Raw genomic sequence first — 113,283 nt, 5'->3', positions numbered from 1 at the left:
GCCACGACGTCGAGCGTCGACATGACGAGGCCCGCGCCGTTGCCGATGATGCCGACCTCACCGTCGAGCTTGACGTAGTTGAGGTCGAGGGCCTTCGCGGCGGCCTCGAGCGGGTCGGCCGCGGCCTTGTCTTCGAGCAGGGCGTGGTTCTGGTGGCGGAACTCGGCGTTCTCGTCGAGCGAGACCTTGCCGTCGAGCGCGATGACGTTGCCGTCCTCGTCGAGGATGAGCGGGTTGACCTCGACGAGCGTCGCATCCTCGCCCTTGTAGACCTCGTAGAGCTTCACGAAGATGTCGGCGACCTTGTCGACGAGGTCGGCCGGGAAGTTCGCAGCGACCGCGATCTCGCGGGCCTTGGCCGCGTCGACGCCGGCGATCGGGTCGACCTCGATGCGCGCGAGCGCCTCGGGCTTCTCGACCGCGAGCTGCTCGATCTCCATGCCGCCCTCGACGCTCGTGAGCGAGAGGTAGGAGCGGTTGGCGCGGTCGAGCAGCACCGAGAAGTAGAACTCCTGAGCGATGCGGGCGCCGCCGGCGACCATGACGCGCTTGACGACGTGGCCCTTGATGTCGAGGCCGAGGATGGCCTGGGCCGCCTCGTACGCCTCGTCGGGGGTCTTCGCGACCTTGACGCCGCCGGCCTTGCCGCGGCCGCCCGTCTTCACCTGGGCCTTGACCACGACGACGCCGCCGAGCTTCTCGGCGGCCGCACGCACCTCGTCGGGGGTGTCGGCGACGATGCCCGGGAGCACCGGGACCCCGTACTGCTCGAACAGGTCTCTGGCCTGGTACTCGTAAAGATCCACGCTCTACTTCCAATCGGTCCGCACGCGCGATCGCGCACAGGGGCTGGTGGGTTTCGGCCCGGAGGGCGACGAAAAAACATCTCGACGTCAAGACAAGTGGGCCGTCTACCATGCTACTCCCCGCCCCGGCAAGCCGAGAATCGGGTGGGATGCCCCGGTGTCTCGTCGCCCGGACGGCAACCCCCTTGGCACCGGGCACCCCGATCGGGAGACTGGCGGAATGGGTGCGGACGACGCTGCTGCGAGGCATCCCGAGGTGCGGATCGGCATCTCCGGCTGGGTGTACCCGCGCTGGCGAGGCGAGTTCTACCCGGCCGGCCTCCGGCAGGCCGACGAACTCGCGTACGCGAGTGAGCGGCTCACGGCGATCGAGCTGAACGGCTCGTTCTACGCGTTGCAGCGGCCGCCGAGCTGGGCGCGCTGGCGCGACACTGCACCTGAGGGTTTCGTGTTCGCGGTCAAGGGGCCGCGGTTCATCACGCACATCAAGCGCCTGCGCGAGACGGCGGCACCGCTCGCGAACTTCTTCGCCTCGGGCGTGCTCGACCTCGGGCCGAAGCTCGGGCCGATCCTCTGGCAGCTGCCGCCGACGCTCGCCTACGAGCACGGCCTGCTCGACCGGTTCCTCGGTGCGCTGCCCGCGACGCGGTCGCAGGCGTCGCGGCTCGCCGCCCGCCACGACGGGCGGATGACCGGTCGCAGTTCGTACCGCGCCGGCGACGACGCGCCGCTCCGGCACGCGGTCGAGGTGCGGCATCCGTCGTTCGAGACCGCCGCCGACGAGTGGGCCGACCTGCTCGCGCAGCACGGCGTCGCGAGCGTGACGGCCGACACCGCGGGCCGCTACCCGCGCATCGACCGCGTCACCGCCGGCTTCGCGTACGCGCGACTGCACGGCGAGGAGGAGCTCTACGCCTCGGGCTACGACGACACCTCGCTCGATCGCTGGGCCGAATGGGCGCGAGGTCACCTCGCCGCCGGCCGCGACGCGTACCTCTTCTTCGACAACGACGTGAAGGTGCGCGCGCCGTTCGACGCGATGGCGCTCATCGAACGGCTCCCCCGCCCCGGGGAGGCCGGGTGAGGCCAGCCTCGCCATGCTGGCGGCGCCGGGCGGCCGCTGTCAGACTGCCGACATGACGGATGCCTCGACCGAACCGGTGCACGGTGACGACCCGCACGACCCGCGGGTGCACGAGAAGCTCAACTGGCTGCGCGCTGGCGTGCTCGGCGCGAACGACGGCATCATCTCGGTCGCCGCGCTCGTCGTCGGCGTCGCCGCCGCCACGACCGACCTCGGCGCCATCCTCGTCGCCGGCATCGCCTCGGTCGTCGCGGGCGCCATCTCGATGGGCCTCGGCGAGTACGTGTCGGTGTCGACGCAGCGCGACACCGAACATGCGCTCATCGCGAAGGAGACGCGCGAGCTCGCCGAGATGCCCGACAAGGAGCTCGCCGAGCTCGCCGGCATCTACCGCGGGAAGGGCCTCTCGGCCGAGACCGCCGACCGGGTCGCGCGAGAGCTCACCGCGCACGACGCGCTCTCGGCGCACCTCGAGGCGGAGCTGCACATCTCGGCCGACGACGTCGTGAACCCGTGGCACGCCGCCGGAGCATCCGCCCTGTCGTTCCTCGTCGGTGCCGTGCTGCCGATGCTCGCGATCCTCCTGCCGCCGCCCGAGTGGCGCATCGCGACGACGTTCCTCGCCGTCGTCGTCGCGCTCGCGATCACCGGCTGGCTGTCGGCCTGGATCGGCGGGGCGCCGCGCGGGCGCGCCGTGCTGCGGGTCGTCATCGGCGGGGCGCTCGCGCTCGTCGTGACCTGGGTCATCGGCGGTCTGCTCGGCGGGGTCGTCTGACGCCTCGTCGTCCTCCGAACTGGGGCCGTGTGGGCCCACCGGGCCGGGCGTAGAGTGCGCCTCGACGGCCCGCGGGGCGGGCGGACGGCGAGGTGCACGATGTCCGAGGTCGGCCAGGCGTTCTCGAGGCGCACGTTCCTGCAGGGGTCGGCGGCCGTCGCCGGGATCAGTCTCGTCGGGCTGCCCGACCTACTGGCGGCGCCGCCCGGCGCGGTCGCCGCACCGACGTCGACGGCGCTGCCGTCGGGGTACGCCGCGCCGACCACGCCGACGGGGGTCGCCCTCCCGATGCTGAGCGACGCGCTGAACTTCAGCCGACCCGAATGCTACGAGACGATCCAGGCCGGCCGACGGCCGAACAACCGCATGCACCAGAAGGCCGACCTCGACGGCGACGGGCAGGACGAGCTCATCGCCCGCGGCGCCGGCGGCATCCTCGCCTACCGCTTCGACCCGGGCACGGGCCAGTGGTGGAGCCTGCGCAACGGACCGGCATGGAGCGACGACCGAGGGTGGGCGCGCAACAACCACTTCGCGACGATCCAGACGGCCGACCTCGACGGCGACGGCCGCGCCGAGCTCATCGGCTGGGGGCCTGCGGGCATCGAGGTCTACCGCTACGTCTCCGACGAGGAGGGCTGGAGCGACCTCGGTGTGGCGAACCCGATCACCCAGAAGAACTTCGAGGCCCCCTTCTACTCCGGCACCATGCAGTGCGCCGACATCGACGGAGACGGTCGCGACGAGCTCCTCGCCCGGTTCAGCGACGGCCTTCACGTGTGGAAGCTCGACGGCACGGCCTGGACGAAGATGCCGACGCTCACCGTCATGTCGGACACGAACGGCTGGGATCTGATGAGCCGATTCCCGACCATCCAGTGCGCCGATCTCGATCTCACGGGCGTCGCGTGGGTGCTCGGCCGCGACGCCGAGGGGCTCCACGCCTGGAAGTACGCGAACGGCGGCTGGACGGAACCGCATGCCGTGCTCACCGACCTGAAGGAGAACGACACCTCGCTCGGCGACCTGATCTACGACGACTGCATCCAGTGCGCCGACCTCACGGGCTTCGGCAGCCTGAACGTGCTCGCCCGCGTCGACGAGCAGCTCAGGGTGTGGCAGCACAGGCTCTGGGGCTGGGAGGAGCTGGCGCCCGGCGCCGGCCCGATGCTCACCGACGCGAACGGGTGGAGCGAGCCCCAGTACGCCATGACGATCCAGACCGCACACCTGCAGGGCGGCAACGCCCTCGTGTTCGCCCGGGCGTGGGCCGGCATCGTGGTCTGGCTGTTCAACGGCGCGGAGTGGGTCGAGCTCGCGCCGGGTCACCCCGCCTGGTCGGACGACAACGGCTGGGACCGCGTCCAGTACTACAGCACGATCCAGACCGCCCGCGTGCGCACGAGCGACGACGAGACGAACCCGCACGTGCCCGCCAACGAGTCGGGCACGGTCGACGTGCTGATCGGCCGATCGGCGCTCGCGATCGAGACATACTGCATGCAGAGCGACGGCGACTGGGCGGCGACGAGCGCGCCCTGGCCGACGCTCGATGCCGGCGCCTACGCCGCGGCGGCGACCGCGCTCGGTCTCACCGACGGACGACAGGTGCGCGACCTCTACGAGCTCGACCGCGATCTCGACAAGGACGCGTCGAAGCTCGACAGCCCGGTGCCACCGCCGCCCGCCGGGTACACGGGTACGCACGACACCTGGACGGCCACGTGCACCCAGCTCGCCATCGAGCTGCGACGGGCCGAGAGCGTCAACGACTGGTACACGAACGTCAACCATCTGATCACGCAGACCTCCATCGGCGACGACCTCTCGCTCCAGGCGGTCGCCGCGAGCCTCCAGCTCAAGGACACCTCGAAGACCTCGTTGGCCCTGTCGATCATCTCGATGCTCGCGAACGCCGCCGCGTCGGCACTCAGCCTCGGCGACTTCGACGTGGCGTCGTGCGCTGCCGGGTTCGTCAGCTCCGCCTTCGGCGCCGGTGCCGCGGCGACGGGCGGGGCGAGCGACGCCGCGCAGGACACGATCGCCGACCTCGACGAAGAGCTCAGCACCCGATACCAAGCCGCACTCGACGAGAGCGCCGACCAGTCGGCCCGCGCGACCAAGGACTACGGGCTCATGACGGCGATCGCCGAGCAGATCGCGAGCGCCAACCTCGCCTGGTCGTGGAGCGAACCCGCGCAGAACGCGATGTCCGAGGCGAGCCAACACTCGTTCAACGTCTCGGCCTGCCAGGCCCTGGTGATCCCGGTCGGCTGGAAGTGGTCGGTGTGGGGTCTCGACGTCGATGTCCCCCGCACGCCGTACGAGCAGTACCTGACGAACGGCTGGCTCTGGGCGACCGTGCCAGACGACGACCCCGAGTCGTACTACTGCGGCCTCTACATGCTCGTGCAGGGCACCTACACGCTGATCGACGACAACCCGCTCACCCTGGTGATCGGGCCGTCGAACGCCACGATCACCTCGTACTCCGTTCCCGTCGAGAACATCATCGCCGCGCGCCACGGGTGGCCCCGCCTCGGCAGCGCTGCGACTGAGCGCATCTACACGGGGTGCTCCGACGTCGCCGACCCGTGGACGTTCAACCCCGATGCCGACACCACCGGCACCGCCGTGGGCGCCCTCGCCGCGGGCACCCTCGTGGCGGGCACCGCCGGTCCGGCGTCGGGCACGAGCACCGCACGCGGCGGCAAGGGAACCCCGCAGAAGCCCGACGAACCGAACCCGCCGCGGCCGCTCGGCGTCGACCTCGCCCTTCGGGTGCGCCTCGAGCGCGACGCGATCGGCGAGATCGTCGCGCGAATCGACGTCGCCAACTACGGGCTCAGTCCGGCCGAGGAGGCCGAGATCAGCGTCGCGACGCTCGGCGGGCGCGCGCCGCGGGCACACTCCCTGCCGACCCGTCGACGGGTCATCGACGACGGCGAGGAGCTCCGCGCGCACCTGCGCTATTCGGGCGTGCCGGGCAAGCCGGGCAAGCCCGTCGCCCTCAAGGTGACCGTGCAGTACCGCGGTGGGAAGTTCAGCGAAACCCTGCATCTGCAGCTGCCCTGAGCCCGGGCGGGTGCCCGCGGTCAGCGACGCACCGCGCGCGGCCAGTCGGGCGTCGCCCGGAGCTCGCCATCGTGTCCGACGGCGAGCACATCGACGTCGAACCGCTCGGCGAGGTCGTCGAGCGCGGCATGGCCGCCCGCGACGATCGCCGTGGCGAGCACGTCGGCGGTCACGAGGTCCCCCGCGGCCACGCTCACCTGCACGAACGGCGTTCGGGCGAGGCCTGCGAGCGTCCAGATATGGTCGCCGCGCTCGGCACTGCCCGACGTCGCGACCGCGCGCCGTCGCGCGCCGTCGAGCTCGTGACCGGCGAGGATCAGCCCGCGGTCGGACGGGTCGGCGATGCCGACGCGTACCGGGGCCGCGGCCGCGGCGTGGCGGGCGGGGTCCGCTTCGGCGATGAGAATGTCGCCGCCCGCGTCGATCGCCCATCCGACACGGCCCGCACGATCCAGGGCCGCGCCCGCATCGGCCACGGCGAGCGCCTTCACGATGCCGTCGAGGTCGATCACGCCGTCGGGTCGATGCGGCGTGAAGCTTCCGTCGGTGCGATCGCGCCACGCGAGCGCGAGCGCGTAGGCGTCGCGGAGCTCGGCGCTCGCCTCGGGAAGCAACAGCTCACCGCTCGCCACCCGGCTGAGCTCCGACCGTGGGTCGAACAGGCTGAATCGGCGCTCCCAGCGGTCGAACACCTCAACCACCATGTCGACCGCGGCTCGGTCGTCGTGCGAGGCCGATGCCGCGGCATCCGGTTCAGCCCCGACCGACGGCGTGCCGGGCCGCACGCTCACGACCGTGCCCATAGCGGCGAACGCGCCCGGCGGGAGTGCGGTCGTCATCCGGTGAAGCCCGCCGCGTCGAGCGCGGACTGCAACGACTGCAGGTAGGCCGCGCTTGTGTAGGTCGCGCCGCTCACGAACGACACCGAGGCCGTCTGCGCCTGGAGCACCGCCGAGCGCAGCACGGGCGCGGCGCGGTTGCTGATCTGCACGCTCCGTCCGTCGTGGTCGGTGAGGTGCAGCGGGGTCACGTCGGCGATCGCGCCGCCCGAGATCGTGACCTGCACCTGCACGTCGCCGAAGCGGGTCGAGACGGTCTGACCCGCGTAGGTGCCGTCGGCGGCTGTGGAAGCGGAGTCGCCGGAACCCGAGTCGCCGGAGCCGGCGTCACCTGAACCGGTGGAGCCCGCGGACGAGCCCGACCCGCTGCCGGAATCGCTCGGCGTCAGGGCGTCGAAATCGACGGTGCCCGAGCCGGTGCTCGTGCCCGCGCCAGTGCCGGTGCTGGAGCCCGTGCCCGCGGACGCGTTCGTGACGGCGGGCGTGCCGGTGGCGGTCAGGCTCGCGGTTGCCGCCTGACCGAGTTGCCAGCCCCCGAGGATCGCGGCGGCCGATGCCGCCGAGGCCAGGATGATCGCACGTCGTCTCACCAGTCGAACCTCTCGTGATGGATCTGCTCGGGCGAGAGCCCGGCCGCCCGGGCCTCGGCGATGAGGTGCTCGGCCCAGCCGCGCGGGCCGCAGACGTAGAGGTCGCTGTCGCGCACGGCCGGCACGAGGGCTGCGAGGTCGAGGCCCTGTCGCTCCGCGGAATCCGGCAGCCAGCCCCGGCCCCGCGCGCCGGGCACGGTCAGGAGCGTCGCGCCGCGCGCCCGGCAGAGCGCCGCGACCTCGTCGAGCAGCCAGCCCTGGTCGACGCCGGTCGTGCGGAGGACGACCGTCGCCTCCCCCGGCCGGAAGGTCGCATGCTCGAGCAGCGACCGGATCGGGGTGACCCCGATGCCAGCGCCGACGAGCGTGATGCGGTCGCGCGTGCGGGCGGCCTCGCTGAAGATGCCGTACGGCCCCTCGAGCGCCACCCGCGTGCCCGGCGCGACCCCCGCGAGCGACGCCGAGCCGTCACCGAGCGCCCGGACCGTGATGCGCAGCCGGTCGCCACGCGGCACCGCCGAGAGCGAGTACGGGTGCGCCTGCCACCACTGCCCGGCCGCGAGGAACCGCCAGATGAAGAACTGCCCGCCGGCGGCCGCGAGGGTCTCGAGTCGCCGACCGCGCATCGTGATCGAGAACACGCCGTCGCCGGCCACGCCGCCCCCGACCGGAGCGACCGACTCGACGACGAGCCGGTGCCGCAGGGACACCACGATCGGCATGACGAACCGGTACAGGGCGATCGCCGTGAAGCTCGCGACCACGAGGGCGAGCCAGTACCAGCGCTGCCAGCCGCCCTCGGCGAAGAGCCCGCCGACGCTGAACTGGTGCGGCAGCGCGGCGAGCACCGCCGCGTACGACAGCAGGTGCACGAGCTGCCAGACCTCGTAGCGCAGGCGACGGCGCACCGCGACGAGCGAGGTGACCACGACCGTCACGAACAGCGTGAAGCCGAGCATCGCGAGCGGGAGGTCGGGCAGGTTCCAGATCGACACGACCTCGCTCACGACGTCGACCCCGTCGGCGACGGTGTAACCCGCGACGAGCAGCAGACCGTGGGCGATCAGCAGGTACAGCACGGGCTTGCCGAGCCGGCCGTGCAGCGCCATCGCGGCATCGTGGCCGACTGCGCGTTCGATGAACGGAACGCGGGCGGCGAGCACCAGCATGACGAGCACGAGATCGGTCGCCGCGAGGCCCGCGATGATGCCGAGCGACGTGAGCGCGGCGCCCGGGTCGCCGAAGCGGGATGCTCCGCCGTCGGCGAGGAACAGGGCGATCGCGACCGCGACCGAAGCCACGGCGAGCGCCTGCAGCAGGTCGACGCGCCACAGCCGCTTGGTGCCGCGCACCGCACGGTCGCCGAGTCGACGAGCGGGTCGCTCGAGGTGTCGGGCGTCGTGCACGAGGAAGGCCATGCGCACATCGTGCGCGCCGCGCCTATCGCCGATCGATGAGGAGGCTGTGCGCGCGCTGGGAATGCGAACGCCAGCAGCCGTTCGTCAGGGGCGCCGCGGGCCGACGCTCGGCGTCGCGGTCGTGGGCGGCGGCATCGGCACGACCTCCACGAATCGACGGGCCGCGAGCACTGCGACGACGCCGGCCGCTGCACCGAGCGCGGTCTCGAGCACGCGGTCGCCGATGAGCCCGGCGACCGGCACGGGCGACGCGAGGTGGGCGACGACGAGCGCCATCGGCGTGACGAAGACGAGCGCCGCGCCGTAGTGCCGGGTGACGAGCACCTCGGCGGCGAACTGGCACACCGCGACCACGCCGACGAGCACCCACACCGAGGGGTCGGGCCACAGCACGAGCGCCGTCACCGCGACGCCGACGAGTGTGCCGAGCACCCGGTGCGCCGCCCGCGAGACGGTGTGCGCGGCTCGGGCCGGCGGGATGACCGCGATCGCCGAGACCACCGCCCAGTACGGATGGCCGAGGCCGAGCGCGAGCGCGACCCCGCCTGCGGCGAGCGCGGCGAGCACGTTCTGGGCGACGTTGAGCCAGAGTCGGGGATCGGTGTGCCCCCGCCGACGTGTGGGCGTGCGGCGTGGGAGCGGCTTGAACGCCCGGTCGGCGCGGTCGCCCGCGAGCCTCCGGAGCAGCCACCCCGACATCGCGAGCAGCCACGCGAAGGCCGCGGCCGCCCACGCGACGCCCCACCGCTGCCAGCCCGTGCCGTCGTCGACGGGCTGCGCCGCGCACACGAGCAGGCCGAACACCGCGAAGAGCGGCGTCGACGGCGTCACGCCGAGCAGGTTGAAGCCGACGATCACCGCGCTCACGACGAGCACGAGCGCTCCGGCCTGCACGGCGAGCGGGGCGCCGGAGGCCGACAGCAGGATGCCGAGCCCGGTCGCACCGAGCTGCGCCGCAGCCGCCGCCGTCACGGTGCGCAACCGGGTGCCGTACGGCTCACTGCGGCCGAAGATGGCGACCATGCCGCCGAACGCCGCGTACGACGCCCAGTCGACGCGGCCGACCGCGACGAGGATCGCGAGCGGCACCGCCGCGGCCACCGCCGCCCGGAGCGCGACCTCGAGGTCGAGCGCGCGGACCGACCGCCACCAGCGGTCGAGGCTCGCGTGCGCGGCGCTCACGCGAGGCGCCCGAGTGCGAGCGCGGCGTACGCGAGCGCCGCCACGGTCTCGCCGTCGGTGATCTCGCCGGACCGCACCATGCGCATCGTCTCGGCCCACGGCACCGCCCGCACGGCGGAGATGCCCTCTTCGAGGCGGCTCTCGTGCGAGGCGTCCGCGCCGTCGGTCGCGTCGCCCGCGACGCCCGTGCCACCGCGGGCCGGGCGCGCGCCCGTCGCGAGGAACACGTGCTCGACCGCGCGGGCGATGCCGTTGAGCGCGGTCATGCGCCCGATCGCACGCCACTCGGATGCCTCGTACCCGGTCTCCTCCGCGAGCTCGCGCTGGGCGGCGACGAGCGGGTCTTCGCCGTCGGTGCCGCCCGCGGGCACCTCGACCGACGGGCCGACGGTGTGCCGGTCGACCGTCACGAGCAGTACCTCGTCGTCACCGGTGAGCGCGACGACGAACGCGGCCGGATGCGCCATCTCGACGACGCCGTAGATGCCGTCGCCGCCGTCGGGGCGCACGACCTCGTCCTCGACGACGCGGATCCACGGGTTCTCGTAGACGGTGCGCGAAGATCGGGTCGGCCAGGTCATGCGGACGCGCTCAGAGCTTCTCGATCGGTGCGATCTTGATGAGCAGCTTCTTCTGGCCGGCGCGGTCGAACGACACGTGCGCGATCTTCTTCGTGCCCTCGCCCGTGACCTGGGTGACCTTGCCCTCGCCGAAGTCGGTGTGCCGGATGCGGTCGCCGGCCTCGAGCGTCAGGTCGCCGTTGTCGCGCACGGTGCCGGTGACCTTGTTGGCCCACTCCGCCTTCGGCCGGGCGCTCTTCGTGACGCTGAACCGCTCGAGGTCGCGGTCGCGGGTGCCCCAGGCACCGCCGTCGCGGCGGGCGTTGAGCGCCCGCGGCTGCGTGCCGCCGCGGCTCGTCGCCATGCCGGGCGACTGCCGCCAGTCGATGAGGCCCTCGGGGATCTCCTGCAGGTAGCGGCTCGGCATGGCGACGGCCACCTCGCCGAACTGCGCTCGGCTCATCGCGAGCGAGATGAAGAGTCGCTTGCGGGCCCGTGTGATGCCGACGTAGAAGAGCCGGCGCTCCTCGGCCGGCCCGCCGGGCTCGGAAGCCGACATCTGGTGCGGCAGCAGCCCCTCTTCGAGGCCCGTGAGGAACACCGCATGGTACTCGAGGCCCTTCGCGGTGTGCAGCGTCATGAGCGAGACCGTGCCCGAGGCGTCGTCGAGCTCGTCGGCAGCCGCGACGAGCGACACCTGGGTGAGGAAGTCGACGAGCGTCGCGCCCGGGTTCTCGCGGTCGAAGTCGCGGGTCTGCGCCACGAGCTCCTCGACGTTCTCGGCGCGGGTCTCGTCTTGCGGGTCGCGGCTGTTGCGGAGCGCGTCGAGGAGCCCCGACCGCTCGAGCAGGAACACGAGCACGTCGGAGACCTTCGCACCCGACACCCCGGTGGCCGCACCCGCCGAGGCACCCGCCGTGGGGTTGCCGTCGGCATCGGTCGAACCGCCGGGCGCAGCCAGCATGGCGGCCGCCTCGTCGAGCACGTCGGCGAGCGCGAGGATCGCCCCCGTGACCTTCGGCCCGAGCCCGAGGCCCCCGCCGCCCGCATCGCCTCGCGGAACGTCACCTCGTTCTGCTCGGCGAACTGGGCGATCGCGGTCTCGGTCGCGGGGCCGATTCCGCGCTTGGGGGTGTTGAGGATGCGACGGAGCGCGAGTTCGTCGAGCGGATTCGCGACCGAGACGAGGTACGCCATCGCGTCCTTGATCTCGGCGCGCTCGTAGAACTTCGTACCGCCGACGACGCGATAGGGCAGCGCCGAGCGCACGAAGATCTCCTCCAGGGCACGCGTCTGCGCGTTCGTGCGGTAGAAGACGGCGATGTCGCGGTACGCGACGCCGGCCCGGTGCAGCGACTCGATCTCGTCGGCGACGAACTGCGCCTCGTCGTGCGCCGTGTAGCCCGTGTAGCCGATGATCTGGTCGCCGTCGCCGTCGGCCGTCCAGAGCTTCTTGTCTTTTCGGTCGAAGTTGTTCGAGATGACCGCGTTCGCCGCCGACAGGATGTTCTGCGTCGACCGGTAGTTCTGCTCGAGGAGCACGACCCGCGCCCCCGGGAAGTCGCGCTCGAACTCGACGATGTTGCGGATGTCGGCCCCGCGGAACGCGTAGATCGACTGGTCGGAGTCACCGACGACCGTGAGCGAGGCGCCCGGGATCGCACCCGTCGCGTCGGTGAGGCCCCGCACGAGGATGCCGTGCTCGTCGAGGTCGCGCACGACGGCCGGCTCGATGGGCCGGGTGAGCTCGCGGATGAGCGCGTACTGCGCGTGGTTCGTGTCCTGGTACTCGTCGACGAGCAGGTGCCGGAACCGGCGCTGGTAGAGCGCCGCGACCTTCGGGAACGCACGGAACAGGTACACGGTCTCGGCGATCAGGTCGTCGAAGTCGAGCGCGGACGCCTCGCGCAGGCGCCGCGTGTACTGCCGGAAGATCTCGAGGAACATGACCTCTTGCGGGTCGTTGGTGTTCGCGTTGCGCGCGTACGTCTCGACGTCGGCGAGCTCGTTCTTGAGCTTCGAGATCTTCGCCTGGGCGCTCGCGGGCGTGAAGCCCATCGTGTCGGCGTCGAGCTCTTTGATGATGCGCTTCAGGATCGTGCGCTGGTCGGCGGAGTCGTAGATCGTGAAGGTCGAGCTCAGCCCGAGCGACTCGGCCTCGCGGCGCAGGATGCGCACGCACGCCGAGTGGAACGTCGAGATCCACATGCCCGACGCGCTGTCGCCGAGCAACGCCTGCACGCGCTCGCGCATCTCGGCGGCGGCCTTGTTCGTGAACGTGATCGCGAGGATCTGGCTCGGCCAGGCCTCACGCGTCTCGATGAGGTGCGCGATGCGGTGCGTGAGCACTCGGGTCTTGCCCGAGCCCGCCCCGGCGACGATGAGGAGCGCCGGGCCGCGGTACTCCACCGCCTCCTTCTGCTGCGGGTTGAGGCCGTCGGTCAGGCGCGAACCGGGGCCGGATGCCGCGGCCGATGCGTCGGTGGAATGTGCGGGCGGCGCCTCGCGCCAGCCGGCCGGGTCGTCGGGGTCGAGGATCAGCGTCATGTCGCCTTCAAGTCTAGGCGCGGCCCCCGACACTCCTCCCGGTGGTCGAGTAGCGCAGCGTATCGAGACCCGTCGCCCGGTTTCGAGACGGTCGCTGCACTCCCTCCTCAACCAGCCGGCGTCAGAATGTCGTAACATTTGCGCACCCCCAGCGAAGGACGACGATGACCGATCGCGCAGCGACGACCCCTGCCCCCGACACCACCCCTGGCACCCCGCCGTGGCGCTACGCCGTCGGCATGTTCGGCACCTCGATCCCGATCAACATGATCAAGGGGTCGATGATCCTCTACTACGTCGACATCCTCGGCCTCGACGTGCGCGTCTACGGCGCGGTCATGATCGTGTACGCGGTCATCGACGCGATCGACAATCCCGTGCTCGGCTTCCTGTCGGACCGCACCCGCACCCGCTGGGGCCGGCGCCGCCCGTGGCTCGTCGTCGGCGCGCCGCTCCTCGCGGCGAGCATGATCGGATTCTTCTCGGCGCCGACCTCGCTCGACGGCCTGGCGCTCGTCGCCTGGTTCGCGGTGTTCGCGATCCTCTGCGAGGCGTTCGACTCGATGCTGAACGCCAACTACGGCGCGCTCCTGCCCGAGCTCTTCCCGCGCGAGCGCAACCGCGCCGTCGCGAACTCGCTCCGGCAGGCGTTCCAGCTCGTCGCGCTCGTGCTCTCGCTCGCGGTCACGCCACTGCTCACGACGTCGGTCTTCGGCACCGAGGACACGACCACGGGCTTCACCACCACGGCGATCATCTACGGCGTCATCGCCGTCGCCGTCATCCTCTTCATGGCGTTCAGCGCGAAGGAGAACCCCCGCTACGCGACTCACGAGCGGCCGCGGTTCTTCGCCACCCTGCTCACCATCGTCCGCAATCCGCGCTTCTGGTCGATCGGGGTCGCGGGTGCCTGCTACGCGAGCGCGATGGCCCTCGTGCTCGCCGGGCTCCAGCTCTACGTGCGCTACTCGCTCGGCCTTCCGGTCGCGAACGCGCTCTACCTGCAGGGCGCCGTCATCCTGTGCTCGGTCGGCGGCCTCGCCGTCTGGACGCGGGTCGTGCGGCGCAAGGGCGCGGCGTTCACGTGGCGGCTCGCCTTCGTCGTGCTGGCCGTGAGCTTCGTGCCGCTCTTCTTCGCGAACGATCTCGTCACCGCGCTCCTCGCCGGCGTCCTCGTGGGCATCGGCTACTCGGGCATGCTCGCCACGAACGACCTCATCGTCGCCCGGGTGCTCGACGACGACGCCCGCCGGCACGGCCAGCACCGCGAGGGCCTGTTCCTCTCCGCCTTCGGCTTCTTCGGTCGGCTCAACGGCATCATCACGGGCCTCGCCCTCGCCTCGCTCGGCGTGTTCTTCGGCTACTACTCGGGCGACGATCCGGGCACGCAGGCCGATGTCGCCTACCGCGTCTACCTCTGCGTCTACCCGTTCGTGCTCTGCTCGATCGGCGCCGTGCTCGCGCGGTTCATCCGGGTGCCCGAGGGCCTCTCCGAATCGGAGGTCGACGCGACGGCCACCGTCGCCCAGGCCGCGGCCCGCGCGGCCGACGACGACACCGTGCGATGACCAGGCGTCTCGTCATCACCGCCGACGACCTCGGCCGCGAGGCCGGGAGCGCACTGGCGATCGCCGAACTCGCCGCCGACGGCGCGATCACGGCGACCACGGCGATCGTCGTCGGCCCGGCCGTCGAGGAGGGCGTCGCCGCGGTGACGGCGTCCGGCCTCGTCCCGCACCTGCACGCGACGCTCTCGAGCGAGGGCGGCATGACGCCGTGGCGGCCCCTCACGACCGGTCGATCGCTCGTGACGGCGGACGGCACCCTGCCCGACGATCCCGTCGCGGTCGGCCAGCGCGCGCAGCCCGCCGACGTCGCGGCGGAGCTCGCCGCGCAACTCGCGTGGCTGCATGCCCGCGGCATCCGCCCCGCCGCCCTCGACTCGCACTCGGGCACGCTCTACGGCCTGACCGGCCGCTCCTTCCTCGGCGAGGCGCTCGCGCTCGCCGCCCGTCACGGCATGGGGTTCCGGCTGCCGCGCGACCCGGAGCTCTACCTCGGCGGCGCGCTGGTGCCCGAGCTCCGCGAGCTGCACGCGCAGGCGGTCGCGGCGGCCGATGCCGCGGGTGTCGCGCTGCCCGCGTCGATCGCGACGAACCGCCGCACCGCCGACGACCTCGGCGGCTACGACGCACTGCGCGAACAGTACCGGCGCATCCTCGGCGCGCTCCCCGCGGGCACGAGCGAGCTGTTCCTGCACCCGGCGCCCGAGCACGCGGTCGCCGGACCGGACGGCATCATCCGGGCGTGGGAGCTCCGACTGCTGCGCGACGAGGCGTTCCGCGGGGCACTCGAGGCCGAGGGGTTCGAGCTCGTCGCCGAGTGGTGAACGTCACGCCGTGAAGTCGGCTCGCGCCTCCACCCCGAGGTCGGGATGGTCGACGAAGACGCCGTCGACGCCCGTCGCGAGCACGTCGGCGAACTCCCCCGCCCAGTCGCCGTAACCGGCTCGAGCGGAACCGCGCCGCCTCGCCGCCGTGAGGAAGCGGTTCTCGGGCCTGAGCGTCCACGTGTAGACCTCGAGTCCTGCGGCATGCGCGGTCGAGACGAGGGCGGCTCCGCGCAACGGCGGCGCCGAGGCATCCCCCCGCCGTTTCGGGTCAGGGCCGACGAGCCGGCCCTTGCCGACGCTGACACCGTCGAACCGGCCCGTCAGCCCGGCGAGGCCGTCGGCGGTGACGAGATCGTCGTACCGGGGCGCGCGGCGGCCCTGCGCGAGCACGAGGTCCCAGGGGCTGCCCGAGTTCTCGATGAGCGCGATGCGCCTGCCGCGGATGCCTCGCGCCGCGAGCCGGTCGAGCAGGGTGGGCTCGAACGCCTCCATGATCAGCCGTTCGTCGCCCGAGCCCCAGCCCGCCGCCGCGAGCTCGGCGGCGAAGAGTTCGTCGAGCGGCAGCCCGATCGCGGCGAAGTGGGCGGCGTGCTTGAACTCGGCGACCATGCGGATCATGCGGCGCTGCTCGTCGGCGGCCGTGTCGATCAGTTCGAACAGGTCGCGCAACCGGATCACCGGGTAGCGCCCGTCGAAGCTCGCGCTCGCCGGCCGCAGCGAACCCAGTCGTTCGCGGGCGCGCAGGGTCGCGAGCTCGGCCCACGTGAAGTCCTCGGTGAACCACCCCGTGAGCGGGGAGCCATCGACCTCGCGCGTCGTGCGCCGGCCCGCGAACTCGGGCCGGGACGCGACATCCGTGGTGCCCGAGATCTCGTTCTCGTGCCGCAGCACGAGCACGCCGTCGCGGGTCGACACGATGTCGGGCTCGACCGCGTCGGCGCCGAGCGCGAAGGCGAGCTCGTACGACGAGCGGGTGTGCTCCGGTCGGTAGCCCGGGGCGCCGCGGTGTCCGATGACGAGCGGGCGGCGGGCCTTCACGGGCTGCATCTGCCCAGACTAACGACCGACCCGCCGGCCGCCGGCCCGGTCGCGGCGGAATTCCGCGAGAACTCTCGGCGTTGTCTCGAACACATCCGATAGGTTTGTTACCTGGCACGGATGCCGCATCCGGTCGCCGATCCCCCGCATCCGACGACAGCCGAAAGCAGAGGAACCCATGGCTCTCGACAATCCCGCATTCTCGCGGAACTCCGCCTTCTCGCAGCAGGGAGCCGTGGCCGCAGCGCAAGACATCTCGGCCCAGCAGCTGCAGGAGATGTACAACCAGCCGGCGACCCCGCCCGCCGGCGAGACGATGGCCGTCGAGACGACGATCGCGAAGTCCGTCGCGGGCTTCGGCCTGCTGCTCGTCGGCGCCGCGATCGGCTGGCTGACGCTCGACACCCTGCCCTTCCTCTGGGTCGGCGCGGGCATCGTCGGCTTCGTGCTCGCGCTCGTCAACGTCTTCAAGCGCGAGCCGTCGCCCGCGCTGATCCTCGCCTACTCGGCCGTGCAGGGCGTCTTCGTCGGCGGCATCTCGGCCTGGTACGAGCTGTCGTTCGGCGGCGGCATCGTCGCACAGGCCGTGCTCGCGACGCTCGTCGTGTTCGGCGTGACCCTCGCGCTCTTCGCCTCGGGCAAGATCCGCGCGTCGAAGAAGGCGACCAAGGTCTTCCTCATCGCGATGGTCGGGTACCTCGTGTTCTCGCTCGTGAACTGGGGCCTCATGGTCTTCGGCGTGAACAGCAACCCGTGGGGCCTTCGCGGCACGGAGATCGCCGGCATCCCCCTCGGGCTCATCCTCGGCGTGCTCGTCGTGATCATGGCGGCGTACTCGCTCGTGCTCGACTTCGACTTCATCCAGCAGGGCGTGCGCAACCGCGCCCCGAAGAAGTACGAGTGGACCGGCGTCTTCGGCATCATGGTCACCGTCATCTGGCTCTACCTCGAGATCCTGCGCATGCTCGCCATCGCGCGCAACTAGCGTCTCGCGCACTTCGAAACGGCCGTCCCTCTCGGAGGGGGCGGCCGTTCGGCGTTCGGAGCTCAGTACCCGAACGCCGCCGCGGCCGCCCTGATCGCGTCGGCGGATGCCGCGAGCTGGGCGCGCTCGCGCTCGGAGAACGGCGTGCCGACGATCGGCCGGGCGCCCTCGCCGTCGACGACGCTCGGCAGCGACAGCGCGACGCCCTCGAGCTCGGGGATCGCGGGTCCGTGCACGGTGCTCACGGGGAGCACGGCGTGCTCGTCACGCAGCACGGCCTCGACGATGCGGGCGCCGGTGAGCCCGATCGCGTAGTTCGTGGCGCCCTTGCCGCGGATGACCGTGTATGCCGCATCGCGCACCTCACGGGCGATGCGGTCGAGCTCGTCAGCCGTGAACCGGTCGCCGCCCCGCCAGTCGAGGATCGGCACCGGCCCGATGCGCGCCTCCGACCAGAGCGGGAACTCGGTGTCGCCGTGCTCGCCGACGATGTTCGCGTGCACGCTCGACGTCGAGACGCCCGCACGTTCGGCGAGGAGCCAGCGCAGGCGCGACGTGTCGAGCACGGTCCCCGAGCCGAACACCCGCTCGGGCGGCAGTCCCGTGATGCGCTGCGCCGCGACCGTGAGCACGTCGACGGGGTTCGTCACGAGGATGACGACGGCACCGGGCGCGCGCTCGAGCAGCGCAGGCAGCAGTCGCTCGAGGATGCCGACGTTCGTCGCGGCGAGATCCATGCGCGTCTGGCCCGGCTCCTGCTTCGCACCGGCGGTGACGACGATGACGTGCGAGCCCTCGACGACGGCCAGGTCGGCGCCGCCGACGACCCGCGATCGCGTGAACTGGGTGCCGTGGGCGAGGTCGAGCACCTCGGCCTCGACCTTCTCGGCCGCGATGTCGTACAGGGCGACCTCGGCCGCCGAGTCCCTGATGAGCGCGGCGTAGGCGAGGCTCGACCCCACCGCCCCGGCCCCGACGACGGTCAGCTTGCTGTTCTCGACGACACCCATGCCGCCAGTCTGGCAGCCCGTTCCGAAATGCGGCACTGCTCGTCACGCCGGCGCCGGAACGACGAACGGCCGCCCGAAGGCGGCCGTTCACGTCAGGGAGTGATCACTCCCACTCGATGGTCCCCGGCGGCTTCGACGTGACGTCGAGCACGACGCGGTTGACCTCGCGCACCTCGTTGGTGATGCGGTTCGAGATCTTCGCGAGCACGTCGTAGGGCAGGCGGGTCCAGTCGGCGGTCATCGCGTCTTCGCTGGAGACGGGGCGCAGCACGATCGGGTGGCCGTAGGTGCGGCCGTCGCCCTGCACGCCCACCGAGCGCACGTCGGCGAGCAGCACGACCGGGCACTGCCAGATCTCCTGGTCGAGCCCCGCCTTGGTGAGCTCTTCACGGGCGATCGCGTCGGCGTCGCGCAGCAGCTCGAGCCGGTCGCGGGTGACCTCGCCGACGATGCGGATGCCGAGACCCGGGCCGGGGAACGGCTGGCGGCCGACGATCGCCTCGGGCAGGCCCAACTCGCGGCCGATCGCGCGCACCTCGTCCTTGAAGAGGGTGCGCAGCGGCTCGACCAGCTCGAACTGCAGGTCTTCGGGGAGACCGCCGACGTTGTGGTGGCTCTTGATGTTCGCGGTGCCCGAACCGCCGCCCGACTCGACGACGTCGGGATACAGCGTGCCCTGTACGAGGAACTTGATGGGCTGGCCGTCGGCGGCGGCCTCCGCGATGAGGTCGCGCTCGGCGGCCTCGAACGCGCGGATGAACTCGCGGCCGATGATCTTGCGCTTCTCCTCGGGGTCGGTGACCCCGGCGAGCGCGTCGAGGAACGTGTCCTCGGCGTCGATCGTGACGAGACGCACGCCGGTCGCGGCGACGTAGTCGTTCTGCACCTGCTCGCGCTCGCCCTTGCGCAGCAGCCCGTGGTCGACGAAGACCGCGGTGAGCTGGTCGCCGACGGCGCGCTGCACGAGCGCGGTCGAGACGGCCGAGTCGACGCCGCCCGAGAGCGCGGAGATGACGCGCGCGTCACCCACCTGCTCGCGGATGCGGGCGACCTGCTCGGCGATGACGTTGCCCGAGTTCCACTCGGCGGGGATGCCGGCTGCCCGGTGCAGGAAGTTCTCGATGATGCCCTGGCCGAACGGCGTGTGCTTCACCTCGGGGTGCCACTGCACGCCGTAGAGCTTGCGCTCGTCGTTCGCGAACGCGGCGACCGGGGTCGACTCGGTCGAGGCGAGCACGTCGAAGCCCTCGGGGGCGCGGGCGACCGAGTCGCCGTGGCTCATCCACACGGTCTGCGCGGCGGGCTGGTCGACGAGAAGGGCGTTGACCGAGCCACCGTCAACGGGCTCAGTCGTCACGTTCGCGGCGGTCGCGCCGTACTCGCGGGCGCCGGTCTCGGCGACCTCGCCGCCGAAGTGGCGCGCCATGACCTGGAAGCCGTAGCAGATGCCGAGCGTCGGCACGCCGAGCTCGAGGATCTCCTCGTCGAGCTGCGGGGCGCCCTGCTCGTACACCGACGAGGGCCCGCCCGACAGCACGATGCCGATCGGGTTCTTCGCGCGCACCTCGTCGGCCGAGATCGAGTGCGGCACGATCTCGGAGTACACGGACGCCTCGCGCACGCGTCGGGCGATCAGCTGCGCGTACTGCGCGCCGAAGTCGACGACGAGGACGGGCCTCTGCTCGGTCTGCTGGTCGGTCACTGCTGTGCCTCCACGGAGTCGGGGGTGGGGTCGGATGCCTCGGGGGTGACCGGGGCCGCGGCGGCGTCGCCGGCGACGGACGCGGCTTCGCGCCGGTCGAGGTACGTGCGCACCTCGCGCCCGATGCGCGCCTCGAGGAAGAACGAGAGGAACGGGATGATGCCGCCGAGCGCGATCACGATGAACCGCGTGAACGGCCAGCGCATGAGGCTCCAGAGGCGGAAGTCGCTGAAGAGGTACACGACGTAGAACCAGCCGTGGGCGATGAGGATGCCGGTCGAGAGGTTCACGCCCTGACCGGTCGACTCGAGGCCCGACGCCGTCTCGAGCACCGGTTCGAAGGTCACGAACCCGTTGGGGCCGAACGCGAAGAGCTCGTAGTGGAACACGTACTTCACGATCATCTCGGCGCAGAGCAGCAGCAGCATGACGCCGGTGATGACCGAGGCCACCTGGTAGAACTTCAGCGCCCCGCGAATGCGCGGCAGATCGGCGAGTTTGGGCTCGAGGGGCATGCGTACAGTCTACGTGGCGTCGGCTGGGCGAAGCCCCAGCAGGAAGCGGCGCAGCATCGCGACGGCGTCGTCGATGCCCCGGTCGGGTTCGGGCGAGCCGGCGTTCGCGATCGCGACCTCGTTGAGCGCCCCCGACAGCATCGTCGCGACGGTGTCGAGCGCGCGGTCGTCGATGACCCCGGCGGCGGCGAGCTCGGCGACGCCCTCGTCGAGCAACCGGACGCTCGACTCGAGGTCGCCCTCGCGCCACTCCCCCCAGCCGAGCACGGCCGGGCCCTCGACGAGCAGGATGCGACGGACCTCGGGTGCGAGGCTCGCCTCGAGGAACGCCCGGCAGCCGGCGAGGAACCCCTCGAGCACCTCGTCGTGGTCGGCCGTCGCCTGTTCGACGGCACTCGCGACACCCAGCTGCGCCTGCTCGACGACCGCCTGGAAGAGCCCGCGCTTGCTGCCGAAGTGGTGGTAGAGCGCGCCTCGGGTGAGACCGGCCTCGCTCATCACGTCGTCGAGCGCGACCCCCGCGTAGCCGTCGGCGGCGAATCGCCGGGTCGCGATGCGCACGATCTCGGCGCGCGTGCGATCGCGCTGTTCGGCCTTCGTCGCCACGTGCCCTCCCGGTTGACATGCACACTGTACGTCACCGATCATGACACATACATACAGTGTGTATGTATTTTCCGCGTGCACCCGGCACCACTCCGAGGAGGAACTCAATGCTGCTCAGTTGCTACCCCGTGCTCGGCTCGACCGACGTCGCGGCGAGCGCGCGCTTCTACCGCGAGCACTTCGGATTCGACACCGCCTTCGAGGCCGACTGGTACGTGAGCCTGCGGCATCCCGACGGCGGGCACGAGCTCGCGCTGCTCGACCCCGCTCACGAGTCGGTTCCGGCGGGCTATGGCGCTGCCGCGCGCGGCGTGCTCGTCAACCTCGAGGTCGACGACGTCGACGAGATCGCGGCCCGGCTCGCGGCATCCGGGGTGCCGATCGTGCAGGCGCTCCGCAGCGAGCCGTTCGGACAACGCCACGTGATCGTCAGCGACCCCGGCGGCGTGCTCGTCGACGTGATCACCGAGATCGAGCCGTCACCCGAGTTCGTCGCCGCCTTCGGCGGGTGATCCGGCGCCGGCTGTCGCCTCGGCCTCGTCGCGCTCGCGTTCGACCGCGTCGCGCACGAGCCGGTACCAGAGGTAGATCGCGAAGCCCGCGAACACCGCCCACTCCACCGCGTAGAAGACGTTCAGCCAGTTGAGCTCGGCCGTCTGCTCGGGCGGCGGCGACGAGATCGCGTCGAGCCCGGCGACGGGCTCAGCGGCCGTGATGTAGCCGAAGTAGGCCGGCTTGTCGTCGTAGTCGGCCCACAGGTTCACGAGTTGGGCCGACGCCACCGTCGTCATCGTGAACGGATCGGCGTCGGCGTCGGGTGCGACCGGCGCCTCGCTCGGCAGGAACCGGCCGACGATGCTCACCTGCGACGTGCCGTCGAGCCCCGCCTCGAACTCGTCGATCGCGGCACGCACCTGCTGCTCGTCGGGCGCCCAGCCGAGGGCGATCGGGATGCCTCCGGCCGGGGCATCCGCGACCTCGAGGTGGGCGACCGCCCAGTAGCCGAGGACGCCCTCGTTGAGCCGACCCTCGACGATGACCGTGTCACCCGGCACGTAGGTGCCGGTGACCTCGACGCGTTGGGCGGTCGACACCTGGCGGGTCGGCGCGTCGGGTTCGGCGACGCCGTCGAACGGCACCACCTTCTCGGTCGGCCGTTCGACGACGACCGCCTGCTCGACGGCGCGCTCGATCTGCCACTGGCCGAGGAGGGCGAAGCCCGCGGCGACGGCGAGCGCGGCGAGGAGCGCGGCGATCCAGCGCGGGCGCAGCATCATGCGCACGACGGCGCGGCGTGAGTCGGCGGACACGATCGACAAGCCTACCCGCGCGCGGCTGTGAACCCGGTGGTCGAGGCGCGAAGCCCACCGAGACCCGAACGGGGCAGGCTCAATCGACCTTCACGATGTCGGGCGCCTCGAGCCGCACCCGGTCGGCGGACTCGTCATCGGGCTGCTCCTGCGAGGCGCGCTCGGCCGCGACCCGCTGCAGGTAGCGCTCGACCTCGAGCGTCTCACGCGCCTCGTCCCAGCCGAGCACCCTGCCCATGAGCTTCGCCGCGACGGGGGCCGCCGAGACGCCGCGGTCCCACGCCTCGATCGAGATGCGGGTGCGGCGGGCGAGCACGTCGTCGAGGTGCAGCGCGCCCTCGTGGGACGCGGCGTAGACGACCTCGGCGGCGAGGTAGTCGTCGGCGCCCGGCAGCGGTTCGCCGAGCTCGGGGTCGTTGCGGATGAGGTCGAGCAGCTCATCGGTGAGCGTGCCGTAGCGGTTCAGCAGGTGCTCGATGCGCACCTTGTGCACGTCGAACGCGCGGGCGATCTTGCCGCGCTTGTTCCACGCCGCCTGGTAGCCCTCGGCGCCGAGCAGCGGGATGTCCTGCGTGGTCGACGCCGGCACCTTGCCGTCGAGCGCGTCGACGGCGGCGTCGATCGCGTCCTTCGCCATCACCCGGTAGGTGGTCCACTTGCCGCCGGCGATGACGACGAGGCCGGGCACCGTGTGCGCGACGAGGTGCTCGCGCGAGAGCTTCGAGGTCTGGTCGCTCTCGCCGGCGAGCAGCGGCCGGAGCCCGGCGTAGACGCCCTCGACGTCTTCGCGCGTGAGCGGCACCGCGAGCACCCGGTTCACGTGCTCGAGCAGGTAGTCGATGTCGGCCGCGGTCGCCGCCGGGTGCGCCTTGTCGAGGTTCCAGTCGGTGTCGGTCGTGCCGATGAGCCAGTGCCGGCCCCACGGGATGACGAAGAGCACGCTCTTCTCGGTGCGGAAGATCATGCCCATCGCCGATTGGATGCGGTCGCGCGGCACGACGAGGTGGATGCCCTTCGACGCGCGCACCTTGAAGGTGCCGCGTTCGCCGACCATGCGCTGCGTGTCGTCCGTCCAGACGCCCGTCGCGTTCACGACCTGCTTCGCGCGGATCTCGAAGTGCTCGTCGTTCTGCAGGTCGTGCGCCCGGACGCCGACGACGCGCTCGCCGACCTTGATGAAGCCCTCCACCTTCACGCGGCTCGCGACGTGGGCGCCGTAGAAGCTCGCGGTGCGGGCGAGGGATGCGACATAGCGGGCGTCGTCGACCTGGGCGTCGTAGTACGTGAGGCCGCCGACGAGGGCATCCTTCGAGAGCGACGGGATGGCGCGCATGACCTGTCGCTTGGAGAGGTGCCGGTGGTGCGGGACCCCGGGCGGACGCCCGCCCGTGTAGCTGAAGATGTCGTAGAGCATCATGCCCGCGCCGACGTAGAAGCGCTCGAAGACGCGCTTCTTCAGCGGGTAGAGGAACCGCACGGGCTTGACCAGGTGCGGCGCGATGCGCTGCAGCAGCAGTCCGCGCTCGATGAGCGCCTCGCGCACGAGCCGGAAGTCGAGCTGCTCGAGGTAGCGGATGCCGCCGTGCACGAGCTTCGACGAACGGCTCGACGTGCCCGAGCCCCAGTCGCGGGCCTCGAGCAGGCCGGTCGAGAGCCCGCGGGTGACCGCGTCGAGCGCCGAGCCGGTGCCGACGATGCCGCCGCCGACGACGAGCACGTCGAGCTCCTTCTCTTTGAGGCGCGCGATCGCGGCGTCGCGCTCCTCCGGTCCGAGCTTCTGCGAACGCGTCACCGACTTGAGCTTGGCCATCGTGCCACCCCATCCCCGCGGCTCAGGGCCGGGCCGCGTGATCCGATTTCAACGCTACCCGAGTTCACGCAGGTTGAGGAGCGCCCGATGAAGGCGGAGGGTTGAGGAGGCGCGCCGGCGCCGTCTCGAAACCAGGACGCGTCGCGATACCGCCTCGCGCGTTACGACCCGAGGTACGGCTCGACGACGACCTCGACCCGCTGGAACTCCTTGAGGTCGGAGTACCCGGTGGTGGCCATCGACTTCTTGAGCGCCCCGACGAGGTTCGCAGTGCCGTCGGCGGCGGGTGCCGGGCCGTAGAGCACCTCCTCGAGCGGGGCGACCTGGCCGACCTGCACACGGCGGCCACGGGGCAGCTTCGCGTGGTGCGCCTCGGCGCCCCAGTGGTAGCCGCCGCCGGGTGCGTCGGTCGCGCGGGCGAGCGCCGCACCGAGCATGACCGCGTCGGCGCCGCACGCGACGGCCTTGACGATGTCGCCCGCCGTGCCGACGCCGCCGTCGGCGATGACGTGCACGTACCGGCCGCCCGACTCGTCGAGGTAGTCGCGGCGAGCACCCGCGACGTCGGCCACCGCGGTGGCCATCGGGGCGTGGATGCCGAGCGTCGTGCGGGTCGTCGATGCGGCGCCGCCGCCGAAGCCGACGAGCACGCCGGCCGCGCCCGTGCGCATGAGGTGCAGGGCTGCCGTGTAGGTCGCCGCGCCGCCGACGATCACGGGAACGTCGAGCTCGTAGATGAACTTCTTGAGGTTCAGCGGCTCCTGGTTCTTCGACACGTGCTCGGCCGAGACGGTCGTGCCGCGGATGACGAAGAGGTCGACGCCCGCGGCGACGACGGTCTCGTAGAGCTCCTGCGTGCGCTGCGGCGACAGGGCGCCGGCGACGGTCACGCCCGCGGCGCGGATCTCGGCGAGACGCGCCGTCACGAGCTCGGGCTTGATCGGCGCGGCGTAAAGCTGCTGCATGCGCTCGGTGGCACGGTCGGCCGGGAGGTTGCGGATCTCGGCGAGCACGGGCGCCGGGTCGTCGTAACGGGTCCACAGGCCCTCGAGGTCGAGCACGCCGAGGCCGCCCAGCTTGCCCATCATGATCGCCGTCTGCGGCGAGACGACCGAGTCCATGGGCGCGGCCAGGAACGGGATGTCGAACTGGTACGCGTCGATCGACCAGGCGACCGAGACGTCTTCGGGGTCGCGCGTTCGCCTGCTCGGCACGATCGCGATGTCGTCGAACGCGTACACTCGCCGGCCCCGCTTGGAGCGGCCGATCTCGATCTCCTGGCTCACCGTTCCACCCTACCGGTCGCCCCCGGCGATCACTCGGGGGTCCGGCGTCCCGACCGCGGACTCACCCGCGCCCGGAGCATCCGATGCCCGCCGGCGCTGCAGACGCGCCGACTGCACGACCGCGATGACGCCCGCCACGAGCACGAGCAGGAATCCCGACACGGGCGCCGCCGCCACCCCGATCAGCGCGATCGCGAGCAGCGCGATGCTGACCGGCCACGGCATCCGCCCGGCCCGTTCGAGGGAGGTCATCGCGACGCCCAGTGCCAGACCGAAGAACCCGGTCATCAAGAACCAGAGCGCCACCTCGAGGCCGCTCGTCATCGCTCCGTACCAGCCGTCGGCGAGCGCCTGGCCCACCACCGGCGAGGCTGCGAGCCCGCCGACCACGCTGTGCAGTGCGCACACGATGATGAGGGCCGGTCCGGCGATCGCCGTCCGCTGGTCGTTCCGTCGTCTCGTCATGCCGATCAGTCTGGGCGCACACGCGACGTCAGCGCCTCACCCGATCGGGTGAGGCCGTCACGGTTCAGCGCGCTCGCGCGACCCGCTTCTCGTCCCACACGGGCGCGTCCGTCTCGACGACGTCGCCCGACTCGGCGAACACCACGAACCGGTCGAAGCTCCGCGTGAACCAGCGATCGTGCGTGACCGCGAGCACCGTGCCGTCGAAGCGTTCGAGCGCCTCCTCGAGCGCCTCGGCCGAGACGAGGTCGAGGTTGTCGGTGGGCTCGTCGAGCAGCAGCAGGGTCGCACCCGACAGCTCGAGCAGCAGGATCTGGAAACGGGCCTGCTGCCCGCCCGAGAGCTGTTCGAAGTTCTGCAGCGCCGACCCCGCGAGCCCGTAGCGGTCGAGCGCCGAGCTCGCGGCCTCCCGTGCCATGCCGTCGCGGTTCGCATCGCCGCGGTGCAGGATGTCCAGGAGCGTGCGTCCGCGGAACTCGGGATGCTCGTGGTTCTGGGCGAACCAGCCCGGCACGACCCGCGCACCGAGCACCGCACGTCCCTCGTGAGGCACGCGGACGAGGGTCTCCCCCACGCTCGTCACGTGGCCGAGCGTGCGGTCGGGCTCGGTGCCGCCGCCCGCGAGCAGCCGCAGGAAGTGACTCTTGCCCGATCCGTTCGAACCGAGCACGGCGACCCGGTCGCCGTACCAGACCTCGAGGTCGAACGGCCGCATGAGCCCGGTGAGCTCGAGCCCTTCGCACACGACGGCGCGCTTGCCCGTGCGCGAGCCGCGCAGCCGCATCGAGACGGCCTGCGCCGGCGGGCGCTCCTCGGGCGGGCCGTCCTCCTCGAACTTCGCGAGCCGGGTGACCGCCGCCTTGTACGCGGCGGCCATGTCGGAGTTGTACTTCGCCTTCTCGCGCATCCGCAGCATGAGCGCCTTGAGGGCCGCGTGCTGCTCGTCCCAGCGACGGCGCAGCTCGTCGAGCCGCTCGAACCGTGCGTCGCGCGCCGCGTGGTAGCCCTCGAAGCTGCCGCCGTGCACCCACGCGGTGTTGCCGGCGGCCCCGAGCTCGATCGTCACGATGCGGTCGGCGGCGCGCGCGAGCAGCTCGCGGTCGTGCGAGACGAGGAGGACCGTCTTCGGCGTCTCGCGCAGGCGCTCCTCGAGCCAGCGCTTCCCGGGCACGTCGAGCGAGTTGTCGGGCTCGTCGAGCAGCAGCACCTGCTCGGGACCCCGCAGCAGCGCCTCGAGCGCGAGCCGCTTCTGCTCGCCGCCCGAGAGGGTCGAGAGCTCGCGCCACTTCGCCCGCTCGTACGGGATGCCGAGCGCCGCCTGCGTGCAGTGGTCCCAGACGACCTCCTGCTCGTAGCCGCCGGCCTCGGCGTACTCGGCGAGCGCGGTCGCGTACCGCATCTGCGCGTCGGTGTCGTCGTGCTCGATGAGGGCGTTCTCGGATGCCTCGAGCTCGAGCGCGGCCTGCCTGATGCGGGTCGGCGCCACCGAGACGAGGAGACCTGCGACCGTGGCATCCGCCCCCTCGACGGTTCGCCCGGTGCCGACGAACTGGTCCATCACGCCCAGCCCGCCGTCGACCTGCACGCTGCCCTCGTCGGGCCGCAGATCGCCGCGGATGATGCGCAGCAGCGTCGACTTGCCGGCGCCGTTGGCGCCGATGAGCGCGGTCGTCCGCCCCTCGGCGACGCGGAAGGCGAGCCGCGCGAGCAGGGGCCGCCCGTCGGGAAGCGAGTACGAGACGCCGTTGACGTCGATGAAGCCCATGGGTTCGTGATCCGATCGGTCTGCGACCGGAATCGGGACGCCCGCGGTCGCGCCGCCAGGTGTCGAGCAGAGCTGGGCAGCCGACCAGAATACATGCCGCGGATGCGCCCTGCCAGTCCCGGGCGATCTGCGGCAAGCTGGAGGCATGCATCGCATCGCCGCTGAGCCCCTCGACGTCCTCCGCACCCGCACGAGCGAGAAGTGGCGGCACTATGACGCCGACGTGCTGCCGCTGCCCGTCGCCGAGATGGACTACCCGCTCGCCGAGCCGATCGCGGCGGCGCTGCACGCGGCGGTCGACCGTTCCGACACGGGCTACGCCGCCGGCAGCCGGCCCGTCGCCGAGGCGTTCGCGCCGTTCGCGGCCGAGCGGTTCGGCTGGCAGGTCGACCCCGGTCGGGTGACCTGCACGGGCGACGTCGCGATGGGGCTCGTCGAGGTGCTGCGCCAGGTGACCGCACCCGGCGACGGCGTCGTCATCACGCCGCCGATCTACCCGCCGTTCTTCGACGTGGTCACCGAGGCCTCGGCCCGGGTCGTCGAGGTGCCGATGCGCGGCGGCATCGACGAGGGCTGGGCCCTCGACCTCGAGGGCATCGACGCCGCGTTCGCCGCGGGGGCGAAGGCCATGGTGCTGTGCAACCCGCACAACCCGATCGGGCTCGTGCCCTCGCGTGACGAGCTCGCCGCCCTCGCCGAGGTCGCCGCACGCCACGGTGCGACGATCGTCTCCGACGAGGTGCACGGACCGCTCTCGCAGCCGGGCACGGTCTACACGCCGTTCCTCACCGTCTCCGACGCCGCCCGCGAGCACGGTGTGACCGTGACGGCCGCGTCGAAGGCGTTCAACCTCGCCGGGCTCAAGGCCGCGATGATCGTGACCGCCTCCGACCGCGGCGACGCGGTACGGAAGGCCATGCCCTACGAGGTCGAGTGGCGCATGAGCCAGTTCGGCTCGATCGCGTCGGTCGCCGCGTTCCGCGAGGGCGGGCACTGGCTCGACGGGGTGCTCGCGAGCCTCGACGACAACCGGCGCCTGCTCGCGGACCTGCTCGCCGACGAGCTGCCGGGCGTGCGCTACCGCATCCCCGACGCGACGTACCTCGCCTGGCTCGACCTCTCCGCCCTCGGCTGGGGCGACGACCCCGCGGCGGTCGCACTCGAGCGGGCCCGGGTCGCGCTCGGCATCGGCACGATGTTCGGCAAGGAGGTCGGGCGCGGCCACGTCAGGCTGAACTTCGCCTGCACGCCCGAGGTGCTCGGCGAAGCGATCACCCGCATCGCCGACGCCGCCGGGCAGACCCCCGCCTGACGTGCCTCCGGACTCCGGATCGGGGATGAGCACGATGACCACGAGCGACGCCCACGGCCCGAATGCCTCGACCCGAGGCATCCGCATCGCCGTGCCCGACGACGCCGCGACTGCGGCCCGCCTGCAGGTCGAGTTCGCCGAGGAGTTCGACACGCCGACCCCGAGCCGCGAGGTGCTCGAGCCGCGCTTCCGGCGGCTCATCGCCGACCCCGACGGGTTCGTGCTGTTCGCGGGCGACGATGCGGGCGGCGGCGACCCCACGGGCTACGCCCTCGTCACCCTCCGGCCGACGGTGTACTGCGACGGCCCGCTCGCCGTGCTCGACGAGCTCTACGTGATGCCCGCCCTGCGCGGCTCGGGCATCGGCACGACGCTCCTCGAGCACGCGATCGCCGAGGTGCTCCGGCGCGGGGGCGGCGAGATGCACATCAACGTCGACGAGATCGATGTCGACGCGCGCCGCTTCTACGAACGCCACGGCTTCGTGAACGTCGAACCGGGCACCGACTACCGCATGCTCTGCTACATCAGGGAGCTGGCGTGATCGCCGACACCGATCAGCGCTCGACCGTCGCGGCACCCGACGCGACGATGCCGAGATCGACAGCCTGTCGGACGATGCCGCTGCCGGGCGGTGTCGGCACCTGCGCCGGCACGGGGATGCCGCGGCGCTGCAGCTCGGCGCGGGCGGCGAGCTGCGCGCGCTCGAGCGAGGCACGCTGCTCGGGCTCGAGGAGCGCATAGGCAGCGGCCGCCTCGCCTTCGGCCCGCTCGCGCACGGAGCGGAGTTCGACCTGCACCCGCGCCCGGAATTCGTCGACGACCGCTTCGCGCTCGACGTCACGAGGCAGTCGACGCCGGGCGATCATGCACGCCACCGCGATCGTGGCGGTCGTCAGCGTCGCGACCGCACCCAGCCAGAACCACGGCGCCAGCCGCGGCTCGATGCCCAACGCGACCGGCGCCGAGAGCCACATCGTGAGCGCGCTGAGCATCGCGAAGACACCGATCGTGAACGCGACGGCGGGGCCCGGCGGGTCGGCTCGCCGGGTCGGCAGCGCGGCGATCGCGCACCCGATCGCCGCCACGGCGAGCAGGACCATCGCGAACGGGAGTACGTCGGCCGGGTCGACCCTCACCCGCCCGGCGATCTCGTGGAGACGCTCGGCGTACGCCGGTGCCTCGCCGATCAGCACGCGCTCGACCCCGTCGGGGTCGCGCACGAGCACGTGCTTCTGCACGACGCGCGCGTACTCCAGTGCGTCCACGCGGCTGGGCGGCCGCGCGTCAGCGCGTGTAGTTCGGCGCCTCGACGACGATCTGCACGTCGTGCGGGTGCGACTCCTTGAGGCCCGCGGGCGTGATGCGCACGAAGCGGCCCTTCGTCTTCAGCTCGGCGATCGTGCGGGCGCCGACGTAGAACATCGACTGGCGCAGCCCGCCGATGAGCTGGTACGCGACCGCCGACAGCGGACCGCGGTACGGCACCTGGCCCTCGATGCCCTCGGGGATCAGCTTGTCGTCGCTCGGCACGTCGGCCTGGAAGTAGCGGTCCTTCGAGTACGACGTCTTCTTGCCGCGGGTCTGCAGCGCACCCAGCGACCCCATGCCCCGGTAGGCCTTGAACTGCTTGCCGTTCTGGAAGACGAGCTCGCCGGGGCTCTCGGCCGTGCCGGCGAGGAGCGAACCGAGCATGACGGTGTCGGCTCCGGCGACGAGCGCCTTCGCGATGTCGCCCGAGTACTGCAGGCCGCCGTCGGCGATCAGCGGCACACCTGCGGGCTTGGTCGCCTTGGATGCCTCGTACACGGCGGTGATCTGGGGAACACCCACACCGGCCACGACGCGCGTCGTGCAGATCGAGCCCGGGCCCACGCCGACCTTGACCGCGTCGGCGCCGGCCTCGACGAGCGCCTTCGCACCCTCGTAGGTCGCGACGTTGCCGCCGATGACGTCGATGTGGGCGAACGTCGGGTCGGCCTTCAGCCGGCGGATGATGTCGAGCACGCCCGCCGACTCGCCGTTCGCGGTGTCGACGACGAGCACGTCGACGCCCGCGTCGCGAAGCGCCTCGGCGCGCTCCCACGCGTCGCCGAAGAATCCCATCGCGGCACCGACCCGGAGGCGGCCCTCGTCGTCCTTCGTGGCGTACGGGTACTGCTCGCTCTTGTCGAAGTCCTTGACCGTGATGAGGCCGGTGAGATGCCCCTCGTCGTCGACGAGCGGGAGCTTCTCGACCTTGTGCTTCGCGAAGATCGCGAGCGCCTCGTCGGGGTTCATGCCGACCCGCCCCGTGATGAGGGGCATCTTCGTCATGACCTCGGAGACCTTGGTCGACGGCTTCTCGAAGTCGGCGACGAAGCGCATGTCGCGGTTCGAGATGATGCCGACGAGCTTGCCCTCGTCGTCGACGACCGGGAGACCGCTCACGCGGTACATCGCGCACAGCGCGTCGACGTCGGCGACCGAGGCATCCGGGGTCGTGGTCACCGGGTTCGAGACCATGCCCGATTCGCTGCGCTTGACGCGATCGACCATGTCGGCCTGGTCCTGGATCGACAGGTTGCGGTGCAGGATTCCGATGCCGCCCTGGCGCGCCATGGCGATCGCCATGCGCGCTTCGGTGACGGTGTCCATCGCCGCCGACAGCAGCGGAGTCGCCACGGTGATGCGACGGGTGAGGCGCGAGGCCGTGTCGGCCTCGGAGGGGATCACGTCGGTGTGACCAGGAAGGAGGAGGACGTCGTCGTACGTGAGTCCCGTGAATCCGAACGGATCTGCCTGATCCATGACTTCCCTTCGTGTCGGACACCCGCGGCTCGTCGGCTTCGTGGGTGGGTGGCGGTGCATCAATGTTAAGCGAGTTCGCGCCGGAGGCATTCCCCCGGTTCTTCATAACGATCCAGCACAATCGGAGGTCTCCGACCGACGACTGCACACGGGCATGCCGCGCATGGGTCATAATCGGCAGGTACCGTCGACGACGCCGTCGACGGAAAGGACCGGTCCCGGAGGTCCCACCACGCTCTCCGGTGACTCCTTGGAGGTGCAGTGGAACCCACGAGATCTGTCCAGACTCGCTCCCGCGGGAGGTGGCTCCTACTCCTCGGAATTCTCCTGTCCGCACTCACTCTGTCCGGCATCGCAGCGTCCCCTGCGGTGGCGGAGGATGGGAGTGCGGCCTCGGCTTCCGACGAGTACGAGTACCACTTCTCGGGCAATGTGCAGTACAACGACGAACCACTCGAAGGCGTGAAGATCACGGTCGAGGGCGGCGGATTCACCGCCGACACCGAGACCGACGCCGACGGCAAGTGGACGCTCGGCGTGCCCGAGAAGACCGAGTACAAGATCGAGCTGCACGAGGACACCCTGCCGAAGGGCGTCGTCGTCTCGAAGGGCGAGAACCCCCGCACGGCGGAGTTCGGGCTGACGAACAACAAGTCGGTGAACTTCTTCCTCGGCGAGGGCACGCGGGTGACCGTGTCGTTCTTCGACCAGCTCGTCAACCGCGTCGTGAACGGCCTGAACTTCGGCCTGCTGCTCGCACTCGCGGCGATCGGCCTCTCGCTCATCTACGGCACCACGGGCCTCAGCAACTTCGCGCACTCCGAGATGATCACGTTCGGCGCGCTCATGACGCTGACGTTCGCGAACATCCTCGGCCTGCCGATCGCGATCGCGATCCTCATCGCGATCCTCCTGAGCGCGGGTCTCGGCTGGACGCTCGACGCGGCACTGTGGAAGCCGTTGCGGCGTCGAGGCGTCGGCGTCATCCAACTCATGATCGTGAGCATCGGCCTCGCCCTCGCGATGCGGTACACCTACCAGTTCTTCTACGGCGGCCGCACTCGGCAGCTGCCCGGCGCAGCGCCCGCCGAGTTCCACCTCGGACCGCTGTCGCTGTCGTGGGTCGACGTCGCGAGCATGGGCATCAGCATCGTGGTCCTCCTCGCGGTCGCGTTCTTCCTGCTGCGCACCCGCATCGGCAAGGCGACCCGCGCGGTGTCCGACAACCCGAGCCTCGCCTCCGCGAGCGGCATCGACGTCGACCGCACGATCCGCATCGTGTGGGTGCTGGGCGCCGCGCTCGCGGGCCTCAGCGGCATCCTCTGGGCGTACTACCGCCCCGGGGCGAGCTGGGACATGGGCTTCCAGATCCTGCTGCTCGTGTTCGCCGCCGTCACCCTCGGCGGTCTCGGCACCGCATTCGGAGCCCTCATCGGCTCGCTCATCGTCGGACTGTTCGTCGAGCTCTCGACGCTCTGGATTCCGGCGGACATGAAGTTCGTCGCGGCACTGGTGATCCTGATCCTCGTGCTGCTGCTGCGTCCGCAGGGCATCCTCGGTCGCCGAGAGCGGATCGGCTAGGAGGACCGAAATGATCGATTGGGGAGCAATCTTCTCGAACGCGGCCGTCGAGGTGCTGAGCCCGACCACCGCCGCCTACGCGCTCGCGGCCCTCGGCCTCGCGGTGCACTTCGGCTACACCGGCCTCCTGAACTTCGGCCAGGCCGGATTCATGGCGCTCGGCGCCTACGGCTATGCGATCTCGACCCTGACGTTCGGGTTCCCCGTGTGGGCGTCCGTGCTCGTCGGCGTCGGCGCATCCGTCGTCTTCGCGCTCATCCTCGGCATCCCGACGCTGCGGCTGCGCGCCGACTACCTCGCCATCGTGACGATCGCGGCGGCCGAGATCCTGCGACTGCTGTTCACGACCAACACGTTCCGCGACGTCACGGGCTCCGCGAACGGCCTGAGCGAGTACAAAGACGGATTCCGGGCGCTCAACCCGTTCCACTTCTCCGGCACCGCCGGTTTCGGGCCCTGGGTGTTCAGCGCCAACGACTGGTGGAGCATCCTCGTCGCCTGGGTGATCGTCGCGATCGCGTGCGTGCTCGTCTGGATGCTCATGCGCAGCCCCTGGGGCCGCGTGCTCAAGGGCATCCGCGAGGACGAGGACGCCGTGCGCTCGCTCGGCAAGAACGTCTACGCCTACAAGATGCAGAGCCTCATCCTCGGCGGCGTGCTCGGCACGTTCGCGGGCATGATCTTCATCCTGCCCCGCGCCGTGGTGCCGGCGAACTACGCGACGTCGCTCACCTTCTTCACGTGGGCGATCCTGCTGCTCGGCGGTGCCGCGACGGTCTTCGGCCCGGTGCTCGGCTCGATCGTCTTCTGGGTCGCGCTGTCGTTCTTCTCGGGATTCGTCGCCCGAGCCGTCGAGGCCGGCTGGCTGCCCATCTCCGAGGTGCAGTCGGGCCAGCTGCGGTTCATCCTCGTCGGCGTGGCGATCATGCTCATGGTCGTGTTCAGACCACAGGGCATGCTCGGAAACAAGAAGGAGATGTCCTTTGTCAAGTGACGCCGCTCCCACGAAGAAGCCCGTCAAGAGCGTCGGCCTGCACGTCGGCGACGCCGAGCCGGGTTGCAAGAAGACCGATCCGATCCTCATCGCCGACGGCGTCAAGCGCACGTTCGGCGGCCTCACCGCGGTCGACGTCGCCCACGTCGAGATCCCGCGCGGCGCGATCACGGCCCTCATCGGGCCCAACGGTGCCGGCAAGACCACGTTCTTCAACCTGCTGACCGGGTTCGACAAGCCCGACACCGGCAACTGGAGCTTCGACGGCACCTCTCTCGCGCACGTGCCCGCGTTCAAGGTCGCGCGGATGGGTCTCATCCGCACGTTCCAGCTCACGAAGGCCCTCGGGCTCCTGACCGTCATGGACAACATGAAGCTCGGGGCGACGGGGCAGCGCGGCGAGAACCTGTTCCGGGCCATGCTGCCGTTCCTCTGGCGCAAGCAGGACGACGAGATCGAGGCGAAGGCCCTCGAACTCCTCGGCCGGTTCAAGCTCGACGCGAAGAAGGACGACTACGCGGCGAGCCTGTCGGGCGGCCAGCGCAAGCTCCTCGAGATGGCGAGGGCGCTCATGAGCGACCCGACGCTCGTCATGCTCGACGAGCCCATGGCAGGCGTCAACCCGGCGCTCACCCAGTCGCTGCTCGACCACATCCTCGACCTGAAGACCCAGGGCATGACGGTGCTCTTCGTCGAGCACGACATGCACATGGTGCGCCACATCGCCGACTGGGTGATCGTGATGGCCGAGGGCAAGGTCGTCGCCGAGGGCGACCCGCACTCGGTCATGCAGGACCAGGCCGTGATCGACGCCTACCTCGGCCAGCACCACGACCAGGATCTCGGCGCCGCCGACACCGGACACGTCGAAGCGCTGAAGGAGCTCATCGATGACGAACAGTAGCCCCGCACCCGCCGCCGTGCAGCCGCCCGCGGGCGACGTCGTCGTCGAGGTGCGCTCGATCACCGCCGGGTACCTGCCCGGTGTGAACATCCTCAACGGGTGCTCGCTGACCGCGGCGCCCGGCGAGCTGATCGGCATCATCGGCCCGAACGGCGCCGGCAAGTCGACGCTCCTGAAGTCGATCTTCGGTCTCGTGAAGGTGCGCGAGGGCGGCATCTTCCTGAACGGCGAGGAGATCACGAACCTCAAGGCGAACAAGCTCGTCGGCAAGGGCGTCGGCTTCGTGCCGCAGACGAACAACGTGTTCCCGTCGCTCACGATCCGCGAGAACCTCGAGATGGGCATCTACCTGCGGCCCAAGGGCCTCGCCGAACGGCTCGAGTTCGTCACGGCGATCTTCCCCGAGCTCGGCAAGCGGCTCGGCCAGCGCGCCGGGTCGCTCTCGGGCGGTGAACGGCAGATGGTCGCGATGTCGCGTGCGCTCATGATGGGGCCGCACGTGCTGCTGCTCGACGAGCCGAGCGCCGGCCTCTCGCCCGTCCGCCAGGACGAGGCGTTCCTGCGCGTCAAGGAGATCAACAAGGCCGGGGTGACGACCATCATGGTCGAGCAGAACGCGCGCCGCTGCCTGCAGATCTGCGACCGCGGGTACGTGCTCGACCAGGGCCGCGACGCCTACACGGGCACCGGACGCGAACTGCTCAACGACCCGAAGGTGATCGGCCTCTACCTCGGCACGCTCGGCCAGGACGACTGACCCGGGCAGCGAACGCCTGAACGCTGAGAACGGGCGGATGCTGCGGCATCCGCCCGTTCTGCGTTCTCGGGGTCGTGCGCGCCACGTCCTGTGGCCGTCACCCTCCACCTACTCACCACCCGCACCAGCCGCACCACCCGTGCCACGATCGAGTGGGCAAAGATCGTCCAGGATTGGAGCATCCCGGACGATCTCTGCCCGTTCGATGACCGCGGCGCCTCCAGACGGCGTGAGCGGCCCACTGCGCAACGACGACGCCCCCGCGCAAGCGCACACCCCACCACCCCCGCGAACGCCCCTCACACGCGCGAACGGCCCCGGCGCGAGCGCCGGGGCCGTTCGGTTCGAGTCTCAGAGCGTCAGTTGATGCGCTCCGACACGTTCTGGTCGTTGTACTCGTAGATGCCGATCGTGGCACCCTGCGGGTCGCCGTTCTCATCGAACGAGATGGGGCCCGACAGGCCGTCGTAGTCGATCTGCTTGCCCTCGGCGAGCGCCTTCGCACCGTCGGCGAAGTCGGTCACCTTCTCGCCGTCGCCGGTCGAGCCGGAGATCTGCGTGAGGTAGTCGGCGATCGACTGGCCGTCGGTCTTGTTGGCCGCGTAGGCCGCGAGCGCGAACAGCACGATGTTGTCGTACGACTCGGCCGCGTAGGTGAAGTCGGTCAGACTGGGGTCGATCTCCTTCAGGCGGTCGGTGAAGTCACCGAGCGACGCGAGGTCGAGACCCGGGGTCGTCGCCTTGGCACCCTTGATGAGGCCGGGGGCGAAGTCCTTGCTGTAGTCGAGACGGTTGCCGTCGGTGAGGTAGATCTTGTCACCGGGGAAACCGCTGCCGACCAGGTCGGGGATGATGACCTTCGCCTCGTCGAACGAGATGATCACGATCGCGTCGGGGTTCTGAGCCGTCACGTCGCCGATCTGGGTCGAGAAGTTCGTGTCGCCCGTGTTGAACGACGACTCGGCCACGACCTCGCCGCCGGCACCCTCGAACGCCTTCTTCGTGGCGTCGGCGAAGCCGGTGCCGTAGGCGTCGTTCTGGTAGATGATGCCGAGCGTCGAGTTGCCGTCTTCGGCGACCAGGTTGCCGAGCACCTCGCCCTGGAGGAGGTCGGACGGCGCGGTGCGGAAGTACAGCCCGTTGTCGTTGATCGACGACAGGTCGAGACCCGTGTTCGACGGCGACATGAGCACGACGCCGGCGCTCGTGACCTGCTCGTAGATGTTGCGGGTCGTCGCCGAGGCCGCAGCACCCGAGATGGCCGCGACGTCCTGCGAGAGCAGGTCGGTGACCGAACCGGTCGCGACATCGACCGTGCTGTCGCCCTCGTCGCGGAGGGTCAGCTCGACGTTGATGCCGAGGTCGGCGGCGTTGATGTCGTTCACCGCGAGCTGCGCGGCGGCGATCTGGGGCGGGCCGAGCACCGCGAGGGTGCCGGACTGCGGCGCGATCTGGCCGACCTTCAGCGTGAGGTCGCGGTCGCCCGCCTCCACCTGCAGGGCGTCGCCGGAATCGGCGGGCTTCTCGCTCTCGGTCGACGACGGGGTGCCGCCTGAAGTGCACGCGGTGAGCAGGAGGGTGCTGACGCCGACGATGGCGAGACCCGTCCAGGCAGCGCGCGCAGAACGCTTGGCCGAAGCCTTCGCGAAGACGCTCATGTTGCTCCTTGGGACTGAAGGAATTGCTGAAACGATCAAGCGCCGTAACGACGCCGTTGATCGACAGTATGCCGGGGTGTCCCGCCGAGACAAGTCACCGCGGTCACAACCCGGTAACACCGGCCGGATCGTTACCGGGTCGACACCTTTCGGGCGTCGGACGCACGAAATCCGCGTCACACGGCGTCATCTGGTGCGGATTCCGCCGCAGCGGCGTGGTGCCGGACGCGGCTCACACGGGCTCGGCGAACACCCGCCTGGCCGACCGGGCACTGCGCACGAGGTCGAAGGTGAGCACGGCGAGCGCCACCCAGACGAGACCGAAGCCGATCCAGCGCTCGGGCGGCATCGGCTCGCCGAGCACCGCGACGCCCACGATGAACTGGATGAACGGCGCGAAGTACTGGATGAACCCCATGTAGATGAGCGGCAGCCGTCTCGACGCCGCCGCGAACAGCAGCAGCGGCACCGCGGTGACGACGCCCGCGAGCGAGAGCAGCACCGCGTGCCACGCACCGTAGGCGCCCATCGTGAGCCCCTCGGTGGCCGCGATCCACCACAGCTGAACGCCGGCGACCGGCGCGAGCCACAGCGTCTCGAGCGTGAGCCCCGAGACGGCGTCGACCCGCGGGCCGACCCGCTTCTTGATGAGTCCGTAGAACCCGAACGAGAAGGCGAGCAGCAGCGCGATCCACGGGAACTGCCCGTGGCCGACCGCGAGCACGATGACGGCGACCATCGAGATGCCGACCGCGACCCACTGGGTCGGGTTGAGGCGCTCCCGCAGGATGAGCACGCCGAGGAAGATCGTCACGATCGGGTTGATGAAGTAGCCGAGGGATGCCTCGACGACCTGCTCGTTCACGGCCGCGTAGACGTACGTCTCCCAGTTGACGAAGATGAGCGCGCCGGCGGCGGCCATCGTGAAGAGCACGCGGCGGTCGCGCAGGAGCGCGACGAACCTCGCCCACCCCCGGGTCACGGTGATGAGCAGGGCGCAGAAGACGAGCGAGAGCAGGATGCGCCAGGCGACGATCTCGACCGAGCCGGTCGGCTGCAGCGCGATGAAGTAGATGGGCAGCACGCCCCAGAGCAGGTACGCGGAGATCGCGTAGCCGAGACCCGGTCGGCTGATCGCGCCGTGACCGGCGGGCGCTGAGCGGGAATTCACCGATACAGCCTACGCCCGCCGGATGATCCGGCTGAATCGATTCGACCGAGGATGCCACGCGGTCGGCCCGCCATGACGACAGCGCCACCCCGGAGACGACGAACGGCCCGGAGGCCGAAGCCTCCGGGCCGTCAGCACGGATGTCGGGTCGCTCAGCGAACGACGACCGCGAGCACGTCGCGGGCCGACAGCACGAGGAAGTCCTCGCCGCCGAACTTGACCTCGGTGCCGCCGTACTTCGAGTAGATGACCTTGTCGCCGACGGCGACGTCGAGCGGGACGCGGTTGCCGTTGTCGTCGATGCGACCGGGGCCGACGGCGACGACCTCGCCCTCCTGCGGCTTCTCCTTCGCGGTGTCGGGGATGACGAGACCCGACGCCGTGGTCTGCTCGGCCTCGACCTGCTTGATGACGATGCGATCCTCGAGCGGCTTGATGGAAACCGACACGGTTGACCCCTTTTCTAGACGGATGCGTCTTTTGACGAAGACTGGTTAGCAGCCTCAGAGCGAGAGTGCTAAAGCGAGTCTAGGCGCGTTCTGGCACTCGTGCAACGTGAGTGCCAACGTCGTTCACGTCTGGCGAACAGCGGCGGATGCGCCGGTGATATAGCGTTCTGGGGTGGAACGCTCCGACCTCGTCGCACTGCTCTCCCCCGAAGGCCTGCGGCTGCTCGACGCCCTGCCCGCGTGGGACTCGAAGGCCGACATCGTCAAGACGGTCGCCGAGCTCCGCCGGCGGGGCCACGACGCCGGGCTCGTCGCGGCCGTGCTCACCCAGTCGAAGCTGCGCGCGAAGGCCGCATCCAAGTTCGGGCCGTTCGCCGACCGCATGCTGTTCACCGAGGCCGGCCTCGAGCAGGCGACCCGCCTGCAGGTCGCCGCCCTGCACGCCGGACGGTTCTCGCGGGCGGGCGTCCGCCACGTCGCCGACCTCGGCTGCGGCATCGGCGGCGACGCCCTCGCGATGGCCGCGATCGACCTCGAGGTCACGGCGGCCGACGCCGACGAGGTCACCGCGGCGATCGCGGCGTACAACCTCACGCCGTTCCCGCACGCGCAGGTGCTGCACTCGCGCGCGGAGGACGTCGCGCTCGGCGGCATCGACGGCGCCTGGCTCGACCCGGCGCGGCGCACGACCGCGGGCGGCACGACGACGCGCATCGCGGATGCCTCGGCGTATTCGCCGAGCCTCGACTTCGCGTTCGGGCTCGCCGACCGGATGGCGGTGGGCGTGAAGCTCGGCCCCGGCACCGATCGCGACGTGATTCCGGCGGGCGCCGAGGCGCAGTGGGTCTCGGTCGACGGCGACGTCGTCGAGCTCGGCGTCTGGCTCGGTGCCCTCGCACGCCCCGGCATCGGGCGCTCGGCGCTCGTCATCCGCGGCGAGGCCGCGTACGAGCTCGTCGCCCCCGCTGACAGCGAGGACGCACCCGACGGGCCGCTCGGCGACTTCCTCTACGAGCCCGACGGCGCGGTCATCCGGGCACGGCTCATCGGCGACCTCGCCCGGGCGAACGGTGCCTGGATGCTGAGCTCCGGCATCGCCTACCTCACGGCCGACACCGCCATCGATTCACCGTTCGCCCGGGGCTTCCGGGTGCTCGAACGGCTGCCAGCCGACGAGCGCGGACTGCGTCAGGCGCTGCAGGCACGCGGCGTCGGCACCGTCGAGATCAAGAAGCGCGGCGTCGACGTCGACCCGGCGGCGCTGCGCACCCGGCTGAAGCTCAAGGGCGCCGAGCGCGCGACGATCGTGCTCACCCGTGAGCAGGGCCGTCATGTGGCGCTGCTCGTCGAGCGGCTCGCCACCGCGGGTTGAGGAGCGCCCGACGAAGGAGGACGCGTCTCGAAACCGCCCAAGGAGGACGCGGCTCGAAACCCTCAGACCGGGAGCGCCCCGAACACGATCGCGTAGTAGCCGATCCAGACGGCTGAGAACACGAGTCCGGCCAGGCCCGTGCCGATGCCGGTGAACGCGAGGGCGCGGCCGTGCTCCTCGCGGCGCAGGCCGAGCACGCCGAACACGATCGCGGCGATCGACAGGGGCAGCATCCAGCCGACGAAGAGCGACGCCGCGGCACCGATCACGCCCGTGACGGCGGAGACCCAGCTGAACGCCCGGCGCTGCTGCTCCTCCTCCTCTTCGATCGCCTCGGCGGCGTCGAAGCCGGCGCGGTGCACGATGAGCAGCTGCCCCGTCGAGATGCGGCGCAGCTGGTCGGTGTCGACGGGCACGTCGAACTCGCGCTGGTCGGGCTCGAGCGCGGCGGGCTCGCGCACGGCGGGCTCGGGTTCGCGCACGGCGGGGTCGGCGCGGAAGGTGGGTTCGGCCGGCCGGTAGGGCGCGAGCGGGTCGACCGGCCCGTCGTCGCGCCGGGGCAGACGGTCGGGGGCCTCGCCGTCAGGCGAAGCCCCCTCACGTTCCGTCATCTCGTCGCTCAGTAGTCGTACGACGGCGAGTAGTAGTCCGCCGTCGAGAAGAGCACGCCCCAGAGCACGAACGACAGCAGCGCGATGCCGATGCCGACGAACCCGAGGATGATGCCGGTCAGCCACATGCCCTTCGCCTGCGGCTCCTTGCTCTTGCCGATGAAGCCGAGCACCACCGCCGCAGCCGGGATGAACAGCTGCAGCACGCCGCCGATGAACGGCAGGAACACGACGGCGAAGCCGACGAGGCCCACGATGCCGGCGATCAGCGAGATGAGGCTGAACACCGGCGTCTTCTTCGCGGGAGCCGCACCGTAGGCCGGTGCCGCGTAGCCGGGCGCACCGTACGCGGGCTGCGCCGCGGGCGCACCGTACGCGTTCGGCGCGGGCGGAGGCGGCGGGGTCGCCGAACCGTATGCCGGCGGCGTCGCACCGGGCGTGCCGTACGCGGGCGGCGCCGGGGGCGCCGGGGGTGCAGGCGGCGCGGGCGGTTCGGGGGCGGCCGGGGGCTCGGGTGCGCTCGGCACCTCGGGCACCTCGGGCCCCGACGCTGACGCATCGACCGGCACGACCGGCTCGGGCTCGCCGGGCACGCCCGGTTCCGCCGGAGCAGGAAGGTCGGGTTCGGGCACGCTCGGCACCTCGGGCTCGACGGGGGCGCCGGGGACCTCGGGGGTCTCGGGCGTCTCGTCGGGATTTCTCGGATCAGTCATTTCTTCCCCCTCAGATTCGCGACAGGGCCGATGGGATTCAGTACGTGCTGTAGCCCTGCGACGCGGCGACGCCGGCGATGATGATCGCGAACACGATCCAGATCAGGCCCACGACGAGGCCGACGTAGCCGATGATGAGGCCGGCGATGGCGAGGCCGCGACCCTGCTCACCGGTCTTCTTGATCTGGCTGAGCGCGATGTGGCCCGTGATGACGGCGACGAGGGAGATGAAGAAGGCCGAGACGAGCGAGACGATCGCGAGCACGTTGGTCTTCGAGCTCGCCGGGGCCGAGTAGGCCGGGGCGGCGTAGGCCGGTGCAGCGGGCGCTGCGGGCGCGCCGTAGGCGGGTGCGGCAGGAGCGGCAGGAGCCTCGGGAGCAGGCGGAGCCGGCTGGGAGGCGGGCTGCTCGGGAAGGTTCGGGTCGGTCACGGTTGGTTCCCCTCGATGCTGTGTGTGATGCGCTGCTGCCGGTGCGGCAGGCGCTCGGGGCGCGATCGATGTCGACGACCCGGTGTTTTCGCCCCCACACTATCGCGGGAGCACCCTCGCGCACAGGATTCTTGCGTCAGACGACCTGGATCTCGGTGACGGGCAGCGTCGAGTCGGCGCCGAATCCGAGCTCGGACGGAGCATGTCCCGCCATCACGAGCTGGGCACCGAGCGCCGCGATCATCGCGCCGTTGTCGGTGCAGAGCGACAACGGCGGAATGCGCAGCGCGATGCCGGCGGCATCCGCCCGCTCGGTCGCGACCTCGCGCAGCCTCGCGTTCGCGATGACGCCGCCCCCGAGCAGCAGCCTCGGCACGCCGAGCTCGGTGCACGCGTCGACCGCCTTGGAGACGAGCACGTCGACGACCGCCTCGCGGAAGCTCGCGGCCACGTCGGCCGTCGGCACGGGCGAGCCTGCGGCCTCGCGCTGCTCGACCCATCGCGCGACGGCGGTCTTCAGGCCGGAGAAGCTGAAGTCCCAGCGGTGGGCGACCAGGTCTTTCGGCCGGGTGAGCCCGCGCGGGAAGCGGATCGCGTTCGGGTCGCCGCCGACGGCCGCGCGGTCGATCTCGGGTCCGCCCGGGTAGGGCAGGCCGAGCACGCGGGCGACCTTGTCGAACGCCTCGCCGGCCGCGTCGTCGATCGTCTCGCCCAGCAGTTCGACGTCCGAGACGAGATCGCGCACGAGCAGCAGCGAGGTGTGCCCGCCCGAGACGAGGAGCGCCACGGTGGGCGTCTCGAGCGGGTCGGCCGCGTCGAGCAGGTCGGCGCCGACGTGCCCGACGAGGTGGTTGACCGCGTAGATCGGCAGGCCCTTCGACAGCGCGAGCGCCTTGGCGGCGCCGACCCCGACCATGAGCGCCCCGGCGAGCCCCGGACCGCTCGTCACGGCCACCCCGTCGAGGTCGTCGAGCGAGACGGATGCCTCGGCGAGCGCCGCCCGGATCGTCGGGCCGAGCGCCTCGAGGTGCGCCCGCGCGGCCACCTCTGGCACGACGCCGCCGTATCGGGCGTGCTCCTCCATCGACGAGGCGATGACGTTGGCCAGCAGGGTCTGGCCCCGCACGATGCCGACGCCGGTCTCGTCGCACGAGGTCTCGATGCCGAGGATGAGCGGTGCGTCGGTGTTCATCGGTTGCCTCCGATCGGCCCGGGCCCGTCGGCGGCCGGCCGGGTCACCGCCGGCGGCACGTCGAGCCGCATGAGCACGGCGTCGACCCCGTTTCGGTAGTAGCGGGGCCGCACCCCGATCTCGACGAACCCGAGCGAGTCGTAGAGGGACCGGGCGATCGGGTTGTCGGCCCGCACCTCGAGGAAGAGCTGCGCGATGCCCCGGCGGCGCGACTCGGTGATGAGCGCGTGCATGAGGCCGCGGCCGAGCCCCATGCCGCGCGCGGCGGGGTCGATCGCGATGGTCTGGATGTCGCCCTGGTCGCCGCCCGACGGGGCGAGCAGCCCGGCGTAGCCGAGCAGCGGCGGCCACGCGGCATCCTCGTCGTGCTCGTCGTCGACGGCGACGAGGTAGTAGCCGTGCGGGCTCTCGATCTCGCGCCGCATGGCCTCCTCGGGCCAGGCGTCGTCGGTGAACGTCGCCCGCTCGAGCTGCATGACGGCCTCGAGGTCGGCCGGCTTCGCCCGACGCATGAACACGCTCACCGGAGCACCCGCTTGCCTGCCGAAGGGGTCACGTCGGGGGCGCGCAGGTAGAGCGGCGCGTCGTCGGTGAGCGGCAGCCGGCCGGCGGCGAAGGCGAGCTCGGCGACGAGGCCGACCGCGGCGGCCGAGACGATCGTCGCTTCGAAGCGCGCGCCGACCGGGTCGGGCAGTGCGTCGCGCGGCACCAGCCCTGGGCCGGACAGCCGCACGGGCAGGCCGTCGGCGTCGAGTCCGTCGTACTCCGAGATCGCGAACTCGCGCCGCCTCGCGTCGGTGACGACCTGCAGCGGACCGGTCTCGCCCGCGGTGTAGCGGCTCCAGGCGATCGCGTCGTGGCTCGGCACCGGCACGAACGGGCGGTCGATGCCGAGGGCGAACGCGTGCGCCGCGGCGATGCCGACGCGCAGGCCCGTGAACGGGCCGGGACCCATGCCGCCCGCGACGCCGGAGAGGCTCGCGGGGTCGATGCCCGCGGTGGCGAGGGCGTCGCGGATGAATCCGCCGATCACCTCGGCGTGCCGCATGGTGTCGTCGGTGCCGGTCTCGGCGAGCGTTCGCAGGTCGCCGGTCGCGCGGTCGCGGTCGACGATGGCGACGCTCGTGCCCGTCGAGGTGTCGATCGCCAGCAGCATGTTCCAAGCCTAATTCGGAATCGGACGCCCCCAGGCCGCCGGTTCAGTCGTCGAGCGCGTCGCCCACCCGTGCCAGCAACGGACCGGTGAGCGTCACCGTGCGCGGCTCGTCGCCGTCGAGGTCGGATGCCCCGGGGTCGCCCGCCTCGGGGGCGCCCGGACCGTCGGGGCCTGCGTCGCTCGCCGCACTCGCCCCCGTCGGTCGCTCGATCACGATCTCGAGCCAGGCGTCGCCCGCCTCCTCGACGAGGCCGGCGCCCCACTCGACGACGACGACCGACCGCGCGAAGTCGAGGTCGAGGTCGTCGACGAGCTCCGCACTGCCGAGCCGGTAGGCGTCGACGTGCACGAGCGGCGGACCGTCGCCGAGGCTCGGGTGCGTGCGGGCGAGCACGAAGGTCGGGCTCTGCACGGGACCGCGCACGCCGAGGCCGGCACCGATGCCGCGCGTGAGCGTCGTCTTGCCCGCGCCGAGCGGGCCGGTGAGCACGACGAGGTCGCCGGCGCTGAGCGCTGCGCCGAGTCGCCGGCCGAACGCCTCCATGGCGTCGGCGTCGGGGATCTCGAACGAACGGCTCACAGGTCTTCGGCCTCGGGCCACGGCACCGTGCGCGGGCCGCCCGTGTAGCGCCGGGGCACGCGCGGGCCGATGCGGGTGACGATCTCGTAGCCGATCGTGCCGGCCGCGGCCCCCCATTCGTCGGCGGTCGGGGCGCCCGTCGCCGGGTCGCCGAACACGACGACCTCGTCGCCCACCGCGACCGGTGCGTCGCCGGCGTCGACGATGAACTGGTCCATCGCGACACGGCCGACCACGGGGCGGCGACGCCCGCCGATGAGCACCTCGGCGCCCTGCCCCGAGGCCTGCCGCGGGATGCCGTCGGCGTAGCCGAGCGGCACGAGCGCGAGCGTCGTCTCGGCGTTGGCGTGCCAGATGTGGCCGTACGACGCTCCGGCGCCGGCGTCGACCCGGCGGACCGCGGCGACCCGCGCCCGCAGGGTCATCGCCGGGGTGAGCCCGAGGTCGGCCGAGGTCGTGCCGTCGCCGAACGGGGTGAGGCCGTACAGGCCGATGCCGATGCGCACGGCGTCGTAGCGCGACGACGGGTCGCGCAACGCCTGCTCGCTCGACGCGATGTGGCGCAGGCGCCCCGTGAGGCCGGCCTGCTCGGCGATCGCGAGCGCCCGCTCGAACGCGGCGAGCTGGTCGGCGTCGACCTCGCGCGACGTGTTCGCGAAGTGACTGAAGATGCCGACCACGCCGATGCGCTCCGCCCGCTCGAGCTCGACCGCCCGGGCGACGACCGCGGGCCACTCGGTGGCCGGCACGCCGTTGCGGCTGAGCCCGGTGTCGATCTTGAGGTGCACGCGGGCGGCTGCTCCGGCGGCCGCCGATGCGATCTCGTCGAGTTGGGCGCGGCTCGAGACGCCGAGCTCGACGTCGGCGGCGACCGCCGCGGCGAAGTCGGCGCCGGGGTCGTGCAGCCACGCGACGACGGGCGCGTCGATGCCCGCGTCGCGCAGTTCGAACGCCTCGTCGAGGTCGGCGACGCCGAGCCTCGTGGCGCCCGCGGCGAGGGCGGCCCGCGCCGTCGCGACGGCGCCGTGCCCGTAGGCGTCGGCCTTGACGACGGCGATGATCTCGGCCGGTGCGACGCGCTCGGCGACGGTGCGCACGTTGTGCACGACGGCGTCGAGGTCGATCAGCGCCTCGCGGAACGCCGGCGCAGCGGCATCCTGCCCGTTCTGGTCGCTCATCGGCCGCCCACCGCCTCGAGCACGACGAACGCGCTCGCGATGCCGGCGTCGTGGCTCATCGACAGGTGCACCCGGTCGATGCCGAGCGCGGCGACGTGCTCGGCGAGCGCGCCGGACAGTGCGAAGTCGGGATTGCCGTCGGCGTCCTGGATGATGCGCATGTCGTGCCAGCGGATGACCGCGTGGCCCCCGAGTGCCTTGATGAGCGCCTCCTTGGCGGCGAAACGGGCCGCGAGCGAGCGCGGCGGGCGACCGCGTTCGCTCTCGGCGAACAGGCGCTCGACGAGCGCGGGGGTGCGGGCGATCGAGCGCTCGAAGCGCTCGATGTCCACGACGTCGATGCCGATGCCGGCGATCACGCGACCCCCGCGCTCTCGGTCACTCGACCGTCACCGACTTGGCGAGGTTGCGCGGCTGGTCGACGTCGAGGCCCTTCGCCTGCGAGAGCTCCATCGCGAAGATCTGCAGGGGCACGACCGCGAGGAGCGGTTCGAACAGCGGAGCGGCGAGCGGGATGCGCACCACCTCGTCGGCGAACGGCAGCACCGCGGCGTCGCCCGCCTCGGCGATGGCGATGACGCGAGCGCCGCGTGCGCGGATCTCCTGGATGTTCGAGACGACCTTCGGGTGCAGGCTGCCGTCGTGGCGGGGGCTCGGCACGACGACGAAGACCGGCTGGCCCGGCTCGATGAGGGCGATCGGCCCGTGCTTGAGCTCGCCGGCGGCGAAGCCCTCGGCATGGATGTACGCGAGCTCCTTGAGCTTCAGCGCACCCTCGAGCGCGATCGGGTAGCCGACGTTGCGGCCGAGGAACAGCACCGAGCGGGTGTCGGCCATCCAGTGCGCGAGCTGGGTGACCTTCTCGGCCTCGCCGAGCACGGCGCCGAGCTTCTCGGGCACCGCCGTGAGCTCGTCGAGCTGGGCCGCGAGGGCGGCGTCGTCGAGCGTGCCGCGCACGCGGGCGAGGTGCAGGCCGAACAGGTAGAGCGCCGTGATCTGCGCGACGAACGCCTTCGTCGAGGCGACCGCGACCTCGGGGCCGGCGTGCGTGTAGACGACCGCGTCGGATTCGCGCGGGATCGTCGCACCCTGCGTGTTGCACACCGAGATCGTGCGCGCCCCCTGCTCGCGGGCGTACTTGACGGCCATGAGCGTGTCCATCGTCTCGCCCGACTGGCTGATCGAGACGACGAGCGTGTCGGCGTCGAGCACGGGCTCGCGGTAGCGGAACTCGTGGCTGAGCTCGACCTCGACGGGGACCCGCGCCCACTGCTCGATCGCGTACTTCGCGACCATGCCGGCGTACGAGGCGGTGCCGCACGCGATCACGGTGATGCGCCGGATGCCGCGGAGCTCGTCGTCACCGAACGACTCGAGCTCGGGGATGACGACGGTGCCGTCGACGATGCGACCGCGCAGCGTGTTGGCGACGGCGTCGGGCTGCTCCGACACCTCCTTGCGCATGAACGACGACCAGCCGCCCTTCTCGGCCGCCGAGGCGTCCCACGCGACCTCGAAGGCCTCCACCTCGACGGGGGCGCCGTCGAAGTCGGTGACGACGACCTCGTCGGCCGTGATCGCCACGATCTGGTCCTGGCCGACCGCGACCGCCTGCTTCGTGAACTCGACGAAGGCGGCGACGTCGGAGCCGAGGAAGTTCTCGCCCTCGCCGAGGCCGATCACGAGCGGAGAGTTGCGGCGGGCGCCGACGACGAGGCCCGGCTCGGAGCGATGCACGGCGAGCAGGGTGAACGCGCCCTCGAGGCGCGAGACGGTGTTGCGGAACGCCGTGCGGAGGTCGCCCGCCTCGCGGTACTCGCGGCCGAGCAGCACGGCCGCGACCTCGGTGTCGGTCTCCGACTCGAACGAGTAGCCGTCGGCGAGGAGCTCGTCCTTCAGCTCGGCGAAGTTCTCGATGATGCCGTTGTGGATGAGCGCGAGGCGCCCCTCGTCGCCCAGGTGCGGGTGGGCGTTGCGGTCCGTCGGTCCGCCGTGGGTCGCCCAGCGGGTGTGGCCGATGCCGGTACCGCCGCGGTGCAGCGGATTGCGCTCGAGCTCGTCGGCGAGGACCTTGAGCTTGCCCGACCGCTTCGCGGTCTCGATGGCGCCGTCGTCGTCGACGACCGCCACCCCCGCCGAGTCGTAGCCACGGTATTCGAGGCGACGCAGGCCGCCCATGAGGACGTCGAGGCTGTTGCGCTCTCCGACGTATCCGACGATTCCACACATGGAGGCGATTGTACCGGCGGGCGACTGCGCGAATTCCCGGAGCCGGGGGCCGGGTGCACCCGGCCCCCGCACTACACTGGCACGGTGCCGGATCCGCAGAGCTCGTCGTCGCATGCCGCACAGATCTCGCCGTTCGTCGAACTCGATCGCTCCGACTGGGCGGCGCTCGCGCCATCGATGCCGTCGCCGCTGGCCGAGACCGAGCTCGTCAAGCTCCGCGGCCTGGGCGAGCCCCTCGACCCGACCGAGGTCGCCGAGGTCTACCTGCCACTCAGCCGCCTGCTGAACCTGTACGTCGGCGGCACGAAGTCGCTGCACAAGGTGACGAGCGAGTTCCTGCGCGAGCGGTTCGAGTCGACGCCGTTCGTGATCGGCGTCGCCGGGTCGGTCGCGGTCGGCAAGTCGACGATCGCCCGCCTCCTGCGCGAGCTCCTCGCGCGGTGGGAGCACACCCCCCGGGTCGAGCTCGTCACGACCGACGGCTTCCTCTTCCCGAACGCCGAGCTCGAGCGTCGCGGGCTCATGGCCCGCAAGGGCTTCCCAGAGTCGTACGACCGGCGCGCGCTGCTGCGCTTCGTGAGCGAGGTGAAGGCGGGCGCAGCCGAGGTGCGGGCTCCCTTCTATTCGCACCTCGCGTACGACATCGTGCCCGACGCCCAGGTCACGGTGCGCCGTCCCGACGTGCTCATCGTCGAGGGCCTCAACGTGCTGCAGCCCCCGGGGCCCGGGCACCGCCTCGCGGTCAGCGACCTCTTCGACTTCACGATCTACGTCGACGCGCGCACGAGCGACATCGCCCGCTGGTACGAAGAGCGGTTCCTGAAGCTGCAGCGCGGTGCGTTCGCGAACCCGCGCTCGTACTTCCATCGCTACGCCTCGCTCTCCGAGGACGAGGCGCGGCATCGGGCGCGCGAGATCTGGCACTCGATCAACGAGCCGAATCTGCTGCAGAACATCAGGCCGACGCGCTCGCGGGCCTCGCTCGTGCTGCGCAAGAGCGCCGACCACACCGTGTCGAGCGTGCTGCTGCGCAAGCTCTGAGTCCCTGGAACGGCGATCGCCCGCCTCCATCCGGAAGCGGGCGATCGAGGGAAGCGTTCGTGGCTACAGTGCGAGCTCGGCCTCGACGACGCCGGCGAGCGTCGCCGCGTGTCGCTCGGCGACCGACTGCTCGGCCGCCTCGACCATGACGCGCACCATGGGCTCGGTTCCCGACGGCCGCAGCAGGACGCGGCCCGAGTCGCCGAGCTCGGCCTCGGCGGCCTTGACCGCCGCCGCGATGCCGTCGTTCGCGCCGAGCGCGTGATGGTCGACCCCGCGAACGTTCACGAGGACCTGCGGGTACACCGTCATGACCGAGGCGAGCTCGGCGAGCGACTTGCCCGTGCGCGCCATCTCGGCCGCCAGGTGGAGGCCCGTCAGCACGCCGTCGCCGGTCGTGGCGAACTCGCTCATGATGACGTGGCCCGACTGCTCGCCGCCGAGCGCGAAGCCGCCCTCGCCGAGCGCCTCGAGCACGTACCGGTCGCCGACCTTGGTCTCGACGATGCGGATGCCGTGTTCGGCCATCGCCCGCTTGAGCCCGAGATTCGACATCACGGTGACGACGAGCGTGTCGTCGGTCAGATGGCCGCGCTCCTTCATCGAGAGCGCGAGGATCGCCATGATGCGGTCGCCGTCGACGACCTCGCCGTCGGCGTCGACCGCCAGGCAGCGGTCGGCGTCGCCGTCGTGGGCGATGCCGAGGTCGGCGCCGTGTTCGAGGACGGCCGCCTGCAGCTGCTCGAGGTGGGTCGACCCGACGCCGTCGTTGATGTTCATGCCGTCGGGGTCGGCCCCGATGACGATGACCTCCGCGCCGGCGTCCTTGAAGGTCTCGGGCGAGACGCCCGCCGCTGCGCCGTGGGCGCAGTCGAGCACGACCTTGATGCCGTCGAGGCGGTTCGGCAGCGTGCCGAGCAGGTGCACGACGTAGCGGTCCTCGGCGTCGGAGAAGCGGCGGATGCGGCCGACGCCGTCGCCGACCGGTGCGAGCTTCTGCTTGCCGAGGTACGACTCGATGCGATCTTCGACCTCGTCGGGCAGCTTCGTGCCGCCGAACGAGAAGAACTTGATGCCGTTGTCGGGCGCCGGGTTGTGCGACGCCGAGATCATCACGCCGAAGTCGGCCCTGATCGAGTCGATGAGGAAGGCGGTCGCGGGCGTCGGGATGACCCCGGCGTCGAGCACGTCGACGCCGGAGCTCGCGAGGCCCGCGCAGACCGCGGCGGTGAGGAACTCACCGGAGACGCGGGGGTCGCGTGCGACGACGGCGACGGGACGCCTGCCCGCCGCACGGTTCTCGTCGGCGTGACGACCCTGCGTGAGGACGGCCGCAGCCGCCTGCGACAGGCCCAGGGCCAGGTCAGCCGTGAGTTCACGGTTGGCCAGGCCCCGGACCCCGTCGGTTCCGAAAAGCCGAGGCATACGGAAAGGCTCGCCGAAGCTTTAGCGCTTCGAGAACTGGGGAGCCTTGCGGGCCTTCTTGAGACCGGCCTTCTTGCGCTCGATGACGCGGGCGTCGCGCGTGAGGAAGCCGGCCTTCTTGAGGGTCGGGCGGTTGTTCTCGCGGTCGATCTCGTTGAGCGCACGAGCGATCGCGAGGCGCAGCGCGCCGGCCTGGCCCGAGGGGCCGCCGCCGGTGATGCGGGCGATCACGTCGTACGAGCCGGTGAGCTCGAGCACCGTGAACGGGTCGGTGATGAGCTGCTGGTGCAGCTTGTTCGGGAAGTAGTCCGCGAACTCGCGGCCGTTCACCGTGATGGTGCCGGCGCCCGGGACGACGCGCACGCGGGCGATGGCCTGCTTGCGGCGGCCGACGGCCGCACCCGAGACGTTGAGGACGGGGCGGGGGGTGGCCGGAGCTGCCGCCGGGGCGCTCTCGGTCGTGTAGCTCTCAGGAGCCTGGTCGATCTGGTCTGCGATCTTCGCCATGGTGGTTGTGAATCCTTAGTTCGAGAAGGTCGAGTGCGCCGGGCTTACTGGGCGACCTGGGTGAGGGTGTACGGCTTCGGCTGCTGAGCCGCGTGCGGGTGCTCCGGGCCGGCGTAGACCTTCAGCTTCTTGAGCTGCTGACGGCCGAGCGAGTTCTTCGGGAGCATGCCGCGGATCGCCTTCTCGACGGCGCGGACGGGGTTCTTCTCGAGGAGCTCGGCGTAGCCGACCGCCTTGAGGCCGCCCGGGTAGCCCGAGTGGCGGTACGCCTTCTTCTGCTCGAGCTTCTGGCCGGTGAGGGCCACCTTGTCGGCGTTCACGATGATGACGAAGTCACCGGTGTCGACGTGGTTCGCGAAGATCGGCTTGTGCTTGCCGCGCAGCAGGGCTGCGGAGTGGCTGGCGAGACGACCGAGGACGATGTCGGTCGCGTCGATGACGACCCAGTCGCGCTGGATCTCGTTCGACTTCGGGGTGTAGGTGCGCGTCACGGAAGTGCTGCTTTCTGATCGAGTGAGGGGTTCGTGAATCCCACTCCGTGGGGTGTTCGTGCGCGATGCGCGCGAACGCCTCGGTGGAGGGCTCAACATCGGGTGCCGACGCAGTGTTCGGCACCAAAGGGAGAGCTTACCAGCTTCGGCCCGTGTTGCAGAATCCGGGCTACTCGACGAGATCGGGGATGCCGCTCACGTGCAGTTCGCGCCGGGCCCTGGTCTGCGCGGCCCGTGCCTCGAGCTCGTGGTCGTCGGGGTAGCCGACCTCGGTCAGCACGAGTCCCTTCGCAGGCATCACCTTGAACGCGCTCGTGCGTTCGGCTGCGGCGAGGAGGCGCTCCGGGTCGTCGTCGGCGAGCTTGCCCTCCCCCACGGCGACGCACGCGCCGACGAGGGCGCGCACCATCGAGTGGCAGAACGCGTCGGCCTGCAGCGTGGCGACGAGCACGCCGTCCTCGCCCCGCCGCCAGCCGTACCGCTGCAGCGTGCGGATCGTCGTCGCCTCCTCGCGCGGCTTGCAGAAGGCCGCGAAGTCGTGGAGACCGAGCAGACGGCTCGCGGCGCGGTGCATCGCGTCGACGTCGAGCTCGCGGGGGTGCCAGACCGTGCGGTTCCGGGCGAGCGGATCGCGCCGCGCCGCGGCATCGGCGATGCGGTACTCGTAGCGGCGCCAGACCGCCGAGAAGCGCGCATCGAAGCCGGCGGGGGCGAGCGCGGCGTCGGTGACCACGACGTCGGCCTCCCCCGCACCGAGGATGCCGGTGACGCGTCGCAGCAGCACCGCGGCCGGGTCGGCCGCCCGGCCGCTCGAGGCGTCGCCCCGCCGGGGCCGGGTGACCGCGGCGAGCGCGTCGGCCGGCACGTCGAGGTGGGCGACCTGGCCGAGCGCGTGCACGCCCGCGTCGGTGCGGCCGGCGACGGTGAGCCGCGGTGCGACGTGCTCTCGGCGGAAGAGCGTCGCGAGCGCGACCTCGACGGTGCCCTGCACGGTGCGCAGGCCCGGTTGGCGGCTCCAGCCCTTGAAGGCGGTGCCGTCGTACGCGATGTCGAGCCGGATGCGCACCACGTCGACCGTCGCGGGCGGTGTCGTGCCTGCGGCATCCGTCTCGTTCATGACCTTCAGCCTACGGGCGCGACGCCGCCGTGCAGGCGGCGAGTCGCGTGCGCCCTGCGGATCGCCGACGATGCTCATGGCACCGACGCGAACGGGCCCCTGTGCGCTGTGCACAGGGGCCCGTTCGGGGTGGGACGCGAGGCTTACTTGGCCTCGGCCGCCTCAGCCTCTTCGGCGGGAGCCTCGGTCGACTCCTCCGACGCCTCGGCGCCGGCGGCCTCGTCGACCGCGGCCTCGGCCTCGGTCACGACCTCGTCGGCAGCCGTCTCGTCGGCGGCGGGCGCCTCGTCGGCGACCGGCGCGGCAGCGGGCTTCGCGGCGCGCTGCTTCTTCACGACCGGCTCGAGCACGAGCTCGATGACCGCCATGGGCGCGTTGTCGCCCTTGCGGTTGCCGATCTTCGTGATGCGGGTGTAGCCGCCCTCACGGTCGGCGACCTGCGGGGCGATGACCGCGAACAGCTCGTGCACGACGGCCTTGTCGCCGATCACGGCGAGCACGCGACGGCGGGCGTGCAGGTCGCCGCGCTTCGCGAAGGTGATGAGGCGCTCGGCGAGCGGGCGGAGCCGCTTGGCCTTGGTCTCGGTGGTGGTGATGCTCTTGTGCGTGAAGAGCGCAGCCGCGAGGTTCGCGAGCAGGAGTCGCTCGTGCGCGGGTCCGCCTCCGAGGCGGGGGCCCTTGGTGGGCTTCGGCATGGTTCGTTATCTCCAGGTAGTGAGGGGGTCGGGCAGCCGCAGTGGCTTAGTTCTCGTCGTCGAAGCCCGTGTAGAAGTGGGCGCCGTCGAAGCCGGGAACCGAGTCCTTCAGCGACAGGCCCATCTCGGTGAGCTTGTCCTTGACCTCGTCGACCGACTTCTGGCCGAAGTTGCGGATGTTCATGAGCTGCGACTCGCTGAGGGCGACGAGCTCCGACACCGTGTTGATGCCCTCGCGCTTCAGGCAGTTGTAGCTGCGCACCGACAGGTCGAGGTCCTCGATCGGGATCGAGAGCTCGCTCGAGAGCACGGCGTCGACCGGCGCGGGGCCGATCTCGATGCCCTCTGCCGCGGTGTTGAGCTCGCGGGCGAGGCCGAACAGCTCGGTGAGCGTGCGACCGGCCGAGGCGATGGCGTCGCGCGGCGAGATCGCCGGCTTCGTCTCGACGTCGACCACGAGGCGGTCGAAGTCGGTGCGCTCACCGGCACGGGTGGCCTCGACGCGGTAGGTGACCTTGAGCACCGGCGAGTAGATCGAGTCGACCGGGATCTGGCCGGCCTCCGAGTACTCGTTGCGGTTCTGCGAGGCCGAGACGTAGCCGCGGCCGCGCTCGATCGTGAGCTCGAGCTCGAACTTCGCCGAGTCGTTGAGCGTCGCGATGACGAGCTCGGGGTTGTGCACCTCGACACCGGCCGGAGCCGAGATGTCGGCGGCGGTGACCTCACCGGCGCCCTGCTTGCGGAGGTACGCGGTGATGGGCTCGTCGTGCTCGCTGGAGACGACCAGGTTCTTGATGTTGAGGATGATCTCGGTGACGTCCTCCTTCACACCCGGAACCGTCGAGAACTCGTGCAGCACGCCGTCGATGCGGATGCTCGTCACGGCCGCGCCGGGGATCGAGGAGAGGAGGGTACGGCGAAGCGAGTTGCCGAGGGTGTAACCGAAGCCCGGCTCGAGGGGCTCGATCACGAAACGCGAACGGAACTCCGAGATGTTCTCTTCGGTGAGCGTCGGGCGCTGTGCGATCAGCACTGTTGATTCCTTTCGGCAGGGTGTCCGCTATATGACACCTGCGAGGTCGAGGATCTTGAGTTGTGAGAGAACGGATGCCGCGTGGCCGGCCGGAACCGTGGTTCCGGCCGACCCGCGGCGTGGAGAACTAGACGCGGCGGCGCTTCGGGGGGCGGCAGCCGTTGTGCGCCTGCGGCGTCACGTCGTTGATGCTGCCGACCTCGAGGCCTGCGGCCTGGAGCGAGCGGATCGCGGTCTCACGGCCCGAGCCGGGGCCCTTGACGAACACGTCGACCTTCTTCATGCCGTGCTCCTGCGCCTGGCGCGCGGCCGACTCTGCGGCGAGCTGCGCGGCGAACGGGGTCGACTTGCGCGAGCCCTTGAAGCCGACGCCGCCCGAGGAGGCCCAGCTGATCACGGCACCGTTGGTGTCGGTGATCGAGACGATCGTGTTGTTGAACGTCGACTTGATGTGGGCCTGGCCCACGGCGATGTTCTTCTTTTCCTTCTTGCGCGGCTTGCGAGTAGCCGCCTTGGGTGCTGCCATGTGTGAAATCTCCTAGATCTGGCGACGAGCGGTTACTTGCGGCCGGGCTTCTTCTTGCCGGCGACGGTGCGCTTCGGGCCCTTGCGGGTGCGAGCGTTGGTCTTGGTGCGCTGACCGCGGACCGGGAGGCCGCGGCGGTGGCGCAGACCCTCGTACGAGCCGATCTCGACCTTGCGGCGGATGTCGGCGGCCACCTCGCGGCGGAGGTCGCCCTCGACCTTGAAGTTGCCCTCGATGTAGTCACGAAGGGCGACGAGCTGGTCGTCGGTGAGGTCCTTCACGCGGATGTTGCCGTCGATGCCGGTCTCCGCGAGGGTCGTCAGCGCGCGAGTGCGGCCGACGCCGTAGATGTACGTCAGTGCGATCTCCACGCGCTTCTCGCGCGGGATGTCGACTCCTGCCAGACGTGCCATGTGTTGGCTTCTCCTGTTTCGAAGTGGAGGTGTGGAGCACTGCCGGTGCCCGGGCCTCCGTCCCGAGGTGTCCCCGTCCCGGTGATCGAGCAGGTCGCGAAGCGACCGTATCGAGCTCCCGGCAACGGTTCTGGCAGTGCCGATTCGTATTCAGTTGTGTGCTGCGGGGCGCGCACGCGGCGCGCCCCGGCGTCGAGCGACTAGCCCTGGCGCTGCTTGTGGCGCGGGTTCTCGCAGATGACCATCACGCGGCCGTGGCGGCGGATGACCTTGCACTTGTCGCAGATCTTCTTGACGCTGGGGTTGACCTTCACAGTGGTTCCTCTTGGTTCGCTGTCCTCGTGCCCGCGGGGTGCCGCGGGCCGTTACTTTCCGGCAGCCCTTACTTGTAGCGGTAGACGATGCGGCCGCGGGTCAGGTCGTACGGGCTCAGCTCCACGATCACGCGGTCCTCGGGGAGGATGCGGATGTAGTGCTGGCGCATCTTTCCTGAGATGTGCGCGAGTACCTTGTGACCGTTGGTCAACTCGACCCGGAACATCGCGTTCGGGAGAGCCTCGATGACCGAGCCTTCGATCTCGATGACGCCGTCTTTCTTGGCCATAGCCTCACTATCGCTTGGAGTTGGGGATGCTGGTCGTGCGATGATGCTGCACACGCGATGCTCGGGCGACCGCATCCCGGCCGTGAGGTCGGGTCGTCGGGCACGCCGAGACAGGCGGACAGAACACCAAGGGTCAACTTTAGGACATTTCCGGCGGTTTCGCCAGTCGAGCCGCTCTCGGACGTCGGGACGCGGTCAGTCCTGCACGAATGCGGCCTCGTCGGCGGCCGCGGCACGCGCGGTCGCGGCATCCTCGGCGGCCGACGCAGCGCGGGCGATGCGTCGCGCGTCCGACGCGGTGACCTTCGCGAGACCGGCACGGACGCCGGCCAGCGCCGACGCCGACATCGAGAGGCTCGTCACCCCGAGTCCGACGAGCACGACCGCGAGCAACGGGTCGGCCGCGGCCTCGCCGCACACGCCGACCGGGCGCCCGAGCGCGGCGCCGGCGTCGCCCACCTCCGCGACCAGCCGGAGCACGGCCGGATGCCACGGGTCCTGGAGCTCGGCCGCCCCCGCGAGCTCGCGGTCGGCGGCCATCGTGTACTGGGTCAGGTCGTTGGTGCCGATCGACGCGAAGTCGACGGCCGCGAGCACGTGGCGCGCGGTGAGCGCCGCGGCGGGCACCTCGATCATGACGCCGGCCGACGGGAGGCCCGCCTCACGCACGAGTGCCGCGAAGTAGCGCGCCTCCTCGGCGGTCGCGACCATCGGGGCCATGACCCTGAGGTCGACCGGATGCCGCGCGGCGGCGTCCGCGAGGGCCGCGAGCTGGTCGCGCAGCACGGGCTCGGCACGTCGCAGGGCGCGGATGCCGCGCACCCCGAGCGCGGGATTCTCCTCGTGGCGTACCCCGAGGAACGCGAGCGGCTTGTCGGCGCCGGCGTCGAGCACCCGCACGGTGACCGGGCGTCCGGCGAACGCGGTGAACAGCTGCTCGTACGCACCCTGCTGCTCGCTCCGCGACGGAGCGTCGTCGGCGTCGAGGAAGAGGAACTCGGTCCTGAAGAGCCCGACGCCCTCGGCACCGAGCGCGACCGCGTCGGCGGCACCGGCGGGATCGCCCAGGTTGGCATAGAGCGGCACCGGCGTCCCGTCGGCCAGTCGTCCGGGTGCGCTCGGCTCTGCGGCCTCCGCGGCGAGCCGTGCGCGCCGCTCCGAGACCGCGGCGATCGCGGTGGCGTCGGGCTCGCGCACGACGCGCCCGGCGTCGGCGTCGACGATGACCGTCTCGCCCTCGACGAGCCAGGTCGCCGCCGCGGCACCCACCACGGCGACGAGCGCCTTCTCCCGCGCCAGGATGGCGGTGTGCGAGGTCGGACCGCCCTCGACGGTCACGATCGCGAGCACCTCGTCGAGGTCGAGCGTCGCGGTGTCGGCCGGCGCGAGGTCGTGGGCGACGAGCACGAACGGGTGGCCCGGGTGCGGCACGCCGGGGGCGGTGACGCCGCGGAGCACCGCGATGACGCGCTGCGCGAGGTCGTCGAGGTCCGACGCGCGGCCGGCGACGTACCCGCCCATGCCGGCGAGCAAGTCGCGGTAGGCGGCGAACGCCTCGAACACGGCGCGTTCGGCCGTCACGCCCGAGTCGAGGCGCTCGGAGACGCCGGCCCGCGCGGCGGGGTCCTCGAGGATGAGCGCCTGCGCCTCGAGGACGTCGTGCGCCGCGCCGTCGAGCCCCGCGGCGCGCCGACGGAGCTCCGCGGCGACGGCCGCCGCCGCGGACTCGGCACGGGCGAGTTCCGCGTCCCGCCCGATCGCGCTCGGCACGGAATCGGGCTCGGGCTGCGGTGCGGCCATCCAGGCGACAGGGCCGACGGCGACGCCTCGACCGATGCCCGTTCCGATGACCTCCACCTGCGCACCCCCGGTCCGAGTCGTCGGGGACACCCGCGGATGCTCCCCCGATCACCCTATCCCCCGCCACGTTCGGCGGGGGCGGAACGCGGATCAGACGATCGGCACCGGAGCGATGCCGTACGGCGCGAGCCCCGCGGCACCGCCGTCCTCGGCGGTGAGCACCCAGATGCCGCCCGCGTGCACGGCGACGCTGTGCTCCCAGTGCGCCGCGTCGGCGCCGTCGGCGGTGGTCACCGTCCAGTCGTCGTCACGAACGAAGGTGTCGACCGCGCCGGCGACGATCATCGGTTCGATCGCGACGACGAGCCCAGGCTTGACGGCGGGCCCCCTGCGGTCGACCCGGTAGTTGAACACGGGCGGCTCCTCGTGCATCTGACGCCCGATGCCGTGGCCGACGTAGTCGGTGAGGATGCCGTACTCGCCCTGCCCGTTCACGTACTCCTCGATCGCAGCGCCGACCTCGTTGAGGTGGGAGGCCCGCGCGAGGGTCGCGATGCCGTGCCAGAGCGCCGTCTCGGTCACGCGCGAGAGCTCCTCGCGCGCGGCGACGATCTCGGGTCTCGACGGATCGGGGATGACGAGGCTGAAGGCCGAGTCGCCGTTCCAGCCGTCGACGTCGGCTCCGCCGTCGACCGACACGAGGTCACCGGCGCGGAACGGCCGGTCGCCCGGGATGCCGTGCACGACGTCGTCGTTCACCGACACGCAGAGCGTGTGGCGATAGCCGGGCACGAGCTTGAAGTTCGAGCGGCCGCCGGCGGCGACGATCGCCTGCTCCGCGGCGGCATCGAGCTCGAGGCCCGTCGCACCGGGGACGAGACGGCGTCGCGCCTCGGCGAGTGCCCCAGCGGTGGCTCGCCCGGCCGCGACCATCGCACGGAGGTCGGCGGGCGACTTGTAGATGGAGCGGCGGAACACGCGATCAGGCCGCGGCGCCGGGGTGGCGCGGAGCGAGGCCCCGGGCCGCGAGCGCCTCGAAGATGCGCGACGTGACGTCGGCGAGCGTGCCGACGCCGTCGATGCGCACGACGAGTCCACGCGCCCGGTACACGTCGAGGATCGGCGCCGTCTCGCGCTCATAGATCGCGAGACGGTTGGCGATGACCTCTTCGGTGTCGTCGGTGCGCCCCTGCTCGACCGCTCGCTGGTGGATGCGGCGGATCGACTCGTCGCGCGGGACCTCGAGCTCGATCACGGCGTCGAGCGATTCGCCGCGCGAGGCGAGGAACGCGTCGAGGTCGTCGACCTGGCCCCGGTTGCGCGGGTAGCCGTCGAGGAGGAATCCGGTCGCGGCATCCGCCTGCTCGAGCCGGTCGCGCACGAGCTCGCTCGTGAGCGCGTCGGGCACCAGGTCGCCCGCCTCGATGATGGCCTGCACCCGCTTGCCGAGCTCGGTGCCGCCGGCGACGTTCGCGCGGAAGATGTCACCGGTGGCCACCTGGGGCACCCCGAACGCCGCCGCGACGAGCACGCCCTGGGTCCCCTTGCCGGAGCCCTGCGGGCCGACGATCAGGAGGCGGGCGGAGCTGCCGGCGGCTGCGTCGTTCGTGGAGCCGGGGGTCATCGGAGAAGTCCTTCGTAGTGGCGCTGCTGGAGCTGGGCGTCGATCTGCTTGACCGTCTCGAGGCCGACACCGACGATGATGAGGATCGACGCGCCGCCGAACGGGAAGTTCTGGTTCGCCCCGACCATCGAGAACGCGATGAGCGGGATGAGCGCGATGAGGCCCAGGTAGATCGAGCCCGGCGCGGTGATGCGCGTGAGCACGTAGTCGAGGTACTCGGCGGTCGGGCGGCCGGCGCGGATACCGGGGATGAAGCCGCCGTACTTCTTCATGTTCTCCGACACCTCGTCGGGGTTGAAGGTGATCGCCACGTAGAAGTAGGTGAACCCGACGATGAGCAGGAAGTACAGGAGCATGTAGAGCGGGTGGTCGCCCTTGGTCAGGTAGTTCGTGATCCAGACGACCCAGGCCTGCGGGTCCTCGCCCTGCTTGGCCTGGTTGAACTGGGCGATGAGCGCCGGCAGGTAGAGCAGCGAAGAGGCGAAGATGACGGGCACGACACCGGCCATGTTGACCTTGATCGGGATGTACGTGTTGTTGCCGCCGTACGTACGCCGGCCCACCATGCGCTTGGCGTACTGCACGGGGATGCGCCGCTGGGACTGCTCGACGAACACGACCGCCACGACGATCGCGAGGCCCACGAGGATCACGATCGCGAAGACGTCCCAGCCGCGCGCGATGCCGATGGCCCAGAGCGAGCCGGGGAACTGCGCGGCGATCGACGTGAAGATGAGCAGCGACATGCCGTTGCCGATGCCGCGCTCGGTGATGAGCTCGCCCATCCACATGATGAGGCCGGTACCGGCGGTCATGGTGATGACCATGAGCAGGATCGCGTACCACGCGTCATTCGTGATGAGCGCCGAGCAGGCCGGGTCGGCCGTCGGGAAGAGCGCACCCGAGCGGGCGACCGTGATGAGCGTCGTCGACTGGAGGACGCCGAGCGCGATCGTGAGGTAACGGGTGTACTGCGTGAGCTTCGCCTGGCCCGCCTGGCCCTCCTTGTAGAGGGTCTCGAAGTGGGGGATCACGACGCGCAGCAGCTGCACGATGATCGACGCGGTGATGTACGGCATGATGCCGAGCGCGAAGACCGAGAGCTGCAGCAGGGCGCCGCCCGAGAAGAGGTTGACGAGGTCGTAGAGCCCCGTCGCGCCCGCGGCGGCGTTGGCCGCGAGACACTGCTGCACGTTGCCGAAGTCGACGAACGGCGCGGGGATGAAGGATCCGAGCCGGAACAGGGCCACGATGCCCAGCGTGAACCCGAGCTTGCGGCGAAGATCCGGCGTGCGGAAGATCCGCCCGATGGCGTTGAACACTCGTCCTCCTGTAGCTCCGCGCTGTGCGCCGGTGCGGCGCGCGGAGTTGAATGGTTATACGACTCGAGCCAGTCGAGACCCCGCTTATCCTACGCGAGGTCCCGACTGGCTCGAACCAATCGTGGTGCCGGCCTTACTTGACCGAGCCGCCGGCGGCGACGATCTTCTGCTCGGCCGAGCCGGAGACCTTGTCGACGGCCACGTTGAGCTTGACCTGCACGTCGCCGTTGCCGAGCACCTTGACGCGCTCGTTCTTGCGCACGGCGCCCTTCTCGACGAGGTCGGCGACGGTCACGTCGCCACCCGACGGGTAGAGCTCGGCGAGCTTGTCGAGGTTGACCACCTGGTACTCGACGCGGAACGGGTTCTTGAACCCGCGCAGCTTCGGCGCACGCATGTGGTACGGCAGCTGGCCGCCCTCGAAGCCGGGGCGCACCGTGTTGCGGGCCTTCGTGCCCTTGGTGCCGCGACCGGCGGTCTTGCCCTTCGAACCCTCACCGCGACCGACGCGGGTCTTGTCCTTCTTGGCACCGGGCGCGGGGCGCAGGTGGTGCACCTTCAGGACCTGCTCGCGCTTCTCCGCGACGTCGGCCTTGGGGGCCGCCTTCTTCGCGGGAGCCTTCTTCGCGGGAGCCTTCTCGGCCTTCCCCGACTCGGTCGACGCAGCGTCGGCCTTGGCAGCGGCGGCCTTGGCGGGCGCCTTCTTCGCGGGAGCCTTCTCGGCCGGAGCCTTGTCGGCAGCCGCCTTGGCGGGCGCCTTCTTGGCCGGAGCCTTCTTCGGGGTCTCCTCGGCGACGTTCTTCTCGTCAGCCATTAGTCAATCTCCTCAACCTTCACGAGGTGAGCGACGGTGTTGACGTACCCGCGGTTCTGCGGGGTGTCCTCACGCACGACCGACTGGCCGATTCGCTTGAGCCCGAGGCTGCGCAGCGTGTCACGCTGGTACTGCTTCTCGCTCACCTTGGACTTGATCTGGGTCACCTTGAGCTGCTTGGCCATCAGGCACCTGCCTTCGCTGCTGCAGCGGCCTCGGCCGCCTGTGCCTCGGCACGGATGAGGCGCGCGGGCGCGACCTCGTCGTAGTCGAGACCACGACGGGCGGCGACGGCGCGCGGCTCCTCGAGCTGCTTCAGCGACTCGACCGTGGCGTGCACGATGTTGATCGTGTTCGACGAGCCGAGCGACTTCGACAGCACGTCGTGGATGCCGGCGCACTCGAGCACGGCGCGCACCGGACCACCGGCGATGACACCGGTACCGGGGGCGGCCGGACGCAGGAGCACGACACCGGCAGCGGCCTCGCCCTGCACGGGGTGCGGGATGGTCGTGCCGACGCGCGGGACGCGGAAGAAGTTCTTCTTCGCCTCCTCGACGCCCTTCGAGATCGCGGTCGGGACCTCGCGCGCCTTGCCGTAGCCGACGCCGACGAGACCGTTGCCGTCACCCACGACGACGAGCGCCGTGAAGCTGAAGCGACGGCCGCCCTTGACGACCTTCGACACGCGGTTGATGGTGACGACGCGCTCGAGGAACTGGCTCTTCTCGGCGTCACGGCCGCCGCGGTCGCGGCCGCCCTGGTTGCGGTCGCGGCCGCCACGGCGCGAGTCGCGCTCGTTGCGGGCCGGCTCCGAAGCCGCAGCCGTCTCGACGGGTGCCTCTGCGGTCACCTCGGTCTCCTTCACAGTGTTCTCGCTCACAGGCTCAGCCCTGCCTCTCGCGCTCCATCGGCGATCGCGGCGACGCGACCGGCGTACTTGTTGCCGCCGCGGTCGAACACGACAGCCTCGATGCCGGCCTGCTTGGCACGCTCGGCGACGAGCTCGCCGACCTTCTTGGCCTTGGCGGTCTTGTCACCGTCGAACGCGCGGAGGTCGGCCTCCATCGTCGACGCCGACGCGAGGGTACGACCCTTGGCGTCGTCGACGACCTGCACGAAGACGTGGCGGGCCGAACGGGTGACGACGAGACGGGGGCGGACCTCCGTGCCGACGATCTTCTTGCGAAGGCGGGTGTGGCGACGCGAACGCGCGGCCGTCTTGCTCTTCACAGCCATGATTACTTACCTGACTTTCCGGCCTTGCGACGCACGACCTCGCCGGCGTAGCGGATGCCCTTGCCCTTGTACGGCTCGGGCTTCTTGATCTTGCGGATGTTGGCGGCGGTCTCGCCGACGGCCTGCTTCGAGATGCCCGCGACCGTGAGCTTGTTGTTGCCCTCGACGGTCAGGGTGATGCCGGCAGGCGCCTCGACGGTCACAGGGTGCGAGAAGCCGAGCGCGAACTCGATCGCGCTGCCCTTCTGCGCGACGCGGTAACCGGTTCCGACGATCTCGAGCCCCTTGGAGTAGCCCTCGGTCACACCGATGATGTCGTTGGCGATGAGCGTGCGGGTGAGGCCGTGCAGCGAACGCGAGGCGCGCTCGTCGTCGGGACGGGTCACGACGACCTGGTTCTCCTCGACCTTGGCCACGATCGGGGCGGCCACGGTGAGCGCGAGCTCACCCTTGGGGCCCTTGACGGTCACATCCTGGCCGTCGATCGTCACGGTGACGCCGGCGGGGATGTCGATGGGAAGTCGTCCAATACGCGACATAGCTGATTACCACACGTAGGCGAGGACTTCCCCACCCACGCCCTTCTTCTCGGCCTGGCGGTCGGTGAGCAGACCGCTGGAAGTGGACAGGATCGCGACGCCGAGGCCGCCGAGCACCTTGGGCAGCTCGGTCGACTTCGCGTAGACGCGGAGACCGGGCTTCGAGACGCGCTTGATACCGGCGATCGAGCGCTCGCGGTTCGGGCCGAACTTGAGCTTCAGCGTGAGCGTCTTGCCCACGCGAGCGTCGGCGACCTCGAAGTCGGCGATGTAGCCCTCGGTCTTGAGGATCTCGGCGATGTGGCCCTTGAGCTTGGAGTGGGGCATCGACACGGAGTCGTGGTGTGCGGAGTTCGCGTTCCGCAGACGGGTCAGCATGTCAGCGACCGGGTCGGTCATCGTCATGACGATTCGTTCCTTACGTTCACCAGGTTTCAGGACCCGTTACACGGGGACCGACCTGTGGTGGTGGCCCCAGCGATTGCGTGGGGCCGGATGCTCCGGGCCGGCCGGCCCCCTCAGTCCCGGGAGACCGGGGCTGCAGGAGCCGGCTGGCTCGAAGCACAAACTCGTAGATCCTACTACATGTAGGACTTACGCGGCGTCGACCTGCTTGAACGGGAAGCCGAGCGCCTTGAGCAGCGCGCGACCCTCGTCGTCGTTCGAGGCGGTGGTCACCACGGTGATGTCCATGCCGCGGACGCGGTCGATCTTGTCCTGGTCGATCTCGTGGAACACGCTCTGCTCCGTGAGACCGAAGGTGTAGTTGCCGTGACCGTCGAACTGCTGGTCGCTGAGGCCGCGGAAGTCGCGGATGCGGGGCAGTGCGAGCGAGAGCAGGCGGTCGAGGAACTCCCACATGCGGTCGCCGCGGAGCGTCACGTGCGCACCGATCGGCTGACCCTCGCGCAGCTTGAACTGCGCGATCGACTTGCGGGCCTTGGTCACCTGCGGCTTCTGGCCGGTGATCTTGGTGAGGTCGGCGATCGCGCCGTCGATGACCTTGCCATCGCGGGCGGCCTCGCCGACACCCATGTTCACGACGATCTTCACGAGGCCGGGCACCTGGTGCGGGTTCGAGTACTCGAACTGCTCGGTGAGGGCCTTGGCGATGTCGCCGCGGTACTTGGTCTTCAGTCGCGGCTGGATTTTGCCAGCCTGCGTTGCCGTGTCGGTCATTACAGGTCCTTACCTGACTTCTTGGCGTAGCGGACGCGGACGGTCTTCGTGACGCCGTCCTTCGTCACCTGCTCGATGCGGAAGCCGACGCGGGTCGGCTTCTTCGACTCGGGGTCGACGATCGCGACGTTCGACACGTGGATCGGCGCCTCCTGCGTCTCGATGCCGCCGGTCTTCGTGCCGCGCTGCGTCTGGCCGACGCGAACGTGCTTGGTGACGAAGTTGACGCCCTCGACGATGACGCGGTTCTGGTCCACGAGCACCTCGAGCACCTTGCCCTGCTTGCCGCGGTCTCCGCCGCGAGCCTGGCTGCGGCCGGAGATGACCTGAACCAGGTCGCCCTTCTTGATGTTGGCCATGGTTTAGATAACCTCCGGTGCCAGCGAGATGATCTTCATGAACTTCTTGTCGCGGAGCTCGCGACCGACCGGCCCGAAGATGCGGGTGCCGCGGGGGTCACCGTCGTTCTTCAGGATGACCGCGGCGTTCTCGTCGAACTTGATGTAGGAGCCGTCGGGACGACGGGTCTCCTTGACGGTGCGGACGATGACGGCCTTGACCACATCGCCCTTCTTGACGTTGCCGCCGGGGATCGCGTCCTTGACGGTCGCGACGATGACGTCACCGAGGCCGGCGTAGCGACGCTTCGAGCCGCCGAGCACGCGAATGGTGAGCAGCTCCTTGGCGCCGGTGTTGTCGGCGACCTTGACTCGTGATTCCTGCTGAAGCACTTCGAACTCCTTCTTTCAAGCAAGCCCGAGGCTTACTTGGCCTTCTCGACGATCTCGACGAGACGCCAGCGCTTCGTGGCGGACAGGGGACGGGTCTCGCTGATCACGACGAGGTCGCCGATGCCGGCGGTGTTCTGCTCGTCGTGCGCCTTGACCTTCGACGAGCGGCGCATGACCTTGCCGTAGAGGGGGTGCTTCACGCGGTCCTCGACCTCGACGACGATGGTCTTGTCCATCTTGTCGCTGACGACGTAGCCGCGACGCACCTTGCGGTACGGACGCTGCTCGGCGGTCTCGACCTCGGCGACCTCGGCAGCAGCCTTCTTGGTCTCAGCCATGATCAGGCCTCCTTCGTGTCAGCGGCCTCGGCCGAAGCATCCGCCTCGGCCTTGGCCTTCTTCGTCTTCTTCTCGGCCTTGGCGGGAGCCGCCTCGACCGGCGCGGGAGTGGCACGGATGCCGAGCTCGCGCTCACGGATGACCGTGTAGATGCGGGCGATGTCGCGCTTGACGGCCTTCAGGCGGCCGTGGCTCTCGAGCTGGCCGGTGGCCGACTGGAAGCGCAGGTTGAACAGCTCTTCCTTGGCCTTCTTCAGCTCGTCGACGAGTCGCTCGTCTTCAAAGGTGTCGAGCTCTGCGGGGCTGAGCTCCTTGGTTCCGACGGCCATTATGCGTCGCCCTCCTCGCGCTTGATGATGCGTGCCTTGAGGGGCAGCTTGTGGATGGCACGGGTCATCGCCTCGCGTGCGAGCTCCTCGGAGACGCCCGAGACCTCGAAGAGGACGCGACCCGGCTTGACGTTGGCGACCCACCACTCGGGCGAACCCTTACCGGAACCCATGCGGGTCTCGGCGGGCTTCTTCGTGAGCGGACGGTCGGGGTAGATGTTGATCCACACCTTGCCGCCACGCTTGATGTGACGCGTCATGGCGATACGAGCGGACTCGATCTGACGGTTGGTCACGTAAGCGGGCGTGAGCGCCTGGATGCCGAACTCGCCGAACGACACCTTGGTGCCGCCGGTGGCCTGGCCCGAGCGGCCGGGGTGGTGCTGCTTGCGGTACTTGACTCGACGGGGAATCAACATGGTTATGCCTCAACTCCTGCGGTCGCCGGCTCGGCCTTGGGGGCGCGGTCGCGGCGGGGACGGTCGCTGCGGTCGCGCGACGGCTTCTGGGCCGCCTGCTCGCGAGCGAGCTCCTTGTTGGTGATGTCGCCCTTGTAGATCCAGACCTTCACGCCGATGCGGCCGAAGGTGGTCTTGGCCTCGTAGAAGCCGTAGTCGATGTTCGCGCGGAGCGTGTGCAGGGGCACGCGGCCCTCGCGGTAGAACTCCGAGCGGCTCATCTCGGCGCCGCCGAGACGGCCCGACACCTGGATGCGGACGCCCTTGGCGCCGGCGCGCTGCGCGCCCTGCAGGCCCTTGCGCATCGCGCGGCGGAACGCCACACGAGCCGAGAGCTGCTCGGCGATGCCCTGCGCGACGAGCTGGGCGTCGGCCTCGGGGTTCTTCACCTCGAGGATGTTGAGCTGGATCTGCTTGCCGGTGAGCTTCTCGAGGTCGGCGCGGATGCGCTCGGCCTCGGCGCCGCGGCGGCCGATCACGATGCCGGGACGCGCCGTGTGGATGTCCACGCGGACGCGGTCGCGGGTGCGCTCGATCTCGATGCGCGAGACTCCCGCGCGGTCGAGCGACGTCTGGAGCAGGCGACGGATCTTGACATCCTCGGCGAGGTAGTCGGCGTAGCGCTGACCGGGCTTCGTCGAGTCGGAGAACCACCGAGACACGTGGTCGGTGGTGATGCCGAGACGGAAGCCGTACGGGTTGACCTTCTGACCCATTACTTCGTACCCTCCTCGGGCGTGCCGAGCACGATGGTGATGTGGCTCGTGCGCTTGTTGATGCGGAAGGCACGGCCCTGCGCGCGCGGCTGGAATCGCTTGAGGGTCGTGCCCTCGTCGACGAATGCCGTCTTCACGTAGAGGTCCTGCTCGTCCAGGTAGGTGTTCGTGGCATCGGCCTTGACGCGAGCGTTCGCGATGGCCGAGGCGACGAGCTTGTACACGGGCTCGCTCGCACCCTGCGGGGCGAACTTCAGGATGGCGAGCGCCTCCTGAGCCTGCTTGCCGCGGATCAGGTTGACGACGCGGCGGGCCTTCATGGGGGTCACGCGGATGTGTCGCACGCGTGCGATCGACTCCACCATTTCTTTCCTCCTTCACACCACCGCGTCAGCGGCGGCGGCCCTTCTTGTCGTCCTTCACGTGTCCACGGAAGGTGCGGGTGGGGGCGAACTCGCCGAGCTTGTGGCCCACCATGGTCTCGGTGACGAACACCGGGATGTGCTTGCGGCCGTCGTGCACGGCGATCGTGTGACCCAGCATGGCGGGGACGATCATCGAGCGACGCGACCACGTCTTGATGACGTTCTTCGAACCGGCTTCGTTCTGCACGGCGACCTTGCGAAGCAGGTGCTCGTCGACGAAGGGGCCCTTCTTGAGACTGCGCGGCATCTTCTTCTACTCCTACTTGCGCTTCTTGCCGACGGTGCGACGACGGACGATGAGCTTGTCGCTCTCCTTGTTGGGGCGACGGGTGCGACCCTCGGGCTGACCCCACGGGCTGACCGGGTGGCGACCACCGGAGGTCTTGCCCTCACCACCACCGTGCGGGTGGTCGATCGGGTTCATCGCGACACCGCGGACGGTCGGGCGGACGCCCTTCCAGCGCTTGCGGCCCGCCTTGCCCCAGTTGATGTTCGACTGCTCGGCGTTGCCGACCTCGCCGATCGTCGCGCGGCAGCGCGCGTCGACGTTGCGGATCTCGCCCGAGGGCAGGCGGAGCTGCGCGTAGGGGCCGTCCTTGGCGACGAGACGCACCGAGGCGCCGGCCGAGCGGGCCATCTTCGCGCCGCCGCCGGGGCGGAGCTCGATGGCGTGCACGACGGTACCGGTGGGGATGTTGCGCAGCGGCAGGTTGTTGCCCGGCTTGATGTCGGCGTTGGGGCCGGCCTCGATCGGGTCGCCCTGCTTGAGCTTGTTCGGCGCGATGATGTAGCGCTTCGTGCCGTCGATGTAGTGGATCAGCGCGATGCGGGCGGTGCGGTTCGGGTCGTACTCGATGTGAGCGACCTTGGCGGGCACGCCGTCCTTGTCGTTGCGACGGAAGTCGATCACGCGGTACTGGCGCTTGTGGCCACCACCGATGTGACGGGTCGTGATGCGGCCCTGGTTGTTGCGACCACCGGTCTTCGAGAGCGGCTTGAGCAGCGACTTCTCGGGCGTCGAGCGCGTGATCTCCGCGAAGTCGGCGACCGACGAACCGCGACGACCCGGGGTCGTGGGCTTGTACTTACGAATAGCCATAGTTCTACCTCTGCTCCTTAGCCGACAGCCGTGAAGATGTCGATCGAGCCGGACTTGAGGGTGACGATCGCGCGCTTGGTGTCCTTGCGCTTGCCCATGCCGAACCGGGTGCGGCGGGTCTTGCCCTGACGGTTCAGGGTGTTGATCGACGCCACCTGGACGTTGAAGATCTTCTCGATCGCGAGCTTGATCTCGGTCTTGTTCGAGCGGGGGTCCACGATGAACGTGTACTTGCCCTCGTCGATCAGGCCGTAGCTCTTCTCCGAGACGACCGGCGCGATGATGATGTCGCGCGGGTCCTTGTTCTGTGCGGCGCTCATGCCGAGACCTCTTCCTTCTTCGCCGTCTTCGCGGCCACGAAGGCCTCGAGGGCGGCGGTGCTGAAGACGATGTCGTCGGCGACGACCACGTCGTAGGCGTTCAGCTGGTCGACCGGCAGCACGTGCACGGTCTCGATGTTGCGGACGGCACGCTCGCTGAGCTCCTCGCCACGGGCGAGGACCACGAGGAAGCGGTTCGCCGGCGCGATCTTGCCGAGCAGCGCGACGGCGTCCTTCGTCTTCGCGACGTCACCGGCGACGAAACCCTCGACGGCGTGGATGCGCGAACCGCGGGCGCGGTCGCTGAGCACACCGAGGAGCGCCGCGGCGATCATCTTCTTGGGGGTGCGCTGCGAGTAGTCGCGCGGCTGCGGGCCGTGGACCGTGCCACCGCCCTTGTGCTCGGGAGCGCGGACCGAGCCCTGGCGCGAACGGCCGGTGCCCTTCTGCTTGAAGGGCTTGCGGCCCGAACCCGAGACCTCGCCGCGGTTCTTGGTCTTGTGCGTGCCCTGGCGCGCGGCCGCGAGCTGGGCGACGACGACCTGGTGGACGAGCGGCACGTTGGTCTGCACGTCGAAGAGCTCGGCGGGCAGCTCGACCGAGCCGGACTTCTTGCCGGTCGCGTCGAGAACGTCGATGGTGTTGGCGGTAGCCATGGACTACGCCCCCTTCACTGCGTTGCGAACGAAAACGAGACGGCCGCGCGCACCGGGAACGGCGCCCTTGACGAGCATGAGGCCCTTCTCGGCGTCGACGGCGTGCACGCGGAGGTTCAGCACGGTGACGCGCTCGCCACCCATGCGACCGGCCATGCGCATGCCCTTGAAGACACGGCTGGGGGTCGACGAAGCACCGATCGAACCGGGCTTGCGGTGGTTGCGGTGCGAACCGTGCGAAGCGGAGACGCCCTTGAAGTTGTGGCGCTTCATGACACCGGCGAAGCCCTTGCCCTTCGAGGTGCCGACGACGTCGACCAGCTGGCCGGCCTCGAAGGTACCGTCGACGGTCAGCTCCTGGCCGGCCTCGTAGCTCGAGGCGTCGGCGGTGCGGATCTCGGTGACGTGACGACGGGGCGTGGTGCCGGCCGTCTTCTCGAAGTGACCCTTGAGCGGCTGCGAGACCTTGCGCGGGTCGATGGCGCCGGCGGCGATCTGGACGGCCTCGTAGCCGTCCTTCTCAGCGGTGCGGATCTGGGTGACCACGTTGGGCGCGATCTCGATGACCGTCACCGGGACGAGCTTGTTGTTCTCGTCCCACACCTGGGTCATGCCGAGCTTCGTGCCGAGCAGGCCCTTCACGTTCTTGGTAGCGGAAGACATCTGTTACCTCAGAGCTTGATCTCGATGTTGACGTCGGCCGGGAGGTCGAGACGCATGAGCGAGTCGACGGCCTTGGGCGTCGGGTCCACGATGTCGATGAGACGCTTGTGGGTGCGCATCTCGAAGTGCTCGCGGCTGTCCTTGTACTTGTGGGGCGAGCGGATGACGCACACCACGTTCTTCTCCGTCGGAAGCGGCACGGGGCCGACGACCGTGGCGCCCGCGCGGGTCACCGTGTCGACGATCTTGCGCGCCGAGGTGTCGATGACCTCGTGGTCATACGACTTCAGTCGAATGCGGATCTTCTGTCCCGCCATTGCTGACTCTCTCTCTGTCAAGGCGTCATACCCCTTCCGAGGGCATCGGACGCCGGGTGTAGCTGCCACACCGTGTCACTCCGTGTGAAGCACCACTGTTCTTCTGTCAAAGGCCGGTGATCGAGCCTGTCGAAACCACCCGCCCGGTCACCCGGGGCGGTGCTCTCGACACGCTCGACCTTCGAGCCCCAACCGGCGCGCACGCGCACGGGTCGCCCCGGGCGTGTGGTTGTCGGTTGTGTGTTCTCCTGCCTGCGGCCTAACCTGACCCCGGCGGCGCCCCATTCGGAACGGCGGGTGGCTATGCACTGCCTGACAGTGATCCGAACGCGCGCACGAGGGCCCGCGTTCGAAATGTCGAACTCAACGAGTTTGCCATATCCGACGTGTCCGTGCAACCCGGGCGTGTCGCGCTCGCACGACTCCCAGCGAGCCCGCAGTTTCACGGCCCGGCAGCCCGTTCCGGTGCAGCGGATGCCGCCTCGCCGAACCCGGGCATGATGGAGGTGGGACCGCATCGACCGAGGAGGAACCGCGATGACCGACACGCAGCCGAAGCCGAGTTCGCACGAGGGGCCGGGCAGCGTCTCGGCGACGCGCATCGGCACCCGCCGCTACGTCGGGCGCAATGCACGCGGCGCGACCGTCGCGATCGGCGGCCTCGACGTGGAGGGCGAGCACTTCTCCCCCGGCGAGCTCTTGAAGCTCGCCCTCGCCGGGTGCGTCGGGCTCTCGGTCGACCGGCCCATGACGCGGCGGCTCGGCGACGACGCCGAGCTCACGGTGTGGGCGCACGGGCAGTCGGAGGAGGCATCCAACCGCTACGAACGCATCGCCGAGGAGCTCGTCGTCGACCTGTCGGGGCTCGAGCCCGCCGAGCGGGAGAAGCTCCTCGACATCATGGTGCGCTCGATCGAGCGGGCGTGCACGGTGGGCCGCAGCGTCGAGGGCGCGATCGACGTGCACACGACGATCGACGGCACCGAGATGCACTGACGCGGCCGCCCGCGTCACTCGCGATCGCACGCGACCGGCCGCTCGCCGGCGATCCCGGGTGCGACGATCCCGGCCCCGACGATGACGACGATCATGCCGGCGAGTCCTGACAGGAGGAACACCGGCCGGAGTCGCAGGCCACGGCGGCCGTGGCGGAACGGATCCTCGACGAACCGCTTCGAGAGTCCGGCGACCGCGAACGACAGGCCGACCAGCAGCACCATGAGCCACGGCGGGCTCGGCACGCCGGTGAAGTACGGCACGAACATGAAGATCGGCCAGTGCCACAGGTAGAGCGAGTACGACACGTCGCCCATCCACTGCACGGGCCGGAGCCCCGCGACGCGTGCGGGCGACCACGCCACCTCGGGCATCCGCGCCCAGATGACGGCCAGCGTGCCCGCCACGGGCAGGAGCACGACGAAGCCGGGGAAGCTCTCGGGCGCCCGGAAGGTCGCGATCGGCACCACGATGAGGGCGAGGCCCGCCCAGGACACGGCCGCCCGCAGGCCGGCGCGGGCGCCCCGACGCGACATCCGTTCGCCGACTGCCGCGAGGATGCCGCCGACGCCGAACTCCCACGTGCGCGCCGGCGTCGAGAAGTACGCGAGGTTGGGGTCCTGCGCCGTGAGCGCGATCGAATGCACGAACGACGCGACGGTCGTCACCCCGACGAGCATCAGCACGACGGTCGACGACGAGGAGCCGCTGCGGGTTGCGAACCACAGTGCGGCGATGAGCAGCAACGGCCAGAACAGGTAGAACTGCTCCTCGACCGAGAGCGACCAGAAGTGCTGCACCGGGGTCGACTCGAGGTCGGCCCGCCGCGGGATCTGCGAATCGACCGCGAGCTGCCAGTTCTCGTAGTAGAGGGCGCTCGCGACGATCTCGCGGAACCACTGACGCCATTCCCGCTGCGGCACGACGAGCAGGGTCAGCGCCGAGATGACGGCGAGCGTCGCGATCGCCGCCGGCAGGATGCGGCGCGCACGTCGCAGGTAGAAGTCCCGCAGCGAGATGCGCCCCTCGCGCTGCGCCTGCCGGAGCAGCAACCCGGTGATGAGGAAGCCCGAGACGACGAAGAAGACGTCGACGCCCATGTACCCGGCCGGCGCCACCGCCGGCCATCCGTGATGGAGCACGACCGAGCCCACGGCCACGGCCCGGAGCGCCTGGATCTCGGGACGTACCGCCGATCGTGCGAGGAGGGTGGGGGAACCGCCCATCGCCTCTCAGCGTACGACGGAGGGGGCCGGGCCAGAAAGGCCCGACCCCCTCACAGGTCGCGTATCGCGAAGATTACTTGATGATCTTCGTGACGGTACCGGCGCCGACGGTGCGGCCACCCTCGCGGATGGCGAAGCCGAGGCCCTCCTCCATGGCGATCGGCTGGATCAGCTCGACCGACATGTCGGTGGTGTCGCCGGGCATGACCATCTCGGTGCCCTCGGGCAGCGTGATGACGCCGGTGACGTCGGTGGTGCGGAAGTAGAACTGCGGACGGTAGTTCGCGTAGAACGGGTTGTGACGGCCGCCCTCGTCCTTCGAGAGGATGTAGGCAGTGCCCTCGAAGTTCGTGTGCGGGGTGACCGAGCCCGGGGCCACGACGACCTGGCCGCGCTCGACGTCCTCGCGCTTGGTGCCGCGGAGCAGGAGACCGCAGTTCTCGCCGGCCCATGCCTCGTCGAGCTGCTTGTGGAACATCTCGATACCGGTGACGGTGGTCTTCTGCGTCGGGCGGATGCCGACGATCTCGACCTCGGAGTTGATCTTCAGCGTGCCACGCTCGGCGCGGCCCGTGACGACCGTGCCACGGCCGGTGATGGTGAAGACGTCCTCGACGGGCATGAGGAACGGCTTGTCCTTGTCACGCACCGGGTCGGGGATGAACTCGTCGACCTTCTCCATGAGCTCGAGGATCGAGTTGACCCACTTCTCGTCGCCCTCGAGCGCCTTGAGGCCCGAGACGCGCACGACCGGCGCGTCCTCGGCGAAGCCCTGGCTCGCGAGGAGCTCGGAGACCTCGAGCTCGACGAGCTCCAGGATCTCCTCGTCGTCGACCATGTCGCTCTTGTTGAGGGCGACGAGCAGGTACGGCACGCCGACCTGCTTGGCGAGCAGGACGTGCTCGCGGGTCTGGGCCATCGGGCCGTCGGTCGCCGCGACCACGAGGATCGCGCCGTCCATCTGAGCCGCACCGGTGATCATGTTCTTGATGTAGTCGGCGTGACCCGGGGCGTCGACGTGCGCGTAGTGGCGCTTCGGCGTCTCGTACTCGACGTGCGAGATGTTGATCGTGATGCCGCGCTGACGCTCTTCGGGAGCCGAGTCGATCGACGCGAAGTCGCGCTGCACGTTGGTGGCCGACGGGTACTTGTCGGCGAGCACCTTCGAGATCGCGGCGGTGAGCGTCGTCTTGCCGTGGTCGACGTGACCGATCGTACCGATGTTGACGTGCGGCTTGGTCCGCTCGAACTTGGCCTTAGCCACTGTGGGTCCTCCTCAGGACTCGTGTAGGAACTCCGGGCGCTGGATTGCGACCGGCGTGCTACGGGGTTGTGTTGTTATGTTACGCGAACCGGAAGGTTCGTGCGGGCAGTGGGCCGAGGCCCCCGCCAGGGAGGGTCATTCGCCCTTGTTCTTCTGGACGATCTCGTCGGCCACAGCCTTCGGGACCTCCGCGTAGCTCTCGAACTCCATCGAGTACACGGCGCGGCCCGAGGTCTTCGACCGCAGGTCGCCGATGTAACCGAACATCTCCGAGAGCGGGACGTGCGCACGCACGACCTTCACACCGGCGGCGTCCTCCATGGACTGGATCTGGCCGCGGCGCGAGTTCAGGTCGCCGATGACGTCGCCCATGTACTCCTCGGGAGTACGGACCTCGACGCTCATCAGCGGTTCGAGCAGAACGGGGTTCGCCTTCCGAGCGGCTTCCTTGAAGCCCATCGAACCGGCGATCTTGAACGCCATCTCCGAGGAGTCGACGTCGTGGGCGGCACCGTCGAGGAGGCGCGCCTTGACGCCCACCATGGGGAAGCCGGCGAGGATGCCGTACTGCATGGCGTCCTGGAAGCCCGCGTCGACCGAGGGGATGTACTCGCGGGGGATGCGACCACCCGTGACCTCGTTCGAGAACTCGTAGATCTTGTCGCCCTCGACCTCGAGCGGCTCCAGCGCGAACTGGATCTTCGCGAACTGGCCCGAGCCACCCGTCTGCTTCTTGTGGGTGTAGTCGTGACGCTCGACCGCGCGACGGATCGTCTCGCGGTAGGCGACCTGCGGCTTGCCGACGTTGGCCTCGACCTTGAACTCCCGCTTCATGCGGTCGACGAGGATGTCGAGGTGCAGCTCGCCCATGCCCTTGATGACGGTCTGGCCGGTCTCGGGGTTGAGCTCGGTGCGGAACGTCGGGTCCTCTTCGGCGAGCTTCTGGATCGCGGTGCCCAGCTTCTCCTGGTCGGCCTTGGTCTTCGGCTCGATGGCGACCTCGATGACGGGCTCGGGGAACGTCATCGACTCGAGCACGACCTGGTTGTCGGGGTCGCACAGCGTGTCGCCCGTGGTCGTGTCCTTGAGGCCGATGACGGCGTAGATGTTGCCCGCGGTGACCGAGTCGACCGGGTTCTCCTTGTTGGCGTGCATCTGGAAGATCTTGCCGATGCGCTCCTTCTTGCCCTTGGTCGAGTTGACGACCTGGGCACCCGAGTCGAGGTGACCCGAGTAGACGCGCACGTAGGTGAGGCGACCGAAGAAGGGGTGAACCGCGACCTTGAACGCGAGCGCGGCGAAGGGGTCGTTGGCGTCGGGGTGACGCTCGATGATCTCTTCCTCGTTGCGCGGGTTGCGGCCCTCGATGGCGGGGACGTCGAGCGGCGACGGCAGGAAGTCGATGACCGCGTCGAGCATCGGCTGCACGCCGCGGTTCTTGAACGCCGAGCCGCAGAGCACCGGGTAGATCTCCGAGTTGACGACCATCTTGCGGATGGCGCCCTTGATCTCGGCGACGGTCAGCTCTTCGCCGCCGAAGAACTTCTCGAGCAGCGCGTCGTCGGTCTCGGCGACGGTCTCGAGGAGGACCTGACGGTACTCGTCGGCCTTCTCCTTGAGGTCGGCGGGGATCTCCTGGACCTCGTACTTGGCGCCCATGGTCACGTCGCCCTTGGCGTCGCCGGGCCACACGAGGGCGCGCATCTCGATCAGGTCGACGACACCGATGAAGTCGTTCTCGGCGCCGATCGGGAGCTGCAGCACGAGCGGCTTCGCACCGAGGCGCGAGACGATCGTGTCGACCGTGAAGTAGAAGTCGGCACCGAGCTTGTCCATCTTGTTGACGAAGCAGATGCGCGGCACGTTGTACTTGTCGGCCTGACGCCACACCGTCTCGGACTGGGGCTCGACGCCCTCCTTGCCGTCGAAGACGGCGACGGCGCCGTCGAGCACGCGGAGCGAGCGCTCGACCTCGACCGTGAAGTCGACGTGGCCGGGGGTGTCGATGATGTTGATCTGGTTCTTGTTCCAGAAGCAGGTCACGGCGGCAGACGTGATCGTGATGCCGCGCTCCTTCTCCTGCTCCATCCAGTCGGTCGTCGAGGCGCCGTCGTGCGTCTCGCCGAGCTTGTGGTTGACGCCCGTGTAGAACAGGATGCGCTCGGTGGTGGTGGTCTTGCCGGCATCGATGTGCGCCATGATGCCGATGTTGCGGACCTTGCTCAGGTCGGTGAGCACGTCTTGTGCCACGGGGGTTCCTCCGGAAGGTTCAGGAACGGAAGTGAGAGGGAGGGTGGATGCCGCGACTCGCGCCGCGGCATCCACCCGGCCCGACTACCAGCGGTAGTGGGCGAACGCGCGGTTCGACTCGGCCATCTTGTGCGTGTCTTCGCGGCGCTTGACCGCGGCACCGAGGCCGTTCGAGGCGTCGAGGATCTCGTTGGTGAGACGCTCGGTCATGGTCTTCTCGCGGCGGGCCTTGGCGTAGCTGGTGAGCCAGCGGAGCGCCAGGGTGTTCGCGCGGTGCGGCTTGACCTCGACGGGGACCTGGTAGGTCGAACCGCCGACGCGGCGCGAGCGCACCTCGAGGGTGGGGCGCACGTTGTCGAGCGCCTTCTTGAGGGTGGCGACCGCGTCCTGGCCGGACTTGGCGGCGACGTTCTCGAGCGCCTCATAGACGATGCGCTGCGCGAGGTCCTTCTTGCCGTCGACGAGGATCTTGTTGACGAGCTGGCTGACGACCGGCGAGCCGTACACCGGGTCGGCGACGACGGGGCGCTTCGGAGCGGGACCCTTGCGAGGCATTACTTCTTCTCCATCTTCGCGCCGTAGCGGCTACGAGCCTGCTTGCGGTTCTTCACGGCCTGCGTGTCGAGCGCACCGCGGATGATCTTGTAGCGGACGCCGGGGAGGTCCTTCACACGACCGCCGCGGACGAGCACCATCGAGTGCTCCTGCAGGTTGTGGCCCTCACCGGGGATGTAGGCGGTGACCTCGGTGCCGTTCGAGAGCTTCACACGGGCGACCTTGCGGAGCGCGGAGTTCGGCTTCTTCGGGGTGGTGGTGTACACACGCGTGCACACGCCGCGCTGCTGGGGGTTGGCCTTCAGGGCGGGAGCCTTGGTCTTGGTGACCTTCGGCGAGCGACCCTTGCGGACCAACTGCTGAATGGTTGGCACTGCTTCTCCTTGTTGTGCTGCACGGTGACAGCGGTGATGGATTTCACATCAGACCCACCGGCGCCGCAGAACTGCTGCGCCTTCGGTGGTGGGTATGCCGTGGGGGTGAGCCGCGGAACTCCGCAGGCACCCGAATGTGCACGCGTGAACGCGCACACCCGATCTATGGTAATACCCCGTAACCTCGCGGTCAAACGGCGGGCGGGTCGCGGGGTGCCGGCGCCGGCTCAGCCCGGTGCACCTCCGGCCCAGCCTGGTGCGTCGAGCTCGCGGTCGAGGTCGGCGAGCATGTCGGCGACCTGGGGCTCGACGAGACGCTCGATCGCGTTGCCGATGCGGTAGCGGTGCTGGGCGAGCTCGACGCAGATGCGCCGGCCGAGCTGCTTCGCGAAGTCGTCGGCGAGACGGACCTCCTCACGCAGCGCCTCCTTCTCCTCGGGCGTGAAGGGGCGGGGCGCGGGCTCGTTCGCCTCCGCGGCGGTGTCGGCCTCGAGGCCGCCGAGCGTGAACAGGAACGGCTGGTCGGGCACCGGCTCGGGGTCGAGCTCGAGCCCGAGGTACTCGGGGTCGAGCCCTTCGCCCGCACGGTAGGGCCGGCGCGCCTTGCGCTCCTCGGCGAGGCGGATCTCGCGGTGCAGCATGGGCAGGTTGCGCGCCGTGTAGTCGTCGACGGCGTCGTCGATGATGCCCTTCATGCGCATCGAGAACGCGTGCTGCACGGGATGCGGGACATCGACGTCGAGGCCCGCCGCTGCGATGATCGGCGACCCGAAGCAGCGCTGGCAGAGCCGCGTGCGGGCGCGATGACTCCCGGGCCGCCACCGCGGCAGCCACTGCAGCCAGCGGTCGACCTCGTGGCTCACGCGCGCCTCGACCGAACCCTCCATCGGGATCACGATACTGCGCGCGGCGCCGCGCGATGCCTGCAGCGGCGCGCACGGCGCGGCGCGGCACTCGACCGCGGCATCCGCGTCATCGCTCGTCGTCGTGCTCCCACGGCCAGCGCGGCCGCTCCATGCCGCCCTGCCGGCCGCGTGCCACGAGCACGGCGAACGCGGCGGTGACGAACGCGCAGACCGGCACGAGCAGGCCGAACCAGCCCAGTCCGAGCACGAGCCCGAACCGGAGGCTCTCCCCCGGGGCGTCGGCGGACCCGAGCAGCCGTCCCGCGGTCGCGACGACCACGAACGCGAGCCAAGCCCCGACGGCGGCGACCAGCACGGTGAGCGTCATCCGCTCGGGATGCCGCAACCGGACCCCGAGCGTGACGAACACGGCGGCCACGGATGCCGCCACCGCAGCCGGCGCGACGAAGGCGCCGACCGCCGGATCGCCCACGACCTCGACGTCGGCGAGGAGGCTGACGAACCCGAAGCCGCACACCACGAGCGCGAGGTCGAGGGCCGCGGCGAAGCTCGCGACGACCCAGGCGTTGCGGGTGCGGAGCTCGTCGTCGGCCATGGTTCGAGGCTACGCCGGTTCGTCGCTGCGGTTCGGCCGGCGAGGGCCGTGGGCGTCAGTCGACGACGCGCAGCGACCGTACGATCGCGTCGAGCGACGGCGCGGCGTGGGCGACGAGCTCCTCGGGCGCGGGGCTCACCATGACGCGGACGGTCGCCCGCTCCCCCTGCAACAGGTACGCGAGCCCGGCCGCGGGGCGCAGGCCCGGCTGGGGCGCGAAGCGGCAGCGCACGGCGATGCCGGAACCCAGTCCTGCGACGTCGATCGGGTCGACGACGGGGCGCCCCTCGAGCTCGGCATCGCCAAGGAGGGCCTTCGCGAGCGAGCCCTCGATCGGCGACGGATCGGCGACGCCGATGCTCGCGATGAGGCCGACCGCACCCGGGCCGGGGAGGTAGAGCAGGCCGACCGCGGCGCCGGGCAGCACGCGCGACGGCGCCTGCTGGGCGAGGGTTCGCACGGCGGCGAGGCGCTCGGCGGCCGTGTCGGGGTGCCGACGCCGGAATCCGGCGACCACTTCGCCGGCCCAGGTCGCGGCGCCTTCGCCGTCGGCGGCATCGGCCGGCACGCGCACCCAGGAGGAGTTCGGTGCGTCGATCTCGAGTCTCATGCCGTCCAGCATCGCATGGGATCGGCCCCGGGCACGACGAGGGGGAAGCGGCATCGCCGCTTCCCCCTCGTGATCGCCCGCGGTGGGACTAGTTGCCGGCGAGGGCCTGGTCGGTGTCCTTGATCGCCTGCATCATCTTGCGCAGCGAGTCGCCCATGTCGCTGATGCCCTCGATCGCCTTCTCGAGACCCGTGGTCAGCTCGGTGTACCCCTCGCCGAACTTGCCCGACGCGTGCTGCGTCTTGAAGTCGTCACCCAGGAGACGGTCCACGTCGTCCTTCAGGCGACGCAGCACGTCGCCGATCTCCTCACGACCCGTGTCGAGACGGCCCGCCATCGACTCCATCTCACCGTACGACGCCTTGAAATCAGCCATCATCAACCCCATCCATCGAAATCCTCGTCACCGCTGACCGGGTGACACACACGAGGCTAACCCGCGCCGCCGCAGCCGCGAATGGGGAGCACTCCCCATCCGCGGTGCCTGCGCCCGCACCGTGCCGGCTCAGCCCTCGACGAGCGGCAGCTGCACGGTGACGAAGCGGCCGTTCTCGACGAAGATGCCCCGGCCGGCCGGGAACTCGTGCCTGGCGACCTTCGGGAAGGGCACCTTGAACAGCGAGTCGCCGTCGTACGTCTCGGGTCGGAGCGCGATGCCGCGACGGCCGGCCTTGAGCTCGCCGACGAGACCGTAGCCACTCGACAGCTGGGAGACGTCGCCGTCGCCGACGAGGAAGTGCTCGCTGCGGTTGACCGCCTGGAACAGCTCCTTCAGCGGGCGCTCGGCATCAGTGTCGCCGAACTCGGTGATGTTCTCGACGACGATCATGATGCGCTTCGTGATCGTCTCGTCGACGACGAGCTCCTTGAGCTCCTTCGCGAGCGCCCGCGCGTCCTCGATCGACGACGCCGTCCGGCGCCAGTCGCGGAACTCGCGGAGCACGGCGCGCCGGCCGCCGAAGTGGAAGAACTCGGTCTCGGGGTCGAAGCGGGCGATCGTCGTCGTGAGCGCGCGCAGCGCGTTCGACTTACCGCTCTGCGGGGGCCCCGCGACCACGAAGGTGCCGATCGGCTCGAAGCCCTTGGGCCCGAGCACGTCGTCGGCCACACCGACGACCGGCAGGTCGCCGACCCGGTCGGGCAGCTCGTCGATGCGCAGCTCGGTCGGCAGCGCACCGATCTCGGGTGCCTGCGCCGCGCCGCGGGCGCGCAGCTCGGCGGCGAACGCCTCCATGGCCTGCGTCTGCTCGGCGACGTTCGTCGTGCCGCCGAGCACGGCGATCTGCGTCTCGAAGCCGTCGACGATCGCGCGGCCCGGCGCGCTGCGCTCGTTGAGCACGTCCTTCGGGGCGCCGAGGATCGAGTACGAACCCTCGTCGGACAGTCGCAGCACGACCCTGCGGGTGACGTTCGCGCTCACCGCGGTCGGCACGGCACCGTAGCGGTCGGCCGTCGCGATGGCGTGGATGCCGAGCGGCCGTCCCTCGCCGAGCATGCGCATGAAGACGGCGTAGTACGGCGCACGGGCCGACGTGCTCTCCCACTCCTGCTTGAACGTGCCGAAGCCGTCGATGAGCACGAGCAGGCGCGGCTCGTCACGACCCGTGATCGACCGGTACTCCGTGAGGTTCGCGGCGTTCACGTCGGAGAAGCGCTTCGCACGGTCGTCGAGCATGCCGCGGAGGGTGCGCAGCAGTCGCTGCACGCGCTCGGCGTCGTCGCCGGACACGACCGAACCCACCTGGGGCAGCGACTCGATCGAACGCAGCGAGCCGGTGCCGAAGTCGAGGCCGTAGACGTGCACCCGACCCCGGTCGGGCCGGGCGCCCGCCGCGATCGCCATGCTGCGCAGCACGGTCGTCTTGCCGGCGCCGCTCGTGCCGTAGACGAGCAGGTGCCCGTCGGTGTCGGGCTCGAAGTACACGGCCTCCTGGAGCTGCCGTTCGGGGATGTCCGCGAGGCCGAGCGGGATGCGCGCATCGCCCTCGAGCGGGAGTGCCGCGAGGTCGACGGTCGTCGCGAGCTCGTCGAGCCACGGGCGCCGGGGCGCCGGGATGCGGCTCTCTCCGGCCGCCGAGACGAGCGTCGCGACGAGTCGCTTCTGGTCGTTCGGGCCGAGGTCCTCGTCGTGGGTGTCGGCGTCCTGGTCGTTGTCGGACTCCCAGAGCGTGATCGACCCGAACCGCAGCTCGGCGACCTTCACCTGCGCCTGCTCGGGCTCGTCGCTCGTCCAGCCGCCCGCGTAGCCCGACTGGAACGGCACGAGGCGGCCGGGGCCGGTCTTCGCGATGCCGCGGCCGGGAATCGACGGGTCGAAGGTTCCGGCCACGGGGTCGCCGACGACGTCGTTCGAGTCGGACTCGTCGGCCATGCGGAGGGCGACGCGCAGGTTGGTGTTCGCACGCAGGTTGTCCTTGATGACACCGGCGGGCCGCTGCGTCGCCATGATCAGGTGGATGCCGAGCGAGCGACCGCGCTGGGCGATGTCGACGACGCCGTCGACGAACTCGGGCACCTCGCCGGCGAGGGCGGCGAACTCGTCGATCACGAGCACGAGGGCCGGCGGCGTCTCGGGATCCTGGCGCTTCTCGAGCTCGAGCAGGTCCTTCGCCTTCTTGCGGTTGAAGAGGTGCTCTCGGTGGTGCAGCTCGGCGCGGAGCGAGGTGAGTGCCCGACGCACGAGGTGCGGGCTCAGGTCGGTCACGAGTCCGACGCAGTGCGGCAGCTCGACGCAGTCGGCGAAGGCCGAGCCGCCCTTGTAGTCGACGAACAGGAACGTGACCCGGTCGGGGCTGTACTCCGCCGCCATGCCGAGCACCCACGCCTGCAGGAACTCGCTCTTGCCGGAGCCCGTCGTTCCGCCGACGAGCGCGTGCGGCCCCTGGGTGCGCAGGTCGAGCGACATCGCGTCGGGACTGCCCTGGCCGATGTAGGCCTTCAGGGTGCCGGCGCGCTTGAGCCGCGGCCGGGTACCCCGGGTGCGGTCGAGCACCGAGTTGTTCTGCCGCCAGCGCTCGACGACGGCTTGCGACTGCACGGCGAGCTCGGTGCCGATGAGCTTGAGGAACGACACGCTGCGGGGCAGGTCGGACGAGTCGGCCGTGACCGAGCTCGAGTCGGCGACCGGAGCGAGCCGCTTCGCGAAGACCTCGGCGTACTGGTTCGACACGCCCTCGACGGCGATGTTCTCGTAGTACTCGCCGGCGCGCACGTAGCCGACCTTCGCCTTGTCGAGACCCTCGCTCGCGTCGATGTAGGTGCGGCACGCGGCGGGCAGCGACTCGACCGTCGGCGCGAGGAAGATCGTGTAGACGCCCACGTCGGCGCCCCGCTCGATGAGCTGGGTGAGCCGGGGCCGGTCGACGGGCGCGTCGTTCGAGGCGATGAGCACGAGGGCGAGGTCGGCGACGGCCGTGCGGTCGGCGCCGATCTCCTCGCCGACCTTCGCGCCCCGCTCCATCGAGGTGTCGGGCAGCCGCAGCGGCCCTCGGCGGCCGGGCTGGCCCGACAGCCGGGCGAGGATCGACTCCTCGAGTCCGTTGAGCAGGGCCGTGCCGGCCGACTGGCTGTCGGCGAGGGCCATCTCGGCGAACGGCGAGCGAGGGCTCGTCGTGTGCGGCAGCCACTTCATCCACTCGAGCTCCTTCGCCCACGCGGGGTCGACGATGGCCGTCGTGATGAGCTCGTTGGGCGCGTGCAGGCCGAACAACTGGACGCCGAGCCCGCGCAGCACGTCGGCGGCGAGGTGTCGGGGGCCCGCGATGCCGATCGCACCCGAGCTCGGCAGCAGCTCGACGAGCGGCACGTCGTCGATGAGCGCATGCCGGTCGCGCAGGATGTCGACCTGCTTCGCGTACCGCGCGATGCCGCGGGCGTCGCTCGACTCGGCGATGGTGTTGCGGCTGCGCGCCCGGCCGACGCCGAGCCGCAGCCCGAGGAAGTTCCAGTGCTCGGGCCGCCTCGTCCACAGGAGGGGGCCGAGTCGCATCGCCTGCTCGTAGACCCGAGCGACGGCGGGCGCCTCGTCGTGGCGGCGTTCGCGCTCGACCACGGTCTCGGTGCGCAGCTTCTCCTCGAGGTCCTCGATCTGCGTCTCGAACGTCTCGATCTCGAGCCGCAGCTTCTTGCCCTGCTGGGTGCGCTGGCCGATGAAGTTGCCGAGCATCATGAGCGGCGACATGACGACGATGATGAGCGAGGTCACCCGCTGGGTCATCGCGTACATCGCGAATCCGAGCAGCACGGGCGCCATGATCATGGGCCACGGGAACAGCCGCGGCTCGGCCTCCGACGGGATCACCGGGTGCCGGTGCTCGGTTCCGGGGTAGCGGATCTCGACGCGCGGCGAGCGGTTGAACATGAGGGCGCCGCCGCGCTCGAGCACCGAGGCGTCGGGCGCATCGGCTGCGCTCGTGCCGAGGTCGAACGAGACGTCGGTGCCGCCGATCGTGATGACCTGGCCGGGGATCACCCGGACGCGCTGCACGAGTCCGCCGTCGACGAGCAGTCCGTTGGCCGAGTTGAGGTCGACGAGCTCGATCGAGTGGTCGACCTCGATGCGGGCGTGCCGCTTCGACACGAGGGAGTCGGCGAGCACGAGGTCGGCGTCGGCGGCGCGGCCGATGACCGACGCGCCGCGCGGCAGGCCGAACTCGCGGCCGGCGTCGGGGCCGGTGTGCACGCGCATGATCGCGACCGCCTCCGCCGCGGCGCCGCTCGGGCGCGGTGCGTGCGCGACGACGGCGGCGTTGAAGCCCGACCCGATCGGAGCGTCGCCGATGAGCACCTGCGGGTCGAGCACCACGGGCTCGGAGGACGTCGGCGGCGCCACCGCGAGGGTCACGCCCGACGCGCCGCCGATGAGCGGGGTCGTCGGGTCGTTCGTCGCGATCGCCCGGGCGACGTCGCCGACCGTCGCGGTCGCGTCGGCCGTGATGACGAGGTCGACGGGCGCACCCTGCTGCCTGCGGAGTCCGAGTTTGAGCTTCATGCCTTACCTTCCGGGCTCGCTCGTGATGGTGAAGCTTCGGCCGCCGACCACCACGACGGCGCCGACCGGCAGCGGAGTGCGGACCCCGGCGGGGAGCGTGCGCGCCCCCTCGCCGGGGAGCCGCACCTCGGTGCCGTTCGTCGACCCGCGGTCGGCGATCCAGAAACCGGCCGCGTTCGTGCCGAACTCGGCGTGCACCTTCGAGATGCGCTTCGACGGGTCGGCGACCGGTACGAGCTGGGCGGGCGTGCCCGCTGCGGCCTCGGGGGCGCGGCCGAGCAGACCGAACTCGGATGCCGCGACCGCGGTGCCGTCGTCGAACCGGAGCACGATGCGGGCCGGTGCGGCGTGCACCGGCGCGGGCGGTGGCACGTGCGCAGCGGGAGAAGCGTGCGTCGCCGGCACCACGGGCGGACCTGCGACCGGGGCCGCGGGCGCGGCCGGCGGCAGGAGCCCGGGCGGCGGGCCGGAGGGCGATCGAGGTGCGGCCTGCGGAATCGATGAGGGTGCGGGCGCCATGGGGCCCGCCGGCACGATCGGTGCGGGGGACGCTCCTCCGACCGCTCCGACCGCTCCGACCTGCGAAGCGGGCGATACCGGCGCCTGGGCCCGTGCCCCGATGGGCGGCGGCGTCCACTCCCCCGGGCCGGGTGCGCCGGGCGACACCACGCCCGAGCTCGAGCGTTCGGCGGGGATGCGGAACTCCTCGCCGGGCGGCCGGTCGCTCGCGAGCGACGGCAGCCGCACGGCCTCGACGGCGGGCCCGGCCGCGACGACGCGCCGTGCGTGACGCATGGCCTTGGCATCGAACGGGTCGAGCCCGTGCCGGGCGTCGACCGCGTAGCATCCGCCCACCCGATCGAGCCACGAACGGCTGCGGCGCTCGGGATCCCACGAGGACGACGAGAACATGATCGCCGGCCCGATGAGGGGCAGCACGATCTCGCTGCCCCAGAGCACGAGCGCGCGCAGCGCGATGCGCCAGAATCCGGCGGGCCCGAAGTCGCGCACGCTCACCGAGCGGATGCCGGCGGCGGCCTTGCCGACGGTCACGCCGCGGCGGCCGTGCAGCGCGAGCTGCACGAGCCCGAAGACGAGGGTGAGCACCTGCCCGACCGCGATCGCGATGAGCGGCCCGGCGGCCGCGCCGACGGCCTTCGCCGGGTCGCCGCCGGCCGCGGCGACCTCGCCCGCGAGCAGGACCATGCCGATCACGGTCGGCGTGGCGAGCAGCACCCAGATGGCGGCGTCGAGCGTGAACGCGGCCGAGCGGCGGCCGAGCGGCGCCGGCACGAGCCCGAGCGCCGCGGCATAGGCCGGGTCGGGTCGGCCGTCGGGACGGAGCCCGGGCGTCGGCTCGTCGTCGATGTGCATCGTGACGCTCACGTGGCTCCTCGGGTCGGCAGGGTGGCAGGGCGGTCCGAGCTGCTACCCAACCCGATGGCGGGCGCGCTGTCGATGGGGAGGGGTCACCATCCCCGGTCTTCGAGCGTACCCGGCGGTGCGGGCCGCGCCCGCCCGTTCTGCACAGGCGGGCGCACCGAGGTCGTCGGCGGGGTCGTCAGCCGCGCGCCTGCGGTCCTGCGGCGAGCTCGCGGTCGTACGCCTCGAGGGCCTCGCGGTTGCGTTCGGTGACGACACGACCCCGCGCGGCGATCCAGCCGCCGAGCCAGATCGGGATCTCGCGGGCGACCACGGCCGCGACGATCGCGAACGGGTCGAGCCAGCGCTGCGAGATGAACGAGGTCGCCTGGTCGAAGGTGAGCGTCCACGCCTCCACCGTCAGCAGGGCGCCGGCGATGTAGGAGAAGTACACGAGCGCGCCCACGAGCACGCCGAACACGACGTACGCCCACCATCGACCGCGGTTCACGATCGCCGCGAGCACCGCGAACCCGACGAAGAACGCCACGATCGGCACGGAGTAGACCGGCTTCGTGAGGAACCGCTCGACGTACACCTCGTTGACGGCGTCGGCACTCGCCTGGGAGAGCAGCAGCAGGTAGGCGATGCCCGCGTAGAGCAGGGCGAACAGTGCGGTGCCGATGAGCGCGACGAGCACGCCGAACGCGCGATTGCCCTTCGGCCGCGGCGGGTTCGGCGCCTGCACGTAGACCGTCTGCGCGGGCGGCGCGTACGCCTCGGCCGGCTCGGGCGCGAGCGTCGCCGCTCCGACGGCGCCGGCCGTCGCAGCCGTCGACGGGGGCACGTAGGTCTCGCGCCGCACCGACCCCGCCGCGACCGGCGGCACGGCGGTATCGGCGTCGTCGACCCCGTCGGGCTCGGCGTCGGCGGCCGCCGCGGCTGCAGCCTGCAGCTCGGGCTCGGATGCCTCGTGGCCGGCGTTCGCCCGGAGCACGGCGGCGTCGAGCGCGCTCGTGTCGGCCGGGTCGGCCGGCGCGGGCTCCTCGAGGGCGGCGGCGGGCGCGGCATCCTCGGCGGGCTGTTCGGGGGCCGGAGCCTCCGCGGCGGGCGCCGCCTCGGCAGGCGCCGCCGCGGCGGGGCTGGGCGGGGCGACCTCGCTCGACTCCACCGAGGAGACGACCTCGTCGTCGCCCGGTGCGGGCGCGTCGGTGGCCACGTCGGCGGACTCGTCGATGGCCACGTCGGCGGTGTCATCGGGTGCCGTGGGCGTGGGAGGAACGTCGGTCGTCTCGGGCTCGGGCACGGCGTCGCCGTCGAGCGGCTCGGATCCGGGCGTCGTGCTGCTCATGATCGCGCTCCTTCCGGGCACCCTCGTACCCCGCGGTGGGGCCACTGTAGCAACGGCCACTCGCCCGGGCAGGTATGCCGCGCGGAACTCGGTGAGCCCCGCGGGTACGACGAAGGGCCCCGGATCGCTCCGGGGCCCTTCGTTTCAGCGCTTCACGTTCAGCTGTAGTTGCCGGGCGTGAAGTCGTCGCTCGAGAACGCGTCGAAGTCGACGAAGCTGAGGTCGCCCTCGCTGAAGGCCGCGTCGTCGGTGAAGATGCGGTTCGGGTAGCGCTCCGCCTTCGCCTCCTCGGTGGCCTCGACCGCGACGTTCCGGTACTTGCCGAGACCGGTACCGGCCGGGATCAGCTTTCCGATGATCACGTTCTCCTTGAGGCCGACCAGCGGGTCGCTCTTGCCCTCCATGGCGGCCTGCGTGAGCACGCGGGTCGTCTCCTGGAAGGACGCGGCCGACAGCCACGACTCGGTCGCCAGCGAGGCCTTGGTGATACCCATGACCTCCTGACGGGCCGAGGCCGTCTTCTTGCCCTCGGTCAGCGACGCGCGGTTGATCTCGTTGTACTTCATCCGGTCGACGAGCTCACCGGGCAGCAGGTCGGTGTCGCCGTGGTCGACGACGGTGACCTTGCGCAGCATCTGGCGCACGATGACCTCGATGTGCTTGTCGTGGATCGGCACACCCTGCGAGCGGTACACGTCCTGGACGCCGTTCACGAGGTGCTTCTGCACCTCGCGGACGCCCTTGACCCGGAGGACCTCCTTCGGGTCGACGGTGCCGACGATCAGCTGCTGGCCGAGCTCGACGTGCTGGCCGTCCTCGACGAGCAGCGTCGAACGCTTGAGCACGTTGTACGTGATCGGCTCGTCGCCGTTGTCGGGCGTGAGGATGACCTTGCGCTGCTTGTCGGTCTCGTCGATCGTGATGCGACCGGGGGCCTCGACGATGGGCGACGCACCCTTGGGGGTACGGGCCTCGAAGAGCTCCTGCACGCGGGGAAGACCCTGCGTGATGTCGTCGGCCGAGGCCGAACCACCGGTGTGGAAGGTACGCATCGTGAGCTGCGTGCCGGGCTCGCCGATCGACTGGGCCGCGATGATGCCGACGGCCTCGCCGATGTCGACGAGCTTGCCGGTCGCGAGCGAACGGCCGTAGCACTTCGCGCAGACGCCGACGCCCGACTCGCAGGTGAGGACCGAGCGGACCCGGATCGACTCGACACCGGCGGCGATGAGCTCGTTGATGAGCACGTCGCCGACGTCGCTGCCGGCCTCGGCCACGACCTCGCCCTTGGCGTTGACCGCGTCGGCCGCGAGCGACCGGGCGAACACCGAGTTCTCGACGTTGGGGTCGCGGACGAGCTCGCCCGAGGCATCCACCGTCGCGATCGGGAGCTCGAGGCCCTTGGTCGTGCCGCAGTCGTCCTCGCGGATGATGACATCCTGCGAGACGTCGACGAGACGACGCGTGAGGTAACCCGAGTCGGCCGTACGGAGGGCCGTGTCGGCCAGACCCTTGCGGGCACCGTGCGTCGCGATGAAGTACTCGGCGACCGAGAGGCCCTCGCGGTAGCTCGAGATGATCGGGCGAGGGATGATCTCACCCTTCGGGTTGTTCACGAGGCCTCGCATGCCGGCGATGTTGCGCACCTGCAGCCAGTTACCACGAGCACCCGACGTGACCATGCGGTTGATGGTGTTGTCGGTCGGGAAGTTCTCCTGCATGGCCTTGGCGACCTCGTCGGTGGCCTTGGTCCAGATCTGGATGAGCTCCTGACGACGCTCGAGGTCGGTCGTGAGACCCTTCTCGAACTGCGACTGCACCTTGGCGGCCTGCTTCTCGTACTTCGCGACGATCTCGCCCTTCGAGGGGGGCGTGATGATGTCGGAGAGCGCGACGGTGACGCCCGAACGGGTCGCCCAGCGGAAGCCGGCGTCCTTGATGCGGTCGAGGGTCGCGGCCACCTCGGTCTTCGGGTAGCGCTCGGCGAGGTCGTTGACGATCTCCGAGATCTGGCCCTTGCCGGCCTGGCGGTTGAAGAACGGGTAGTCCACCGGGAGCGCCTCGTTGAAGAGGGCGCGACCGAGGGTCGTCTCCATGAGGAACGGCTTGCCCGACTCGAAGCCCTCGGGCTCGTCGCCCTCGGCGAAGTGGAGGCCGTCGAGACGGATCTTCACCTTCGCACCGAGGTCGAGCTCGTGCGCACCCGGACGGTTCTGGTCGAACGCGAGGATCGCCTCGGCGATCGACGAGAACGCGCGGCCCTCGCCGGCGCCGCCGGGCTTCTCGGTCGTCAGGTGGTGCAGGCCGATGATCATGTCCTGCGAGGGCAGGGTCACCGGACGGCCGTCCGACGGCTTCAGGATGTTGTTCGAGGCGAGCATCAGGATGCGGGCCTCGGCCTGGGCCTCGACCGACAGCGGCAGGTGGACGGCCATCTGGTCGCCGTCGAAGTCCGCGTTGAACGCGGCGCAGACGAGCGGGTGGAGCTGGATGGCCTTGCCCTCGACGAGCTGCGGCTCGAACGCCTGGATGCCGAGACGGTGCAGGGTGGGCGCACGGTTCAGCAGCACGGGGCGCTCGCGGATGATCTCCTCGAGCACGTCCCACACGTGCGGGTTCGAGCGCTCGACCATGCGCTTGGCCGCCTTGATGTTCTGGGCGTGGCTCAGGTCGATGAGGCGCTTGATCACGAACGGCTTGAAGAGCTCGAGCGCCATCTGCTTGGGCAGACCGCACTGGTGCAGCTTCAGCTGCGGGCCGACGACGATGACCGAACGGCCCGAGTAGTCGACGCGCTTGCCGAGCAGGTTCTGGCGGAAGCGACCCTGCTTGCCCTTGAGCATGTCGCTCAGGGACTTGAGGGCGCGGTTGCCGGTACCCGTGACCGGACGGCCGCGGCGGCCGTTGTCGAACAGCGCGTCGACGGCCTCCTGCAGCATCCGCTTCTCGTTGTTGACGATGATCTCGGGGGCACCGAGGTCGAGGAGCCGGCGCAGACGGTTGTTGCGGTTGATCACACGACGGTAGAGGTCGTTGAGGTCGCTCGTCGCGAAGCGGCCGCCGTCGAGCTGCACCATCGGGCGCAGCTCGGGCGGGATCACCGGCACGACGTCGAGCACCATCGCGGCGGGCGAGGTGCCCGTCGCGAGGAACGAGTTGACGACGCGCAGGCGCTTGATCGCGCGGATCTTCTTCTGGCCCTTGCCCTCGGCGATCTGCAGGTGCAGGTCCTCCGCCTCGGCGGCCAGGTCGAAGGTCTCGAGACGCTTCTTGATGGCCTCGGCGCCCATGTAGGCGTCGAAGTACATGCCGAAGCGGTCCTGGAGCTCGTGGAAGACCGAGTCCTCGGGCTTGAGGTCGCCGACCTTGAGGGTGCGGAAGTCCTCCCACACGCGCTCGAGGTGCGCGATCTGCTCGTCGCCCGACTTGCGGACCTGGGTCATCTCCTTGTCGGCGGCGGCCTCGGCGCGCTTGCGCTGGTCGCTCTTGGCGCCCTCGGCCTCGAGAGCTGCGAGCTCCTCCTCCTTGCGGGCCATGAGCGTCGCGATGCGGGCATCGCGCTGGTCGCCGATGGTCTTGATCTCGAGCCGGAGCTCGTTCTCGAGGCCGGGCATGTCGGCGTGACGACCCTCGTCGTCGACGTCGATCACCATGTAGGCGGCGAAGTAGATGACCTTCTCGAGGTCCTTCGGCGCCATGTCGAGCAGGTACCCGAGGCGCGAGGGCACGCCCTTGAAGTACCAGATGTGCGTCACCGGGGCGGCGAGCTCGATGTGGCCCATCCGCTCGCGGCGGACGGAGCTCTTGGTGACCTCCACGCCGCATCGCTCGCAGACGATGCCCTTGAAGCGCACGCGCTTGTACTTGCCGCAGGCGCACTCCCAGTCGCGGGAGGGCCCGAAGATCTGCTCGCCGAAGAGCCCGTCCTTCTCGGGCTTCAGCGTGCGGTAGTTGATGGTCTCGGGCTTCTTGACCTCACCGTAGGACCACTTGCGGATGTCCTCTGCGGTGGCCAGGCCGATACGAAGCTCATCGAACGTCGTTGCGTCGAGCAATTTCTCTCCTAGATTCCTGAAGTCGTTTCGTACCTGGCGGTTCAGATCTCGTCGATGTTCGACGACTCGAAGCGCGCGGAGATGTTGATGCCGAGCTCCTCCGCAGCGCGGAAGGCCTCGTCATCGGTGTCGCGGAGCGAGACCGCGGTGCCGTCGGCCGAGAGCACCTCGACGTTCAGGCAGAGCGACTGCATCTCCTTCATGAGCACCTTGAACGACTCGGGGATGCCGGGCTCCTGGATGTTCTCGCCCTTGACGATCGCCTCGTAGACCTTGACGCGGCCGAGGATGTCGTCGGACTTGATCGTGAGGAGCTCCTGCAGCGCGTACGCGGCGCCGTAGGCCTGGAGCGCCCAGACCTCCATCTCACCGAATCGCTGGCCGCCGAACTGCGCCTTACCACCGAGCGGCTGCTGGGTGATCATCGAGTACGGGCCCGTCGAGCGCGCGTGGATCTTGTCGTCGACGAGGTGGTGCAGCTTCAGGATGTACATGTAACCGACCGAGACCGGGTACGGGAAGGGCTCGCCCGAACGGCCGTCGAAGAGCTGCGTCTTGCCGCTCGAGTCGATGAGCCGCTCGCCGTCGCGGTTGGGGAGCGTCGAGTCGAGCAGACCCGCGATCTCCTCCTCGAAGGCGCCGTCGAACACCGGGGTCGCGACCTTGGTGCCGGGAGCGGCCTCGTGCGCGGCCTCGGGCAGGCGCTTGGCCCACGCCGGCTTGCCCTCGACCTTCCAGCCCTGCTTCGCGACCCAGCCGAGGTGGGTCTCGAGGACCTGGCCGAAGTTCATTCGACCGGGGATGCCGAGCGGGTTGAGGATGACGTCGACCGGGGTGCCGTCGGCGAGGAACGGCATGTCCTCGACCGGCAGGATCTTCGAGATGACGCCCTTGTTGCCGTGGCGGCCGGCGAGCTTGTCGCCCTCGGTGATCTTGCGCTTCTGGGCGATGTACACGACCACGCGCTGGTTGACGCCCGAGCCGAGCTCGTCGTCGCCGTCCTGCGCGTCGAACACCTTGACGGCGATGATCGTGCCCTGCTCGCCGTGGGGCACCTTGAGCGAGGTGTCGCGGACCTCGCGGCTCTTCTCGTTGAAGATCGCGCGGAGCAGTCGCTCTTCGGCCGACAGCTCGGTCTCGCCCTTCGGCGTGACCTTGCCGACGAGGATGTCGCCGGGGCGGACCTCGGCGCCGATGCGGATGATGCCGCGCTCGTCGAGGTCGGCCAGCAGGTCGGGGCTCACGTTGGGGAGGTCACGGGTGATCTCCTCCTTGCCGAGCTTCGTGTCGCGCGCGTCGACCTCGTACTCCTCGATGTGGATCGACGAGAGCACGTCGTCCTTCACGAGGTTCTGGCTGAGGATGATCGCGTCCTCGAAGTTGTGGCCCTCCCACGGCATGAACGCGACGAGCAGGTTCTTGCCGAGCGCGAGCTCGCCGTTGTCGGTGGCGGGGCCGTCGGCGATGACCTCGCCGGCCTCCACGCGCTCACCGGCGTTGACGACGACGCGGTTGTTGTACGAGGTGCCCTGGTTCGAGCGGTCGAACTTGCGCAGGAAGTAGGTCTGCGTGCCGCCCTCGTCGAGCTGCACGGTGACCGAGTCGGCCGAGACCTCGGCGACCACACCGGCCTTGTCGGCGGTGATGACGTCGCCGGCGTCGATCGCGGCGTAGCCCTCCATACCCGTGCCGACGTACGGCGAGTCGCTGCGGAGCAGCGGCACCGCCTGACGCTGCATGTTCGCACCCATGAGGGCGCGGTTCGCGTCGTCGTGCTCGAGGAACGGGATGAGCGACGTGCCGACCGACACCATCTGGCGCGGCGAGACGTCCATGTAGCCGATCTCGTCGGCCGGGAACAGGTCGACCTCGCCGCCCTTCTTGCGGGCGAGCACGCGCTCCTCCACGAAGTGGCCGTCGGCCTTCAGCGGCGCGTTCGCCTGGGCGACGATGTAGTCGTCCTCCTCCATCGCCGTGAGGTAGTCGATCTTGTCGGTGACCTTGCCGGCCTCGACCTTGCGGTACGGGGTCTCGATGAAGCCGAACGAGTTGATGCGGGCGAACGACGCGAGCGAGCCGATGAGGCCGATGTTCGGGCCTTCAGGCGTCTCGATCGGGCACATGCGGCCGTAGTGCGACGGGTGGACGTCACGGACCTCGACGCCCGCGCGGTCGCGCGAGAGACCGCCGGGGCCGAGCGCCGAGAGGCGACGCTTGTGGGTCAGGCCCGCGAGCGGGTTGTTCTGGTCCATGAACTGCGACAGCTGCGAGGTGCCGAAGAACTCCTTGATCGCGGCGACGACGGGTCGCACGTTGATCAGGGTCTGCGGGGTGATCGCCTCGATGTCCTGCGTGGTCATGCGCTCGCGAACCACGCGCTCCATGCGGCTGAGGCCGGTGCGCACCTGGTTCTGGATGAGCTCGCCGACCGCGCGGATGCGACGGTTGCCGAAGTTGTCGATGTCGTCGACGTCGAGGCGCAGCTCGACCGCCTTGCCGGCGCGGCGGCCGGGCAGGGTGGTGCGCTCGTCGTGCAGGGCGACGAGGTACTTGATCGTGGCGACGATGTCCTGCACCGTCAGCACCGAGTCGGTGAGGGGAGCCTCGAGACCCAGCTTGTTGTTGATCTTGTACCGGCCGACCTTGGCGAGGTCGTAGCGCTTCGGGTTGAAGTAGAAGTTGTCGAGGAGCGCACGCGCGGCCTCGGCGGCGACCTGCTCGCCCGGACGCAGCTTGCGGTAGATGTCCTTGAGCGCCTCTTCCTTCGTGAGGATGTTGTCCTTCTCGAGGGTGAGGGCGATCGACTCGTAGCCGGCGAACTCCTCGAGGATCTCCTCGGAGGTGAGGCCGAGGGCCTTCAGGAAGACCGTGACCGACTGCTTGCGCTTGCGGTCGATGCGCACGCCGACCTGGTCGCGCTTGTCGATCTCGAACTCGAGCCAGGCACCACGGCTCGGGATGACGCGGGCCGAGTAGATGTCCTTGTCGCTGGTCTTCTCGGGGGTGCGCTCGAAGTAGACGCCGGGCGAACGGACGAGCTGCGAGACGACGACGCGCTCGGTGCCGTTGATGACGAACGTGCCCTTGGGGGTCATGAGCGGGAAGTCGCCCATGAAGACCGTCTGGGTCTTGATCTCACCCGTGAGGTGGTTCATGAACTCCGCGTTCACGTAGAGCGGTGCGGAGTAGGTCTTCGACTTCTCCTTGCACTCGTCGATCGTGTACTTCGGAGGCTCGAGCTCGGGGTTCGTGAACGAGAGCTGCATGGTCTCGCCGAGGTCCTCGATCGGGGAGATCTCTTCGAAGATCTCCTCGAGGCCCGTGGTCTCGGGCAGGTCCTGCCGACCGGCCGACTTGGCCTCGGCGACGCGTGCCTTCCACGCGTCGTTGCCGACGAGCCAGTCGAAGCTCTCGGTCTGGAGTGCGAGCAGGTCGGGTACCGTGAGGGTATCGGTGACCTTCGCGAACGAGAGGCGGCTGGCACCGCGTCCGTTCTTGGGAGTGGGCGTGGTTGCGTTGCGCGCAGCAGCCAAGTGAATTACCTCCATGGCCCCGTCGGGCCGGTTCACTGTCGGTAGCGGAGAGTTCAGTACCCCTCAGACACGAGCGAGTGACCGAGACCGGAAGGTCTCGACTCGCCCGGAAGCCGACCGCAATATGAAGGCATGGTGGGTCTGGGAGCGCAAAGGTCAACTATATGTGATCCGACGCGCCAAGTCCAGCCAGATTCTTGATTTGTTCGCGAATGTCCGGTATAAACCTCGCCCGCCCGGCTTCGGGTGCCGGGCGGACGAGGGGTCTTCGCGCCTCAGTCGTGGCTGCGGCGGCGGCGCAGGCGGGCTGCGGCGAGCGCCGCGAGCCCGAGCATGACGGCGATCGCGGATGCCTCGGCGGCACCTCGGACGTCGGCGCCGGTGTCGGCGAGCGCCGAGTCGTCGGCGTCGTCCGCGGCGGGCGCGGCGACCGGGGCCACGTCCTCGGGGCGGGCCGGCGTCGCGGCCGGCTCGTCCTCGGGCGTGCCGGGGTCGGTCGGCGTGCCGGGCTCCGTCGGCGTGCCGGGCTCCGTCGGGGTGCCGGGTTCCGTCGGGGTGCCGGGCTCGGTCGGGGTGCCGGGCGTCGGCGTGCCGGGCTCGGTCGGCGTGCCGGGGTCGGTCGGCGTTCCGGGCTCACCGGTACCGGGCTCGGCCGCGGGGACGACCAGCAGGTGCACGGTCGGGTACTGCCACTCGCCGCCCGCGTGGTACAGGTAGCGGAATTCGTCGGTGCCGAGGTATCCGGCATCGGGCACATAGCGGATCGAACCGTCGGTCGTGGTCGTCACCGTGCCGTGCGCGGGCTGCGTCCAGGCGGCGGCGAGCTCCTTCACGGCCCCGGCGGGTGCGAGGTCGTTCGCGAGCACACCCGGTGCCGCGACCTCGAGCGGGGTGTCGACCGTGACGAGGTAGGCGTCCTCCACCGCGTACACCGGCGCTCCACCGTCGCCGACGTGGATCCAGATACGTGCACCGGCCACGCCCGCCCCGTCGGTCACCGAATACTCGACGTGGTCGGTGCCGGCGTAGCCCGCGTCGGGCGTGTAGACGAGCGCGCCGTCGGCGTCGAGCTGCACCGTGCCGTGGCCCGCGCCCCACTGCTCGAACACGGCGATCGCGTCGCCGTCGGCGTCGAGGTCGTTCGCGAGCGGACCCGTGGCGGCCGGCACCGTGAGCGTCTGTCCGGCAGCCACGGCGTAGTGGTCGTCGAACGCCAGCGGCGGGGTGTTCGGCACGGGGCCTGCGGGCAGCACCTCGATCGTGATCTCGACGTATTCGCTTCGCCCGCCCTTCGGGTCGCTGACCGCGTAGGTACCGCGGTCGACGCCCGTGAAACCGGCCGGGGGCGTGTACATGAAGGTGCCGTTGTCGCCGAACCACCACTTGCCGGCGGGCGCCGTGCCGGTGCCGTCGAACACGAGCGGGTCGCCGTCGGGGTCGATGTCGTTGCCGACCACGCCGGGCGCGGGAACGTAGAGCTTCTGGCCGGCCGTCGCGACGAGGTGGTCGGCGTGCGCGACGGGCGGGTGGTTCACCGAGCCGTCGCCGACCTGCAGCTCGACCTTCACCGACTTCGAGAGGTAGCCGTGCGAGTCCTTCGCCCGGTAGTGGAAGACGTCGGTGCCGGTGTAACCGGGCAGCGGGGTGTAGACGAAGCCGCCGTTCGCCGCCCAGGCGAGCGAGCCGGAGAGGCCGCTGTCGTCGACCACGACCTCGAGCACGTCGCCGGGCTCGGAGTCGGTGTCGTTGAAGAGGAGGCCGGGAGTCTTGACCGACAGCATGGTGTCCTGCTTGACGCCGAAGTAGTCGGGTGCGGCGACCGGCGCCTCGGGGATCGCGTCGGGTCCCGATGGCTCGACGCCGTCCTCGGCAGGGTAGATCCAGAGGGTCGCGTCGTCGCAGCCGCTCGCCGTGCAGACGCGGTAGGTGAGGCTGACGGTCTGGCCGGGCGCGTCGCCCGGATCGACGAAGAACCCGCCGCCGTCGCCGAGGATCTGCACGGTGCCGTTGCCGAGCTGCGCGCTGAACGGGAGGGAGAGCGAGGTCACCGCCTGCGCGTCGAGGTCGTCGTTCTGCAGCAGCCCCTGATAGTCGGCGATGTAGAGCGGGGAGCCGGGCGTGTAGAGGTAGGTGTCGTCGGCGGCGACGGGCGGGAGGTCGGCGTCGCTGCCCGCCGGCAGCACGTCGATCACGACGTCGGCGTAGTTGCTGTAGAGGTCGTCGTCGCCGTGGTCGTCGCGCAGCCGGTAGCTGAACGCGACGGTGCCAGAGAAGCCGGCCGGCGGCGTGTAGGTGAAACTCAGGTCCACCCCGTCGGTGATCTCGAACACGCCGACCGCGGGCGTGCCGTACTCGTCGAGCGTGAAGTAGTCGCCGTCGGGGTCGGAGTCGTTGCGCTTCAGTCCGGGCGCGTTGACGGTGAGCGTCGTGCCCTCGACCATCTCCCAGTGGTCGTCGACGGCGATCGGCGCCTGGTTGGGTGCGAAGCCCTGCGGCCCGCCCGAGAGCGCCTTCGCCGCCGGCGCCTTCGCTCCCGAGGGCTCGTCGACGGGTGCGGATGCCTCGGCCGGAGGCTCCGGCGCGGTGGCGTCGTCGCTCGCGCCGGCGTCGCCGGCGTCGCCGGTGTCGCTCGAGTCGCCGGCGGTCGTGTCGTCGGCCGGCGGCTCGTCCGCGGGTGCCTCGTCGACCGGTGCCGCCTCCGCGGGCGCGTCTTCGACGAGGCCCGCCTCGGCATCGGCGGGGGCGTCCGCGGAGTCCTCGACCGCGCCATCCTCGACCGGGGCCGGTTCGGGCGACTCGTTCGCCGCGTCGGGCGCGCCGTCACTCGGTTCGGCGAGGGGCGCCGTCGCCGCGGCATCCGCGGCAGGGGTGCTCGCGTCGTCGGCGAAGGCGACGGCGGGTGCGGTCATCGTCGCCACGCCGAGCGCGGCGGCGAGTGCGAGGCCGGCGAGTCGGGCGCCGGGGCGCGGCCTCTCGCCGCTCGGAAGGTCGTGGTTTCGCATGGCTGCTCTTTCGGTTCGAAGTCGTACTGCGGGATCGGTCGTCGTCGACGCGGGTCAGGCCCACTCGACGCGGAGCGTGTCGGGCCGGCCCGGCACGAGGCTCACGTCGAGGGTCGCGCCGGGCGCGACGCGGGCGAGGTGGATGGGTGCGAGCTGCTCGGTGCGGCTCGCGGGCATCGGCACGCCGCCCGGCATGAGCACGTGCAGGTCGAGCTCGACGAGCGAGTTCATGCCGATCATCATCGGCAGCTGCCGGGCGTCGACCACGGTGGCCGTCGTGCGCAGGCGCTGCGCTTCGAGGCGGGCGTCGGTCGGCGCCGGCATCGAGGCGGCCATCAGGCGGCTCGCCTGCGCCATCTGCTCCTGGGCCTGCGCCATGGTGGCGCCGACGTCCATGCGCTGCTGCATCTCGAAGCCCTGGCGGGTGAGGGTGGTGAGGTCCTTGAGGAAGCCCATGTCACACCGCCTGGTAGATCTCGTTGAAGCGACGGCCGACCCCGCGGTCGGTCTGGATGCGCGAGGCCCAGCCGGCCGAGGCGATCGCCCACGACGAGGCATCCACCCCGAACATCGCGGCGACGGTCGGCAGCTTCGCCGCGTCGTAGCCGTAGGCGGCGATGCCCTTGGAGATGCGCGCGTAGCGGTCGAGGTCGACGCCCGCGATCGGGTCGAGGTTGCCGGGCAGCGGGGCCGCGGTCGCGGCCTGCACGGCCTGGGCGTCCATCTGCTGGCGGACCTGGGCCTGCTGGTACTGGGCCTGCTGGTACTGGGCCGACTGCGCCTGCAACTGGTTCGCCTGGTCGATGAGGCCGGGTGCGGCCTTCACCATCTCGGCCATGTCGCCGAACTGCTTGAAGAGGTTCATGATCGTTCCGTCCTGGGTGACTCCCCCGGGTCGTTCCCGGTGATGACACGAGGTTCCCGCGACGGCGGTGCCGGGCAGATGGGCAGCGCCTGCTCATTCGGTGCGCGCGGCATTACTCACGAGGCCGCGGGGATTGCTCAGGGATTGCTCAGAGACCCCCAGAGCGGGGTACTGCGCTCGCGGCATCCCGAGCCGTACAGTGAGACGTCCCGATCACGCGAAAGGCGTCGATGGCCCTGAACGATCCCGATGCGCAAGCCGGCCCCGAGCCCGACCTCGACGGTCCTTGGCCGCTCGTCGGCCGCGACGCACAGGTGGCGCGGGGATCGGGGGCGCTCCTCGGCGGCCAGGCGCGCGCGGTGTTCCTGTACGGGCCGTCGGGCGTCGGCAAGAGCCGCATCCAGCAGGCGATCGGCGAAGCGCTCGACGCGGCCGGATGGCTCGTGCTCACGGCGAGCGGCAACCCGGTGCTCTCGGCGGTGCCGTTCGCGACGATCGCCCCCGCCATCGCGCGCGGTGTCGACGACCCCGTGCTGCCGAGGGCGACCGACCAGCTGACCCTGTTCAGCGCGACGAGTGCGACGATCGCCGAGCTCGCGGGCGGGCGGCGGGTCGTCATCGCGGTCGACGACCTCTCGTCGGCCGACAGCGTCTCGGTCGCGCTCGTCGCGCAGCTCGTCGCCGCCGGTTCGCTGACGCTCATCGCGACCCTCCCCGAGGGCGAGCCCGTGCCCGACGGCATCATGCCGATCGCGTCGTCGCCCGACGCAGTGCGCATCGACGTGCCCGCGCTCGACCTCGACGAGGTCACCGAGCTCGTCGCGACGGTGCTCGGCGCCCCCATCGCCCACCGCGACGCGGTCGAGCTGCACCGCGCCTCGCACGGCAACCCGTTGTTCCTGCGCGAGCTCGTGATCGGCGCCGTCGAGACGGGCACCCTCGTGCGGGCCGGCGAGCACTGGCAGCTCGAGGGCGACCCCGTCGGCACGCCCGCGCTGCGCGACCTCATCCGGGCACGACTGCGCGGGCTCGGCCCCGAGGAGCGCGACGCGATCGAACGCCTCGCGCTCTGCGAGCCGCTCGGCATCGACGAGTTCGTGCGCCCCGGCGCCCCCGAGGCGCTCGCCGAGCTCGAGCTGCGCGGCATGATCCGCGTCGACGAGTCGGGCCACGGCATCGCCATCACCCTCGCCCACCCGCAGTACGCGGGGGCGGTCCGCGAGTCGCTCCCCCGCATCCGCGCGATCTCGCTGCTCATCGAGCAGGCCGACGTCGTCGAACGCGGCCCCATGACCGTCGTCGACGAACTGCGCATCGCGATGTGGCGCCTCGACGCCGGGCGCCCGAGCGACCCCGATCTGCTCATCCGCTCGGCCGACCTCGCGCGACGCGCGCACGACCACCGCACCGCCGAGCGCCTCGCCGCCGCCGCGATCGGTGCCGGCGCGACGGATGCCTCGGCCCACATGCTGCACGCCGAACTGCTGTGGTCGCTCGGCCGTGGCCCCGAGGCGCTCACCGCGCTCGACAACGCCGAGCGCTCCGCCCGCGACGCCGACGAGCCCGAGGCGGCCATGCTCGCCGCGATCGCCACGAAGCGGGCCGACATCTACGGCGGCGACCCCCTCGGCAGCGAGCGCGGCATCCGGCTGCTCGAGGAGATCGGCCGGGCCCTGCCCGAACAGCTGCCCATGCTGCTCATCAGCAAGGCGACGCTCGTGCTGCACCTGCTGCGCGCGAACGAGGCGCTCGCGCTCGTCGACGAGGCAGGCGGCCACCTCGGCGACAGTCCCGTCGAGCGCGCGATCGTCTCGCTCGGGCGGGCCATGCCGCTCTCGCAGATGCAGCGCTCGGCCGAGGCGGTCGCCGAAGCCGAGTCCGCCCTCGCCTACGCGTCGGGCGACGGGGCGCACATCCCGAAGCGACGCGCGCAGATCCCCTACGCATACGCGCTCATCGAGAGCGATCGCTCCGACGACGCCCGCCGGGTCACGATCGAGATGCTGCACGACGCGATCCGCAACGACGACGAACTCACCGCCCGGCACGCGGAGTTCCTCATGGGCCGTCAGTTCTGGGCGGTGGGCCGGCTCGACACCGCCGCGCGCTGGTTCCGCGACAGCCTGAGCGGGGCCGAGCTGCGCGGCCCCGCGTCGCTGCGCGGCCCGTCGCTCGGGTTCCTCACCGTGATCGCCTGCATGCAGGGCGACCTCGTGCGGGCTCGCGACCTGCGCGAGCGGTTCGAGTCGGGCTACGACCGCGAAGACACGCTCACCGCGCTCGCCGACGCGTGGCTCGCCCGCACCGACGGCGATGTCGACGGCGCCGCCGAGATCCTGCTGGCGCGGGTCGACCAGGTGCTGCCGCGCGGCGCGAACAACGTCGCCGCCTCGTTCCTGCACACGCTCGCCCGGCTCGGGTCGCGCAGCCACGCCGCCCATGCGGCCGACCGACTCGAGTCGCTCGAGCGCCTGACCGACGCACCCGAGATCGCCCGCCGCGCCCGCCACGCGCGGGCCGAGGCCTCCGGCGACGCCGTCGTGCTCCGCGCACTCGGCGAGGAGTGGGAGCGCCTCGGCGCACTGCTGTTCGCGGCCGAGGCGTTCGCGTCGGCCGGACAGGCCGCCCGATCCGACGGACGCGGGCGCGAGGCATCCGCCGACCTGCAACGCGCCGCTGCGCTCGCCGCCGCCTGCGAGGGCGCGCGCACGCCGCTGCTCACCTTCACCGACGGCTCCGAGCCGCTCACCCCGCGCGAGCGGGAGATCGCATCGCTCGCTGCCCAGGGCCTGAGCTCGAACGAGATCGCGCAGCGGCTGTTCCTGTCGCCGCGCACGGTGAACAACCACCTGCAGTCGACGTACACGAAACTCGGCATCCGCGGTCGGCGCGAGCTGCAGCTGTAGCTCGCCGCCGCGGGTCGCGTGCCCCCGCCCTACGCCGTGACGATCTCGGCGCGCATGCCCTCGAGTCGCTCGCCGACGGTGCCGACCGCCTCCTTCGCGACGCCGAGGTCGGCGAGCGCGGTCATGAGCGACGAGACGACGCGGTCGAATGCCGCGTCGGTGATCGCGAGGTCGTGGTGCGCCTCGCCGATCGAGCGGCCGGTGAACACCTGTGGCCCGCCGAACGCCGCAGCGAGGAACGCCCGCTGGTGCGCCTGCAGGCGATCGACGTCGATGCCGTCGAACCACGGCGCGAGCTCGGGGTCGGCGCCGATGCGGTGGTACATGACCGTCACCGCCGTGCGCACTCCGTCGCTGCCGCCGAGGTCGTCGTAGATCGGGTGCATCCGTCCTCCTCATCGGGTCTCATCCGAGGTCCGACCCCAGCATGGCGGATGCCGCGCGGCGGCGCCTGAGCAATCGTTGCTCATTCCGCCCCCGGTTCGTGGGACGATGCCCTCGTGCCCGCGAGCCCCCGCCGCATCGAGTTCGAGACCGACGTCTTCTCGTCGACGGGGTTCACGCTGCTCGTCGACGACGTCGCCCAGTCCCACGTCGACCGGGCCGACCCGACCCGGCTCTTCTTCGAGTACGTGCGCCGCATCGGCCACGTGATCGACGCGGTCGGCCTGCCGGGCGAGCCGCTGCGCGCGCTGCACCTCGGCGGCGGCGCCATGACGCTGCCCCGCTACGTCGCGGCGAGCCGGCCCGACTCGCACCAGGTCGTCGTCGAGCTCGACGGCGAGCTCGCCCGGCTCGTGCAGGATCGGATGCCGCTGCCGCGAGGCGCCGACATCGAGGTGCGCGTCGCCGACGCGGCAGCCGTGGTCGAACAGCTCGCCGAGTCGCGTGGTCGCGAGCCGGCAGCTGCCCGCTTCGACCTCGTCGTCGTCGACCTCTACGACCGGCTCGAGGCGCCGGCGTTCGTCGAGACGCGCGAGTTCATGGGCGGATGCCTCGGGCTGCTCGCCGATCGCGGCCTGCTCGTCGTGAACGTGGCCGACGCCGCCGGCCTCGACCGGCTGCGCGCGCAGGCGAGGGCGGTGGCGCGGGCCGACCCGTCGGCGGAGCTGCTCGTCGCGGGCGACGCGAACGTCGTGTCGGGCGCCGAAGAGGGCAACACGGTGCTCGTCGCGGCACCGCGCGGACTGCCCGACCGGCTCGCTGAGCGCCTCGCCGCCCACGGGCCGCACCCGGCGGCCGTGCTGGAGGGCGAACGCCTCGACTTCGTGCTGTGGGGCGCCTGCTGAGCAGCTGCCCGGCTGCCGCGGGTAGCGTGGGCTCGTGACCAACGACCCCTCGCTCGAACGCCGGCTCGCCGTGAGCGGGCACCTCGCCCGTCTCGAGGAGTCGCGCCAGTCGCCCGGGTCGTGGACGCTCTACGTCGACGGCACCCCCCAGTCGCACGTCGAGCTCGACAAGCCCGAGTGGCTCGGCTTCGAGTACGTGCGCCGCATCGGCCACGCCGTCGACCTCGTGCGCCCAGAGGGTGCGCCGATCACGGCCGTGCACCTCGGCGGCGGGGCGCTGACCCTGCCGCGGTACGTCGTCGCGACCCGGCCGGGCTCGCGCCAGCAGGTGATCGAGCTCGAGTCGGAGCTCGTCGACCTCGTGCGCGAGCACCTGCCGCTGCCGCGCGGCGCGCAACTCCGTATCCGTCACGGTGATGCGCGCGAGGTGCTCGCGAAACTGCCGGGCGGTCTCGACGGCGCGGTCGACCTCGTGATCGTCGACATCTTCTCGGGGTCGCGCACGCCCGCGCACGTGACGAGCGCCGAGTTCTACGGGCTCGTCGTGCCGCGTCTCGCGCCGGGCGGCATCGTCGCGGTGAACGTCGCCGACGGCGCGGGCCTCGCCTTCGCACGGTCGCAGGCGGCGACGCTGTCGCACGTGTTCGCGCACGTCGCGATCGCGGCCGACACGGGCATGCTCAAAGGGCGCCGGTTCGGCAACGTCGTCATGTACGCATCCGACCTGCCGCTGCCGTTCGACCAGCTGCCCCGCCGGCTCGCGAGCGATCCCGCGCCCGCGAAGCTCGTCGAGGGCGAGGAGCTCCGGCGCTTCATCGCGGGCGCGCCCGTCGTGACCGACGCGACCGCCGTGCCGTCACCGCCGCCGGCGCGCTCGATCTTCCTGGCGAAGCCGGGCGGCTGACCCGGCGCGCTGCGCCACAGGATCGGCGATCGCCGCCCGATCGGACGAATCCGCGTGGTTCGTCCGATGCTCTGGCGATCGCCGACGTCGTGGCGCGGCGCGGCGCGCTGCGCGACGCCGTGCCTCAGCCGATCGCGGCCACGCGGCTCGGGCCGCTCTCGTTCCAGACCCGGTCGAGCGCGGTCACGGCGTACGTGTACGCGTGGTCGGCCTCGGCCGAGGCATCCACCCATCGCTGCACGACGCCCGAGACGGCCCGCACCGTCGCCACGAGGTTCGCGGCGTCCTCGACGTCGATCGCCGCAGCGGCGCCTTCGACGCGGTAGATCGCGAACGAGGTCGCGCGGCGCGCGCGCGGTGCGGCGTCGGACCACTGCAGGGCGATGCCGGCCGTGGTGCGCTCGGGGTCGGCGATGACGGGCACGCGCACGTCGGTCGCGGGCAGCCACTCCATGGCGGGCACGATCGCGGGGCGCGAGTAGTGGTCGGCGAGCACGCGCGACATCGAGCCCTGCGGGTCGGCCGGCACGTGCTTCGCCGAGAAGTAGACGTTGCCGTGCACGGGAGCGCCCTGCTCGCTCACCACGCGGTCGAAGGCCAAGTGGTTCGAGAGCTCGGCCGGGTCGGTGAAGACGCCCGAGGTCACCTTGTAGAGCGCCTCGCCCACGTAGAAGTGGGTGCCGCTCGTCGCGGCGACGTCGGCCCACCACGGCACGAGCTTCGCGTAGTCGGCGACGGCGAGGCCGATCTGCCAGTAGATCTGCGGGTTGATGTAGTCGAGCCAGCCCTCGAGCACCCACTTGCGGGTGTCGGCGAACTGCAGGTCGTACGACTGCGAGCCGCCCGTGTCGGAGCCGAGCGGGTCGGTGGCCCGGTTGCGCCAGATGCCGAACGGGCTGATGCCGAACTTCACCCACGGCTTCAGCGCCTTGATGCGCTCGGAGATCGAGCTCACGAAGGTGTCGACGTTGTGCCGGCGCCAGTCGGCGATGTCGTCGAAGCCGGTGCCGTGGGCGGCGAACGTCGCGGCATCGGGAATCGTCTGCCCGACGACGGGATACGGGTAGAAGTAGTCGTCGAAGTGCACGCCGTCGAGGTCGTAGTGCTCGACCGAGTGCAGGATGGCCCGCTGGATGTGCTCCTGCGCCTCGGGGAGTCCGGGGTCGAAGTAGAGCTTGCCGCCGTACGCCCACACCCAGTCGGGGTGCACGCGCGCCGGGTGCTCGGGCACGAGTTTCGCGGGGTCGGCCTGCATCGAGACGCGGTACGGGTTGTACCAGGCGTGCAGCTCGAGGTTGCGGGCGTGCGCCTCGGCGACGATGAAGGCGAGCGGGTCGTAGCCCGGGTCCTGCCCCTGCACTCCCGTGAGGTACTGCGACCACGGCTCGAGCGGACTCGGCCAGAACGCGTCGGCCGTCGGGCGGACCTGCACGAACACGGCGTTGAGGTTGAACGCCTCGGCGACGTCGAGCCAGTGCAGGAACTCGGCGCGCTGCTCGTCGGCGGTGAGGCCTGTGCGGCTCGGCCAGTCGATGTTGACGACCGAGGAGATCCACATGGCGCGCAGCTCGCGCTTGCGGGGGCCGGTCGCCGCGAGCGCACCGGTGCTCCCGTCAGTGTCGGCCGCGAACGCCGGGGGCGCGGCGAGCGAGCCCACCGTGACGGTGAAGGCCGACGCGGCGACCCCGGCGACGGCGAGGGTGAGGAACCCGCGGCGGCCGAGGCCGGGCGTGGCAGGCGGTGCGAGATCCGGTGCGGCCCCCGCGTCGATCGGGCGGTCGTGGCGGTCGTGCGGCTGGGCGAGGGGCATCTTCGATCCTCCGAGTCGGTCTGACTCGGAAGATACTTCCACACTCGCGCGAGGTTGTGAAGAGTTTTTTCCGAGCGGCTCACGCGTGCCGGAACCGCAGCTCCTGCCCCGGCCGCAACTGCGCCACCGCGTCGAGGGAGTCCGGCGCGACGACCGCGATCACCGGGTACCCGCCCGTGACCGGACGGTCGGCGCCGAGGATCGTCGGCTGCCCGTCGCCCGACACCTGGATCGAGCCCGGCACGGTCGCCTCGCTCGCGAGTTCGCCCGTCACCCGCCGCTCGAGCGCCGGCCCGACGAGGCGCACCCCCACCCGGTCGGCCCGCTCCGAAACGCGCCACGGCACCTCGAACAGCGCGGCGCGCGCGGCGTCGGTGAACCAGTCGGTCCGCGGCCCCGGCCCGAGCGCGATGGTCACCGCATCGGCCGGCGGCGCAAACGCCGCCTCCTGGTCGAGCACGGGCACGGATGCCGCGGGGTCGGCGCCGATCGCGAGCTCGCGCCCCGCCGCCACGGGGTCGGGTCCGAGGCCCGCGAGGGTGTCGCGCGAGCGGGAGCCGAGCACGGGCGGCTCATCGATGCCGCCGCGCACGGCGAGCACGTAGCGCAGCCCGCGCCGCGCCTGGCCGAGCTCGACGACGGCACCGTCGACGGCGCGCACCGCGGAGTACGGCGCGACCGGGCGGCCGTCGACCGTGACCGGCCCCCACGCGCCGGCGACGGCGAGCCACGTGTCACCGCCGACGACGCGCGCACGGAAGCCGCCCATGAGCACCTCGAGGATCGCCGCCGAGTCGGGATTGCCGACGAGCCGGTTCGCGAGACGTGCGGCACCCCTGTCGAGGGCGCCCGACCCGGCGACCCCGAGACGGGCGTACCCGGGTCGGCCGAGGTCTTCGACGAGCACGAGGGGTCCGGAAGCCTCGACGACGAGCCGGCGCATCACGGCACCTCCACGACAGCGGTGCAGCATCTCACAACCGCCTCCACCACGAGCCGGCGCATCAGCGCACCGCCTCGAACCGCACGCGACGTCCCGGCGCGAGCAGTGCGGGCTCGGCCCGGTCGGGGTTCCAGAGGTCGGCGTCGGTGCGGCCGACGAGCCGCCAGCCGCCCGGGCTCTCGCGGGGATACACGCCGGCGAACGCCCCGGCGAGCGCGACCGCCCCCGCCGGAACCCGGGTGCGCGGGGCGTCGAGCCGCGGCACCTCGAACGCCCAGTCGTCGCTCACGAGGTAGCCGAACCCGGGCGCGAAGCCGCCGAAGGCGACGCGCCACCGGGCGGCGGTGTGGCACTCGACGAGGGCGTCGGTCGAGCACCCGAGCAGGGCGGCGGTCTCGGCGAGGTCGACACCGTCGTACACGACGCGCACGATCGCGGGCTCCGGTTCGTCGTCGCCGGCCCGGGCGGGCGGCGTCGTCGAACGACGGGGTCCGGATGCCGCATCCGCCCGCCCCCCGGAGGCCGCGGCGCGGCGCACCCACGTCGCGACCGACTCGAGCGGGAGTCGCGCCGGGTCGACGGCGACGAGGATCGTGCGGGCGGCGGGCACGAGCTCGACGAGCCCGGGCCTCGGGTCGGCGGCGAGCGCATCGTGCAGCGCCAGCACCTCGTCGAGCGAGCCGCACTCGACGAGGAGCGCGGCCTCACCGCTCGGCAGCAGGCGCACGTTCACGCGAACGCCTCGACGTGGCATCCGGCCGACTCGAGCGCGGCGCGCACCGCGCGGGCGATTGCGACCGCACCAGGGGTGTCGCCGTGCAGGCACAGCGAGTCGGGGGCGAGCTCGAGGCGGCTGCCGTCGTCGGCCGTGATGCCGCCGGTCTCGACGAGTTCGAGCGCACGGTCGGCGGCCGCCGCCGGATCGTCGACGATCGCACCCGGCTCGCCGCGCGGGGTGAGCGACCCGTCGGCCGCGTAGCCGCGGTCGACGAAGGCCTCCCGCGCGAACACGACGCCCGAGGCATCCGCCGCCTGTTCGAGGGCGCTCACCGGCGGACCGAGCACGACGAGCGACGCCTCGTAGGCGGCCACCGCCTCGACGAAGGCGTGCGCGGCCGCGGCGTCGACGGCGAGGCGGTGGTAGAGGGCGCCGTGCGCCTTGACGTACCGCACGCGGATGCCCGCCACCCGGGCGGCGCCGTCGAGCCCGCCGAGCTGCACGACGAGCTCGGCGGCGATCTCGGCCGGAGTCGCGTCGAGAGCCCGACGGCCGAAGCCGGCGAGGTCGCGGTAGCCCGGGTGGGCGCCGAGCGCGACCCCGTGCTCGGCGGCCCGGCGTGCGCTCGACAGCATCGTCATCGGGTCGCCGGCGTGGAACCCGCACGCGACGTTCGCGCTCGAGACGAGTCCGAACATCGCCGCGTCGTCGCCCACGTGCCACGCGCCGAACGACTCGCCGAGGTCGCTGTTGAGATCGATCGCGGGCCGCATGCTCCCATTCTGCCGCCGCCGCGGGCAGACTGGCAGTGGAGGGTCATGCGAACGCGAGCGATCGGAGCGGCCGGGTCCCACGCGGCCCTGCCCGGTGCGGCCGCGGTCGTCGCGCTCGCGCTCGTCGTCGCGGGCTGCACGACGCACGAACCCGTCGCCGGGCCCACGGGCTGGAGCCCGACGCCCTCGCCGTCGGCAGCCTCGCCGTCGACACCCGCACCGACCCCCGTCGAGCCGCTCGTGCCCGCCGGCGACGTCTCGGTCGTCGCCGAGGGGCTCGACGCGCCGTGGTCGATCGCGCTCGTGCCGGGCGGTGCCGGGAACCGTCCGGCGGGCGTGCTCGTCTCCGAGCGCGACCGCGGCGACGTCGTCGAGGTACTCGCCGACGGGAGTCTCCGCGTCGCCGGCACCGTTCCGGGCGTCGCGGCCGCGGGCGAGGGCGGACTGCTCGGCCTCGCGATCCGCTCCGTCGACGGCGGGCTCGAGCTCTACGCGTATCTCACGACCGCCGACGACAACCGCATCGTGCGCATGCCGCTCACGGGCAGCGCCGGCGGGTTCGCGCTCGGCCATGCCGAACCCGTGCTCACGGGCATCCCCAAGGCGGGCAACCACGACGGCGGACGCATCGCCTTCGGCCCCGACGGCATGCTCTACGCGACGACGGGCGACGCCGGAGTGCGCGACGCGGCGCAGGACCCGGCATCCCTCTCGGGCAAGATCCTGCGCATGACGCCCGACGGCGAGCCGGCGCCGGGCAACCCGTTCGGCAGCCTCGTCTACACGCTCGGCCACCGCAATCCGCAGGGCATCGCCTGGGATGCTGCGGGGCGGATGTGGGCCGCGGAGTTCGGCCAGGACACCTGGGACGAGCTCAACCGCATCGAGGCGGGGGCGAACTACGGCTGGCCCGTCGTGGAGGGCGCCGCGGGCGACCCGCGTTTCGTCGATCCCGTCGCGCAGTGGGCGACGAGCGAGGCCAGCCCGAGCGGGCTCGCGGTGATCGGCGACACGCTCTTCCTCGCGGCGCTGCGCGGCGAGCGGATCTGGACGGTGGCGCCCGCGAGCGCGACCGCCCCCGCGGCGACGCCGTGGTTCGCCGGCGAGTACGGGCGCATCCGCGACGTGGCCCGGTCGCCCGACGGAGCCCTGTGGTTCCTCACGAACAACACCGACGGGCGGGGCTCGCCCCGCGACGGCGACGACCGGCTGATGTCGGTCGGGCTCGCGCCGGCCGGCTGACCGCCTGACCGCGGCACACGGGTCACGCGCATCGGCGGATCGGCACCGGCCCTCGATTCCGCCCCGTTCGGGGGTGATGCGCGCCTCCGCAACGTCGGCGGCCGGGGTTATTCTCATCCCATGGCGGATCTCGAGCGGGTCAGGCGGTGGGCCGAGGCGCTCATCGTGCTGCACCTCGACCCGGCGGTCTGGAGCTTCGGGTTCGACAACGCGAAGAAGCGTGCGGGGCTCTGCAACTACACGGCCAAGCACATCTCCGTCTCGCGATACCTCGCGGCCCGCTACGACGACGACGAGGTGCACCAGATCCTGCTGCACGAGGTCGCACACGCCCTCGCCGGCCCGCGCGCCGGGCACGGTCCGAAGTGGGCGTCCATCGCCGCGGGCCTCGGCTTCGTCGGGCGGCGTACCCACGACGGCGAGGTCGCGCACGAGCTCGCCCCGTGGGTCGGCCGTTGCCCGGCCGGGCACGAGCACTACCGCTATCGCGAGCCCACCCGCCAGCTCAGCTGCGGCCTGTGCCGGCGCGGGTTCGACACCGCGAACCTCATCGTGTGGCACCACCGCGAGATCACGGCCGCCGTGCGCCGCCGTGCCGCGAGCGCGGCCGCGGGCTGACGCGACTGCCCGAGCGCTCGCTGAAGCGCGGAGAGGCGCCCTGCCGGAGCGCCCGCCGACGCCGCCGTCCGGCGCCGTCGGCGGCACCCGCACGCGCTACGCTGATCGAATGCCCGTCTCCACCGTCACGATCCCCATCGGGCAATGGCTCGTTCCCGCCGAAGGCGTCAGATGGTGGTTCGACTCGGGCTCGGTCGCACTCGATTTCGCGACGACGGGCGCGATCGGCGGAGCCGCCGCATCGGCCGGCGTCGAGCGCTTCCACTCCCCCGACGATCTCACCGACTGGCTGCGCGAGCGGTTCCCCGTCGCCGTCGGCCAGGCACGCTCGCGCGACCTGTTCGACGCGGTCGCCCTTCGCGATGCGATCGCCCGCATGGCGGTGGCGGCGAGCCGGGGCGAGTCGGCGCGTGCGGGCGACATCGACCTCGTGAACCTCTATGCGGCCACGCCCGACGTGCCGCCCGCGCTCGGCGGCGGTTCGCGCCAGGCCGGTCGGTCGGTGCACACCGTGCCCCAGGCGCTGTCGACGATCGCACGAGACGCGGTCGACCTGTTCTCGCCGGCCAACGTCGAGCGCATCCGCGAGTGCTCCGGCGACGACTGCGAGATCGTCTACCTCGACACCTCGCGCGCGGCGACGCGGCGCTGGTGCTCGATGCAGCGCTGCGGCAACCGGGCGAAGGTGCGGGCCCACCGTGCGCGCAAGAGCGGGCGCAACTCACGCATCGGCTCCGCGATCGCGGCGGCCGCGCAGGTCACCCTGCCCGAGCCTGCGCTCGCACAACCCACGCTCACGGAGCCGGTGCTCGCGGAGGCGGTGCCCGCGACGCCGGCCCTCACGGAGCCCGCTCGCACCGAACCGGCACCGGTCGAACCCGACCGAGCCGCCTGAGAACCTCCCCGGCCCGCCCGCGGCGGCGGCCTCGGCTCGAGATCCGAGCGATCAACCGCGCCCGGATGCCTCGGCCCGTCGCCGCGGCAACGCGAGCAGCACGCCGGCGACGACGAGCAGCGCGCCGAGTCCGGCGGCGTACCAGGCCGTCTCCCCGGGGATGTCGAGGTAGGTCGTGATGCCGAGGATCCGGGCGAGACCCCACGGCAGCAGGCCCATCTCGTCGTTCCAGAGCGTCAGCACCTGCTCGAGGCCGATCGCCCCGACGATCGCCGCGGGGACGACGAGTCCCGCGCCGACGGCGGCGAGGACGAACCCGGTGGCGCGCCGGGCGCCGACCTGCGCCGCGAGCGCCCAGCCCGCCGCGACGAACACCCAGACGAAGAGCGCGAACGCGACCGCGATGTAGGCCGTGCGCAGCACGGGGTCGGTCCAGAACGCGAACCAGTAGCCGCCCGGGCCGGTGAACGAGAGTCCGACGAGCGTCACGATGCAGCGCAGCACGACGACGCCCCCGACGGCCGCGATCACGGGCCACGGCGACCGGCGGCCGACGCAGAGCCGCAGCACGCCCGCGAAGATCGCCCACGCCCCGATCACGACCGCGAGGTGCGTCCACGAGCGGAACGACGTCTGCACCGCGCGCGTCGCGACGAGCAGGGCGACCGGCACGAGGAACAGCAGCCAGCGGTCGAGGTCGTCCATGCCGAGCGTCTCGAGACGTGCGCGCCACGGCCGGGTCGACGCGACCCAGCTCGCCCGCGCGGCCGCGGCGCCCGGACGACGCACGAGCCGAGTGCGGGCGGCGAGCATGCCGATCACGACCCACGCGAGCGCGAGCACGAGCAGCCCGCGGGCGAACCACGCCATGAGCGGGTCGCGCTCGGCGCGGTCGACGCCGAGCTGGGCGGCCGTGAGGTTGAACGCCGGGTGGTCGAGGTCGCCCTCGTACCGTTCGAGGTGCTCGGCGGCCCGCTGCTCGAAGACGGCACGATCGGCCTCCCACGCGTCACGGGCGGCCGGCGAGAGCGTGTCGTGCCACTGCCCCTCGTGCAGGATCATCGCCCGATACGACTCGAGCAGGCGCAGGGTGTCGAGCTCGTAGTCGAGGCTCGAGACGAACGCCTCTCGCAGTTCGGGCGAACGCCAGCTCGAGGCATCCGTCGCGTTCACCGTCTCGCGCATCTCCTCGACGGCGGCGACCGCCTCGGCACCGCTCGCGATCGCGGCATCGACGCCCGCGCCCTGGGCGGCGCCGTCGCCCGCCGAGTCGCGGACGATCGAGTACATGACGTCGAGCACGGCCGAGTCGCCGGTGAGGATGTCCCACTCGAAGATCCACATCATGGGCGGCGGTTCGAGGCCGATCGCGAAGACCCGCTGCTTCGCGAACTGCTCGACGTACATGCCCTGCTCGATCGCCTCGCGCGAGCGCGTCATCGCACCCACGATCGCCTCGACGGTCGCGGGGTCGTCGGAGAACCACTCGCGCGCCCAGTCGGCCGTGATGTCGGCGACGTCGGCGTCGGGGTCGCGGGCGAGGTCGGCGGCGAGCTGCGTGTTGAGCTCGTAGAGCTGCCAGAAGCCCGACTTGAGGTAGAGCGACATCGGGCCGGCTCGCCAGGGTCCGCCATCCTGCGTCCACACCCAAGCACCCTCGATGCGGTCGTTCGCCGCGAGCAGCTGCTGCAGCGCCCACTGGTACTGCGTGCCGAGGTCGTTCGGGAACGCGCCGAAGTTCTCGAACTCGCGCCGGCTCTGGAACTCGACGATGCGTCGCTGCGAGCCCTGCTCGAGCGTGTGGTTGAGCGGCAGCCAGCTGTAGAAGTCGCCGAGCGTGTACTTCGTCGACACGATGAGCGCGGGTGAGTCGAGGCCGTCGAGCACGGCCTCGTACGAGGCGTCGTTCGTGTGCATGTCGCCGACGGCGCCGACGCCCACGCTCCACGTGCGGAAGATCACCTCGCGGCCCGACGACTCGGCCTGACCGCTGAACGCCTCGAGCATCGTGCGCACGGCGTCGACGGTCGTCA

110 protein-coding genes and 1 pseudogene (2 of these 111 running past the window's edge) are annotated in these 113,283 nt (G+C 70.9%); 22 read left to right on the top strand and 89 right to left on the bottom strand.

Going from position 1 to position 113,283, the window contains the following annotated elements:
• Window positions 1-806 carry the 5' portion of an ADP-forming succinate--CoA ligase subunit beta gene (gene sucC, locus MUN74_RS13685; protein ID WP_244852909.1) on the bottom strand. The gene continues 358 nt to the left of window position 1, outside the view, so the window shows 806 of its 1,164 coding nt (coding positions 1-806); its start codon is at window positions 804-806; its stop codon lies beyond the left edge, outside the window.
• A gap of 220 nt (window positions 807-1,026) precedes the next feature.
• Here sucC and MUN74_RS13680 point away from each other — a divergent pair, with 220 nt between their 5' ends.
• The 3 genes from MUN74_RS13680 to MUN74_RS13670 all read left to right on the top strand — a co-directional run bounded on the left by MUN74_RS13680 (window position 1,027) and on the right by MUN74_RS13670 (window position 5,740).
• Window positions 1,027-1,890 (top strand): DUF72 domain-containing protein, encoded by an 864-nt coding sequence (locus MUN74_RS13680; RefSeq protein ID WP_244852907.1) that lies wholly within the window; start codon window positions 1,027-1,029, stop codon window positions 1,888-1,890.
• 52 nt (window positions 1,891-1,942) lie between these two features.
• Window positions 1,943-2,665 carry a VIT1/CCC1 transporter family protein gene (locus tag MUN74_RS13675; protein WP_244852905.1) on the top strand — a complete coding sequence of 241 codons (723 nt, stop codon included), beginning with the start codon at window positions 1,943-1,945 and terminating at the stop codon, window positions 2,663-2,665.
• Window positions 2,666-2,764: 99 nt separating this feature from the next.
• On the top strand, window positions 2,765-5,740 hold the full coding sequence (locus MUN74_RS13670) for an FG-GAP repeat domain-containing protein (RefSeq protein ID WP_244852904.1): 2,976 nt from the start codon (window positions 2,765-2,767) through the stop codon (window positions 5,738-5,740).
• A 20-nt stretch (window positions 5,741-5,760) separates the two neighbouring features.
• Here MUN74_RS13670 and MUN74_RS13665 read toward each other — a convergent pair whose 3' ends face one another.
• The 6 genes and pseudogenes from MUN74_RS13665 to MUN74_RS13640 all read right to left on the bottom strand — a co-directional run bounded on the left by MUN74_RS13665 (window position 5,761) and on the right by MUN74_RS13640 (window position 12,876).
• The gene (locus tag MUN74_RS13665) at window positions 5,761-6,579 is read right to left on the bottom strand and encodes an FAD:protein FMN transferase (protein ID WP_244852903.1); all 819 of its coding nucleotides are present in this window, start codon (window positions 6,577-6,579) and stop codon (window positions 5,761-5,763) included.
• The gene (locus tag MUN74_RS13660; RefSeq protein ID WP_244852902.1) at window positions 6,576-7,169 is read right to left on the bottom strand and encodes an FMN-binding protein; all 594 of its coding nucleotides are present in this window, start codon (window positions 7,167-7,169) and stop codon (window positions 6,576-6,578) included. Before MUN74_RS13660 ends, MUN74_RS13665 begins: the two co-directional genes overlap by 4 nt.
• On the bottom strand, window positions 7,166-8,587 hold the full coding sequence (locus tag MUN74_RS13655) for a ferredoxin reductase family protein (RefSeq protein ID WP_244852900.1): 1,422 nt from the start codon (window positions 8,585-8,587) through the stop codon (window positions 7,166-7,168). Before MUN74_RS13655 ends, MUN74_RS13660 begins: the two co-directional genes overlap by 4 nt.
• 84 nt (window positions 8,588-8,671) lie before the next feature.
• Window positions 8,672-9,769, bottom strand: coding sequence for an FUSC family protein (locus MUN74_RS13650; protein WP_244852898.1), 1,098 nt, complete (start codon window positions 9,767-9,769; stop codon window positions 8,672-8,674).
• Entirely contained in the window at window positions 9,766-10,350 is a 585-nt protein-coding gene (locus tag MUN74_RS13645) for an NUDIX domain-containing protein (protein ID WP_244852896.1), read from the bottom strand. Before MUN74_RS13645 ends, MUN74_RS13650 begins: the two co-directional genes overlap by 4 nt.
• Window positions 10,351-10,360: 10 nt before the next feature.
• Window positions 10,361-12,876, bottom strand: a pseudogene (locus tag MUN74_RS13640) (ATP-dependent helicase).
• Between the two features lie 164 nt (window positions 12,877-13,040).
• Here MUN74_RS13640 and MUN74_RS13635 point away from each other — a divergent pair.
• Together MUN74_RS13635 and MUN74_RS13630 are read left to right on the top strand one after the other, a co-directional pair.
• Window positions 13,041-14,444, top strand: a complete 1,404-nt coding sequence (locus MUN74_RS13635; RefSeq protein WP_244852894.1) for an MFS transporter — start codon at window positions 13,041-13,043, stop codon at window positions 14,442-14,444.
• Window positions 14,441-15,265 carry a carbohydrate deacetylase gene (locus tag MUN74_RS13630; RefSeq protein ID WP_244852892.1) on the top strand — a complete coding sequence of 275 codons (825 nt, stop codon included), beginning with the start codon at window positions 14,441-14,443 and terminating at the stop codon, window positions 15,263-15,265. The genes MUN74_RS13635 and MUN74_RS13630 overlap by 4 nt, the downstream gene beginning before the upstream one ends.
• A gap of 3 nt (window positions 15,266-15,268) precedes the next feature.
• Here the strand turns inward: MUN74_RS13630 and MUN74_RS13625 are convergent, their stop codons facing one another.
• Window positions 15,269-16,306 carry a glycerophosphodiester phosphodiesterase family protein gene (locus MUN74_RS13625; RefSeq protein WP_244856459.1) on the bottom strand — a complete coding sequence of 346 codons (1,038 nt, stop codon included), beginning with the start codon at window positions 16,304-16,306 and terminating at the stop codon, window positions 15,269-15,271.
• A gap of 178 nt (window positions 16,307-16,484) precedes the next feature.
• Between MUN74_RS13625 and MUN74_RS13620 the strand changes: the two genes are divergently transcribed.
• Entirely contained in the window at window positions 16,485-17,291 is an 807-nt protein-coding gene (locus MUN74_RS13620) for a Bax inhibitor-1/YccA family protein (protein ID WP_244852890.1), read from the top strand.
• A 62-nt stretch (window positions 17,292-17,353) separates the two neighbouring features.
• Here the strand turns inward: MUN74_RS13620 and MUN74_RS13615 are convergent, their stop codons facing one another.
• The 4 genes from MUN74_RS13615 to MUN74_RS13600 all read right to left on the bottom strand — a co-directional run bounded on the left by MUN74_RS13615 (window position 17,354) and on the right by MUN74_RS13600 (window position 21,124).
• Window positions 17,354-18,301, bottom strand: a complete 948-nt coding sequence (locus tag MUN74_RS13615; protein ID WP_244852888.1) for an L-lactate dehydrogenase — start codon at window positions 18,299-18,301, stop codon at window positions 17,354-17,356.
• Window positions 18,302-18,404: 103 nt separating this feature from the next.
• Window positions 18,405-20,003, bottom strand: coding sequence for a glutamine-hydrolyzing GMP synthase (guaA, locus tag MUN74_RS13610; protein WP_244852886.1), 1,599 nt, complete (start codon window positions 20,001-20,003; stop codon window positions 18,405-18,407).
• Window positions 20,000-20,518 carry a DUF3817 domain-containing protein gene (locus MUN74_RS13605; protein ID WP_244852885.1) on the bottom strand — a complete coding sequence of 173 codons (519 nt, stop codon included), beginning with the start codon at window positions 20,516-20,518 and terminating at the stop codon, window positions 20,000-20,002. Before MUN74_RS13605 ends, guaA begins: the two co-directional genes overlap by 4 nt.
• 9 nt (window positions 20,519-20,527) lie before the next feature.
• Window positions 20,528-21,124, bottom strand: a complete 597-nt coding sequence (locus MUN74_RS13600) for a TetR/AcrR family transcriptional regulator (RefSeq protein ID WP_244852883.1) — start codon at window positions 21,122-21,124, stop codon at window positions 20,528-20,530.
• A 107-nt stretch (window positions 21,125-21,231) separates the two neighbouring features.
• Here MUN74_RS13600 and MUN74_RS13595 point away from each other — a divergent pair, with 107 nt between their 5' ends.
• Window positions 21,232-21,636, top strand: coding sequence for a VOC family protein (locus MUN74_RS13595; protein ID WP_244852881.1), 405 nt, complete (start codon window positions 21,232-21,234; stop codon window positions 21,634-21,636).
• On the opposite strand, the gene MUN74_RS13590 is transcribed toward MUN74_RS13595, so the two are convergent.
• The 5 genes from MUN74_RS13590 to MUN74_RS13570 form a co-directional block, all read right to left on the bottom strand.
• Window positions 21,604-22,434 carry an SURF1 family protein gene (locus tag MUN74_RS13590; protein ID WP_244852879.1) on the bottom strand — a complete coding sequence of 277 codons (831 nt, stop codon included), beginning with the start codon at window positions 22,432-22,434 and terminating at the stop codon, window positions 21,604-21,606. The two genes, MUN74_RS13595 and MUN74_RS13590, sit on opposite strands and share 33 nt — an antisense overlap.
• 79 nt (window positions 22,435-22,513) lie before the next feature.
• A complete protein-coding gene (locus MUN74_RS13585; RefSeq protein WP_244852877.1) occupies window positions 22,514-24,244 on the bottom strand; it encodes a glycerol-3-phosphate dehydrogenase/oxidase in 1,731 nt (576 codons plus the stop codon).
• Between the two features lie 161 nt (window positions 24,245-24,405).
• Window positions 24,406-25,530: a GuaB3 family IMP dehydrogenase-related protein gene (locus MUN74_RS13580; RefSeq protein ID WP_244852875.1), complete on the bottom strand. Its 1,125-nt coding sequence runs from the start codon at window positions 25,528-25,530 to the stop codon at window positions 24,406-24,408.
• A 9-nt stretch (window positions 25,531-25,539) separates the two neighbouring features.
• The gene (locus MUN74_RS13575) at window positions 25,540-25,995 is read right to left on the bottom strand and encodes a DUF6463 family protein (RefSeq protein WP_244852874.1); all 456 of its coding nucleotides are present in this window, start codon (window positions 25,993-25,995) and stop codon (window positions 25,540-25,542) included.
• A 64-nt stretch (window positions 25,996-26,059) separates the two neighbouring features.
• Window positions 26,060-27,760 carry an ABC-F family ATP-binding cassette domain-containing protein gene (locus MUN74_RS13570; RefSeq protein ID WP_244852872.1) on the bottom strand — a complete coding sequence of 567 codons (1,701 nt, stop codon included), beginning with the start codon at window positions 27,758-27,760 and terminating at the stop codon, window positions 26,060-26,062.
• A 145-nt stretch (window positions 27,761-27,905) separates the two neighbouring features.
• Here MUN74_RS13570 and MUN74_RS13565 point away from each other — a divergent pair, with 145 nt between their 5' ends.
• Both MUN74_RS13565 and MUN74_RS13560 read left to right on the top strand, forming a co-directional pair.
• Entirely contained in the window at window positions 27,906-29,072 is a 1,167-nt protein-coding gene (locus MUN74_RS13565; protein ID WP_244852870.1) for a MalY/PatB family protein, read from the top strand.
• A gap of 34 nt (window positions 29,073-29,106) precedes the next feature.
• Window positions 29,107-29,616, top strand: a complete 510-nt coding sequence (locus MUN74_RS13560; protein ID WP_244856458.1) for a GNAT family N-acetyltransferase — start codon at window positions 29,107-29,109, stop codon at window positions 29,614-29,616.
• Window positions 29,617-29,629: 13 nt separating this feature from the next.
• On the opposite strand, the gene MUN74_RS13555 is transcribed toward MUN74_RS13560, so the two are convergent.
• Both MUN74_RS13555 and guaB read right to left on the bottom strand, forming a co-directional pair.
• Window positions 29,630-30,340, bottom strand: a complete 711-nt coding sequence (locus tag MUN74_RS13555) for a hypothetical protein (RefSeq protein ID WP_244852869.1) — start codon at window positions 30,338-30,340, stop codon at window positions 29,630-29,632.
• Window positions 30,341-30,359: 19 nt separating this feature from the next.
• Window positions 30,360-31,862: an IMP dehydrogenase gene (gene guaB, locus MUN74_RS13550; RefSeq protein WP_244852868.1), complete on the bottom strand. Its 1,503-nt coding sequence runs from the start codon at window positions 31,860-31,862 to the stop codon at window positions 30,360-30,362.
• 261 nt (window positions 31,863-32,123) lie between these two features.
• On the opposite strand from guaB, the gene MUN74_RS13545 reads away from it, so the two are divergent.
• The 4 genes from MUN74_RS13545 to MUN74_RS13530 are packed head-to-tail and all read left to right on the top strand — an operon-like array spanning window position 32,124 to window position 36,098.
• Window positions 32,124-33,443 carry an ABC transporter permease subunit gene (locus tag MUN74_RS13545; protein ID WP_370647297.1) on the top strand — a complete coding sequence of 440 codons (1,320 nt, stop codon included), beginning with the start codon at window positions 32,124-32,126 and terminating at the stop codon, window positions 33,441-33,443.
• Between the two features lie 13 nt (window positions 33,444-33,456).
• Window positions 33,457-34,437, top strand: coding sequence for a branched-chain amino acid ABC transporter permease (locus tag MUN74_RS13540; protein WP_244856457.1), 981 nt, complete (start codon window positions 33,457-33,459; stop codon window positions 34,435-34,437).
• Entirely contained in the window at window positions 34,427-35,341 is a 915-nt protein-coding gene (locus tag MUN74_RS13535; protein ID WP_244852865.1) for an ABC transporter ATP-binding protein, read from the top strand. The genes MUN74_RS13540 and MUN74_RS13535 overlap by 11 nt, the downstream gene beginning before the upstream one ends.
• Complete coding sequence (locus MUN74_RS13530) at window positions 35,328-36,098, top strand: ABC transporter ATP-binding protein (protein ID WP_244852863.1); 771 nt, start codon at window positions 35,328-35,330, stop codon at window positions 36,096-36,098. Before MUN74_RS13535 ends, MUN74_RS13530 begins: the two co-directional genes overlap by 14 nt.
• A gap of 359 nt (window positions 36,099-36,457) precedes the next feature.
• On the opposite strand, the gene MUN74_RS13525 is transcribed toward MUN74_RS13530, so the two are convergent.
• The 3 genes from MUN74_RS13525 to groES form a co-directional block, all read right to left on the bottom strand.
• On the bottom strand, window positions 36,458-37,756 hold the full coding sequence (locus MUN74_RS13525; protein WP_244852861.1) for an ABC transporter substrate-binding protein: 1,299 nt from the start codon (window positions 37,754-37,756) through the stop codon (window positions 36,458-36,460).
• 232 nt (window positions 37,757-37,988) lie between these two features.
• Window positions 37,989-38,927, bottom strand: a complete 939-nt coding sequence (gene rarD / locus MUN74_RS13520; protein WP_244852859.1) for an EamA family transporter RarD — start codon at window positions 38,925-38,927, stop codon at window positions 37,989-37,991.
• Window positions 38,928-39,079: 152 nt separating this feature from the next.
• The gene (groES, locus tag MUN74_RS13515; RefSeq protein ID WP_022889766.1) at window positions 39,080-39,376 is read right to left on the bottom strand and encodes a co-chaperone GroES; all 297 of its coding nucleotides are present in this window, start codon (window positions 39,374-39,376) and stop codon (window positions 39,080-39,082) included.
• A 172-nt stretch (window positions 39,377-39,548) separates the two neighbouring features.
• Between groES and MUN74_RS13510 the strand changes: the two genes are divergently transcribed.
• Complete coding sequence (locus MUN74_RS13510; protein WP_244852857.1) at window positions 39,549-40,748, top strand: class I SAM-dependent methyltransferase; 1,200 nt, start codon at window positions 39,549-39,551, stop codon at window positions 40,746-40,748.
• A 62-nt stretch (window positions 40,749-40,810) separates the two neighbouring features.
• Here MUN74_RS13510 and MUN74_RS13505 read toward each other — a convergent pair whose 3' ends face one another.
• The 10 genes from MUN74_RS13505 to glmS all read right to left on the bottom strand — a co-directional run bounded on the left by MUN74_RS13505 (window position 40,811) and on the right by glmS (window position 48,837).
• Window positions 40,811-41,359 carry a DUF4190 domain-containing protein gene (locus MUN74_RS13505; protein WP_244852855.1) on the bottom strand — a complete coding sequence of 183 codons (549 nt, stop codon included), beginning with the start codon at window positions 41,357-41,359 and terminating at the stop codon, window positions 40,811-40,813.
• Window positions 41,360-41,367: 8 nt separating this feature from the next.
• A complete protein-coding gene (locus MUN74_RS13500; RefSeq protein ID WP_244852854.1) occupies window positions 41,368-42,072 on the bottom strand; it encodes a DUF4190 domain-containing protein in 705 nt (234 codons plus the stop codon).
• Between the two features lie 37 nt (window positions 42,073-42,109).
• Window positions 42,110-42,502 (bottom strand): DUF4190 domain-containing protein, encoded by a 393-nt coding sequence (locus tag MUN74_RS13495; protein WP_244852852.1) that lies wholly within the window; start codon window positions 42,500-42,502, stop codon window positions 42,110-42,112.
• A 136-nt stretch (window positions 42,503-42,638) separates the two neighbouring features.
• Entirely contained in the window at window positions 42,639-43,694 is a 1,056-nt protein-coding gene (tsaD, locus tag MUN74_RS13490) for a tRNA (adenosine(37)-N6)-threonylcarbamoyltransferase complex transferase subunit TsaD (RefSeq protein WP_244852850.1), read from the bottom strand.
• Window positions 43,691-44,218 (bottom strand): ribosomal protein S18-alanine N-acetyltransferase, encoded by a 528-nt coding sequence (gene rimI / locus MUN74_RS13485; protein WP_244852849.1) that lies wholly within the window; start codon window positions 44,216-44,218, stop codon window positions 43,691-43,693. Before rimI ends, tsaD begins: the two co-directional genes overlap by 4 nt.
• The gene (tsaB, locus tag MUN74_RS13480; protein WP_244852847.1) at window positions 44,215-44,850 is read right to left on the bottom strand and encodes a tRNA (adenosine(37)-N6)-threonylcarbamoyltransferase complex dimerization subunit type 1 TsaB; all 636 of its coding nucleotides are present in this window, start codon (window positions 44,848-44,850) and stop codon (window positions 44,215-44,217) included. The genes rimI and tsaB overlap by 4 nt, the downstream gene beginning before the upstream one ends.
• Before the next feature lie 43 nt (window positions 44,851-44,893).
• A complete protein-coding gene (tsaE, locus tag MUN74_RS13475; RefSeq protein WP_244856456.1) occupies window positions 44,894-45,394 on the bottom strand; it encodes a tRNA (adenosine(37)-N6)-threonylcarbamoyltransferase complex ATPase subunit type 1 TsaE in 501 nt (166 codons plus the stop codon).
• Window positions 45,395-45,426: 32 nt separating this feature from the next.
• A complete protein-coding gene (gene alr / locus MUN74_RS13470) occupies window positions 45,427-46,608 on the bottom strand; it encodes an alanine racemase (RefSeq protein WP_244852846.1) in 1,182 nt (393 codons plus the stop codon).
• Complete coding sequence (locus MUN74_RS13465) at window positions 46,605-46,967, bottom strand: holo-ACP synthase (protein WP_244852845.1); 363 nt, start codon at window positions 46,965-46,967, stop codon at window positions 46,605-46,607. The genes alr and MUN74_RS13465 overlap by 4 nt, the downstream gene beginning before the upstream one ends.
• Window positions 46,968-46,986: 19 nt before the next feature.
• On the bottom strand, window positions 46,987-48,837 hold the full coding sequence (gene glmS, locus MUN74_RS13460; protein WP_244852843.1) for a glutamine--fructose-6-phosphate transaminase (isomerizing): 1,851 nt from the start codon (window positions 48,835-48,837) through the stop codon (window positions 46,987-46,989).
• 84 nt (window positions 48,838-48,921) lie between these two features.
• Between glmS and coaA the strand changes: the two genes are divergently transcribed.
• Window positions 48,922-49,878 carry a type I pantothenate kinase gene (coaA, locus tag MUN74_RS13455; protein ID WP_244852841.1) on the top strand — a complete coding sequence of 319 codons (957 nt, stop codon included), beginning with the start codon at window positions 48,922-48,924 and terminating at the stop codon, window positions 49,876-49,878.
• Window positions 49,879-49,941: 63 nt separating this feature from the next.
• Here the strand turns inward: coaA and glmM are convergent, their stop codons facing one another.
• From glmM to rpsJ, 34 genes are all read right to left on the bottom strand, one after another.
• Window positions 49,942-51,303 (bottom strand): phosphoglucosamine mutase, encoded by a 1,362-nt coding sequence (glmM, locus tag MUN74_RS13450; protein WP_244852840.1) that lies wholly within the window; start codon window positions 51,301-51,303, stop codon window positions 49,942-49,944.
• Between the two features lie 21 nt (window positions 51,304-51,324).
• Window positions 51,325-51,810, bottom strand: coding sequence for a 30S ribosomal protein S9 (gene rpsI / locus MUN74_RS13445; protein WP_148733841.1), 486 nt, complete (start codon window positions 51,808-51,810; stop codon window positions 51,325-51,327).
• A 44-nt stretch (window positions 51,811-51,854) separates the two neighbouring features.
• Window positions 51,855-52,301: a 50S ribosomal protein L13 gene (gene rplM, locus MUN74_RS13440; protein WP_056734989.1), complete on the bottom strand. Its 447-nt coding sequence runs from the start codon at window positions 52,299-52,301 to the stop codon at window positions 51,855-51,857.
• A 169-nt stretch (window positions 52,302-52,470) separates the two neighbouring features.
• Entirely contained in the window at window positions 52,471-53,418 is a 948-nt protein-coding gene (gene truA / locus MUN74_RS13435) for a tRNA pseudouridine(38-40) synthase TruA (RefSeq protein ID WP_244852838.1), read from the bottom strand.
• A 143-nt stretch (window positions 53,419-53,561) separates the two neighbouring features.
• Window positions 53,562-54,113, bottom strand: a complete 552-nt coding sequence (gene rplQ / locus MUN74_RS13430) for a 50S ribosomal protein L17 (RefSeq protein ID WP_244852836.1) — start codon at window positions 54,111-54,113, stop codon at window positions 53,562-53,564.
• A 46-nt stretch (window positions 54,114-54,159) separates the two neighbouring features.
• Window positions 54,160-55,146: a DNA-directed RNA polymerase subunit alpha gene (locus MUN74_RS13425; RefSeq protein WP_204395444.1), complete on the bottom strand. Its 987-nt coding sequence runs from the start codon at window positions 55,144-55,146 to the stop codon at window positions 54,160-54,162.
• 127 nt (window positions 55,147-55,273) lie between these two features.
• On the bottom strand, window positions 55,274-55,672 hold the full coding sequence (rpsK, locus tag MUN74_RS13420) for a 30S ribosomal protein S11 (RefSeq protein ID WP_022889749.1): 399 nt from the start codon (window positions 55,670-55,672) through the stop codon (window positions 55,274-55,276).
• 32 nt (window positions 55,673-55,704) lie between these two features.
• Window positions 55,705-56,085, bottom strand: a complete 381-nt coding sequence (gene rpsM / locus MUN74_RS13415) for a 30S ribosomal protein S13 (protein ID WP_231430112.1) — start codon at window positions 56,083-56,085, stop codon at window positions 55,705-55,707.
• 200 nt (window positions 56,086-56,285) lie between these two features.
• Window positions 56,286-56,399 carry a 50S ribosomal protein L36 gene (gene rpmJ, locus MUN74_RS13410; protein ID WP_008361054.1) on the bottom strand — a complete coding sequence of 38 codons (114 nt, stop codon included), beginning with the start codon at window positions 56,397-56,399 and terminating at the stop codon, window positions 56,286-56,288.
• Between the two features lie 68 nt (window positions 56,400-56,467).
• Window positions 56,468-56,689 carry a translation initiation factor IF-1 gene (infA, locus tag MUN74_RS13405; protein ID WP_011186713.1) on the bottom strand — a complete coding sequence of 74 codons (222 nt, stop codon included), beginning with the start codon at window positions 56,687-56,689 and terminating at the stop codon, window positions 56,468-56,470.
• A 195-nt stretch (window positions 56,690-56,884) separates the two neighbouring features.
• On the bottom strand, window positions 56,885-58,489 hold the full coding sequence (gene ptsP, locus MUN74_RS13400) for a phosphoenolpyruvate--protein phosphotransferase (RefSeq protein WP_244856455.1): 1,605 nt from the start codon (window positions 58,487-58,489) through the stop codon (window positions 56,885-56,887).
• Between the two features lie 150 nt (window positions 58,490-58,639).
• Window positions 58,640-59,422, bottom strand: coding sequence for a type I methionyl aminopeptidase (gene map, locus MUN74_RS13395; RefSeq protein WP_244856454.1), 783 nt, complete (start codon window positions 59,420-59,422; stop codon window positions 58,640-58,642).
• Between the two features lie 49 nt (window positions 59,423-59,471).
• Window positions 59,472-60,113 carry an adenylate kinase gene (locus tag MUN74_RS13390; protein ID WP_244852835.1) on the bottom strand — a complete coding sequence of 214 codons (642 nt, stop codon included), beginning with the start codon at window positions 60,111-60,113 and terminating at the stop codon, window positions 59,472-59,474.
• Window positions 60,110-61,435 (bottom strand): preprotein translocase subunit SecY, encoded by a 1,326-nt coding sequence (gene secY, locus MUN74_RS13385; protein ID WP_244852833.1) that lies wholly within the window; start codon window positions 61,433-61,435, stop codon window positions 60,110-60,112. The genes MUN74_RS13390 and secY overlap by 4 nt, the downstream gene beginning before the upstream one ends.
• 133 nt (window positions 61,436-61,568) lie before the next feature.
• Window positions 61,569-62,249, bottom strand: coding sequence for a 50S ribosomal protein L15 (gene rplO, locus MUN74_RS13380; RefSeq protein ID WP_244852831.1), 681 nt, complete (start codon window positions 62,247-62,249; stop codon window positions 61,569-61,571).
• On the bottom strand, window positions 62,249-62,434 hold the full coding sequence (gene rpmD, locus MUN74_RS13375; RefSeq protein ID WP_022889741.1) for a 50S ribosomal protein L30: 186 nt from the start codon (window positions 62,432-62,434) through the stop codon (window positions 62,249-62,251). Before rpmD ends, rplO begins: the two co-directional genes overlap by 1 nt.
• Window positions 62,434-63,132 carry a 30S ribosomal protein S5 gene (gene rpsE, locus MUN74_RS13370; protein WP_305038252.1) on the bottom strand — a complete coding sequence of 233 codons (699 nt, stop codon included), beginning with the start codon at window positions 63,130-63,132 and terminating at the stop codon, window positions 62,434-62,436. Before rpsE ends, rpmD begins: the two co-directional genes overlap by 1 nt.
• The gene (gene rplR / locus MUN74_RS13365) at window positions 63,129-63,488 is read right to left on the bottom strand and encodes a 50S ribosomal protein L18 (protein ID WP_244852829.1); all 360 of its coding nucleotides are present in this window, start codon (window positions 63,486-63,488) and stop codon (window positions 63,129-63,131) included. The genes rpsE and rplR overlap by 4 nt, the downstream gene beginning before the upstream one ends.
• 2 nt (window positions 63,489-63,490) lie before the next feature.
• Entirely contained in the window at window positions 63,491-64,027 is a 537-nt protein-coding gene (gene rplF, locus MUN74_RS13360) for a 50S ribosomal protein L6 (protein WP_244852827.1), read from the bottom strand.
• Between the two features lie 6 nt (window positions 64,028-64,033).
• Window positions 64,034-64,432, bottom strand: coding sequence for a 30S ribosomal protein S8 (gene rpsH, locus MUN74_RS13355; RefSeq protein ID WP_231430105.1), 399 nt, complete (start codon window positions 64,430-64,432; stop codon window positions 64,034-64,036).
• Window positions 64,433-64,621: 189 nt separating this feature from the next.
• A complete protein-coding gene (rplE, locus tag MUN74_RS13350) occupies window positions 64,622-65,206 on the bottom strand; it encodes a 50S ribosomal protein L5 (RefSeq protein WP_244852825.1) in 585 nt (194 codons plus the stop codon).
• Complete coding sequence (rplX, locus tag MUN74_RS13345; protein ID WP_244852823.1) at window positions 65,206-65,565, bottom strand: 50S ribosomal protein L24; 360 nt, start codon at window positions 65,563-65,565, stop codon at window positions 65,206-65,208. The genes rplE and rplX overlap by 1 nt, the downstream gene beginning before the upstream one ends.
• A gap of 3 nt (window positions 65,566-65,568) precedes the next feature.
• Window positions 65,569-65,937, bottom strand: a complete 369-nt coding sequence (rplN, locus tag MUN74_RS13340; protein WP_156999952.1) for a 50S ribosomal protein L14 — start codon at window positions 65,935-65,937, stop codon at window positions 65,569-65,571.
• 32 nt (window positions 65,938-65,969) lie between these two features.
• The gene (gene rpsQ, locus MUN74_RS13335; protein ID WP_244852821.1) at window positions 65,970-66,275 is read right to left on the bottom strand and encodes a 30S ribosomal protein S17; all 306 of its coding nucleotides are present in this window, start codon (window positions 66,273-66,275) and stop codon (window positions 65,970-65,972) included.
• 2 nt (window positions 66,276-66,277) lie between these two features.
• Window positions 66,278-66,604 (bottom strand): 50S ribosomal protein L29, encoded by a 327-nt coding sequence (gene rpmC, locus MUN74_RS13330; RefSeq protein WP_244852820.1) that lies wholly within the window; start codon window positions 66,602-66,604, stop codon window positions 66,278-66,280.
• Entirely contained in the window at window positions 66,604-67,023 is a 420-nt protein-coding gene (rplP, locus tag MUN74_RS13325) for a 50S ribosomal protein L16 (RefSeq protein WP_149161171.1), read from the bottom strand. Before rplP ends, rpmC begins: the two co-directional genes overlap by 1 nt.
• Before the next feature lie 2 nt (window positions 67,024-67,025).
• A complete protein-coding gene (rpsC, locus tag MUN74_RS13320; RefSeq protein ID WP_244852819.1) occupies window positions 67,026-67,778 on the bottom strand; it encodes a 30S ribosomal protein S3 in 753 nt (250 codons plus the stop codon).
• The gene (rplV, locus tag MUN74_RS13315) at window positions 67,778-68,143 is read right to left on the bottom strand and encodes a 50S ribosomal protein L22 (protein WP_092668524.1); all 366 of its coding nucleotides are present in this window, start codon (window positions 68,141-68,143) and stop codon (window positions 67,778-67,780) included. The genes rpsC and rplV overlap by 1 nt, the downstream gene beginning before the upstream one ends.
• Window positions 68,144-68,168: 25 nt before the next feature.
• On the bottom strand, window positions 68,169-68,450 hold the full coding sequence (rpsS, locus tag MUN74_RS13310; protein ID WP_231430099.1) for a 30S ribosomal protein S19: 282 nt from the start codon (window positions 68,448-68,450) through the stop codon (window positions 68,169-68,171).
• A gap of 12 nt (window positions 68,451-68,462) precedes the next feature.
• The gene (rplB, locus tag MUN74_RS13305) at window positions 68,463-69,302 is read right to left on the bottom strand and encodes a 50S ribosomal protein L2 (RefSeq protein ID WP_244852818.1); all 840 of its coding nucleotides are present in this window, start codon (window positions 69,300-69,302) and stop codon (window positions 68,463-68,465) included.
• A 17-nt stretch (window positions 69,303-69,319) separates the two neighbouring features.
• A complete protein-coding gene (rplW, locus tag MUN74_RS13300; protein WP_231430097.1) occupies window positions 69,320-69,622 on the bottom strand; it encodes a 50S ribosomal protein L23 in 303 nt (100 codons plus the stop codon).
• Entirely contained in the window at window positions 69,619-70,278 is a 660-nt protein-coding gene (rplD, locus tag MUN74_RS13295) for a 50S ribosomal protein L4 (RefSeq protein WP_244852816.1), read from the bottom strand. The genes rplW and rplD overlap by 4 nt, the downstream gene beginning before the upstream one ends.
• A gap of 3 nt (window positions 70,279-70,281) precedes the next feature.
• Window positions 70,282-70,941 (bottom strand): 50S ribosomal protein L3, encoded by a 660-nt coding sequence (gene rplC / locus MUN74_RS13290; RefSeq protein ID WP_244852814.1) that lies wholly within the window; start codon window positions 70,939-70,941, stop codon window positions 70,282-70,284.
• 8 nt (window positions 70,942-70,949) lie between these two features.
• Window positions 70,950-71,258, bottom strand: a complete 309-nt coding sequence (rpsJ, locus tag MUN74_RS13285; RefSeq protein ID WP_017201594.1) for a 30S ribosomal protein S10 — start codon at window positions 71,256-71,258, stop codon at window positions 70,950-70,952.
• 537 nt (window positions 71,259-71,795) lie between these two features.
• Here rpsJ and MUN74_RS13280 point away from each other — a divergent pair.
• Entirely contained in the window at window positions 71,796-72,254 is a 459-nt protein-coding gene (locus tag MUN74_RS13280) for an OsmC family protein (protein ID WP_244852813.1), read from the top strand.
• A gap of 14 nt (window positions 72,255-72,268) precedes the next feature.
• Here MUN74_RS13280 and MUN74_RS13275 read toward each other — a convergent pair whose 3' ends face one another.
• From MUN74_RS13275 to MUN74_RS13195, 17 genes are all read right to left on the bottom strand, one after another.
• Window positions 72,269-73,480 carry an acyltransferase family protein gene (locus MUN74_RS13275; protein WP_244852811.1) on the bottom strand — a complete coding sequence of 404 codons (1,212 nt, stop codon included), beginning with the start codon at window positions 73,478-73,480 and terminating at the stop codon, window positions 72,269-72,271.
• Between the two features lie 73 nt (window positions 73,481-73,553).
• The gene (gene tuf / locus MUN74_RS13270; RefSeq protein WP_022889723.1) at window positions 73,554-74,744 is read right to left on the bottom strand and encodes an elongation factor Tu; all 1,191 of its coding nucleotides are present in this window, start codon (window positions 74,742-74,744) and stop codon (window positions 73,554-73,556) included.
• 135 nt (window positions 74,745-74,879) lie between these two features.
• A complete protein-coding gene (fusA, locus tag MUN74_RS13265; RefSeq protein WP_305038251.1) occupies window positions 74,880-76,994 on the bottom strand; it encodes an elongation factor G in 2,115 nt (704 codons plus the stop codon).
• 84 nt (window positions 76,995-77,078) lie between these two features.
• Window positions 77,079-77,549: a 30S ribosomal protein S7 gene (gene rpsG / locus MUN74_RS13260; protein WP_244852810.1), complete on the bottom strand. Its 471-nt coding sequence runs from the start codon at window positions 77,547-77,549 to the stop codon at window positions 77,079-77,081.
• Window positions 77,549-77,923 (bottom strand): 30S ribosomal protein S12, encoded by a 375-nt coding sequence (gene rpsL, locus MUN74_RS13255; protein ID WP_022889720.1) that lies wholly within the window; start codon window positions 77,921-77,923, stop codon window positions 77,549-77,551. The genes rpsG and rpsL overlap by 1 nt, the downstream gene beginning before the upstream one ends.
• Before the next feature lie 227 nt (window positions 77,924-78,150).
• A complete protein-coding gene (locus MUN74_RS13250; protein ID WP_244852808.1) occupies window positions 78,151-78,810 on the bottom strand; it encodes a spermidine/putrescine ABC transporter substrate-binding protein in 660 nt (219 codons plus the stop codon).
• An 85-nt stretch (window positions 78,811-78,895) separates the two neighbouring features.
• Window positions 78,896-79,384, bottom strand: coding sequence for a DUF6121 family protein (locus tag MUN74_RS13245; RefSeq protein WP_244852806.1), 489 nt, complete (start codon window positions 79,382-79,384; stop codon window positions 78,896-78,898).
• Window positions 79,385-79,439: 55 nt separating this feature from the next.
• Window positions 79,440-79,994, bottom strand: coding sequence for a hypothetical protein (locus tag MUN74_RS13240; RefSeq protein WP_244852805.1), 555 nt, complete (start codon window positions 79,992-79,994; stop codon window positions 79,440-79,442).
• Between the two features lie 88 nt (window positions 79,995-80,082).
• Complete coding sequence (locus MUN74_RS13235; RefSeq protein ID WP_244852804.1) at window positions 80,083-80,373, bottom strand: WXG100 family type VII secretion target; 291 nt, start codon at window positions 80,371-80,373, stop codon at window positions 80,083-80,085.
• Window positions 80,374-80,499: 126 nt separating this feature from the next.
• Window positions 80,500-84,984 (bottom strand): FtsK/SpoIIIE domain-containing protein, encoded by a 4,485-nt coding sequence (locus MUN74_RS13230; RefSeq protein WP_244852802.1) that lies wholly within the window; start codon window positions 84,982-84,984, stop codon window positions 80,500-80,502.
• Between the two features lie 3 nt (window positions 84,985-84,987).
• Window positions 84,988-86,370, bottom strand: a complete 1,383-nt coding sequence (locus MUN74_RS13225; RefSeq protein WP_244852801.1) for an RDD family protein — start codon at window positions 86,368-86,370, stop codon at window positions 84,988-84,990.
• A gap of 175 nt (window positions 86,371-86,545) precedes the next feature.
• Window positions 86,546-87,697, bottom strand: coding sequence for a hypothetical protein (locus tag MUN74_RS13220; RefSeq protein WP_244852799.1), 1,152 nt, complete (start codon window positions 87,695-87,697; stop codon window positions 86,546-86,548).
• A gap of 158 nt (window positions 87,698-87,855) precedes the next feature.
• Window positions 87,856-91,752 carry a DNA-directed RNA polymerase subunit beta' gene (gene rpoC, locus MUN74_RS13215; protein WP_244852797.1) on the bottom strand — a complete coding sequence of 1,299 codons (3,897 nt, stop codon included), beginning with the start codon at window positions 91,750-91,752 and terminating at the stop codon, window positions 87,856-87,858.
• A gap of 41 nt (window positions 91,753-91,793) precedes the next feature.
• Window positions 91,794-95,285: a DNA-directed RNA polymerase subunit beta gene (rpoB, locus tag MUN74_RS13210; RefSeq protein WP_244852795.1), complete on the bottom strand. Its 3,492-nt coding sequence runs from the start codon at window positions 95,283-95,285 to the stop codon at window positions 91,794-91,796.
• A 275-nt stretch (window positions 95,286-95,560) separates the two neighbouring features.
• A complete protein-coding gene (locus tag MUN74_RS13205; RefSeq protein WP_244852794.1) occupies window positions 95,561-98,287 on the bottom strand; it encodes an Ig-like domain-containing protein in 2,727 nt (908 codons plus the stop codon).
• 54 nt (window positions 98,288-98,341) lie between these two features.
• Window positions 98,342-98,743 (bottom strand): hypothetical protein, encoded by a 402-nt coding sequence (locus MUN74_RS13200; RefSeq protein ID WP_244852792.1) that lies wholly within the window; start codon window positions 98,741-98,743, stop codon window positions 98,342-98,344.
• A gap of 1 nt (window position 98,744) precedes the next feature.
• A complete protein-coding gene (locus MUN74_RS13195) occupies window positions 98,745-99,152 on the bottom strand; it encodes a hypothetical protein (protein ID WP_244852790.1) in 408 nt (135 codons plus the stop codon).
• A gap of 230 nt (window positions 99,153-99,382) precedes the next feature.
• Here MUN74_RS13195 and MUN74_RS13190 point away from each other — a divergent pair, with 230 nt between their 5' ends.
• Entirely contained in the window at window positions 99,383-102,058 is a 2,676-nt protein-coding gene (locus MUN74_RS13190) for a helix-turn-helix transcriptional regulator (RefSeq protein WP_244852789.1), read from the top strand.
• 29 nt (window positions 102,059-102,087) lie between these two features.
• On the opposite strand, the gene MUN74_RS13185 is transcribed toward MUN74_RS13190, so the two are convergent.
• Entirely contained in the window at window positions 102,088-102,444 is a 357-nt protein-coding gene (locus MUN74_RS13185) for a group I truncated hemoglobin (RefSeq protein WP_244852787.1), read from the bottom strand.
• Window positions 102,445-102,558: 114 nt separating this feature from the next.
• Here MUN74_RS13185 and MUN74_RS13180 point away from each other — a divergent pair, with 114 nt between their 5' ends.
• Window positions 102,559-103,347, top strand: a complete 789-nt coding sequence (locus MUN74_RS13180; protein WP_244852785.1) for a spermidine synthase — start codon at window positions 102,559-102,561, stop codon at window positions 103,345-103,347.
• A 34-nt stretch (window positions 103,348-103,381) separates the two neighbouring features.
• A complete protein-coding gene (locus MUN74_RS13175; protein WP_244852784.1) occupies window positions 103,382-104,251 on the top strand; it encodes a spermidine synthase in 870 nt (289 codons plus the stop codon).
• A gap of 124 nt (window positions 104,252-104,375) precedes the next feature.
• Here MUN74_RS13175 and MUN74_RS13170 read toward each other — a convergent pair whose 3' ends face one another.
• From MUN74_RS13170 to MUN74_RS13155, 4 genes are all read right to left on the bottom strand, one after another.
• The gene (locus MUN74_RS13170) at window positions 104,376-106,061 is read right to left on the bottom strand and encodes a glycoside hydrolase family 10-like protein (RefSeq protein ID WP_244852782.1); all 1,686 of its coding nucleotides are present in this window, start codon (window positions 106,059-106,061) and stop codon (window positions 104,376-104,378) included.
• Window positions 106,062-106,140: 79 nt separating this feature from the next.
• Window positions 106,141-107,004, bottom strand: a complete 864-nt coding sequence (locus tag MUN74_RS13165) for a 5-oxoprolinase subunit C family protein (protein WP_244852780.1) — start codon at window positions 107,002-107,004, stop codon at window positions 106,141-106,143.
• A gap of 61 nt (window positions 107,005-107,065) precedes the next feature.
• Window positions 107,066-107,737, bottom strand: coding sequence for a 5-oxoprolinase subunit B family protein (locus tag MUN74_RS13160; RefSeq protein WP_244852778.1), 672 nt, complete (start codon window positions 107,735-107,737; stop codon window positions 107,066-107,068).
• Complete coding sequence (locus tag MUN74_RS13155; RefSeq protein ID WP_244852776.1) at window positions 107,734-108,495, bottom strand: LamB/YcsF family protein; 762 nt, start codon at window positions 108,493-108,495, stop codon at window positions 107,734-107,736. Before MUN74_RS13155 ends, MUN74_RS13160 begins: the two co-directional genes overlap by 4 nt.
• 45 nt (window positions 108,496-108,540) lie before the next feature.
• Between MUN74_RS13155 and MUN74_RS13150 the strand changes: the two genes are divergently transcribed.
• The 3 genes from MUN74_RS13150 (at window position 108,541) to MUN74_RS13140 (ending at window position 111,250) form a co-directional block, all read left to right on the top strand.
• Window positions 108,541-109,737, top strand: coding sequence for a PQQ-dependent sugar dehydrogenase (locus tag MUN74_RS13150; protein ID WP_244852774.1), 1,197 nt, complete (start codon window positions 108,541-108,543; stop codon window positions 109,735-109,737).
• Between the two features lie 120 nt (window positions 109,738-109,857).
• Window positions 109,858-110,355, top strand: a complete 498-nt coding sequence (locus MUN74_RS13145; protein WP_244852773.1) for a SprT-like domain-containing protein — start codon at window positions 109,858-109,860, stop codon at window positions 110,353-110,355.
• 109 nt (window positions 110,356-110,464) lie between these two features.
• Window positions 110,465-111,250 carry a CGNR zinc finger domain-containing protein gene (locus MUN74_RS13140; protein ID WP_244852772.1) on the top strand — a complete coding sequence of 262 codons (786 nt, stop codon included), beginning with the start codon at window positions 110,465-110,467 and terminating at the stop codon, window positions 111,248-111,250.
• 51 nt (window positions 111,251-111,301) lie between these two features.
• On the opposite strand, the gene MUN74_RS13135 is transcribed toward MUN74_RS13140, so the two are convergent.
• On the bottom strand, window positions 111,302-113,283 hold the 3' portion of the coding sequence (locus MUN74_RS13135; protein ID WP_244852771.1) for a hypothetical protein. Its footprint extends 1,078 nt past the window's final position; only the last 1,982 of its 3,060 coding nucleotides appear in the window; the start codon falls outside the window, past its right edge; it ends in the stop codon at window positions 111,302-111,304.

This window comes from Agromyces sp. H17E-10, assembly GCF_022919715.1.
In the GTDB taxonomy this organism is placed as follows: Bacteria; Actinomycetota; Actinomycetes; order Actinomycetales; family Microbacteriaceae; genus Agromyces.
This window is presented reverse-complemented; position numbering and strand designations above follow the sequence as displayed.

Excerpts from the sequence above, each read along its gene's own strand:
- rpmC (WP_244852820.1), bottom strand. The coding sequence starts at position 66,604 with ATGGCCGTCGGAACCAAGGAGCTCAGCCCCGCAGAGCTCGACACCTTT.
- MUN74_RS13575 (WP_244852874.1), bottom strand. The coding sequence starts at position 25,995 with ATGACGAGACGACGGAACGACCAGCGGACGGCGATCGCCGGACCGGCC.
- rpsH (WP_231430105.1), bottom strand. The coding sequence starts at position 64,432 with ATGACGATGACCGACCCGGTCGCTGACATGCTGACCCGTCTGCGGAAC.
- rplX (WP_244852823.1), bottom strand. The coding sequence starts at position 65,565 with ATGGCCAACATCAAGAAGGGCGACCTGGTTCAGGTCATCTCCGGCCGC.
- rpsC (WP_244852819.1), bottom strand. The coding sequence starts at position 67,778 with ATGGGTCAGAAGGTCAACCCGTACGGCTTCCGTCTCGGCATCACCACC.
- rpsI (WP_148733841.1), bottom strand. The coding sequence starts at position 51,810 with ATGGCGAAGATCGCAGACCAGATCGACCAGGCTCCTGAGAGCTACACG.
- MUN74_RS13570 (WP_244852872.1), bottom strand. The coding sequence starts at position 27,760 with ATGGGCTTCATCGACGTCAACGGCGTCTCGTACTCGCTTCCCGACGGG.
- guaB (WP_244852868.1), bottom strand. The coding sequence starts at position 31,862 with ATGGATCAGGCAGATCCGTTCGGATTCACGGGACTCACGTACGACGAC.
- MUN74_RS13390 (WP_244852835.1), bottom strand. The coding sequence starts at position 60,113 with ATGACCCCCGGCTCCACGAACGACGCAGCCGCCGGCAGCTCCGCCCGC.
- MUN74_RS13190 (WP_244852789.1), top strand. The coding sequence starts at position 99,383 with ATGGCCCTGAACGATCCCGATGCGCAAGCCGGCCCCGAGCCCGACCTC.
- MUN74_RS13595 (WP_244852881.1), top strand. The coding sequence starts at position 21,232 with ATGCTGCTCAGTTGCTACCCCGTGCTCGGCTCGACCGACGTCGCGGCG.
- MUN74_RS13145 (WP_244852773.1), top strand. The coding sequence starts at position 109,858 with ATGGCGGATCTCGAGCGGGTCAGGCGGTGGGCCGAGGCGCTCATCGTG.
- MUN74_RS13630 (WP_244852892.1), top strand. The coding sequence starts at position 14,441 with ATGACCAGGCGTCTCGTCATCACCGCCGACGACCTCGGCCGCGAGGCC.
- rplQ (WP_244852836.1), bottom strand. The coding sequence starts at position 54,113 with ATGCCGAAGCCCACCAAGGGCCCCCGCCTCGGAGGCGGACCCGCGCAC.
- MUN74_RS13140 (WP_244852772.1), top strand. The coding sequence starts at position 110,465 with ATGCCCGTCTCCACCGTCACGATCCCCATCGGGCAATGGCTCGTTCCC.
- map (WP_244856454.1), bottom strand. The coding sequence starts at position 59,422 with ATGGTCGCGGCCGGGCGAGCCACCGCTGGGGCACTCGCCGAGGCGCGA.
- tsaD (WP_244852850.1), bottom strand. The coding sequence starts at position 43,694 with ATGAACACCGACGCACCGCTCATCCTCGGCATCGAGACCTCGTGCGAC.
- MUN74_RS13155 (WP_244852776.1), bottom strand. The coding sequence starts at position 108,495 with ATGCGGCCCGCGATCGATCTCAACAGCGACCTCGGCGAGTCGTTCGGC.
- rpsJ (WP_017201594.1), bottom strand. The coding sequence starts at position 71,258 with ATGGCGGGACAGAAGATCCGCATTCGACTGAAGTCGTATGACCACGAG.
- MUN74_RS13560 (WP_244856458.1), top strand. The coding sequence starts at position 29,107 with ATGACCACGAGCGACGCCCACGGCCCGAATGCCTCGACCCGAGGCATC.
- rpsS (WP_231430099.1), bottom strand. The coding sequence starts at position 68,450 with ATGCCGCGCAGTCTCAAGAAGGGCCCCTTCGTCGACGAGCACCTGCTT.
- MUN74_RS13230 (WP_244852802.1), bottom strand. The coding sequence starts at position 84,984 with ATGAAGCTCAAACTCGGACTCCGCAGGCAGCAGGGTGCGCCCGTCGAC.
- MUN74_RS13280 (WP_244852813.1), top strand. The coding sequence starts at position 71,796 with ATGACCGACACGCAGCCGAAGCCGAGTTCGCACGAGGGGCCGGGCAGC.
- rplP (WP_149161171.1), bottom strand. The coding sequence starts at position 67,023 with ATGTTGATTCCCCGTCGAGTCAAGTACCGCAAGCAGCACCACCCCGGC.
- infA (WP_011186713.1), bottom strand. The coding sequence starts at position 56,689 with ATGGCCAAGAAAGACGGCGTCATCGAGATCGAAGGCTCGGTCATCGAG.
- rplE (WP_244852825.1), bottom strand. The coding sequence starts at position 65,206 with ATGACCGACACGGCAACGCAGGCTGGCAAAATCCAGCCGCGACTGAAG.
- MUN74_RS13665 (WP_244852903.1), bottom strand. The coding sequence starts at position 6,579 with ATGACGACCGCACTCCCGCCGGGCGCGTTCGCCGCTATGGGCACGGTC.
- rplC (WP_244852814.1), bottom strand. The coding sequence starts at position 70,941 with ATGTCTTCCGCTACCAAGAACGTGAAGGGCCTGCTCGGCACGAAGCTC.
- MUN74_RS13165 (WP_244852780.1), bottom strand. The coding sequence starts at position 107,004 with ATGCGCCGGCTCGTCGTCGAGGCTTCCGGACCCCTCGTGCTCGTCGAA.
- rplV (WP_092668524.1), bottom strand. The coding sequence starts at position 68,143 with ATGGTGGAGTCGATCGCACGCGTGCGACACATCCGCGTGACCCCCATG.
- MUN74_RS13645 (WP_244852896.1), bottom strand. The coding sequence starts at position 10,350 with ATGACCTGGCCGACCCGATCTTCGCGCACCGTCTACGAGAACCCGTGG.
- MUN74_RS13200 (WP_244852792.1), bottom strand. The coding sequence starts at position 98,743 with ATGGGCTTCCTCAAGGACCTCACCACCCTCACCCGCCAGGGCTTCGAG.
- MUN74_RS13585 (WP_244852877.1), bottom strand. The coding sequence starts at position 24,244 with ATGGCCAAGCTCAAGTCGGTGACGCGTTCGCAGAAGCTCGGACCGGAG.
- MUN74_RS13235 (WP_244852804.1), bottom strand. The coding sequence starts at position 80,373 with ATGATGGCTGATTTCAAGGCGTCGTACGGTGAGATGGAGTCGATGGCG.
- MUN74_RS13680 (WP_244852907.1), top strand. The coding sequence starts at position 1,027 with ATGGGTGCGGACGACGCTGCTGCGAGGCATCCCGAGGTGCGGATCGGC.
- MUN74_RS13670 (WP_244852904.1), top strand. The coding sequence starts at position 2,765 with ATGTCCGAGGTCGGCCAGGCGTTCTCGAGGCGCACGTTCCTGCAGGGG.
- glmS (WP_244852843.1), bottom strand. The coding sequence starts at position 48,837 with ATGTGTGGAATCGTCGGATACGTCGGAGAGCGCAACAGCCTCGACGTC.
- MUN74_RS13530 (WP_244852863.1), top strand. The coding sequence starts at position 35,328 with ATGACGAACAGTAGCCCCGCACCCGCCGCCGTGCAGCCGCCCGCGGGC.
- alr (WP_244852846.1), bottom strand. The coding sequence starts at position 46,608 with ATGAGCGACCAGAACGGGCAGGATGCCGCTGCGCCGGCGTTCCGCGAG.
- tsaB (WP_244852847.1), bottom strand. The coding sequence starts at position 44,850 with ATGCTGCTGGCGATCGACACCTCGACGGGCACGAGCGTCGCCATCGTC.
- MUN74_RS13605 (WP_244852885.1), bottom strand. The coding sequence starts at position 20,518 with ATGCCCCTCGAGCCCAAACTCGCCGATCTGCCGCGCATTCGCGGGGCG.
- rpsK (WP_022889749.1), bottom strand. The coding sequence starts at position 55,672 with ATGGCAGCACCCAAGGCGGCTACTCGCAAGCCGCGCAAGAAGGAAAAG.
- rplB (WP_244852818.1), bottom strand. The coding sequence starts at position 69,302 with ATGGCTATTCGTAAGTACAAGCCCACGACCCCGGGTCGTCGCGGTTCG.
- MUN74_RS13240 (WP_244852805.1), bottom strand. The coding sequence starts at position 79,994 with ATGAGACTCGAGATCGACGCACCGAACTCCTCCTGGGTGCGCGTGCCG.
- rplF (WP_244852827.1), bottom strand. The coding sequence starts at position 64,027 with ATGTCGCGTATTGGACGACTTCCCATCGACATCCCCGCCGGCGTCACC.
- rplW (WP_231430097.1), bottom strand. The coding sequence starts at position 69,622 with ATGAGCGCCGCACAGAACAAGGACCCGCGCGACATCATCATCGCGCCG.
- MUN74_RS13565 (WP_244852870.1), top strand. The coding sequence starts at position 27,906 with ATGCATCGCATCGCCGCTGAGCCCCTCGACGTCCTCCGCACCCGCACG.
- rplO (WP_244852831.1), bottom strand. The coding sequence starts at position 62,249 with ATGGCTGACGAGAAGAACGTCGCCGAGGAGACCCCGAAGAAGGCTCCG.
- rpsQ (WP_244852821.1), bottom strand. The coding sequence starts at position 66,275 with ATGGCTGAGACCAAGAAGGCTGCTGCCGAGGTCGCCGAGGTCGAGACC.
- MUN74_RS13655 (WP_244852900.1), bottom strand. The coding sequence starts at position 8,587 with ATGGCCTTCCTCGTGCACGACGCCCGACACCTCGAGCGACCCGCTCGT.
- rplD (WP_244852816.1), bottom strand. The coding sequence starts at position 70,278 with ATGGCTACCGCCAACACCATCGACGTTCTCGACGCGACCGGCAAGAAG.
- MUN74_RS13500 (WP_244852854.1), bottom strand. The coding sequence starts at position 42,072 with ATGACTGATCCGAGAAATCCCGACGAGACGCCCGAGACCCCCGAGGTC.
- rpmD (WP_022889741.1), bottom strand. The coding sequence starts at position 62,434 with ATGGCCAAGCAGCTCAAGGTGACCCAGATCAAGTCCAAGGTGAGCGAG.
- MUN74_RS13620 (WP_244852890.1), top strand. The coding sequence starts at position 16,485 with ATGGCTCTCGACAATCCCGCATTCTCGCGGAACTCCGCCTTCTCGCAG.
- rpsM (WP_231430112.1), bottom strand. The coding sequence starts at position 56,085 with ATGGCACGTCTGGCAGGAGTCGACATCCCGCGCGAGAAGCGCGTGGAG.
- rplR (WP_244852829.1), bottom strand. The coding sequence starts at position 63,488 with ATGGCTGTGAAGAGCAAGACGGCCGCGCGTTCGCGTCGCCACACCCGC.
- MUN74_RS13150 (WP_244852774.1), top strand. The coding sequence starts at position 108,541 with ATGCGAACGCGAGCGATCGGAGCGGCCGGGTCCCACGCGGCCCTGCCC.
- glmM (WP_244852840.1), bottom strand. The coding sequence starts at position 51,303 with ATGCCTCGGCTTTTCGGAACCGACGGGGTCCGGGGCCTGGCCAACCGT.
- truA (WP_244852838.1), bottom strand. The coding sequence starts at position 53,418 with ATGAACGAGACGGATGCCGCAGGCACGACACCGCCCGCGACGGTCGAC.
- MUN74_RS13615 (WP_244852888.1), bottom strand. The coding sequence starts at position 18,301 with ATGGGTGTCGTCGAGAACAGCAAGCTGACCGTCGTCGGGGCCGGGGCG.
- MUN74_RS13275 (WP_244852811.1), bottom strand. The coding sequence starts at position 73,480 with ATGGGCGGTTCCCCCACCCTCCTCGCACGATCGGCGGTACGTCCCGAG.
- MUN74_RS13185 (WP_244852787.1), bottom strand. The coding sequence starts at position 102,444 with ATGCACCCGATCTACGACGACCTCGGCGGCAGCGACGGAGTGCGCACG.
- MUN74_RS13245 (WP_244852806.1), bottom strand. The coding sequence starts at position 79,384 with ATGGCCGACGACGAGCTCCGCACCCGCAACGCCTGGGTCGTCGCGAGC.
- MUN74_RS13675 (WP_244852905.1), top strand. The coding sequence starts at position 1,943 with ATGACGGATGCCTCGACCGAACCGGTGCACGGTGACGACCCGCACGAC.
- MUN74_RS13525 (WP_244852861.1), bottom strand. The coding sequence starts at position 37,756 with ATGAGCGTCTTCGCGAAGGCTTCGGCCAAGCGTTCTGCGCGCGCTGCC.
- MUN74_RS13205 (WP_244852794.1), bottom strand. The coding sequence starts at position 98,287 with ATGCGAAACCACGACCTTCCGAGCGGCGAGAGGCCGCGCCCCGGCGCC.
- MUN74_RS13170 (WP_244852782.1), bottom strand. The coding sequence starts at position 106,061 with ATGCCCCTCGCCCAGCCGCACGACCGCCACGACCGCCCGATCGACGCG.
- MUN74_RS13635 (WP_244852894.1), top strand. The coding sequence starts at position 13,041 with ATGACCGATCGCGCAGCGACGACCCCTGCCCCCGACACCACCCCTGGC.
- MUN74_RS13505 (WP_244852855.1), bottom strand. The coding sequence starts at position 41,359 with ATGACGGAACGTGAGGGGGCTTCGCCTGACGGCGAGGCCCCCGACCGT.
- tsaE (WP_244856456.1), bottom strand. The coding sequence starts at position 45,394 with ATGGAGGCGTTCGGCCGGCGACTCGGCGCAGCGCTCAGCGCCGGCGAC.
- MUN74_RS13220 (WP_244852799.1), bottom strand. The coding sequence starts at position 87,697 with ATGAGCAGCACGACGCCCGGATCCGAGCCGCTCGACGGCGACGCCGTG.
- MUN74_RS13250 (WP_244852808.1), bottom strand. The coding sequence starts at position 78,810 with ATGGAGGGTTCGGTCGAGGCGCGCGTGAGCCACGAGGTCGACCGCTGG.
- MUN74_RS13195 (WP_244852790.1), bottom strand. The coding sequence starts at position 99,152 with ATGAACCTCTTCAAGCAGTTCGGCGACATGGCCGAGATGGTGAAGGCC.
- ptsP (WP_244856455.1), bottom strand. The coding sequence starts at position 58,489 with ATGGCCGCACCGCAGCCCGAGCCCGATTCCGTGCCGAGCGCGATCGGG.
- rpsG (WP_244852810.1), bottom strand. The coding sequence starts at position 77,549 with ATGCCTCGCAAGGGTCCCGCTCCGAAGCGCCCCGTCGTCGCCGACCCG.